This is a genomic window from Burkholderia sp. S171 (assembly GCF_009766085.1).
Lineage (GTDB): Bacteria > Pseudomonadota > Gammaproteobacteria > Burkholderiales > Burkholderiaceae > Caballeronia.
In genome coordinates, this window is record NZ_LMUF01000004.1 from 1 (window position 1) to 115,343 (window position 115,343).

The 115,343-nt window shown below is 58.9% G+C and carries 104 protein-coding genes, 1 tRNA gene and 2 pseudogenes (1 of these 107 running past the window's edge); 45 read left to right on the forward strand and 62 right to left on the reverse strand.

What is annotated here, in order from left to right; genetic code table 11:
• The 5 genes from GSQ93_RS37710 to GSQ93_RS01015 form a co-directional block, all read left to right on the forward strand.
• On the forward strand, positions 1-307 hold a 307-nt coding region (locus GSQ93_RS37710), incomplete at its 5' end, for a hypothetical protein (RefSeq protein WP_216857562.1).
• A gap of 77 nt (positions 308-384) precedes the next feature.
• Positions 385-1,599 (forward strand): DUF2863 family protein, encoded by a 1,215-nt coding sequence (locus GSQ93_RS01000; protein ID WP_158933839.1) that lies wholly within the window; start codon positions 385-387, stop codon positions 1,597-1,599.
• 891 nt (positions 1,600-2,490) lie between these two features.
• Entirely contained in the window at positions 2,491-3,309 is an 819-nt protein-coding gene (locus GSQ93_RS01005) for a response regulator transcription factor (RefSeq protein ID WP_158933840.1), read from the forward strand.
• Positions 3,310-3,426: 117 nt separating this feature from the next.
• Positions 3,427-4,101 (forward strand): energy-coupling factor ABC transporter permease, encoded by a 675-nt coding sequence (locus tag GSQ93_RS01010; RefSeq protein ID WP_158933928.1) that lies wholly within the window; start codon positions 3,427-3,429, stop codon positions 4,099-4,101.
• Positions 4,102-4,287: 186 nt separating this feature from the next.
• Positions 4,288-4,887, forward strand: coding sequence for a hypothetical protein (locus tag GSQ93_RS01015; protein ID WP_158933841.1), 600 nt, complete (start codon positions 4,288-4,290; stop codon positions 4,885-4,887).
• A 182-nt stretch (positions 4,888-5,069) separates the two neighbouring features.
• On the opposite strand, the gene GSQ93_RS01020 is transcribed toward GSQ93_RS01015, so the two are convergent.
• Together GSQ93_RS01020 and yaaA are read right to left on the reverse strand one after the other, a co-directional pair.
• Positions 5,070-6,230, reverse strand: coding sequence for a M14-type cytosolic carboxypeptidase (locus tag GSQ93_RS01020; protein WP_158933842.1), 1,161 nt, complete (start codon positions 6,228-6,230; stop codon positions 5,070-5,072).
• Between the two features lie 44 nt (positions 6,231-6,274).
• Entirely contained in the window at positions 6,275-7,054 is a 780-nt protein-coding gene (gene yaaA, locus GSQ93_RS01025) for a peroxide stress protein YaaA (RefSeq protein ID WP_158933843.1), read from the reverse strand.
• 55 nt (positions 7,055-7,109) lie between these two features.
• Between yaaA and GSQ93_RS01030 the strand changes: the two genes are divergently transcribed.
• Both GSQ93_RS01030 and GSQ93_RS01035 read left to right on the forward strand, forming a co-directional pair.
• Positions 7,110-7,625 carry a putative toxin-antitoxin system toxin component, PIN family gene (locus GSQ93_RS01030; protein ID WP_158933844.1) on the forward strand — a complete coding sequence of 172 codons (516 nt, stop codon included), beginning with the start codon at positions 7,110-7,112 and terminating at the stop codon, positions 7,623-7,625.
• Between the two features lie 43 nt (positions 7,626-7,668).
• Positions 7,669-8,850 (forward strand): pyridoxal phosphate-dependent aminotransferase, encoded by a 1,182-nt coding sequence (locus tag GSQ93_RS01035; protein ID WP_158933845.1) that lies wholly within the window; start codon positions 7,669-7,671, stop codon positions 8,848-8,850.
• Between the two features lie 2 nt (positions 8,851-8,852).
• On the opposite strand, the gene GSQ93_RS01040 is transcribed toward GSQ93_RS01035, so the two are convergent.
• Entirely contained in the window at positions 8,853-9,512 is a 660-nt protein-coding gene (locus GSQ93_RS01040; protein WP_158933846.1) for a glutathione S-transferase family protein, read from the reverse strand.
• Positions 9,513-9,627: 115 nt separating this feature from the next.
• Here GSQ93_RS01040 and GSQ93_RS01045 point away from each other — a divergent pair, with 115 nt between their 5' ends.
• From GSQ93_RS01045 to GSQ93_RS01070, 6 genes are all read left to right on the forward strand, one after another.
• Positions 9,628-11,169: a 3-hydroxyacyl-CoA dehydrogenase gene (locus GSQ93_RS01045; protein WP_158933847.1), complete on the forward strand. Its 1,542-nt coding sequence runs from the start codon at positions 9,628-9,630 to the stop codon at positions 11,167-11,169.
• Entirely contained in the window at positions 11,166-11,954 is a 789-nt protein-coding gene (locus GSQ93_RS01050) for an oxepin-CoA hydrolase, alternative type (RefSeq protein ID WP_158933848.1), read from the forward strand. The genes GSQ93_RS01045 and GSQ93_RS01050 overlap by 4 nt, the downstream gene beginning before the upstream one ends.
• The gene (locus GSQ93_RS01055; protein ID WP_158933849.1) at positions 11,951-12,679 is read left to right on the forward strand and encodes a histidine phosphatase family protein; all 729 of its coding nucleotides are present in this window, start codon (positions 11,951-11,953) and stop codon (positions 12,677-12,679) included. Before GSQ93_RS01050 ends, GSQ93_RS01055 begins: the two co-directional genes overlap by 4 nt.
• 92 nt (positions 12,680-12,771) lie before the next feature.
• Positions 12,772-13,881 carry a phosphotransferase gene (locus tag GSQ93_RS01060; RefSeq protein ID WP_158933850.1) on the forward strand — a complete coding sequence of 370 codons (1,110 nt, stop codon included), beginning with the start codon at positions 12,772-12,774 and terminating at the stop codon, positions 13,879-13,881.
• Positions 13,882-13,900: 19 nt separating this feature from the next.
• Complete coding sequence (locus GSQ93_RS01065; protein ID WP_158933851.1) at positions 13,901-15,115, forward strand: acyl-CoA dehydrogenase; 1,215 nt, start codon at positions 13,901-13,903, stop codon at positions 15,113-15,115.
• Between the two features lie 114 nt (positions 15,116-15,229).
• Positions 15,230-15,922 (forward strand): glutathione binding-like protein, encoded by a 693-nt coding sequence (locus GSQ93_RS01070; RefSeq protein ID WP_158933852.1) that lies wholly within the window; start codon positions 15,230-15,232, stop codon positions 15,920-15,922.
• Between the two features lie 57 nt (positions 15,923-15,979).
• On the opposite strand, the gene GSQ93_RS01075 is transcribed toward GSQ93_RS01070, so the two are convergent.
• From GSQ93_RS01075 to GSQ93_RS01210, 28 genes are all read right to left on the reverse strand, one after another.
• On the reverse strand, positions 15,980-16,441 hold the full coding sequence (locus tag GSQ93_RS01075) for a MaoC family dehydratase (RefSeq protein WP_158933853.1): 462 nt from the start codon (positions 16,439-16,441) through the stop codon (positions 15,980-15,982).
• On the reverse strand, positions 16,438-16,896 hold the full coding sequence (locus GSQ93_RS01080) for a MaoC family dehydratase (protein ID WP_158933854.1): 459 nt from the start codon (positions 16,894-16,896) through the stop codon (positions 16,438-16,440). The genes GSQ93_RS01075 and GSQ93_RS01080 overlap by 4 nt, the downstream gene beginning before the upstream one ends.
• Positions 16,897-16,927: 31 nt before the next feature.
• Positions 16,928-18,049, reverse strand: coding sequence for an acyl-CoA dehydrogenase family protein (locus GSQ93_RS01085; protein WP_158933855.1), 1,122 nt, complete (start codon positions 18,047-18,049; stop codon positions 16,928-16,930).
• Between the two features lie 10 nt (positions 18,050-18,059).
• Positions 18,060-19,256, reverse strand: coding sequence for an acyl-CoA dehydrogenase family protein (locus tag GSQ93_RS01090; protein WP_158933856.1), 1,197 nt, complete (start codon positions 19,254-19,256; stop codon positions 18,060-18,062).
• A 67-nt stretch (positions 19,257-19,323) separates the two neighbouring features.
• On the reverse strand, positions 19,324-19,806 hold the full coding sequence (locus tag GSQ93_RS01095; RefSeq protein WP_158933857.1) for a DUF1178 family protein: 483 nt from the start codon (positions 19,804-19,806) through the stop codon (positions 19,324-19,326).
• 228 nt (positions 19,807-20,034) lie between these two features.
• Positions 20,035-20,637, reverse strand: coding sequence for an NUDIX domain-containing protein (locus tag GSQ93_RS01100; protein ID WP_158933858.1), 603 nt, complete (start codon positions 20,635-20,637; stop codon positions 20,035-20,037).
• Between the two features lie 71 nt (positions 20,638-20,708).
• A complete protein-coding gene (locus GSQ93_RS01105) occupies positions 20,709-21,005 on the reverse strand; it encodes a DUF2818 family protein (protein WP_158933859.1) in 297 nt (98 codons plus the stop codon).
• A complete protein-coding gene (gene nuoN, locus GSQ93_RS01110) occupies positions 21,005-22,483 on the reverse strand; it encodes an NADH-quinone oxidoreductase subunit NuoN (protein WP_158933860.1) in 1,479 nt (492 codons plus the stop codon). The genes GSQ93_RS01105 and nuoN overlap by 1 nt, the downstream gene beginning before the upstream one ends.
• 24 nt (positions 22,484-22,507) lie before the next feature.
• Positions 22,508-23,998: an NADH-quinone oxidoreductase subunit M gene (locus GSQ93_RS01115; protein WP_158933861.1), complete on the reverse strand. Its 1,491-nt coding sequence runs from the start codon at positions 23,996-23,998 to the stop codon at positions 22,508-22,510.
• A 17-nt stretch (positions 23,999-24,015) separates the two neighbouring features.
• The gene (gene nuoL, locus GSQ93_RS01120; RefSeq protein WP_158933862.1) at positions 24,016-26,097 is read right to left on the reverse strand and encodes an NADH-quinone oxidoreductase subunit L; all 2,082 of its coding nucleotides are present in this window, start codon (positions 26,095-26,097) and stop codon (positions 24,016-24,018) included.
• 17 nt (positions 26,098-26,114) lie between these two features.
• Positions 26,115-26,420, reverse strand: a complete 306-nt coding sequence (nuoK, locus tag GSQ93_RS01125) for an NADH-quinone oxidoreductase subunit NuoK (RefSeq protein ID WP_158933863.1) — start codon at positions 26,418-26,420, stop codon at positions 26,115-26,117.
• A 14-nt stretch (positions 26,421-26,434) separates the two neighbouring features.
• Positions 26,435-27,136, reverse strand: coding sequence for an NADH-quinone oxidoreductase subunit J (locus tag GSQ93_RS01130; RefSeq protein WP_158933864.1), 702 nt, complete (start codon positions 27,134-27,136; stop codon positions 26,435-26,437).
• A gap of 188 nt (positions 27,137-27,324) precedes the next feature.
• The gene (nuoI, locus tag GSQ93_RS01135) at positions 27,325-27,813 is read right to left on the reverse strand and encodes an NADH-quinone oxidoreductase subunit NuoI (RefSeq protein ID WP_050381450.1); all 489 of its coding nucleotides are present in this window, start codon (positions 27,811-27,813) and stop codon (positions 27,325-27,327) included.
• 18 nt (positions 27,814-27,831) lie between these two features.
• Positions 27,832-28,896: an NADH-quinone oxidoreductase subunit NuoH gene (gene nuoH / locus GSQ93_RS01140; RefSeq protein ID WP_158933865.1), complete on the reverse strand. Its 1,065-nt coding sequence runs from the start codon at positions 28,894-28,896 to the stop codon at positions 27,832-27,834.
• Positions 28,897-31,233 carry an NADH-quinone oxidoreductase subunit NuoG gene (nuoG, locus tag GSQ93_RS01145; protein ID WP_158933866.1) on the reverse strand — a complete coding sequence of 779 codons (2,337 nt, stop codon included), beginning with the start codon at positions 31,231-31,233 and terminating at the stop codon, positions 28,897-28,899.
• 31 nt (positions 31,234-31,264) lie between these two features.
• Positions 31,265-32,590, reverse strand: coding sequence for an NADH-quinone oxidoreductase subunit NuoF (gene nuoF, locus GSQ93_RS01150; RefSeq protein WP_158933867.1), 1,326 nt, complete (start codon positions 32,588-32,590; stop codon positions 31,265-31,267).
• The gene (gene nuoE / locus GSQ93_RS01155; RefSeq protein WP_158933868.1) at positions 32,587-33,072 is read right to left on the reverse strand and encodes an NADH-quinone oxidoreductase subunit NuoE; all 486 of its coding nucleotides are present in this window, start codon (positions 33,070-33,072) and stop codon (positions 32,587-32,589) included. Before nuoE ends, nuoF begins: the two co-directional genes overlap by 4 nt.
• 158 nt (positions 33,073-33,230) lie before the next feature.
• Positions 33,231-34,484 (reverse strand): NADH-quinone oxidoreductase subunit D, encoded by a 1,254-nt coding sequence (locus GSQ93_RS01160; protein ID WP_089164957.1) that lies wholly within the window; start codon positions 34,482-34,484, stop codon positions 33,231-33,233.
• Positions 34,485-34,493: 9 nt separating this feature from the next.
• A complete protein-coding gene (locus GSQ93_RS01165; RefSeq protein WP_158933869.1) occupies positions 34,494-35,096 on the reverse strand; it encodes an NADH-quinone oxidoreductase subunit C in 603 nt (200 codons plus the stop codon).
• 123 nt (positions 35,097-35,219) lie between these two features.
• A complete protein-coding gene (locus tag GSQ93_RS01170) occupies positions 35,220-35,699 on the reverse strand; it encodes an NADH-quinone oxidoreductase subunit B family protein (protein WP_027819582.1) in 480 nt (159 codons plus the stop codon).
• A 74-nt stretch (positions 35,700-35,773) separates the two neighbouring features.
• Positions 35,774-36,133, reverse strand: a complete 360-nt coding sequence (locus GSQ93_RS01175; RefSeq protein WP_056353980.1) for an NADH-quinone oxidoreductase subunit A — start codon at positions 36,131-36,133, stop codon at positions 35,774-35,776.
• A gap of 164 nt (positions 36,134-36,297) precedes the next feature.
• Positions 36,298-36,382, reverse strand: a tRNA-Leu gene (locus tag GSQ93_RS01180).
• Positions 36,383-36,496: 114 nt separating this feature from the next.
• A complete protein-coding gene (secG, locus tag GSQ93_RS01185) occupies positions 36,497-36,874 on the reverse strand; it encodes a preprotein translocase subunit SecG (RefSeq protein ID WP_158933870.1) in 378 nt (125 codons plus the stop codon).
• Positions 36,875-36,960: 86 nt separating this feature from the next.
• On the reverse strand, positions 36,961-37,743 hold the full coding sequence (tpiA, locus tag GSQ93_RS01190; protein ID WP_158933871.1) for a triose-phosphate isomerase: 783 nt from the start codon (positions 37,741-37,743) through the stop codon (positions 36,961-36,963).
• 172 nt (positions 37,744-37,915) lie between these two features.
• Positions 37,916-38,932, reverse strand: coding sequence for an NAD(P)H-quinone oxidoreductase (locus GSQ93_RS01195; protein WP_158933872.1), 1,017 nt, complete (start codon positions 38,930-38,932; stop codon positions 37,916-37,918).
• A gap of 168 nt (positions 38,933-39,100) precedes the next feature.
• Positions 39,101-41,248 carry a polyribonucleotide nucleotidyltransferase gene (gene pnp, locus GSQ93_RS01200; protein WP_174254565.1) on the reverse strand — a complete coding sequence of 716 codons (2,148 nt, stop codon included), beginning with the start codon at positions 41,246-41,248 and terminating at the stop codon, positions 39,101-39,103.
• Between the two features lie 365 nt (positions 41,249-41,613).
• Complete coding sequence (gene rpsO, locus GSQ93_RS01205) at positions 41,614-41,895, reverse strand: 30S ribosomal protein S15 (protein ID WP_031360663.1); 282 nt, start codon at positions 41,893-41,895, stop codon at positions 41,614-41,616.
• Positions 41,896-42,160: 265 nt separating this feature from the next.
• Complete coding sequence (locus GSQ93_RS01210) at positions 42,161-43,555, reverse strand: branched-chain amino acid ABC transporter substrate-binding protein (protein ID WP_254073704.1); 1,395 nt, start codon at positions 43,553-43,555, stop codon at positions 42,161-42,163.
• 316 nt (positions 43,556-43,871) lie between these two features.
• Between GSQ93_RS01210 and GSQ93_RS01215 the strand changes: the two genes are divergently transcribed.
• The 3 genes from GSQ93_RS01215 to GSQ93_RS01225 all read left to right on the forward strand — a co-directional run bounded on the left by GSQ93_RS01215 (position 43,872) and on the right by GSQ93_RS01225 (position 46,969).
• Complete coding sequence (locus GSQ93_RS01215; RefSeq protein ID WP_158933874.1) at positions 43,872-44,381, forward strand: hypothetical protein; 510 nt, start codon at positions 43,872-43,874, stop codon at positions 44,379-44,381.
• Between the two features lie 226 nt (positions 44,382-44,607).
• Complete coding sequence (locus tag GSQ93_RS01220; RefSeq protein WP_158933875.1) at positions 44,608-45,312, forward strand: carbonic anhydrase; 705 nt, start codon at positions 44,608-44,610, stop codon at positions 45,310-45,312.
• A gap of 88 nt (positions 45,313-45,400) precedes the next feature.
• A complete protein-coding gene (locus tag GSQ93_RS01225; RefSeq protein ID WP_158933876.1) occupies positions 45,401-46,969 on the forward strand; it encodes a SulP family inorganic anion transporter in 1,569 nt (522 codons plus the stop codon).
• Between the two features lie 111 nt (positions 46,970-47,080).
• Here GSQ93_RS01225 and GSQ93_RS01230 read toward each other — a convergent pair whose 3' ends face one another.
• From GSQ93_RS01230 to GSQ93_RS01255, 6 genes are all read right to left on the reverse strand, one after another.
• A complete protein-coding gene (locus GSQ93_RS01230) occupies positions 47,081-48,625 on the reverse strand; it encodes a 2-isopropylmalate synthase (RefSeq protein ID WP_158933877.1) in 1,545 nt (514 codons plus the stop codon).
• 365 nt (positions 48,626-48,990) lie between these two features.
• Positions 48,991-49,854: a CDP-diacylglycerol--serine O-phosphatidyltransferase gene (pssA, locus tag GSQ93_RS01235; protein WP_158933878.1), complete on the reverse strand. Its 864-nt coding sequence runs from the start codon at positions 49,852-49,854 to the stop codon at positions 48,991-48,993.
• A 66-nt stretch (positions 49,855-49,920) separates the two neighbouring features.
• Positions 49,921-50,565, reverse strand: coding sequence for a phosphatidylserine decarboxylase (locus GSQ93_RS01240; RefSeq protein WP_158933879.1), 645 nt, complete (start codon positions 50,563-50,565; stop codon positions 49,921-49,923).
• 135 nt (positions 50,566-50,700) lie between these two features.
• Positions 50,701-51,717 carry a ketol-acid reductoisomerase gene (gene ilvC, locus GSQ93_RS01245; protein ID WP_031360656.1) on the reverse strand — a complete coding sequence of 339 codons (1,017 nt, stop codon included), beginning with the start codon at positions 51,715-51,717 and terminating at the stop codon, positions 50,701-50,703.
• A 68-nt stretch (positions 51,718-51,785) separates the two neighbouring features.
• A complete protein-coding gene (ilvN, locus tag GSQ93_RS01250; RefSeq protein ID WP_047844600.1) occupies positions 51,786-52,277 on the reverse strand; it encodes an acetolactate synthase small subunit in 492 nt (163 codons plus the stop codon).
• A gap of 114 nt (positions 52,278-52,391) precedes the next feature.
• On the reverse strand, positions 52,392-54,155 hold the full coding sequence (locus GSQ93_RS01255; protein ID WP_158933880.1) for an acetolactate synthase 3 catalytic subunit: 1,764 nt from the start codon (positions 54,153-54,155) through the stop codon (positions 52,392-52,394).
• Between the two features lie 383 nt (positions 54,156-54,538).
• Between GSQ93_RS01255 and GSQ93_RS01260 the strand changes: the two genes are divergently transcribed.
• From GSQ93_RS01260 to GSQ93_RS01275, 4 genes are read left to right on the forward strand one after another with little or no spacing between them, the layout of a single operon-like run.
• A complete protein-coding gene (locus tag GSQ93_RS01260; RefSeq protein ID WP_047844602.1) occupies positions 54,539-55,102 on the forward strand; it encodes an RNA polymerase sigma factor in 564 nt (187 codons plus the stop codon).
• Entirely contained in the window at positions 55,099-55,545 is a 447-nt protein-coding gene (locus tag GSQ93_RS01265) for a DUF3619 family protein (protein ID WP_158933881.1), read from the forward strand. The genes GSQ93_RS01260 and GSQ93_RS01265 overlap by 4 nt, the downstream gene beginning before the upstream one ends.
• Positions 55,546-55,563: 18 nt before the next feature.
• Positions 55,564-56,304, forward strand: coding sequence for a DUF3106 domain-containing protein (locus GSQ93_RS01270; protein ID WP_158933882.1), 741 nt, complete (start codon positions 55,564-55,566; stop codon positions 56,302-56,304).
• A 6-nt stretch (positions 56,305-56,310) separates the two neighbouring features.
• The gene (locus GSQ93_RS01275) at positions 56,311-56,835 is read left to right on the forward strand and encodes an RDD family protein (protein WP_254073705.1); all 525 of its coding nucleotides are present in this window, start codon (positions 56,311-56,313) and stop codon (positions 56,833-56,835) included.
• Positions 56,836-56,965: 130 nt separating this feature from the next.
• Here GSQ93_RS01275 and GSQ93_RS01280 read toward each other — a convergent pair whose 3' ends face one another.
• Positions 56,966-57,718, reverse strand: coding sequence for a class I SAM-dependent methyltransferase (locus GSQ93_RS01280; RefSeq protein ID WP_158933883.1), 753 nt, complete (start codon positions 57,716-57,718; stop codon positions 56,966-56,968).
• A 582-nt stretch (positions 57,719-58,300) separates the two neighbouring features.
• Between GSQ93_RS01280 and GSQ93_RS01285 the strand changes: the two are divergent.
• The 6 genes and pseudogenes from GSQ93_RS01285 to GSQ93_RS01310 all read left to right on the forward strand — a co-directional run.
• Positions 58,301-59,092 (forward strand): annotated as a pseudogene (locus tag GSQ93_RS01285) (UDP-2,3-diacylglucosamine diphosphatase); the annotation flags it as partial.
• A gap of 49 nt (positions 59,093-59,141) precedes the next feature.
• The gene (locus GSQ93_RS01290) at positions 59,142-60,173 is read left to right on the forward strand and encodes a glycosyltransferase family 1 protein (RefSeq protein WP_158933884.1); all 1,032 of its coding nucleotides are present in this window, start codon (positions 59,142-59,144) and stop codon (positions 60,171-60,173) included.
• A 312-nt stretch (positions 60,174-60,485) separates the two neighbouring features.
• On the forward strand, positions 60,486-60,980 hold the full coding sequence (locus GSQ93_RS01295; RefSeq protein WP_254073710.1) for a diacylglycerol kinase: 495 nt from the start codon (positions 60,486-60,488) through the stop codon (positions 60,978-60,980).
• 187 nt (positions 60,981-61,167) lie between these two features.
• Positions 61,168-61,884, forward strand: coding sequence for a TetR/AcrR family transcriptional regulator (locus GSQ93_RS01300; RefSeq protein WP_158933886.1), 717 nt, complete (start codon positions 61,168-61,170; stop codon positions 61,882-61,884).
• Positions 61,884-62,468 (forward strand): TIGR00730 family Rossman fold protein, encoded by a 585-nt coding sequence (locus GSQ93_RS01305; protein WP_158933887.1) that lies wholly within the window; start codon positions 61,884-61,886, stop codon positions 62,466-62,468. The genes GSQ93_RS01300 and GSQ93_RS01305 overlap by 1 nt, the downstream gene beginning before the upstream one ends.
• A gap of 22 nt (positions 62,469-62,490) precedes the next feature.
• Positions 62,491-63,237, forward strand: coding sequence for an SDR family oxidoreductase (locus tag GSQ93_RS01310; protein WP_158933888.1), 747 nt, complete (start codon positions 62,491-62,493; stop codon positions 63,235-63,237).
• A 20-nt stretch (positions 63,238-63,257) separates the two neighbouring features.
• On the opposite strand, the gene GSQ93_RS01315 is transcribed toward GSQ93_RS01310, so the two are convergent.
• Together GSQ93_RS01315 and GSQ93_RS01320 are read right to left on the reverse strand one after the other, a co-directional pair.
• Positions 63,258-63,848, reverse strand: a complete 591-nt coding sequence (locus tag GSQ93_RS01315; protein ID WP_158933889.1) for a DUF924 family protein — start codon at positions 63,846-63,848, stop codon at positions 63,258-63,260.
• Entirely contained in the window at positions 63,848-64,579 is a 732-nt protein-coding gene (locus GSQ93_RS01320) for an alanyl-tRNA editing protein (RefSeq protein ID WP_158933890.1), read from the reverse strand. Before GSQ93_RS01320 ends, GSQ93_RS01315 begins: the two co-directional genes overlap by 1 nt.
• Positions 64,580-65,084: 505 nt before the next feature.
• On the opposite strand from GSQ93_RS01320, the gene treS reads away from it, so the two are divergent.
• Both treS and GSQ93_RS38600 read left to right on the forward strand, forming a co-directional pair.
• Positions 65,085-67,169 (forward strand): maltose alpha-D-glucosyltransferase, encoded by a 2,085-nt coding sequence (treS, locus tag GSQ93_RS01325; RefSeq protein ID WP_158933891.1) that lies wholly within the window; start codon positions 65,085-65,087, stop codon positions 67,167-67,169.
• A 10-nt stretch (positions 67,170-67,179) separates the two neighbouring features.
• Positions 67,180-67,563, forward strand: a complete 384-nt coding sequence (locus GSQ93_RS38600) for a VOC family protein (protein WP_158933892.1) — start codon at positions 67,180-67,182, stop codon at positions 67,561-67,563.
• Positions 67,564-67,672: 109 nt separating this feature from the next.
• Here the strand turns inward: GSQ93_RS38600 and GSQ93_RS01335 are convergent, their stop codons facing one another.
• Positions 67,673-68,836, reverse strand: a complete 1,164-nt coding sequence (locus GSQ93_RS01335) for a serine hydrolase (protein WP_254073706.1) — start codon at positions 68,834-68,836, stop codon at positions 67,673-67,675.
• 199 nt (positions 68,837-69,035) lie between these two features.
• On the opposite strand from GSQ93_RS01335, the gene GSQ93_RS01340 reads away from it, so the two are divergent.
• Positions 69,036-69,827, forward strand: a complete 792-nt coding sequence (locus GSQ93_RS01340; RefSeq protein WP_158933894.1) for an inositol monophosphatase family protein — start codon at positions 69,036-69,038, stop codon at positions 69,825-69,827.
• A gap of 160 nt (positions 69,828-69,987) precedes the next feature.
• Here GSQ93_RS01340 and hisD read toward each other — a convergent pair whose 3' ends face one another.
• From hisD to GSQ93_RS01375, 8 genes and pseudogenes are all read right to left on the reverse strand, one after another.
• A complete protein-coding gene (hisD, locus tag GSQ93_RS01345) occupies positions 69,988-71,316 on the reverse strand; it encodes a histidinol dehydrogenase (protein ID WP_158933895.1) in 1,329 nt (442 codons plus the stop codon).
• 289 nt (positions 71,317-71,605) lie between these two features.
• Complete coding sequence (locus GSQ93_RS01350; protein WP_254073707.1) at positions 71,606-72,832, reverse strand: thiamine pyrophosphate-binding protein; 1,227 nt, start codon at positions 72,830-72,832, stop codon at positions 71,606-71,608.
• A gap of 222 nt (positions 72,833-73,054) precedes the next feature.
• Positions 73,055-73,369 (reverse strand): annotated as a pseudogene (locus tag GSQ93_RS38605) (thiamine pyrophosphate-binding protein); the annotation flags it as partial.
• A gap of 197 nt (positions 73,370-73,566) precedes the next feature.
• A complete protein-coding gene (locus tag GSQ93_RS01355) occupies positions 73,567-74,442 on the reverse strand; it encodes a carbohydrate ABC transporter permease (protein WP_158933897.1) in 876 nt (291 codons plus the stop codon).
• Positions 74,443-74,475: 33 nt separating this feature from the next.
• Positions 74,476-75,381 (reverse strand): carbohydrate ABC transporter permease, encoded by a 906-nt coding sequence (locus GSQ93_RS01360; protein ID WP_216857563.1) that lies wholly within the window; start codon positions 75,379-75,381, stop codon positions 74,476-74,478.
• 61 nt (positions 75,382-75,442) lie between these two features.
• On the reverse strand, positions 75,443-76,810 hold the full coding sequence (locus GSQ93_RS01365) for an ABC transporter substrate-binding protein (protein WP_158933899.1): 1,368 nt from the start codon (positions 76,808-76,810) through the stop codon (positions 75,443-75,445).
• A gap of 54 nt (positions 76,811-76,864) precedes the next feature.
• Positions 76,865-77,965, reverse strand: a complete 1,101-nt coding sequence (locus GSQ93_RS01370) for an ABC transporter ATP-binding protein (RefSeq protein ID WP_158933900.1) — start codon at positions 77,963-77,965, stop codon at positions 76,865-76,867.
• 585 nt (positions 77,966-78,550) lie between these two features.
• Positions 78,551-80,263 carry a GMC family oxidoreductase gene (locus GSQ93_RS01375; RefSeq protein WP_158933901.1) on the reverse strand — a complete coding sequence of 571 codons (1,713 nt, stop codon included), beginning with the start codon at positions 80,261-80,263 and terminating at the stop codon, positions 78,551-78,553.
• A 412-nt stretch (positions 80,264-80,675) separates the two neighbouring features.
• Here GSQ93_RS01375 and GSQ93_RS01380 point away from each other — a divergent pair, with 412 nt between their 5' ends.
• The 6 genes from GSQ93_RS01380 to GSQ93_RS01405 all read left to right on the forward strand — a co-directional run bounded on the left by GSQ93_RS01380 (position 80,676) and on the right by GSQ93_RS01405 (position 89,237).
• Positions 80,676-81,803: a porin gene (locus GSQ93_RS01380; protein WP_158933902.1), complete on the forward strand. Its 1,128-nt coding sequence runs from the start codon at positions 80,676-80,678 to the stop codon at positions 81,801-81,803.
• A gap of 204 nt (positions 81,804-82,007) precedes the next feature.
• Positions 82,008-83,165: an MFS transporter gene (locus GSQ93_RS01385; protein ID WP_158933903.1), complete on the forward strand. Its 1,158-nt coding sequence runs from the start codon at positions 82,008-82,010 to the stop codon at positions 83,163-83,165.
• Between the two features lie 217 nt (positions 83,166-83,382).
• A complete protein-coding gene (locus tag GSQ93_RS01390; protein ID WP_158933904.1) occupies positions 83,383-84,909 on the forward strand; it encodes a GMC family oxidoreductase in 1,527 nt (508 codons plus the stop codon).
• A gap of 158 nt (positions 84,910-85,067) precedes the next feature.
• Entirely contained in the window at positions 85,068-86,873 is a 1,806-nt protein-coding gene (locus tag GSQ93_RS01395) for a thiamine pyrophosphate-binding protein (protein WP_216857564.1), read from the forward strand.
• A gap of 241 nt (positions 86,874-87,114) precedes the next feature.
• A complete protein-coding gene (locus GSQ93_RS01400) occupies positions 87,115-88,260 on the forward strand; it encodes a Gfo/Idh/MocA family protein (protein ID WP_158933905.1) in 1,146 nt (381 codons plus the stop codon).
• A 149-nt stretch (positions 88,261-88,409) separates the two neighbouring features.
• Positions 88,410-89,237 (forward strand): transcriptional regulator, encoded by an 828-nt coding sequence (locus tag GSQ93_RS01405; protein ID WP_089159098.1) that lies wholly within the window; start codon positions 88,410-88,412, stop codon positions 89,235-89,237.
• Positions 89,238-89,241: 4 nt separating this feature from the next.
• Here GSQ93_RS01405 and GSQ93_RS01410 read toward each other — a convergent pair whose 3' ends face one another.
• Positions 89,242-89,517, reverse strand: coding sequence for a hypothetical protein (locus GSQ93_RS01410; RefSeq protein WP_158933906.1), 276 nt, complete (start codon positions 89,515-89,517; stop codon positions 89,242-89,244).
• Positions 89,518-89,902: 385 nt separating this feature from the next.
• Here GSQ93_RS01410 and GSQ93_RS38490 point away from each other — a divergent pair, with 385 nt between their 5' ends.
• Positions 89,903-90,031, forward strand: a complete 129-nt coding sequence (locus GSQ93_RS38490; RefSeq protein ID WP_301952040.1) for a hypothetical protein — start codon at positions 89,903-89,905, stop codon at positions 90,029-90,031.
• Positions 90,032-90,172: 141 nt separating this feature from the next.
• A complete protein-coding gene (locus tag GSQ93_RS01415; RefSeq protein ID WP_158933907.1) occupies positions 90,173-91,039 on the forward strand; it encodes a sugar phosphate isomerase/epimerase in 867 nt (288 codons plus the stop codon).
• A gap of 138 nt (positions 91,040-91,177) precedes the next feature.
• Here GSQ93_RS01415 and GSQ93_RS01420 read toward each other — a convergent pair whose 3' ends face one another.
• The 6 genes from GSQ93_RS01420 to sugE form a co-directional block, all read right to left on the reverse strand.
• Positions 91,178-92,062, reverse strand: coding sequence for a sugar phosphate isomerase/epimerase (locus GSQ93_RS01420; RefSeq protein ID WP_158933908.1), 885 nt, complete (start codon positions 92,060-92,062; stop codon positions 91,178-91,180).
• Between the two features lie 57 nt (positions 92,063-92,119).
• A complete protein-coding gene (locus GSQ93_RS01425) occupies positions 92,120-93,769 on the reverse strand; it encodes a GMC family oxidoreductase (protein ID WP_158933909.1) in 1,650 nt (549 codons plus the stop codon).
• A gap of 822 nt (positions 93,770-94,591) precedes the next feature.
• Positions 94,592-94,996, reverse strand: coding sequence for a group II truncated hemoglobin (locus GSQ93_RS01430; protein ID WP_158933910.1), 405 nt, complete (start codon positions 94,994-94,996; stop codon positions 94,592-94,594).
• A gap of 84 nt (positions 94,997-95,080) precedes the next feature.
• Positions 95,081-97,585 (reverse strand): ABC transporter permease, encoded by a 2,505-nt coding sequence (locus tag GSQ93_RS01435; RefSeq protein WP_158933932.1) that lies wholly within the window; start codon positions 97,583-97,585, stop codon positions 95,081-95,083.
• A 98-nt stretch (positions 97,586-97,683) separates the two neighbouring features.
• Positions 97,684-98,322 (reverse strand): DUF4126 domain-containing protein, encoded by a 639-nt coding sequence (locus tag GSQ93_RS01440; protein ID WP_158933911.1) that lies wholly within the window; start codon positions 98,320-98,322, stop codon positions 97,684-97,686.
• Between the two features lie 430 nt (positions 98,323-98,752).
• Positions 98,753-99,073: a quaternary ammonium compound efflux SMR transporter SugE gene (sugE, locus tag GSQ93_RS01445; RefSeq protein ID WP_158933912.1), complete on the reverse strand. Its 321-nt coding sequence runs from the start codon at positions 99,071-99,073 to the stop codon at positions 98,753-98,755.
• A 459-nt stretch (positions 99,074-99,532) separates the two neighbouring features.
• Between sugE and GSQ93_RS01450 the strand changes: the two genes are divergently transcribed.
• Positions 99,533-101,032 carry a cytochrome ubiquinol oxidase subunit I gene (locus GSQ93_RS01450; protein ID WP_158933913.1) on the forward strand — a complete coding sequence of 500 codons (1,500 nt, stop codon included), beginning with the start codon at positions 99,533-99,535 and terminating at the stop codon, positions 101,030-101,032.
• Positions 101,029-102,036 carry a cytochrome d ubiquinol oxidase subunit II gene (cydB, locus tag GSQ93_RS01455; protein WP_174254566.1) on the forward strand — a complete coding sequence of 336 codons (1,008 nt, stop codon included), beginning with the start codon at positions 101,029-101,031 and terminating at the stop codon, positions 102,034-102,036. The genes GSQ93_RS01450 and cydB overlap by 4 nt, the downstream gene beginning before the upstream one ends.
• A gap of 81 nt (positions 102,037-102,117) precedes the next feature.
• Here cydB and GSQ93_RS01460 read toward each other — a convergent pair whose 3' ends face one another.
• The 3 genes from GSQ93_RS01460 to GSQ93_RS01470 all read right to left on the reverse strand — a co-directional run bounded on the left by GSQ93_RS01460 (position 102,118) and on the right by GSQ93_RS01470 (position 104,661).
• Positions 102,118-102,612 carry a hypothetical protein gene (locus GSQ93_RS01460; protein ID WP_158933914.1) on the reverse strand — a complete coding sequence of 165 codons (495 nt, stop codon included), beginning with the start codon at positions 102,610-102,612 and terminating at the stop codon, positions 102,118-102,120.
• A gap of 28 nt (positions 102,613-102,640) precedes the next feature.
• Positions 102,641-103,204 (reverse strand): peroxiredoxin, encoded by a 564-nt coding sequence (locus GSQ93_RS01465; RefSeq protein ID WP_158933915.1) that lies wholly within the window; start codon positions 103,202-103,204, stop codon positions 102,641-102,643.
• A 107-nt stretch (positions 103,205-103,311) separates the two neighbouring features.
• The gene (locus tag GSQ93_RS01470) at positions 103,312-104,661 is read right to left on the reverse strand and encodes an EAL and HDOD domain-containing protein (RefSeq protein WP_158933916.1); all 1,350 of its coding nucleotides are present in this window, start codon (positions 104,659-104,661) and stop codon (positions 103,312-103,314) included.
• A gap of 38 nt (positions 104,662-104,699) precedes the next feature.
• Here GSQ93_RS01470 and GSQ93_RS01475 point away from each other — a divergent pair, with 38 nt between their 5' ends.
• From GSQ93_RS01475 to GSQ93_RS01485, 3 genes are all read left to right on the forward strand, one after another.
• On the forward strand, positions 104,700-104,876 hold the full coding sequence (locus GSQ93_RS01475; RefSeq protein ID WP_158933917.1) for a hypothetical protein: 177 nt from the start codon (positions 104,700-104,702) through the stop codon (positions 104,874-104,876).
• Positions 104,877-105,344: 468 nt separating this feature from the next.
• Complete coding sequence (locus GSQ93_RS01480) at positions 105,345-107,378, forward strand: bifunctional diguanylate cyclase/phosphodiesterase (protein ID WP_254073708.1); 2,034 nt, start codon at positions 105,345-105,347, stop codon at positions 107,376-107,378.
• A 228-nt stretch (positions 107,379-107,606) separates the two neighbouring features.
• Positions 107,607-109,082 carry an HDOD domain-containing protein gene (locus tag GSQ93_RS01485; RefSeq protein WP_158933918.1) on the forward strand — a complete coding sequence of 492 codons (1,476 nt, stop codon included), beginning with the start codon at positions 107,607-107,609 and terminating at the stop codon, positions 109,080-109,082.
• A gap of 75 nt (positions 109,083-109,157) precedes the next feature.
• Here the strand turns inward: GSQ93_RS01485 and GSQ93_RS01490 are convergent, their stop codons facing one another.
• Together GSQ93_RS01490 and GSQ93_RS01495 are read right to left on the reverse strand one after the other, a co-directional pair.
• The gene (locus tag GSQ93_RS01490; RefSeq protein ID WP_158933919.1) at positions 109,158-109,607 is read right to left on the reverse strand and encodes a hypothetical protein; all 450 of its coding nucleotides are present in this window, start codon (positions 109,605-109,607) and stop codon (positions 109,158-109,160) included.
• Between the two features lie 199 nt (positions 109,608-109,806).
• Positions 109,807-111,462 (reverse strand): methyl-accepting chemotaxis protein, encoded by a 1,656-nt coding sequence (locus GSQ93_RS01495; RefSeq protein ID WP_158933920.1) that lies wholly within the window; start codon positions 111,460-111,462, stop codon positions 109,807-109,809.
• Positions 111,463-111,803: 341 nt separating this feature from the next.
• On the opposite strand from GSQ93_RS01495, the gene GSQ93_RS01500 reads away from it, so the two are divergent.
• From GSQ93_RS01500 to GSQ93_RS01510, 3 genes are all read left to right on the forward strand, one after another.
• The gene (locus GSQ93_RS01500) at positions 111,804-113,048 is read left to right on the forward strand and encodes an MFS transporter (RefSeq protein WP_158933921.1); all 1,245 of its coding nucleotides are present in this window, start codon (positions 111,804-111,806) and stop codon (positions 113,046-113,048) included.
• Between the two features lie 140 nt (positions 113,049-113,188).
• A complete protein-coding gene (locus GSQ93_RS01505; protein WP_158933922.1) occupies positions 113,189-113,467 on the forward strand; it encodes a hypothetical protein in 279 nt (92 codons plus the stop codon).
• A gap of 4 nt (positions 113,468-113,471) precedes the next feature.
• Positions 113,472-113,996 (forward strand): AlpA family transcriptional regulator, encoded by a 525-nt coding sequence (locus GSQ93_RS01510; RefSeq protein ID WP_158933923.1) that lies wholly within the window; start codon positions 113,472-113,474, stop codon positions 113,994-113,996.
• Positions 113,997-114,008: 12 nt separating this feature from the next.
• Here the strand turns inward: GSQ93_RS01510 and GSQ93_RS01515 are convergent, their stop codons facing one another.
• Positions 114,009-115,343 carry the 3' portion of a propionate--CoA ligase gene (locus GSQ93_RS01515; RefSeq protein ID WP_301952041.1) on the reverse strand. The gene runs 603 nt beyond the window's last position, so 1,335 of the gene's 1,938 nt are visible here — the last part of the coding sequence; its start codon lies off the right edge, out of view — the gene reads right to left on this strand; the stop codon is at positions 114,009-114,011.

Sequence of the window (115,343 nt, forward strand, 5' to 3'; positions counted from 1 at the left end):
TTCGCGTCGCTGCATCTGCAGCACAGAAACGAGATTATGTCGTGCGTTTCGCTTTTCGTCAACAGGTTTTTTACTTCACCTGAACTTTCCGATTCGCTGCGAAGCCCGTCCTGCTTGGCTCCGCGGCATCCTCTTAAGCGCCACGCTTACTGCACTTTCTCACTTCCCTTCGCCTCTTTGGGAAGCGAAGGAACGGAATTCTAGTGCCCGTTTCACCCTTGCGCAAGGGGTTCGTGAAAAGAATTTCAACGGAGCCCCCCGCCGTAATAAAGAGCGCAAAAGGAAGGCGCAAAACCGGCATCGCTGAGAGGCCGTGCACTAATGGTCCAACCGGACGCATAGCGACTACAATCTAAGGTTCTCTGCACCTGATAACTGCCTCCTATGCGCTCGCGAATCGCCAAACGACTTCCCCCGGATGCCGACAAGCTTGTCGGTCTTTCGCTCTCGCTCTTCGCATCGGGCAGCCGTATAGAAGACCGATTCTGGGAAGCGCGTCTCGACACCCTTCTCGGGAAAATTGTGCGCAACGGCAATCAGACTGCGCTTGATGCCGCGCTTGACCATCTTCAACTCAAGTTTCCGGACGCTTATGGCGCCCTCGCCGATATGGCGGAAACACAAAGCGAGTCGTTCGCGATCGAGATCGACGGCATGCCGCACGAAGCGCTATTGATCGCGGCGCCCGTGCTGGCATGGACGCGTTACTCGATCCCGTCCGGGCCGCTCAAGACCGACGTGGTCGACGCCTTGCGTGCTCAGTTGCAAGCGCATGTGCTCGCTGAAGGCGCCAAGGTGTCGGTTGCACCGTACCTCTATAGCATCGACCAGTTGCCGCGCCACCACGTGGAAACTGCGCGTGTGGCGCAGCAACTCATACAGACCGTGCTCGGCAACGCGCCAGCGCGCCTCAATCTTGGTGACTTGCCTGAAACCTCACCGATTCTCGCCGATCCGCGCTTCTTGCTTGCAATGGCGATCGTGCCCGCTGGCGACGCGCTGTTTCGGTGGCAAGAGGAAACGGCCGGCACTCGGATTGAACGCGGCCAGTGCCTTGAACACTGGGCAACCCAAGGTGGCGCCAGTTTTGCCGCGATCCTGCCCGGCTGCGAATTCGAATGCCTGTTGCCCGACGCCTACTACTCGGCATGTCGTGACGCGGACGAACAAGTTCGGCCGCACTCGGTCCGTACCGCCGTTCGCTACCTGTTCGACACGCTCGGCACAGCGCCTGACGAATTACGCGCCGTGATCGCAGGGTTCGGCGAGCAGCGCGTGGACGAATATCGGATCGGCTTTACTCGCCGTGGCAGCAACGACGTGATCTATGGCGTCGTCTGGCCGCTCTACGGACGGGAAAACGGCGAAATTAACGCGGCGGAAGAAGCAGCCGAACTCGAAGGCGTGGATGGTCCGGTTGAGGAGATCGTTGCGTTGTTGAAGCGCTCGGGCGTAACCGAAGTGCGTCGTCACACCGGCCGTTTCGAGCCGGAATATTGCGATGACTGCGGTGTGCCGCTGTATGCGGATCCGCTCGGGGAAATCGTCCATGCGGAAATGCCGGAAGACGCTGAGCCAGCCCAGCCGCATTTCCACTGAAGCAAGAGGTTGGACAGGGAGGTTGAAGGCGTTTGCGGCTCGCGTGCCGAACGTTGTCGCGTTCCCTCGTTGGCATCACCGCAAGTAATCGGGAAGTTAGCGTATGCGTACTTGCGGAATTCGACGCAGCGCAAATCCTGACGGGACCGACCTCAACTTCTTGATCCAATACAAAAACCCGTTCCAACGCTCGTTGGAACGGGTTTTTTTGCACGCCGAACTCGCAACGCCCAACTACCGCTTGCAAGGGACATCTCCAGAATCGGCGTCGCGCGAACAAAGCCGCGTTCCAGCTCCCCCGAAATAAAACCATTCCACGAAGCAGTCCCAAGCGTCGAGTTAGCTATCCCGACCAACGGACTTGGGCGGTTGATCCGCCCTATCGTCCATGCGATGCATTTGGGTAGCACCGTCATTCTTCCCTCTTCATTCCTTGGGTCGCTATCTGCCCCTCCGCAGCCACTATTGAGCGGTCAAAATCAACGCGAGAAGCAGCGAAAAGCGCAAACCACTTGCCGCGTTGTTAGATCAAAACAACGCCGTGGGCAAATTCAAACAAGAACAACCCGAATTATCCTCATGTAGAGCTGCGTCTCGGCACGGAAGCGCGCCTCGGATAAGTCTCATTCCGTCTCGCATTCGCACTTCGATTTGAGAAGTATCCCAACTTCGACCACATATATTGAGACTTCTCTCAGCGAACCTGCCTCGAACAGCGATTAATTCACCCAAACAACCCGCAGGCGGAACGTAGCACGTGATTTTGTGCGTATTGCCTATGCCGTTCGGTCAGGGCGCAATTTCGGCCGCAATTGGTCATTATCGGTTTAGCCGCATATCGCCCGCCCGGAAGCGGGCATCGCGCCGAACCCATATAACAATGAGGCACGTATGAAATTCACGATAGTCAACTCCGAAGCCGAGCGTCGCGAAGGTTTGAAGGCGCTTTTAAGGCACATCGACCGACGCGCGCGTTTCAACGAAGCAAAAGACTGGCGTCAAGCGGCAAGCGCGGTCCTGCGGCTCGATCCGGACATGATCGTGATCGACTGGCACGAGGCCATGCGCATGGCAGATCTGCGCACGCTGCTGAACGCTTTCCCGAGTACCCCTGCGGCAATCATCGTGGACGAAGCATCAACCGCGCAGGTCCGCATGCTTCTCAGCGCCGGCGTGCTCGGTGTGGTGCCACGCGATCTCGACCCTACATTGATTGTTCGTGCGCTCGAAATGGTTCTGCTGGGTGGCCACTACGTTCCTGTGTGCGCGCTTGATCCGACGATCGAGTCCGTTTTCCTGCCGCGTCGCGACACCGGACCGAAAGATTTCCGAAAGGGCTCAAAACGGTTCAACACACTGTCGCTGCGCCAGCAACAAATCATGCGCTGCGTCCACATGGGCAGCACCAACAAGATCATTGCGAAGACACTTGGAATCAGCGAGGGCACAGTGAAAATCCACTTGGGCAGCATCTTCCAGCAGCTCGGTGCACCGAATCGCGCCGCGGCCGTTGCTATTTATAACGGCTGGCAAAATGGCTATCTTGAAGTCCTGAAGCGCGAGGCCGACGCGTCGCCACGGCCGGCTCTCGGCGATGCCGGTCCGGTGCCACTGCGCGCGGCCGCTATGCTGACGTACGGGCCACGGCCGGAAATAGACGAACACTTGCTGCCAATGGCCGCTCAACCCCAACCCCGCTTCGGTGACTGAACACGGTCGTTTCACAGTCAGGACGCAACGCGTAAATTAACGCGTTGCGTGTTGCAAAATCCCCCCTGGCACAGTCAATGCACACGTTTTCGGGCGCAAACGAGTAATATGAGATTTATGGGTTTCTTCTACACACCTCTTCCGCTTTGGCTCGCAATAGGTGGCTGGATTGTCACTGTGGGCGTGCTCGCGCTTGCGATCTGGAAGAACCCGTTTCGACGGTTGCAAGATGGGACGCTTCAGCACGTCTGGTTTGGCATTGTCGTCGCGGTGACGGTACTGTGGGCGTGCAACACCTGGTTCGAGGACGGCCCCGCCATTCATCTGCTGGGCGCAACACTGATGGTCACCCTGTTTGACTGGCAACTCGCCATGGTCGGCATGGCCGTGACAACCGGTCTGGCTGCCGTCGTGCTGGATGCCTCATGGCCCGGCGTTCCCGTGACCTTCCTGCTGTTCGGGGCATTGCCTGTCGCCGTTTCGTCGCTGCTACAAAAAGCGATCCAGGCGTGGATTCCGCGGAGTCTCTTCGTCTTCATCGTCGGTCACGGTTTCCTGACCTCGGCATGCGCCGTCGCCATAGCGTGCTCGGCAGGACTGCTGCTGCAAATCGTGCTTGCCGATGGCGACGTTATTATCCCGGCTGGATTTACGCTCGCTGCCTCCCTGCTCGTCGCCGGTGAGGCCTTATTTACCGGCGTGTTCACCATCTTGATCACCGTCTACCGGCCGACCTGGATCACTACGTTCGACGTCCGGCGTTATCGGCTGGATCGTGGCCCGCGCGTCTGAACGCCGCATTGATCTAAACCCATCGATCCCGGCGATTCCAAACCTTATCCCGCATCAAGGTCCATGGCAGAACCTGTGTGGAGGCCGGACATCGTCGGCGGTTAGTGAAAGAATTTAATATAAGATGGAACTCCCGCTCACTGTCGGGCATCTTACGTGCCTGTTGTCTCTTTAGTGCATAACCTGATGGATAGTATTCAAGTACCGCGTCGACTGCTCCGGCTGGTCGGCCGGCTGGTGGCAATTGCATCAATGGCGACACTCGCGTCGGCCGCATGCAGTGCCACCGCGTTCGCCGATACGCTCGATGAACGCAACGAGCTCGTCAATCACTTCGTCACCGACTTCAACGCCAATCCCTTGGTGGCCGACTGCGCCGCGCACGGAAGTTTCGTGGCGAGTACGTCGACGGCGTTCGACCATGTGGAGTTTCCGGCCAGTTCCTTCGATTCCGCTCATGGCAGCATCGTCCCGTGGAACGACGCCTTCGACGACCACAAACAACGCATCAAGGTCGACAACGTCGTGACAGTCGAGGGCCTTGGGGTCACCAAGGACGGCGACTCAAGCCCTTCCACGCTGAAGTTCCGATGCGGCTATGTAGGGAGCCAGATGCTGGCTTTCGGCTGGAATGATCCCGTGCCTTCAGCCAGGCCGCGCGCGGAACCCCGCTCGAGTCACGGTGCAAAAGGCCGGCATGGTGCGAGTAAGGGCAAAGGCAAGACAAGTTCGAAATCGGCAGGCAGTAAGACGACGAAAAAATCGTCGGGCAAAAAGAAGCACTGAACCGGGTTCTCTGAGTCGCTGTCCTCCGACTCATCGTCCACTGACTCACTGTCTCGAGCGCGGCCGAAAAGGGAAAAGGGCGTGATCGCCGTCTAGCGATCACGCCCTTTTGCTGCAGGCCCTTCGGAACGCACGCGCATCGCATGCGTTCAGTCGTGCTCACCTCCCTCCGATTGCCAGCCTCAGAATGCCTGGAGATGCCGCAGCATAGCCTGAAGCATCGACGCCCCCAACGCAGCGCTGCGCTCTCCGTTCCATCCAACCCGCTCGTCCGGCAGATTCGCGTTGTCCTTGAACGGCATCTCAAGCGTCAGCGACAAACATCCAAACTCGTTGCCCACATATTTAGACGCCAGCTTCAACGCGTCCGTCTGGTACTTGCTCGCTTCATAGCCGTACACGTCCTGGAAATCGGGACTCGCCTGCTTGAAGCATTCGATGAACGCCTTCTGTTCCTGCGCTTGTCTTTCGGTAAAGCCGGGCAGCATCTCCGATCCGGCCACGAATACGTAAGGCAATGCTTCGTCACCGTGAATATCGAAGAAAAGATCGCAGCCCAGCGCATGAATGGCATTACGAACGGCCAGCACTTCAGGACTGCGCGCTGCGTCCGGTTCCATCCATTCGCGATTCAGGTTGGCACCCGCGGCGTTCGTGCGCAGGTTGCCAAGCACGCTGCCATCGGGATTCATGTTCGGCACGATATGGAACACGGCGTGATCAAAGATCAACCGTGCGACAGGATCACCCGCCCAGTCGCCCCAGCCCGCCAGCCGTTTGATCAGCCCTTCCACGAACCACTCGGCCATGGTCTCGCCGGGATGCTGACGCGCGATAATCCACACGTTCTTCTTCGGCTTCACCGGGCGCTCGGTCTCCTCGGTCAACCCAAGCGACACCAGCGACATCGGCCGGCCTTGCACTGTCCGGCCGATTTCAGTGAGCGTCGCGTGCGGCATCTGCTGAACGGCGCCAAGGAAACCCGCATGGCGCTCTTCGCTATACGGCTCGAAATAGGCGTAATAGACAGCGTCAAAGTCGGGCGTGTGCTCAATGGTCAGCACGCGACCATCGTAACGCGTGGGTACGCGAAACCAGTTGATCCGGTCGTAGCTCGCCACCGCCCGATACTCGCGCCAGCCATCGGCGAACGCACAGTCAGCGGCGTTCTCGAAGCTCATGGTGAGCGGCTCGTCGCGCACGCCCGAGACGCGGAAGTAGAACCACTGCGCAAAGTCGGCGTGGCTGTCCGAACGCACACGCAGGCGAATGGCCGCGGGATCGTCGGCAGACACAACGTCTATCGCGCCGGCATCGAATTGACTCGTGATTGAAATGCTCATGACGCTTCCTTAATAATGCGGAATCTAGTCCGTACGCGCCGCGCTCAAAGACCCAGCCGCCGGCGATACACATAACTCGTTTCAGTCGATGCCTTTTTATCGAAGGCATAGCCATCGCTGTCAAAAGCCTTCAGGCCTTCCGGCTCGTCAATTCGATGCTGCACCGCGAACCGCGCCATCAAACCGCGCGCGCGTTTAGCGTGAAAGCTGATGATCTTGTACTGGCCATTCTTCCAGTCCTGGAAGACCGGCGATATCACCGGCGCGTCCAGGCGCTTCGGCTTCACCGACTTGAAATACTCGTTGGACGCGCAGTTCACCAGCACGCGTGCGCCCTTCTGTTTTTTCATCTGTGCGTTGAGGGCCGCCGTGATGCGGTCGCCCCAAAACGCATACAAATCCTTGCCGCGAGCGTTGGCGAACTTGGTGCCCATCTCCAGCCGATACGGTTGCAACAGATCCAGCGGCCGCAGCAGCCCGTACAACCCGGACAACACACGCACATGAGTTTGCGCGTAGTCGAGATCGGCTGCATGCAGCGACTTTGCGTCGAAACCTTCGTAGACATCGCCGTTGAACGCCAGCATGGCCTGCTTCGAATTATGCGTATCAAAGCTCGGCGACCAGTCCGCATAGCGCTGGAAATTGAGTCGCGCGAGCGGATCGGAGATATGCATGAGGCTGCCAATATCCTGTGGCGAGAGCTTGCGCAAGGCGTCGATCAGTTCGGCGGAATCGGCGGCGAATTCAGGCAACGTGTGCTTGGTAACGTGAGGCGGTGTCTCGTAGTCGAGCGATTTGGCCGGCGATAGAACGATTATCATAGGGGCTCGCCGGCAGACTGCCAACGATGAAGACGGAAACCCTCGATTGTATCGAATGAAAAAATCCCCCGTGCTGCGTGCCGTCCTGGATTCGAATGTCTGGATTGATATCTTGGTATTCGACGACCCCGTCACGCGTCCAATCCGCGTTGCCCTTGAAGCCGGCGCGCTGGAAGCGCTGATCGACTCGCGCTGCCTCAAAGAACTGACGTATGTGCTGGACTATCCGCAATTCGTGCGCTTCGCTGTCAATAAGTCCGACGCGCTAGATACAGTCGCGCGGCTCTCGCGACTCGTTGCGCCCGAACCACTGCCCGCCGACGCACCGCCGTTGCCCAAATGCCGCGATCGCGACGACCAGAAGTTTCTTGAACTGGCGCACTTGAGCCGGGCGGACTGGCTGGTTTCGAAGGATCGCGCGGTGCTGAAACTCGCGAAACGCACAGCACGCGACTTTGGGTTTCGAATCGCCCAGCCGGGGCCGTTCGTGGCCAGTTTCGAAGCCCACATTGAAGCTTATGAAGAAACGACCAAAGAAACGAATAGAGATACAAACGCCATCGACGTTTAAAATAGGACACATTTCCCTTTAGCGCAGCCGAAACGCCCACGCCATGAACGCCTCGCACGACCTTTCGTTTTCGCCCGCCGTTCCCGCCATCACATCGCGCCTGCCGAACGTCGGCACGACCATCTTCACCGTCATGAGCGCACTCGCGACCCAGAAAGGCGCGGTCAATCTAGGTCAGGGCTTTCCGGATTTCGCATGCGATCCGCGCATTGTGGACGCCGTGTCGAACGCCATGCGCGACGGCCACAACCAGTATCCGCCGATGGCCGGCGCCGCTTCCCTACGCCACGCGATCAGCGACAAGATCGAACGGCTGTATGGCCGCCAGTACGACGCCGAGCGCGAGATCACCGTCACGGCCGGGGCGACCCAAGCCATCCTGACGGCCATTTTGTGCTGCGTGCATCCGGGCGACGAAGTCGTTGTGATCGAACCGATGTACGACTGCTACGTACCGGCGATCGAGCTGGCGGGCGGCAAACCGGTGTTTGTATCGCTGGAAGCACCCGATTACGCGTTGCCCTTCGACAAGATCGCCGCCGCGATCACGCCCAAAACGCGCCTGTTGATCATCAACTCGCCGCACAATCCAACGGGCCGCGTTTGGCGCGCCGGGGACATGCAAAAGCTCGACGAGATCCTGCGCGGCACCAACGTGTTGATTCTCTCCGACGAAGTCTATGAACACATGGTCTTCGACGGCGCACCGCACGAAAGCGTGTCCCGCTATCCGGACCTGGCCGCGCGCAGTTTCGTGGTATCGAGTTTCGGCAAGACCTTTCACGTCACGGGCTGGAAGATCGGCTACGTTGCCGCGCCCGCCGCGCTCACAGCCGAGTTCCGCAAAGTCCACCAGTTCAACGTCTTTACTGTGAACACGCCGATGCAAGTCGGCATTGCGGAATACCTCAAAGACCCAGCGCCGTACCAGGAATTACCCGCTTTTTATCAGCAAAAACGCGATTTTTTCCGCGAAGGCCTCGCCAATTCGCGCTTCAAGCTGCTGCCTTGCGACGGCACGTATTTTCAGTGCGTCGACTATTCGGCCATCAGCGACCTGCCTGAGGCCGAGTTCTCGCAATGGCTCACGAGCGAGATTGGCGTCGCGGCCATTCCGGTGTCGGCGTTTTATCACGAGAGCCACGAATCGGGCGTCGTGCGCTTTTGCTTCGCGAAAAAGGAAGAGACGCTTCGCACCGCGCTTGAACGTCTCGCCAGTCTTTAAGACTAGATCTTCGGCAGCGCTTTCTTCTGCGCTTCCATGAAAGCGAGCCGGTCCGCCGTGACTTTCTGCGCGGCCGGCCGCTCGCCCACCAACTTGTTGTGCGTCTTCCAGTCGATTCCCGCTTCCAGCAGGAAATCCGCTCCATAGATCGCTTTCGTCGTCAGCCCGATCAGCGGCAAATTCACGAATGCACTCACATCGGCGATACTGAAGGTCGTGCCGAGCGCATACGGTTCGAACTTCGCAATCCGCTTGAATCCGGCAATACCATGCCGGAGCCGTTTTTCCGCGCGCACCTTGGTGTAATCAGTCACTGTGCCGCCGAAAAACGCCTGCTTGTACAGCTCGCGGGCAACCAGTTCCAAGTGTGTCTCGATGAACGCGATCATCTCGCGCTCCTTGGCGGCCGTGAACGGATCGGCGGAAAAAATGGGTTTCTCCGGATAAGCGCTCGCCAGATATTCGACAATCACCTGCGACTCGCACAGCGCCCCGGCCTCGGTCTCCAAATACGGAACCTTGCCGAGCGGCGAGAGCGCAAGCGTTGCTTCGTCCTGGCCAAAATTTGCACGCACCTCCTCGAACGGAATGCCGTGTTCGAGCAGCACGAACTTCACCTTGTTCACGTAGTTGGACAGCGGAAAACCATACAGCTTGAGCATCTTGAGTCTCCTGGACATCTTTCATTTTTAAGCAATGCAGGCAATCGGCGGCCTTCGAGGCCACCTTATAAACAGTACGATCGTGCTAATCTAGCAATAAGGAGTGAGACACGCCATGAGTTTTCGCGATACAGAAATTCGGACCATAGGGATTGTCGGTAGCGGCGCGATGGGACGCGGCATTGCGCAGATCGCTGCGCTGGGCGGCCTGAACGTGCGTCTGTACGACACCAACCAGCAAGCCATCGCAGCCGCACGCGAGTATCTCGCCGATACCCTGAACAAACTCGCCGCAAAAGGCAAGCTGAACGAAGCCGATGCGCACGCCGCGCTGGCGCGCATTCATGCGGCCGGTGCGATCGGCGACCTGGCCGATTGCGACGTGGTGGTTGAAGCCATCGTGGAAAAGCTGGAGGTCAAGCGGGAGTTGTTCCGCGAGCTTGAGGGCGTGGTCGGCGAAAATTGCATTCTGGCGTCGAATACGTCGTCGCTGTCCATTACGGCCATTGCCGCGGGCTGTGCCAAGCCGGAGCGCGTCGTCGGCCTGCACTTTTTCAACCCCGTTCCGCTGATGAAAGTAGTCGAAGTGATCGACGGCTTGCGGGGAGACCCCGCTGCCGGCGACGCGCTGATGGCACTCGGCCGCCAGATGGGCCACACGGCCGTGCGCGCGAAGGACATGCCTGGGTTTATCGTGAATCACGCCGGGCGCGGCATGAATACCGAGGGCTTGCGGATCGCGAGCGAAGGCGTGGCGAGTTTCGCCGATATCGACCGGATCATGCGCGAACAAGCTGGCTTCCGGCTCGGGCCGTTCGAGTTGCTGGACCTGACGGCGCTCGACGTGTCGCATCCGGTGATGGAATCGATCTATCACCAATTTTATGAGGAACCGCGCTTTACGCCGTCGCCTATTACCGGCACGCGGCTCGCCGGTGGGTTGATCGGACGGAAGGTGGGTGAAGGTTTCTATAAGTATGTCGATGGCAAGCAGCAAACTCCCGAAGAAGCGCCCGCGCCTACCACGCTGCCGCGTCGCGTTTGGGTAAGCCGGGCATCGGCCCATGCGCGTGAAGAAGTGTTCCGGTTGATCGCGAAGATGGAAACGGCTGTCACTATCGATACCGGCGGCACCCCGGCACCGGATTCGCTGATTATCGTCACGCCGCTCGGCCACGATGCTACGACCGCAGCCGTCGCGGAGAAACTGGACGCGTCGCGCACGGTTGCTATCGATACGTTGTTTCCCCTCGCCGATGCCGCGCGCCGCACCATCATGACCACGCCGGCCACGACCGCCGAGTTCCGCGACGCCGCGCACGCGCTGTTCGCATTCGATGGCGTCCCCGTCACCGTGATCCGTGATTCGACCGGGTTTGTTGCCCAGCGAGTGGTGGCGACCATCGTCAACATTGGTTGCGATATCGCGCAGCAACGCATTGCAAGTCCGGCGGATATTGACCTCGCCGTCACGCTCGGCCTGGGTTATCCGCGTGGTCCACTTGCGTTAGGCGACGCGCTCGGCACGAGCACCATCCTCACTATCCTGCGCAACATGCAGGCCGTGCTCGGCGACCCGCGTTATCGTCCGTCGCCCTGGCTCGCGCGCCGTGCGCAGCTCGGCCTGTCTCTCACCTTCGATGAGGCACCAGTATGAGCGCCGAACTGCTCTCCGTCCGTCCCGCTGAAAGCGACACCACGCTCGTTCTCAAGCTGTCCAATCCGGGCGCACGCAATGCGTTGCACCCGGACATGTACACGGCCGGCATCGAAGCGATGAACACGGCTGAACGGGATACGTCAGTGCGCGCCATCGTGCTAACTGGCGCCGATAACTTCTTTTGCGCCGGCGGCAACTTGAACCGGTTGCTGGAGAACCGCGCGAAGGATCCGTCGGTGCAAGCCGCGAGCATCGACATGCTCGGCGAGTGGATCGTGGCATTGCGGTCATCGACGAAACCGGTGATCGCGGCCGTCGAAGGCGCTGCAGCGGGCGCGGGTTTCTCGCTTGCGCTTGCATGCGATCTGCTGGTCGCGGCTGAAGACGCCAAGTTCGTGATGTCGTACTCCCGCGTCGGCCTCACGCCCGATGGCGGCGGCTCGTGGTTCCTCACGCGCGCGTTGCCGCGTGCGCTCGCCACCGAAATCCTGCTTGAAGCGAAACCCATCGGTGCCACGCGGCTGCATGAGGTTGGTGTCGTGAACCGCGTGACGAAACCGGGCGCAGCGCTCGATGCCGCCATCGCCTGGGCGGATGAACTGGGCCGCATGGCGCCGAAAGCGCTCGCGCGGATAAAGACGCTGATCGAAGCCGCCGAAACGCAGTCGCTGGCGGAACATCTGGACGACGAACGCGATGGTTTCGTCGATGCCCTGCATAACGGCAACGCGCTCGAAGGCATCAACGCGTTCCTCGAAAAACGGCCACCGCTCTACAAATGACGACCCTCTACGAACTCCCCAAACGCCGCCGCATCTTCCTGATGCGCCACGGCGACGTCACTTACTTCGATGCCAGCGGCCGTGCCATCGACCCGGAAGGTGTACCGCTGAATGAACGTGGCCGCGAGGAAGCAAGCGCGGCGGGCCGCGAGTTCAAGGCGCAGAAAATCCGCTTCGGTAAAGTCATCGCGAGCGGCTTGCCACGCACGATCGAAACAGCGCAGCGCGTGCTGGCCGAAACCGGTCAGCAGATCGATATCGACATCTGGCCGGAGTGGCAGGAGATTCGTGGCGGCCGGCTGAGCGAACTGCCAGCGCAGGATGTCGAGCGCGCGTTTCTCAGCGTTTTCGATGGCATCGTGCCAGAAACAACGTCCTTTCTGGGCGGCGAGACTATCGGCGAATTGCTTGATCGCGTGTTGCCGCCGTTGCAAAAGCTGCGCGACGATGCATCGTGGGACACGGTGCTGCTCGTGCTGCACGGCGGCGTCAATCGCGCGTTGTTGTCGCACGCAATCACCAGTGGGGGCCGCATGTTTTTCGGCCATCTTTCGCAGACCACGGGCTGTATCAACGCGCTTGATGTCGGCGATAAACCCGGCGACTGGGTGATCCGCGCGCTGAACCATTCACCGCCCTCGCCGCTTCACGCCGCGGTACGGAACACGACCATGGAACTGCTGTACGCCCAGTTCGTGCGCTTTAGATCTTTGATAAAGCCATAGCGGGCACGCGGCCTGCACGCCGAACAACAGCGCTGATGAACGGCGCGACGCCGCGTGATGCCTCAATAAACGCAAGACCGGAGGAGACAACGATGGCTGCAAACGATACCCCCGCACCACAAGATTTTTCAGCGTTCGAGGGAACACGCCCGGTCAACGAGCGGCAACAATTCGATGTTCCGGCGTTATCCGCGTGGCTGGAAACGCATGTTGAAGGCTTCGCCGGACCGCTCACCGTCGAGCAGTTTGCCGGCGGCCAATCGAATCCCACTTTCAAGCTGATCACGCCCGCGCGCAGTTACGTGATGCGATCGAAACCCGGGCCGGCGGCGAAGTTATTGCCATCGGCGCATGCGATCGAACGTGAATATCGCGTGATGGACGCGCTTGCCGGCACCGACGTTCCCGTCGCGACAATGTTCGCGTTGTGCGAGGACGAAAGCGTCATCGGGCGAGCGTTCTATGTGATGGAGTTCATCGAAGGCCGCGTGTTGTGGGATCAGGCGCTACCGAGCATGACACCGTCCGAACGCGGCGCAATCTATGACGAGATGAATCGCGTGATCGCGGCACTCCATTCGGTCGATATCGCGCAAGTCGGCCTCGATACCTACGGCAAGCCCGGCAACTATTTCGAGCGGCAGATCGGTCGCTGGAGCAAGCAATACGTTGCATCGGAAACGGAGCCTATCGAAGCGATGAACAAGCTGATCGAATGGCTGCCGAAACATATTCCGCGCGGCGTGGAAGGCGCACCGGCGGAACGCGTGTCAATCGTTCATGGGGACTTCCGGCTCGACAACCTTATCTTCCATCCGACGGAACCGCGCGTGCTCGCCGTGCTCGACTGGGAGCTGTCCACGCTCGGCGATCCGCTCGCCGATTTCGCTTACCACTGCATGGCGTGGCACGTCGATCCGACGCAATTTCGCGGCATCGGCGGCCTTGACTGGGCGGCGCTCGGCATTCCCGATGAGGACGAATACGTCGCGACCTACCTCGCCCGCACGGGCTTGGCCATCCAGGGCGACTGGAATTTCTACCTCACGTACAACATGTTCCGCATTGCCGCGATCCTGCAGGGAATCATGAAGCGGGTCAGCGAAGGCACGGCGGCAAGCACGCAGGCTCTGGATGCTGGAAAGCGCGCGAAACCCATGGCCGAACTCGCCTGGCTGTATGCGCAGAAAGTCGGTGAATAGAGATTAATGAGGAGACGATATGAATTTCGATTACACGCCGAAAGTGCAGGAATTGCGCCAAAAGCTAAGCCATTTCTTCGATGAACACATCTACCCGAACGAGCGGGCGTTCAACAGCGAAGTCGCCGCCAATCGCGCAAACGGCAACGCTTGGGTCCCGACGGCGTTGATCGAAAAGCTGAAGGAACAAGCTCGCGATGCCGGCCTCTGGAACCTGTTCCTGCCCGCATCCGAACGCGGCGCCGGATTAAGCAATCTTGAATACGCGCCGCTCTGCGAGATCATGGGCCGCGTGCCATGGGCGCCGGAAGTGTTCAATTGCGGCGCGCCCGACACGGGCAACATGGAGACCATCGAACGGTATGGCAGCGAGCAGCAGAAACTGCAATGGCTCGAACCGTTGCTGCAAGGCGAGATCCGCTCCGCATTCCTGATGACCGAGCCGGACGTGGCTTCGTCGGATGCGACGAATATCCAGTGCAGCATCGTGCGCGATGGCGACGGTTATGTGATCAACGGCCACAAGTGGTGGTCGTCGGGTGCGGGCGATCCGCGCTGCAAGGTGTATATCGTGATGGGCAAGACCGATCCCGACGCGCCGAAACATCAGCAACAATCGATGATTCTCGTTCCCGCAGACGCGACCGGTATCACGGTTCACCGGCCGCTCTCGGTGTTCGGCTACGACGACGCGCCGCACGGTCACATGGACATCACGCTCGAGAACGTACGCGTGCCGGTATCGAACATGCTGCTCGGCGAAGGGCGCGGCTTTGAAATCGCGCAGGGACGTCTTGGGCCGGGCCGGATTCATCACTGCATGCGCCTGATTGGACTGGCTGAACGCGCGCTCGAATTGATGACGAAACGCACGCTGCAACGGGTGGCTTTCGGCAAGCCGATCGCTGCGCACGGCGTGACGCAGGAGCGTATTGCCGAGGCACGCATCATGATCGAACAGGCGCGTCTGCTCACCCTGAAAGCGGCTTACATGATGGATACCGTCGGCAATAAGGGCGCACGCGGCGAGATCGCGATGATCAAGGTGGTCGCGCCGAATATCGCGTGCCAGATCATCGATTGGGCGATCCAGGCGCACGGCGCGGCCGGTGTGTCCGATGACTTTCCGCTGGCTTACGCCTACGCGCATGCGCGGACGTTGCGGCTTGCCGACGGGCCGGATGAAGTGCATCGGAACGCGATCGCCAAGCTGGAGCTTTCACGGTACGCGTGAAGCGGCGTTGAGCGTCCTTCTGCGAACTATGGTCTAATTTTTGGCAGCGTTTTTGAGTGGCAACCCCTGATTGCTCGGGTCGCCGCTTTCCCGTATTCAGGATCAGGAGCGAAGATGATCGACGTCTATAGCTGGGCCACGCCGAACGGCCACAAGATTCATATCATGCTGGAAGAACTCGGGCTCGAGTACAAAGCCATTCCCATCGATATCGGCGCGGGTGATCAGTTCACGCCCAATTTCCTGGCGATCAGCCCCAATAACAAGATCCCCGCGATTATCGACAGCGATGGCCCCGAAGGCAAGCCGCTGGCACTCTTTGAATCCGGGGCGATCCTGTTTTATCTCGCTGAGAAGACGGGTAAGTTCTTGCCTCTGGATCCTGTCGGCCGATACACGACCATGCAGTGGCTGATGTTCCAGATGGGCGGCGTTGGACCCATGCTTGGCCAGGCGCATCACTTCAGGATTTACGCGCCGGAGAAGATCGAGTACGCGGTCAATCGATATTCGAACGAAGCCAAGCGCTTGTATGGCGTAATGGACAAGCAATTGGACGTGACGCGGTTTCTCGCTGGAAACGAATATTCAATCGCTGATATCGCGACGTTTCCGTGGACGCGATCGTGGAAAAACCAGGGGATTGAGCTGGACGAATTTCCAAACGTGAAGCGTTGGTTTGACGAGATTTCGGCGAGGCCTGCGGTTATTCGTGGCGTTGAAGTACTCGCTTCTGCGCGCAAGGATTTGACCGGTGACAAACAACGCGAAGTGCTGTTTGGCGCGCAGCAGTACGCAAAGCGTTAAGCGTAACGCAGCGCAGATTCCTCGCTCGGGGAACCTGCGACGACGAGCCCCCGACTTTCAAAAGTAATGCCGGGTGATGAACTCAGCGACGCATACCGGTTTCTCACTGCCTTCTTTCTGCACGGTCACGCGCCAGATCACCTGCACCCCACCCCCTTCCACATCAGTCACCGTTTCCGCTACGAACCTCGCCCGGAGCTTCGTCCCGACCCGCACCGGCGACATGAACCGCACTTTATTCATGCCGTAATTCACGCCCATTTTTTGCTGCAACGGCACGCATTGATCCAGCCACATCGGGACTAACGCCAAGGTTAAAAACCCATGCGCAATGGGTCCACCGAAAGGCGATTCTTTTTTCGCTCTCTCTACGTCGACGTGGATCCACTGATGATCGTCGGTGGCATCGGCGAATCGGTTCACGCGTGATTGATCTATTTCCAACCACTCGCTCACATACTCTTTGCCACCCTGCGCGGCTTTTACATCCGCTGCACTGCCTAACGTGGCTAGCGTCATTGCGCGTTTCCCGGGTGACGAAGCCCGAAGATTGCCGCCGAATCCACGGTCAAGACCAGTTCGTCGCGCTGGTTATAAGCTTCCCAACGCGTGGCGACAATTCCACGATCCGGCTTGCTCTCCGATACCCGCTTGCTCAACACGCGCACGGTCAACCGAACGGTGTCGTTCACCCGAACCGGCTTTAGCCATCGGATGTTGTCGAGCCCGGGTGAACCCATCGATGTGGAATCGGCGAGCATGTCGCGCACCAGAATGCTCATCATTGCCGAACATGTATTCCAGCCGCTCGCGACCAGCCCGCCAAATGGCGATGCCTCGCCACCCGCCGCGCTCAAATGAAAAGGCTGCGGATCATAACGCCCGGCAAATTCGATAATCTCTTCCTTCAGAAACGTATGGCCACTCAATTGCGCCACCGCTCCAACTTCGAAATCCTCATAGCTGAACGTCATCCCCGCTCTCCTTTTTAAATGCATCGATTAATCAAACGTCAGTGTCTGCGAATCCAGGCAACGATGCAAACCGTGCCAGATGATGATCGACATCGCCTAACGTTGTCTCGATGATCGACAAGCGCTTGAACCAATGCGCCGCCGCGACTTCGTTCGTCACACCCATCCCGCCATGCAGTTGCACCGCCTGCTGACCAACGAAGCGCGCTGCCTGACCGACCCGTGCTTTGGCTGCGGAAATTGCGCGGCGGCGTTCAGTGGCGTCCTCGCTGGTATATCGCGCGGCGGCAAGATACGTGATCGAACGCGCCTGCTCAGCGTGAATCAGCATCTCGACCATACGATGCTGCAACGCCTGAAACCGCGCGATGGGCGTGCCGAATTGCTTACGCTCCTTCGTGTACTCGCCCGTCGCGTGATTCAGCGCATCGAGTACGCCAACGGCTTCGGCGCACAGCAAGAACGTAGCGTAGTCAGCAATACGCTCAAGCGTAGCGGCACCCGTGTTGGCCTTGCCAAGACGATCGGCAGGCGTACCCGTGAACGTGAGCGTCGCGGCACGCTGACCATCGATCGTCCGATACTCGGTGACTTCCACATTCGCCGCGTCACGCGCAACTGCGAACAACGCGATTTCTCCGGCAAGCCTTGCCGGTACGATCCAGTAGTCGGCCTGTGCCCCATGAAGGGCCAACGACTTCTGGCCGCTCAGTACGAAACCATCGCCTTTCTCTTGCGCGGTGGTATCGACCGAGAAAAGGTCGTAGCGGGCATGGGGTTCGTGAAACGCCACCGCGAGCTTGATCTCGCCGCCGGCCGTGCGTTCGAGTAACGCGTTCGCGTGGTCATCGCCCACAAGTCGCAACGCTTCGATACCCACCGCCGTCGCCCAATACGGTTCCACGACAAGCGCGCGTCCGAGTTCCTGCATCACGACCAGCATATCGGCCGGACCGCCATCGAAACCGCCTTGCGCTTCAGGTGCCGGCAAGGCCGGCAAGCCTAGTTCGGTGAATGCAGTCCAATGTTTTGCATCGACACCTTCCTTGGACGCCACGATCTTCTGCCGTGCATCGAACGTGTACTCGTTGTCGAGATACCGGCGCAATGCGTCCCTGAACTGTTGCTGCTCATCGGTGAAATTGAAGTCCATGTGCCGCTCCTCACAAGCCCAGAATCATCTGCGCGATGATGTTTTTTTGAATTTCGTTCGAGCCGCCGTAGATCGACGTCTTGCGGAAGTTGAAGTAGTACGCGGCAAGCGGGGCGGCATCGTCGTCGCCGGCCAGGCTGTGTTCACGTTCGCCTTCCAGATACGCGGGGTCGAACGCGGCAGCTTGCGGGCCAATGGCTTCGACCATGAGTTCGGTCAGCGCCTGCTGGACTTCGGTGCCCTTGATCTTGAGCATCGATGCCTCCGGCCCCGGCCCGCGGCCGTTCGCTTCGCTCGCGACCACGCGTTGCACGGTGACCTCGAGTGCCATCATCTCGATCTCGAGCGCGGCGATCTTCGAGGAAAACACGGGATCGGTAAGTAACGAAACGCCGCCCTTCTTCTGGTTCGCGGCAAGCCGTTTCAGGAACACCAGTTCGCGCTTCGATTGCCCCACGCGCGCAATGCCCGTGCGTTCATGCCCGAGCAAATACTTGGCGTAGGTCCAGCCGCGATTTTCTTCGCCGACCAGATTCTCGAGCGGCACCTTCACGTCTTCCAGGAATACTTCGTTGACCTCGTGATCTTCGTCGAGCGTGATGATCGGGCGCACGGTGATGCCGGGCGTCTTCATATCGATGAGAAGAAACGAGATGCCTTCCTGTTTTTTCACGCCGGTGTCAGTGCGCACGAGGCAGAACATCATGTCGGCGAACTGGCCGAGCGTGGTCCAGGTTTTCTGGCCGTTGACCACGTAGTGATCGCCCTGGCGTTCAGCGCGTGTTCTGAGCGATGCCAAATCAGACCCCGAACCGGGTTCTGAATAGCCTTGGCACCACCAATCGGTGCCATCGAGAATACGCGGGAGATAGTGGGCTTTTTGCGCGTCGCTGCCGTATTTCATGAGAACGGGCGCGACCATCGATACCCCGAACGGCAACACGCCGGGCGCACCAATACGTGCGCATTCTTCGTCCCAGATATGACGCTGCGTCGCGTCCCAGCCGGGACCGCCGTATTCCTTCGGCCACGCGACAACCGACCAGCCACGCGTGCCGAGCAGCTTGTGCCAGCTCGCGTAGTCGTCGCGATTCAGGCGTTTGTGATCGAGTACCTTGGTCCGCAACGCTTGCGGCAGGTTGGCGTCGAGCCAGGCGCGGATGTCGGCGCGAAATGCGTCGTCGGCGGGGGAATAATTCAGGTCCATGCGCTGTGTCTCCTGTCATGACCCGGGTCGGCCATGAGGAGACGCGCCTTAGCTGAACTTGTTCAGCTTATTGCAGCGGCTCTTTCAGTGCGGCCGGCACGGGCAACGGCATCACGTCGATGCCTTCTTCCATCAATGCGTGCGCATCTTCCGGCGTTGCGACGCCGCGAATATTGCGCGCGGGCGCTTCGTCGTAATGCATGCGCCGCGCCTCTTCAGCAAAACGGTCGCCCACGTTCTCCGTCTTCGCGAGAATTTCCCGCATGAAATGCAGCGCACGCGCCTGAAGTGCCTGATCGGCGTCTTGCGGCGGGGCCGCCTTAGCGGCGTTCGCTCCAGCGGCTTCTTTCTCGCCTTGATCCGAACGACTCTCCGAACGGCTCACCGACAAATTCAGGCGCGGCGCCGAGGGCATACGGCTCACCTCCGTTGTCGAACACACCGGGCAAGCCACGAGCTTGCGCGACAACTGGGATTCGAACTCATCGGTCGAAGCAAACCAGCCTTCGAAACGATGGTCATGTGAGCACTTCAAGTCGAGAACCTTCATGCTGATCGGGGCTTGCCAGAAAGTTTAGTCGCAAAAACGCGTTTTGTGAACGACCGTTCGCAAAAAAATGACAATGCGACGGTTTGATGGAATGGTGGAACAGACGTTCGATTTTAGCCCGGCGCCGGAACGCGTGCCGAACGGGGCGCAGTCGTGATTGAGCAGACAAATAAAAAGCGGCCTTCGCGGCCGCCTTTTAGTGCGTGTATCGGGCATTTCGGTCGCAGCTCAGTCGCTGACCGGATCGCCCAACGCCCACTCACCCGACATCACCTTCTCCAGCCAGAAGCTGCCGATGATCGTCTTGACGTCGCTGATATGGCCGCTCTTGATCCACTCCAAAACCTGCGACTGGTCCGCGATGAACGTCTCCAGGAACTCGCCCTCGTCGAGCTTGCGCTCGCCTGCCGTCAACCCGCGCGCCAGATACACGTCGATAAATTCGGTGGAGTACGAAATGACTGGATGAATCCGCGTCAGGAGAAACCATTCGCGTGCCGTATAACCGGTTTCTTCGAGAAGCTCGCGTTTTGCACACGCCAGCTCGCTCTCGTTCGGATCGATCTTGCCCGCGGGATATTCAAGCAGGACCTTGGCGATCGGATATCGATACTGCCGTTCGAGCAGCACGCGGCCGTCATCGAATAGCGGCAGGATCATTACTGCACCCGGATGTTCGACGAACTCACGCGTGGCGTGCTTGCCATCCGGCAGCTCGACCGTATCGATCTTGAGCGTAAGGAACTTGCCCTGATGCAGCAGCTTGCTCTCAACCGTCTTCTCGAGCAGGCCGTCGTCGGAATCGGGGAAATCGAGAGATTGGTCAACCATCGTGCACCTTGAAGGAAACGCGCATAACTCTTAAGTTAAACGCGAAGATCAAGCCGCGACGGCCGTCGCCGTCAACGGCGCTTGACGAGATATTGGAACGTGAAGCCGGGGAAAGCGAGCACCAGGAACAAGCTGAAGGTCACGGCGTAAAACTGCCAGCCCTGCTCGAAGCGGTTGCCCGCACGCGCCTCAAGCATAAAGCCGAGCGCGCCCACGACAAAATAAAGCACGATCAATTCCGCGATGCGGATCCAGCCGTTCTTTTTCGTCGTCTTGAGCGGGGCGACGGAGAAAAGACGTTGATTCGCGAACGGGAGGTTGGCGCCGACCAGCGCCAACAACACGATAAACCAGCCCGCTGCCGACATTAGAGCTGGAACGGCAAGGTGTGCGTGATCGCTGCCAGACAAGCGTTCATCAGCGGTCCGGGGACAATGCCGAGCACCAGCACAGCCAGACCGTTGAACGCGAGCAGCGCGCGCTTCAGGTTGTCTGCGATGATCGGCGATGCATCGGTCGGTGCATCGAAGTACATCAGCTTGACGATACGCAGGTAGTAGAACGCACCCACCAGCGATGACAAGACAGCCAGCACCGCGAGCCACGTCAGGCCGGCGTTCATGGTGGCCTCGAGCACGGCAAGCTTCGCGTAGAAGCCGACCATCGGCGGAATGCCGGCGAGCGAGAACATCATGATCATCATCACGAATGCGAACACCGGGCTACGCTGATTCAGGCCCTTGAAGTCATCGAGTGTTTCGGCTTCGAAGTCCTTGCGTGCCAGCAACATGACTACGCCGAAGGTGCCGAGCGTGGTCAGCAAATAGATGATGCTGTAGAACATGGCCGAGCTGTACGCGTTCGCCGCGCCATCAGCCTTGCCGTCGACCACGCCCGCCAGCATGCCGAGCAGCACGAAGCCCATGTTCGAGATAGCCGAGTACGCCAGCATCCGCTTGATGTTCTTCTGCACGATACCGGTCACGTTACCCACGATCAGCGACAACGCGGCCAGGATCACCAGCATCTCTTGCCAGTCCACCGCCAGCGGCAACAGCGCCATCACGAGGAAACGCAGACCCCACGCAAACGCCGCAGCCTTCGGGCCACCGCCGGTGAGCAGCGTCATCGCGGTCGGTGCGCCTTGGTACACGTCAGGCACCCACATGTGGAACGGCACCGCGCCCATCTTGAACGCCACGCCTGCTACCACGAAGATCACGCCGAACAAAAGGACTGCGTCGTTGATGCGGCCCGTTGCAATCGCCTTCGCCACTTCGTTCAGTTCGAGCGAGCCGGTCGCGCCGTACAGCATCGAGATACCGTAGAGCAGGAAACCCGAAGCGAGCGCGCCGAGTACGTAGTACTTCATCGCGGATTCGTTGGCTTGCGGCGAATCCTTGCGCAACGCGATCACCGCGTACAACGACAACGACATCAGTTCCAGGCCGAGATACAGCGTCAGGAAGTTGTTGCCGGAAATCATCACGCACTGGCCGAGCAGCGAGAACAAACCGAGCAGGAAGAAGTCACCGCGGAACAGGTCGCGATCTTCAAGATACTTGCGCGAATAGATGATCGACACCGCGAAGCCGAGCGTCACGACCGCTTTCATCGCGCTCGCAAACGGGTCGACCACATACATGCGCGTGAAGAAGTAGTGCGGCGTGGGATCGAGCGCCTGGAAGGCGAACAACACACCGACCACAACGGCCGATACAACCGAAATCAGGTAGGTCGTGTGACGGCTCTTCGTGCCGAAGATCGTGTCGTTCAACCAGGCCACGACGACCATCAACATCAACAGTCCATCGGGTAACAGGGCACTCATGGGGGCGTTTTGCATGATCTTTTATTTCCTCCGCACGCGTTACTGGGCCAGCGGCAGTTTGGACTGCGCGACGTGGGAGAGGAGATTTTCTACGGATGCGTGCATCACGTCGGTGAACGGCTTCGGATACAGGCCCATGTACAGCGTGAATACGGCAAGCACGGCGAGCATGAAGAATTCGCGCTTGTTGATGTCTTTCAGCTTCGCCACGTGCTCGTTCGCAATTGCGCCGAAGTGCACGCGCTTGTACATCCACAGCGTGTAAGCCGCGCCGAGAACCAGCGTGAAGGTCGCGAGGAAACCGATCCAGAAGTTGAACTTCACGGCAGCCAGAATCACCATGAACTCACCGACGAAACCCGAGGTTCCCGGCAAACCGCAGTTGGCCATCGCAAACAACATGGCGAACGCGGCGAACTTCGGCATCACGTTGACCACACCGCCGTAGTCGGCGATCCGGCGCGAATGCATACGGTCGTACAGCACGCCGATACACAGGAACATCGCGCCCGAGACAAAGCCGTGCGAGATCATCTGGATAATCGCGCCTTCCATGCCGAGCGTGCTGAAGATAAAGAAGCCGAGCGTGACGAAGCCCATGTGCGCAATCGACGAATACGCCACCAACTTCTTCATGTCTTCCTGCACCAGCGCCACGAAGCCAATGTAGATCACGGCGATCAACGACAACGTGATCACCACCGGCGCCAGGAAATGGCTGGCATCCGGCGCGATAGGCAGCGAGAAGCGGATGAAACCGTACGCACCCAGCTTCAGCATGATCGCAGCCAGCACGACCGAGCCGCCCGTCGGCGCTTCCACGTGGGCGTCCGGCAACCACGTGTGGACCGGCCACATCGGCACTTTCACGGCGAAGGCCATGAAGAACGCGATGAACAGCAATATCTGCGGCGTAAAGCCGATCTTCAAAGCGTGCCACGTAGCGATATCGAACGTATGCGTCTGCGTGTACAGGTACAGCAGCGCGATCAGCATCAGCAGCGAGCCCATCAGCGTGTACAGGAAGAACTTGAACGCGGCATAAACCCGGTTCGCACCGCCCCACACGCCGATGATGATGTACATCGGAATCAGCGTGGCTTCGAAGAAGACGTAGAACAACATGCCGTCGGCGGTCGAGAACACGCCGATCATGAGGCCCGACAAAATCAGGAACGCGGCCAGGTATTGCGCCACGCGAACCGTGATGACTTCCCACGCGCTGATGATCGTGATCACCGTGATCAACGCGGTCAAGACGACGAACCACATGGAAAGACCGTCGACACCCAGGTGATACGAGATGTTGAAGCGGTCGATCCAGACAGCCTTCTCTTCGAACTGCAGCGCGGCCGACGAATTGTCGAAGCCGGTAATCAGCGGAAGCGTAACGATCAGCCCAACAATTGAGCCGATCAGCGCAAGCCAGCGCGACGGGCCCGGATTGCTGTCATTGCCTATTGCCAGTACAAGGATGCCGACAATGATCGGCGTCCAGATCGCGAGACTAAGAATGGGTAAAGAGTGCATAGATAGGTGTCCCCGCCTTATTTGCCGCCGAGCGTTACAAACAGGGTCAAGAGCCCCAACATGCCAATGATCATGGCGAACGCGTAGTGATAGATGTAACCGGATTGAAGGAAGCGAATCACACCGGCAAACCAGCCGACGAACTTGGCGAGGCCGTTGACGATACCGTCAATAACGGCGACATCACCCTCTTTCCACAGTCCGCGGCCAATGGCGACCGCGCCTTTGGCAAATACGACTTCGTTGATCTTGTCGAGGTAGTACTTGTTGTCGAGCAAGGTCCAGATCGGCAGGAAGCGTTGCTTGATCACGCCCGGCAGATCCGTGCGCTTCCAGTACAGGAACCACGACACGACCACGCCCGCGAGCGCCAGCCACACCGGCAAGCCCTCGACTGAACTCAGGCCCATCGCGAACCAGCCGTGGAATTCCTCGGCCATTTCATGCAGCGCCGGATGGTTTTCGCCAATGAAGATCACCTTGTCGAACACCACGCCGTGCGCGAAGAAGTCGCCGAACAGCATCGGGCCGATCGCGATTGCGCCGATGATCACAGACGGAATGGCCAGCAGGATCAGCGGAAGCGTGATGACCCACGATGTTTCGTGCGGAATGTGCGGGCCATGACCATGATCGTCATGGCCGTGTGCGTCGTGACCGTGTGAATCATGCGCATGCGCGGCCGCTTCTGCAGCTTCAATTCCCATCGGGCTTTCCGGATGCTTCGGACCGCGGAAACGCTCCTTCCCGTGGAACACCAGGAAGTACATGCGGAACGAATACAGCGCCGTCACGAACACGCTTGCAACCACCGCGAAATACGCGAAACCCGAGCCGGCGATGTGCGACGCCTTCACAGCATCGATGATCGAGTCCTTCGAGTAGAAGCCCGAGAAGAACGGCGTACCAATCAGCGCCAGCGAACCGATCAGCGACGTGATCCATGTGATCGGCATGTACTTACGCAGGCCGCCCATGTTGCGCATGTCCTGGTCGTGGTGCATGCCGATGATCACCGAACCCGCGCCGAGGAACAGCAGCGCCTTGAAGAATGCGTGCGTTGCTAGATGGAATACAGCGACCGGGTAAGCGGAGACGCCAAGCGCCACCGTCATGTACCCGAGTTGCGAGAGCGTGGAGTAAGCCACCACGCGCTTGATGTCGTTCTGCACCACACCCAGGAAGCCCATGAACAGCGCCGTGATCGCGCCGATCACCGTCACGAAAGACAACGCCGAATCCGACAATTCGAACAGCGGCGACATCCGCGTGACCATGAAAATACCGGCCGTCACCATGGTTGCCGCGTGGATCAGCGCCGAGATAGGCGTCGGGCCTTCCATGGAGTCCGGCAGCCACACGTGCAGCGGGAACTGCGCCGACTTACCCATCGCGCCGATGAACAGGCAGATACAGGCGACGGTCAGCAGACCCCAATCCGTGCCCGGGAACGTCATGCCGGCCAGTGCGGTACGGTGAGCGAAGACATCGCCGTAATTGAGCGAACCCGCAAACGCCAGCAACAAGCCAATGCCGAGCAGGAACCCGAAGTCGCCCACGCGGTTCACGATGAACGCCTTCATGTTCGCGTAGATGGCCGTCGGGCGGGTGTAGTAGAAGCCAATCAGCAGGTACGACACGAGACCCACCGCTTCCCAGCCGAAGAACAGCTGCAGGAAGTTGTTGCTCATCACGAGCATCAGCATGGAGAACGTGAAGAGCGAGATGTACGAGAAGAAGCGTTCGTAACCCACCTCTTCATCGGCCATGTAGCCGATCGTGTAGATGTGCACCATCAGCGAGACGAAGGTGACGATCACCATCATCATCGCGGTGAGCGAGTCGACCAGGAAGCCGATCTCCATCTTCAGCGGACCGACCGTCATCCATTCGTAGATGGTCGCGTTGAAGCTCGCGCCCTGCACTACGTCGAAGAAGACGAAGCAGGAGAGGACGAACGAGATCATCACGCCGAGGATCGTAATTCGATGCGAGCTCTTGCGCCCGATCTTCCAGCCGAACAGCCCGGCGATCAGCGAACCGGCAAGCGGCGCCAGCGCGATCGTGAGCAGAAGGTTTTCATTGAGTGTCGTGGACATATCTGTCTTGCCTGAAATTAACCTTTGAGCTGATCGAGGTCTTCGACGTTGATCGTGTCGAGACTGCGGAACAACGTGACCAGGATAGCGAGGCCGATTGCGGCTTCAGCCGCCGCGACTGTCAGCACGAAGAACACAAAGATCTGTCCGTGGATGTCGCCGAGATAATGCGAGAAGGCGACGAAGTTCGTGTTGACCGCCAACAGCATCAATTCGATTGCCATCAGGATGATGATGATGTTGCGTCGATTCAGAAAAATGCCGACGATGCTGATCGCGAACAGGATCGCGCCAAGCACAAGGTAATGGGCAAGACTCAACATGGTTATTTATCTCCTCAGCCTTTGTTGTCGACCGTGCCGGCGCCGGCATTGCCGGTCACGGGCGGATTGGTCGTGGCGTCCGGCGCTTCTGTCTCGGACTTCATCTTGACGATCCGCACGCGATCTTTCGCACGCACCTTGACCTGGTCGCTAATGCGCTGGCGCTTGCTGTCCTTCTTCTCGCGAACGGTCAGCGAGACCGCCGCAATGATTGCCACCAGCAGGATCAGGCCGGCAATTTCAAACGCGAAGATGTAGTCGGTGTAGATGACCTTGCCGATCAGCTGCGTGTTCGACATCACCGCGTTCGGGCCCACGCCGGCGCCCACCCCGTTGACCAACATCGCGTCGCGGACCGGCGTAACCGTCGCGCCGTAACCGTGCCAAAGAATCAGCGCAGTTTCGATGATGATGATCGCGCCCACGATGCTGGCTATAGGCACGAACTTCTTGAAGTCGCCATGCAGCGCGTCGAGGTTGATGTCCAGCATCATCACCACGAACAAGAACAGCACCATCACCGCGCCGACATAGACGAGAACCAGCAGAATGGCGAGGAATTCGGCTTCAAGCAGCATCCAGATCGCGGCCGCGTTGAAGAACGCGAGCACGAGGAACAAGGCGGACGCCACCGGATTGCGCGAAGTGATCACCTTCAGCGCCGAGACAACCAGCAGCAGCGCGAAGATGTAAAACAGTACGGTCGTGAATTCCATGATTACCGGTTCATCGTTAGGCTTTGTGTTTTGACACAAGCGCGCCGCGTTGCGTTTTTTAAGGACGCAACCTACAAGCTTGGCGCGCGGGCCGGAACAGCAGGTCAATTCAAATGCAGGAACAGCAAGGGGCGCGGCGGTGTTCAGCTTGCTACGCCCCGCTCCGCTTTACCGCGTTGTACCGCGTTTTACCGATACGGCGCGTCAGCCGCCTTCGCAGCAGCAATCTCCGTTTCATAACGGTCGCCCACTGCGAGCAGCATGTCCTTCGTGAAATACAGGTCGCCGCGCTTCTCGCCGTGGTACTCGAGAATGTGCGTTTCGACGATCGAATCAACCGGGCAGCTCTCTTCGCAAAAACCGCAGAAAATGCACTTGGTCAAATCGATGTCGTAGCGCGTGGTACGGCGGGTGTTGTCAGCGCGCGTTTCCGATTCAATCGTGATGGCAAGCGCGGGGCACACAGCCTCGCACAGCTTGCACGCGATGCAGCGCTCTTCGCCATTTTCGTATCGGCGCAATGCATGCAGACCACGGAATCGCGGGGAAATAGGCGTCTTCTCTTCCGGGAACTGAACAGTGACCTTGCGCTGGAACAGATAACCGCCTGTCAGCGCCAGACCCTTCAGCAACTCGGTCAGGAAAAACGTTTTAAAGAAATTCTGTAATGCGTTCATGGTTTTTTCATCCGCCCATTATTTCCAGATGTTCAGCGGCGACATGATCCAGAACCCGACCACGACCACCCACACCACCGACACCGGCAGAAAGATTTTCCAGCCGAGACGCATGATCTGGTCATAGCGATAACGCGGGAACGTCGCACGGGCCCAGATGAATATCGACAGCAGGAAGAAGATCTTCAGCACGAACCAGAAAATGCCCGGGATGAAGGACAGGAAACCAAACGGTGCGCTCCAGCCGCCAAGGAACAACGTGGTTGCGATCGCCGAGATCACGATCATGTTGATGTATTCGGCCAGGAAGAACAGCGCGAACGCCATGCCCGAATAATCGATCATGTGGCCCGCGACAATCTCCGACTCGCCTTCCACCACGTCGAACGGGTGACGGTTCGTTTCAGCAATGCCCGAGATGAAATACACAACGAACATGGGCAGCAGCGGCAACCAGTTCCACGAAAGGAAGTTGATACCCCAGTTCGCGAAGATGCCCTGTTCCTGCGACACCACGATGGCCGACATATTCAGGCTGCCCGTGACCATCAGTACGACGACGAGCGCGAAGCCCATCGAGATTTCGTACGAGACCATTTGCGCCGCTGCGCGCATCGCACCGAGGAACGCGTACTTCGAGTTCGACGCCCAACCGGCGAGAATCACGCCGTACACGCCGACGGACGAAATCGCCATCACGTAGAGCAAGCCCGCGTTGATGTCACCGAGCACCGCTTTCGCCTGGAACGGAATCACCGCCCACACCGCGAACGCCGGCACCACCGTCATGATTGGCGCGATCAGGTAGATCCAGCGGCTCGCTGCCGTTGGCTGAATCACTTCCTTCAGCAACAGCTTCAGCACGTCGGCGATCGGCTGCAACAGCCCGAGAGGACCCACGCGATTCGGGCCGAGACGGACGTGCATCCAGCCGATGAGCTTGCGTTCCCACAGAATCAGGTACGCCACGCACAGCAGGATCACCACCGAGACCACGAGGATGCGGACTAACGCCCACACCGTCGGCCAGGCGACGCCGAGAATCTGCGTCCCGCCTGCGTTGATCGTATCGAACAAGCCCATTTACGCCTTCTCCACTACCAGTTCACCGAACAGAGCCCCGAGCGCTGCGCCGGCCGACGTTCCGCCCGATACACGCACCACGCTTTCCGCCAGGTTCGCGTCGCGAACTGCCGGCAGGACCACCGTGAGATCACCTTGAGCAACACGCACTGCGTCGCCGTTTTTCAGACCGAGTTTCTCGAACAGCGACGTCGGCAACCCAACCACGTTAGCGTCGCGTGCAGCAACCGTCAGATGCAGCGATTCAGCGCGACGCGACAATGCGTCAGCGTGATAAATCGGCGTGTCGGCGAGACGTTCGTAGCTGCCTTCCTTCACTGCAGATTTGAAAACAGCCTTGATCGCCACGTTCGTCTTGTTCGACAGACGCGCCGTCAGATCGCCCGTGCCCAATGCGGCGTCGCGGACTTCTTCGGCGGTCTCGAATTCGAATCCCTTCAGGCCAAGGATGCTGCCCAGCACGCGCAGTACCTTCCAGCCCGGACGCGTTTCGCCCAGCGGACGCACCACGCCATTGAACGTCTGCGCGGTACCTTCAGCGTTGACGAACGTGCCCGACGTTTCCGTGAACGGTGCGATTGGCAGCAGCACGTCAGCGTAATCGGCGCCATGCTTGAATGCCGACAACGCGACAACCATTTCTGCCTGCTTCAATGCGGCGAGCGCTTGAGCTGGGTTGGCGGTATCGAATGCGGGTTCGACGTTGAACAGCACGTAACCCTTGCGCGGCTGCTCGAATACTTCACGAGCGTTGAGGCCGCCTTCGCCCGGAAGTGCATCGACGAGATGTGCGCCAACCGTATTGGCCGCTTCCGTCAGATAACCCAGCGTGGCGCCCGTGTTGTCCGCGATCCACTGGCACACGGCCTGGATCTGCGCAAACTGCGGGTGCTGAACCGCGCTGTTGCCGAGCAGGAGCACGCGCTTGTCGCCGGCTGACAACGAAGCGGCAATATCCTTAGCCGCCGCCGACGCCTCGATTCCCGCGAACGCTTCCGGCGCAGCAACGCCACGCGCTTCGGACACCGCAGCAGCAATGCTGCCAAGGTGCGCGAGCCATTCCGACGGCGCCGCGACCACGCGATGCGCAGCCGGGATCAGCGAGTCGTCATTGGTCGCGTTCAGGAACGTGAGCATTGCCCCGCCCTTTGCGGCCTGACGCAGACGTGCTGCGAACAGCGGATGATCGCGACGCAGGAACGAACCGACCACAAACGCCGTGTCGATATTCGTCAGGTCTGCGATCTTCATACCGAGCCACGGCGCGCTATCCGATACCGGCGCCGAGAAGTCGCTCTGACGCAGACGGAAGTCGACGTTCGGCGACCCCACTCCTTCAGCAAATTGCTTCAGCAAATACAACTCTTCGACGGTGCTATGCGGCGTAGCCAGGGCAGCGATCTGATTCGCGCCGTGATCGGCCGTAATGCCCTTGATGCCCTTCGCCACGTATTCCAGCGCCGTTTGCCAGTCGGTCTCGATCCACTTGCCGCCCTGCTTCAGCATGGGCTGCGTGAGACGTTCATCACTGTTCAGCGATTCGTACGAGAAGCGATCCTTGTCCGAGATCCAGCATTCGTTGATGGCTTCGTTTTCCATCGGCAGAACGCGCATCACGCGGTTGTTCTTCACTTGCACGACCAGGTTCGCGCCGACGGAATCGTGCGGGCTGATCGACTTGCGGCGCGACAACTCCCACGTACGGGCGCTGTAGCGGAACGGCTTGCTCGTCAACGCGCCGACCGGGCACAGGTCGATCATGTTGCCCGACAGTTCCGAGTCCACCGTCTTGCCAACGAACGACGTGATTTCCGAATGCTCGCCACGACCCAGCATGCCGAGTTCCATCACGCCGGCCACTTCCTGACCGAAACGAACGCAACGCGTGCAATGAATGCAGCGCGTCATCTCTTCCATGGAGATCAGCGGTCCGACGTTCTTGTGGAACACCACGCGCTTTTCTTCGTTGTAGCGCGATTGCGACTTGCCGTAACCCACGGCCAAGTCTTGCAGCTGACATTCGCCGCCCTGATCGCAAATCGGGCAATCGAGCGGGTGATTGATCAGCAGGAATTCCATCACGGACTGCTGCGCCTTGATGGCCTTGTCCGATTTCGTGCGCACGATCATGCCCGCCGACACCGGCGTGGCGCAGGCGGGAACCGCCTTCGGCATTTTCTCGACTTCGACCAGACACATCCGGCAGTTCGCCGCGATCGACAGTTTCTTGTGATAGCAAAAGTGAGGAATGTATGTATCGACCTTATGCGCAGCCTGGATCACCATGCTGCCTTCAGGCACTTCTACACTTTTGCCGTCGATTTCTAATTCAACCATGATGGGGAACGGTCCTTGGCCTGATCACTGATCACGCGGTAAGCGCTTCGGACGCCGGCGCATGATGCGCATGTCCGTCGACGAGACAATGTTTATGCTCGACGTGATATTCGAATTCGTCCCAGAAGTGCTTCAGCATGCCGCGCACCGGCATAGCCGCCGCGTCGCCGAGTGCACAGATGGTGCGGCCCATGATGTTTTCGGCGACCGAGTTCAGCAGATCCAGGTCTTCCTTGCGCCCGAGTCCATGTTCGATCCTATGCACCACGCGATACAGCCAGCCCGTCCCTTCACGGCAAGGCGTGCATTGGCCACACGACTCTTCGTAATAGAAGTACGAAAGACGCAGCAGCGAGCGCACCATGCAGCGCGTTTCGTTCATCACGATCACGGCGCCCGAACCAAGCATGGATCCGGCTTTAGCGATGGCGTCGTAGTCCATGTCGGTGTTCAACATGATCTCGCCCGGAATCACCGGTGCCGACGATCCACCTGGGATCACCGCTTTCACTGACTTGCCGCGCACGCCGCCAGCCAGATCGAGCAAGGTGGCGAACGACGTACCGAGCGGCACCTCAAAGTTGCCCGGGAAATTGACGTCGCCTGCGACCGAGAAGATCTTCGTGCCGCCGTTGTTCGGCTTGCCGATCTCGAGATACTTCTGCGGCCCGATTGCCAGCAGGAACGGCACGGCTGCGAACGTTTCGGTGTTGTTGATCGTGGTCGGCTTGCCGTACACGCCAAAGCTCGCCGGGAACGGCGGCTTGAAGCGCGGCTGGCCTTTCTTGCCTTCCAGCGACTCGAGCAACGCAGTTTCTTCGCCGCAGATATACGCGCCGTAACCATGATGTGCATGCAGTTCGAACGAGAAGCCCGAACCCAGAATATTCGCACCGAGATAACCGGACGCGCGCGCTTCTTCAAGCGCCTGTTCGAAGATCTTGTAGACCTCGAAAATCTCGCCATGAATATAGTTGTAGCCGACCGTAATGCCCATCGCGTACGCGCCGATAGCCATGCCTTCGATCAGCGCATGCGGATTCCAGCGCAGGATGTCACGGTCTTTAAACGTGCCCGGTTCGCCTTCGTCCGAATTGCAGACGAGGTACTTCTGGCCCGGGAACTGACGCGGCATGAAGCTCCACTTGAGGCCGGTCGGGAAACCCGCACCGCCGCGGCCACGCAGGCCCGACGCCTTGACGTCGGCAATGACCTGCTCTTGCGGGATCTTTTCTTCGAGAATGCGGCGCAGCTGGGCGTAACCGCCGCGCGCCACATAATCTTCAAGGTGCCAGTTTTCGCCGTTGAGGCCGGCGAGAATCAGGGGCTGGATGTGGCGGTCGTGGAGAGACGTCATTTCGATAGTTCCTCGAGGAGCGTGTCGATCCGCTCGCGACTCATGAAACTGCACATACGGTGATTGTTCACGAGCATCACGGGGGCATCGCCGCACGCGCCGAAACATTCGCCTTCTTTCAAGGTGAATTTGCCGTCGGCGGTGGTTTCGCCAAAGTCGATGCCGAGCTTTTGCTTCAAATATTCCGCAGCACTTTCCGAGCCGCCGTCGGGGCCGAGCTGGCACGGCAGGTTCGTACAGAGCGTGATCTTGTGTTTGCCGACCGGCGCGGTCTCGTACATGGTGTAGAACGTCGCCACTTCCTGCACGGCCACGGCGGGCATGCTGAGGTAATCGGCGACGAACTGCATCAGTTCCGGCGATAGCCAGCCGTGCTCTTCCTGAGCGACGGTCAACGCCGACATCACCGCGGACTGTTTCTGGTCCACGGGATATTTCGCGATCGCGCGATCGATTTCTTTCAGGCCTTCAGCTGAGATCATTTCAGACACGACTCTTTCAGTTCCTACCGAACGAAAACCCGCCGCGCCCTTCTTTTGCGGCAGACCTGGCGTCCTGCTGTTGTTGGTTCGCCGGCATGCTCAGCGCTGTTGCGCGAGCATGCCGGCGTGGTGCGGCGCCGTTTCCTGGCAACTGCATGTCAGCGATCGATCTCACCGAACACGATGTCCTGCGTGCCGATGATTGTCACCGCGTCCGCAATCATGTGACCGCGAGCCATTTCGTCGAGTGAAGCAAGATGCGCATAACCCGGAGCACGAATCTTCAAGCGATACGGCTTGTTCGCGCCATCCGAAATCAGATAGATACCGAACTCGCCCTTCGGATGCTCGATTGCCGCGTAGGTCTCGCCTTCGGGAACGTGAAAACCTTCCGTGAAGAGCTTGAAATGGTGAATCAGCTCTTCCATGTTGGTCTTCATGCCGACACGCGACGGCGGCGCAATCTTGTGATTGTCGACCATCACCGGGCCTGGATTCTTACGAAGCCAGTCAATACATTGTTTCGCGATGCGGGTGGACTGACGCATCTCTTCCACGCGCACGAGGTAACGGTCGTAGCAGTCGCCGTTCACGCCAACAGGAATATCAAAATCCAGTTGATCGTAGACTTCGTACGGCTGCTTCTTGCGCAAATCCCATTCAATGCCCGAACCGCGCAGCATCGCGCCGGTCATGCCGAGCTGCAACGCGCGCTCAGGACTGACCACGCCGATACCCACCAGCCGCTGCTTCCAGATACGGTTATCGGTCAGCAGCGTCTCGTACTCGTCGACGCACTTCGGAAACCGGCCGAAAAACTCTTCGATAAAGTCGAGCAACGAACCCTGGCGCGTTTCGTTCATCCGCGACAACGCCTTCGCATTGCGGATTTTCGACGCTTTGTATTGCGGCATTGCGTCAGGCAGATCGCGATACACGCCGCCCGGACGGTAATACGCTGCGTGCATCCGTGCGCCGGAGACCGCTTCGTACACGTCCATCAAGTCTTCGCGTTCGCGGAATGCATACAAAAATACCGCCATGGCGCCGACGTCGAGCGCGTGCGAGCCGATCCACATCAGGTGGTTCAGCACGCGCGTGATTTCGTCGAACAGCACGCGGATATATTTCGCGCGAATGGGGATGTCGATGCCGAGCAGCTTCTCGATCGCCAACACGTAGCCGTGCTCGTTGGCCATCATCGACACGTAGTCGAGACGGTCCATGTACGGCACGGACTGAATGAAGGTCTTCGATTCCGCGAGCTTTTCAGTCGCGCGATGCAACAGGCCGATATGCGGATCGGCGCGCTGAATCACTTCGCCGTCCAGTTCCAGCACGAGGCGCAGCACACCGTGCGCGGCCGGGTGTTGCGGACCGAAATTGAGCGTGTAGTTCTTGATCTCTGCCATGGCGTTCTCTTAGTGTTTCAGACCGCCATAGCGGTCCTCGCGGATCACGCGCGGCGTGATTTCGCGCGGCTCGATCGTCACTGGCTGGTACACGACGCGCTTCTCTTCGGGGTCGTAACGCATTTCGACATAACCCGACACCGGGAAGTCCTTGCGGAACGGATGGCCGATAAAACCGTAGTCGGTGAGAATGCGGCGCAGGTCGGGGTGACCTTCGAAGACGATACCGAAAAGGTCGAATGCTTCCCGCTCGTACCAGTTCGCCGATGACCAGACGTTGACGGCGGACGGGACGATAGGCACTTCGTCGTCCGGTGCGAACACGCGCACGCGCAGACGCCAGTTGTTCGCGATGGAAAGAAGATGGAGGACAGCCGCGAAACGCGGACCTTCGTAGGCACCTTCGCCGTACGTGGAGTAATCGACGCCGCACAGGTCGACGAGTTGCTCGAAGCCGAGCGAACGGTCGTCGCGCAGCTTGAGAATCACGTCAGCGTAGTTCGCTGCCTTGACGACAATGGTCAGTTGCCCGAGCGAGTCGGTGATGCTATGCAGGCGGTCGCCGAACGCCGCCTCGAGGTTCGCTTTCAGGGTCTCGAGTTTGCTTGCCATATTGGGGAGGCTCTGGCCTTGGTGACGCTAATGGGACTTCAGGGACTTCAACAACGCTGACTGCCGTGCCTAATGCGCGCCATGCGTGCGCCATGACTGATCGGCGCACCTGACTATCGACAATTATTGACGCGCGATCGTGCTGGTGCGACGAATCTTCGCTTGCAACTGGATCACGCCATACACCAGCGCTTCAGCCGTCGGCGGGCATCCGGGCACGTAGACGTCGACCGGTACGATCCGGTCACATCCACGCACAACCGAATACGAATAGTGGTAGTAACCACCGCCGTTGGCGCACGAACCCATGGAGATGACCCAGCGCGGCTCGGCCATCTGGTCGTAGACCTTGCGCAGCGCGGGCGCCATCTTGTTGCACAGCGTACCGGCAACGATCATCACGTCCGACTGCCGCGGACTCGGACGAAACACGACGCCGAAACGGTCCAGATCGTAGCGAGCAGCGCCCGCATGCATCATCTCGACCGCACAACACGCCAACCCGAACGTCATGGGCCACAGCGAACCCGTGCGCGTCCAGTTGATCAGCTTGTCAGCCGTGGTGGTGACAAACCCTTCCTTCAAGACCCCTTCGATACTCATTTGCTTTCACTCCAGATGAGCAGCCAGCCAAAGCTACCCAGCAATCCGGTGATCTTCAACCCACCCGTTACACGTCACTCCCAGTCCAGCCCACCCTTTCTCCAGATGTAGGCAAAACCAAGCAGAAACTCGAGCAGAAAAACCATCATTGACAGGAAACCGGGCCAGCCGATGTCGCGCAGGGCAACGCCCCACGGAAACAGGAACGCGGTTTCGAGGTCGAAAATAATGAACAGAATAGCGACGAGATAGTAGCGCACATCGAACTTCATACGAGCGTCTTCGAATGCCTCGAAGCCGCACTCGTAAGGCGCGTTCTTTTCAGTGTCAGGCTTATTGGGACCGAGGATCTTACCGATGCTGACCAGCGCGATACCTAAACCGGTGCCTACGACAAGGAATAGCAAGACGGGATAATAGGCTGAGAGATTCACGACTATCCTCAAATCGGTTTGATCTGGTGTGCCGGCCGGGACGACTGCCCGACCGATTTTCAACTAAAGACAAGAAACGTGCACAAGAGACCTTGAGCATATTCACTCGCCAGAAGTGACAATGCCAGCCGAAGCAATGCATGCGGCTGGCATTGGATAACTTTTGGTGCCGACGGCGAGACTCGAACTCGCACAGCTTTCGCCACTACCCCCTCAAGATAGCGTGTCTACCAATTTCACCACGTCGGCACTGTCTTGCAATCCGGAAAAACAACTTCTTATTGCCGGGAATCGCTTCAAGAACAAAATTATAACCGGGTTAACCAGTTTGTTCAACGCACAAAAAGCGATCCAGGCGAAAAATTATTTCGGAACGTCAGAGCCAGGACCCGACGATGCAACCGGCGCCGAAGCCGCTGCCGACGCTGATGTACCAACCGCCGGATGTGCTGCGGGCGCAGTCACTGCTGCCCCGCCCAGCAAGCCTGCGGAGGCGGCCGGCTTGTAGCTGCCGAGGTACGTCAGCGTTAGTGTCGAGATGAAAAACACGGCTGCGAGCACGGCGGTTGTACGCGACAGGAAGTTAGCCGAACCGGTTGCCCCGAACAGGCTTCCTGACGCCCCACTACCGAAGGCCGCGCCCATGTCAGCGCCTTTACCGTGCTGCAGCAATACCAGCCCGATAACACCAAACGCCGACAACAACTGGACGACGATAATCAAAGTCTTTAAATACAGCATTCCGTTCACCCGACTCTTTAATGTTCACGCGACACTGTTGCGCCACGCTTTTAATGCTTACATTTTCGAAAGCTTAAACTCGGCGATTAAACCGAAACGTTTTGTGCCGCCTGACAAATCGCAAGAAAATCGTTCGACTTAAGCGATGCGCCGCCAATCAATCCGCCGTCGATGTCCTGTTGAGCGAATAACTCTTCCGCGTTCTCCGGCTTGACGCTGCCACCGTACAACACCGGAACGTCCGCCACTGCCGCGCTCTTGGCCGCCAGTTGCGCGCGCAGGAATGCGTGAACCTGTTGCGCTTGCGCGACCGTCGCGCTTTTCCCTGTGCCGATTGCCCAGACCGGCTCGTACGCCACGACAATTTTCGCCGCCTGGGCTTCGCTCAGCACCAGCAACACGGCTTCAAGTTGCGTGCCCACCACTTGTTCTGTCAAACCGCTGTCACGCTGTTCCAGCGTTTCGCCAACACACACGATAGGCGTCAGCCCGGCTTCCAGCGCTCGCTGCGCCTTCACCGCGACCAGGTCCGAATGCTCGCCATGATAGGCGCGCCGCTCCGAGTGACCGACGATCGCGAATGTGGCATCAAAATCCGCCGCCATGCCTGCGGCGACTTCGCCGGTATAAGCGCCTTGCGTGTGCGCTGAAACGTCCTGGACACCCCACGCGACCACCGATCCGCCCAGCAGCGCCTGCGCCTGCGCAAGATACGGCGCGGGCACGCAAACCGCTGTGCGCACGCCCCTCTGCAATGTCGCGGCGCCAGCGGCCACAGCTTGCATCAAGACCGCGTTCTCAGCCAGACGGCCGTGCATCTTCCAGTTACCGACCACCAGCTTTGCGCGTTTGGCTTGTTCTTTCGGCATTTGTCTCGTCGTAGCAGCGAGGCTGCCGATCATTGAAATAGAAAAATGGAACTTTCGGGCGCATCGCTTCAGCACAACATGCGATTTTACTGTGCCCGGCGGAAATCGGTCAAACAGCGCCGTCAAACAACAAACCCTGATCCGCCGCTCATTTCAACTCCACGACCCGGAATCAGGCGACCTGACTCCAGTCCAGCATGATCTTGCCAATGTGCGTGCTGCCTTCCATCAACGCGTGAGCGGCCGCGGCCTGATCGGCGGGAAAAACCTGGTGAATGACCGGCTTGATCCGCCCCGCTTCAATTTCCGGCCACACCTGCGTTTTCAGTTGCACCGCGACCTTGCCCTTGAATGCGACCGAGCGCGGCCGCAATGTGGAGCCGGTGATGACCAAACGGCGGCGCAGCACCTCGTTGAGGTTGATCTCGGCCTTCGAACCACCCAGCGTCGCGATCACCACCACGCGGCCACCGTCGGCCAGCGCCTTCAGCTCGCGCGGAAGATAGTCGCCGGCGACCATGTCGAGGATCACGTCCACGCCACGGTCGTTCGTCAGCGACTTCACCACGTCGACGAAATCTTCCGTGTTGTAGTTGATCGCGCGTTCCGCGCCCAGCTTTTCGCACGCCTGGCACTTCTCGTCGTTCCCGGCTGTCACGAACACGCGATGCCCGAGCGCCTTTGCAATCTGGATAGCCGTCACGCCGATACCGCTCGACCCGCCCTGGATCAGCAGCGTTTCTTCGGCCCCGTTCTCGCCCTTGCCCAGATGCGCGCGTTCGAACACGTTGCTCCAGACCGTGAAGAACGTTTCCGGCAGCGATGCCGCCTCGATATCCGTCAACCCCTTCGGCACCGGCAGGCATTGCTCGAGCGGCGCACACGCGTATTCGGCGTAACCGCCGCCCGCGAGCAACGCACACACGCGGTCGCCCGCTTTCAAACCGAACGGATTGTGCTTCGGATCGAAGTCACCGCGCACGATCTCACCGGCCACTTCCAGCCCCGGCAGATCCGACGCGCCCGGCGGCGGCGCATAACCGCCCTTGCGCTGGAACACGTCCGGGCGATTCACGCCCGACGCCGCGACCTTGATCAGCACTTCACCGGCTTTCGGCTCCGGCATTGGACGCTCGCCCAGCTTCAATACCTCGGGCGAGCCGAACTCGGTGATTTCGATGGCTTTCATCTGCTTATTCCCTTCAAGTCACACGCGCTTATCACCGAGGCATAACCCCATGGCATTGCGGGCTCATTCAGCCGAGACCCGCAATAACATCGAATCACATTCGAACCCACAAATTCAAAAACGGCCGGCGCGCAACTCGCGCGCGCCGGCTTTTCCGAACTTACCGCATTACTGCTGCGTCGGCTGGATCGGTTCGATAGGCGCGCCGCCTTCGTTCAACAAAGCCTTCGCCGACAAACGCACACGACCCTTTTCGTCTGTCTGAATGACCTTGACCTTCACGATCTGGCCTTCCTTCAAGTAGTCGTTGATGTCCTTGATGCGCTCGTTCACGATTTCCGAGATGTGCAGCAGACCATCCTTACCCGGAAGAATATTCACGATCGCGCCGAAGTCCAGCAATTTGAGTACCGGGCCTTCGTAGACCTGACCCACTTCCACTTCAGCCGTGATGTTCTCAATGCGCTTCTTCGCTTCCGCCATGCCTTCGCTGCTCGTGCTAGCGATAGTCACCACGCCGTCGTCCGAAATGTCGATGGTCGTGTTGGTTTCTTCGGTCAACGCACGGATCACCGAACCGCCCTTGCCGATCACGTCGCGGATCTTTTCCGGATTGATCTTCATGGTGATCATGCGCGGCGCGTAGTCCGACAGGTTCGTGTTCGTACCCGGAACCGCGGTCGTCATCTTGCCAAGGATATGCATGCGGCCTTCTTTCGCCTGCGCGAGCGCGACCTGCATGATTTCCTTCGTGATGCCCTGGATCTTGATGTCCATCTGCAGTGCCGTCACGCCTTGCGCCGTGCCCGCTACCTTGAAGTCCATGTCGCCGAGGTGATCTTCGTCGCCCAGAATGTCCGTCAGCACCGCGAACTTGTTGCCTTCCAGGATCAGGCCCATCGCGATACCCGCGACGTGCGCTTTCATGGGCACGCCAGCGTCCATCAGCGCGAGACAGCCGCCGCAAACCGAAGCCATGGACGAAGAACCGTTCGATTCCGTGATTTCCGACACAACGCGGATGGAGTAGCCGAATTCGTCGGCGCTCGGCAAGACTGCAACCAACGCGCGCTTGGCCAGACGGCCATGACCGATTTCACGGCGCTTCGGCGAACCGACGCGACCCGTTTCGCCGGTCGCGAACGGAGGCATGTTGTAGTGAAGCATGAAGCGTTCGCGATACTCGCCTTCGAGCGCGTCGATGTTCTGTTCGTCGCCCTTCGTACCCAGCGTCGCGATCACGAGCGCTTGCGTTTCGCCGCGCGTGAACAGAGCCGAACCGTGCGTACGCGGCAGCACGCCGGTACGGATTTCGATCGGACGGACGGTGCGTGTATCACGGCCATCGATACGCGGCTCGCCGTTCAGGATCTGCGTACGAACGATCTTCGCTTCGATGTCGAACATCACGTTGCCGATGGTCGCCTTGTCAGACGGCGTTTCGCCACGGGCAACCGATTCTTCGGTGAGCTTGGCGGTCGTCGATGCGTAGACTTCCTTCAGCTTTGCGCTGCGAGCCGACTTGTCGCGGATCTGATAAACGGCGTTCAGTTCGGCTTGGGCCAATTCCGCCACGCGCGCGATTAGCGGCTCGTTCTTCGGTGCCGCCGTCCAATCCCACTCCGGCTTGCCACCTTCGGCAACCAGTTCGTGGATCGCGTCGATAGCGATTTGCATCTGGTCGTGACCAAACACAACAGCAGCCAGCATGACTTCTTCGGTCAATTGCTGCGCTTCCGATTCCACCATCAGCACTGCGCGTTCCGTACCGGCGACGATCAAATCGAGCGCCGATTCCTTCATTTGCGGACGCGTCGGGTTCAGGACGAATTCGTTGTTGATATAGGCGACGCGTGCTGCACCCACCGGGCCGTTGAACGGCAAACCGGAGATAGCCAGAGCCGCCGATGCGCCGATCAGCGCAGGAATGTCAGCGGGCACATCCGGGTTCAACGACAGCACATGGATTACTACCTGCACTTCGTTATAAAAGCCTTCCGGAAAAAGCGGGCGCAACGGACGGTCGATCAGGCGCGAGATCAGCGTTTCGCCTTCCGACGGACGGCCTTCGCGACGGAAGAAACCACCCGGGATCTTGCCGGCTGCGTAGGTCTTTTCCAGATAATCGACGGTCAACGGGAAGAAATCCTGGCCCGGCTTTGCCGTCTTCGCGCCGACAACCGTCGCGAGCACCACGGTATCTTCAATATCAACGATCACGGCGCCGCTTGCCTGGCGCGCGATTTCACCTGTTTCCAGGCGAACGTTGTGTTGTCCCCACTTGAATTCCTTGACGATCTTTTTAAACATTCTCACTCCTTCTTCGTTATGCCTCGCGCTTGTCCAAGCGTGTTGTCGTGGACCCGGAGCATCCGGAGCCTGCGCACACGCTGAAAAAACGGCGAAGCCAAGCGATGACCGGAACCGCGCGGCAAGAGGGGTGTATGTCATTCCAACGCAACACGACACGCGATGCGCATGACGCGCTGGAATGACACAAAGCTCTGCCGCGAGGCCCGGTCCTGTAGTCGAATCGGCTTCCGATCCGGGGTTGGCTTTAATGCAAGCCTTCGATATTTCCCGCCACTTTCACTTCTGCGCCCATGAAGAGCGCGCCGTTCAAAAACAAAATGCCTGTATCAGCAAACTGACACAGGCATTTCGTTGAGAACGCTAGCCGCTTACTTGCGCAGACCCAGCTTTTCGATCAGCGAGCGATAACGGTCAGCGTCTTTGCCCTTGAGGTAATCGAGCAGCTTACGACGACGGCTCACCATGCGCAGCAGGCCGCGGCGGCTGTGGTGATCCTTCGTGTGAGCCTTGAAGTGAACGGTCAGTTCATTGATACGGGTGGTCAGCAGTGCAACTTGCACTTCTGGCGATCCGGTGTCATTAGCGGCGCGCGCATATTCTGCGACGACGTCGGACTTTTTTGCATGAGCAACTGCTGCTACGGTCGACATTTGATTTTCCTTTGAAACGGACAGGCGGTCACGGAAGAAGGGCCGTGCCGTGGATTTTCTACTTCTTTCCTCAGCCGATAACTCGACTTCGGACTTCCTTGCCGGACGGTTCTGGTGAACGTTTTAAGCAGGCTTTGCAACCCACAATTCCACCAGTCCGGAGTACGGCAAGTCGCGAATTATAGCACAGCAACTTTTGCCGTCGACCCGGTTCCCTATAGCAGCCGAAATTGCGCAATAGGCCTAAGCCCAAGCTTGACCGCATTCACGATGCCGGGCGCTTCATCTGGCATGTGGTCGGCATGGCGGTCTGGGCTGCCGGAATCTTGAGCAGCGTCCGAAAGCCAAAACCGGAACCCTCGTTGTCGAAGCGCACGCCGGGCGAGCCTGCCTTATCCATTTCGATCACGTAAAGGGGCTGGATGAGTTGATGATCGGCGGCGCGCATTTCTGTCGTCTGGAAACCCTTGTCCAGCTTCATGCCTTCCAGCGCGCGAGCGACCGCGGTCGGGTCGGCGCTGTGCGCTTGCTCCATGGCCTGCGCGAGCATCTCGATCATGAGCGGCATGCGCAGGAAGAGGTAATCGTCTGCGGCGGCTGGAAAACGGGTGCGGAACGCTTCGTAATAAGCATCCGACGCCGCGCCGCCCGCGTTCGGATGCCAGTCGGCCACCGCCACGACGTGTTTTACGCCGGCGTCGCCCAGAGCGGCGGGCGCGCCCAGGCTGTTGCCATAGAACGTATAGAAATGCGTGTCGAGGCCTTGTTCCCGGGCGGCTTTGACGAGCAGCGTCAGGTCGTTGCCCCAGTTGCCGGTGATCACGGCGTCGGCGCCGCTCGCGCGGATCTTGGCAATGTACGGCGCGAAGTCCTTCACGCGGCCGGCGGGGATGAATTCATCGGCGACGATCGCGATGTCCGGGCGGCGCTCCTTCAGGGCACGCTGGGCTTCATGGCTGACGTCATGGCCGAAGCTGTAGTCCTGGTTGAACAAATAGACTTTCTTCACCGATTGATCGTGCTGGAGGACATCGGCGAGTGCGTTCATGCGCATGCCGGCATGGGCATCGAAGCGGAAATGCCAGAAGCTGCAATCCGCGTTGGTGAGCGCGGGGTCGTCGGCGGAATAATTGAGGAACACCACCCGGTGTTCAGGATCGCGGGTATTTTGCTTATTGATTGCGTCGATAAGCGCCGCAGCCACCGCCGAGCTGTTGCCCTGCATGACAAAGCCAACATTCTGGTCGATGGCCGCACGCAACTGCACGAGGCTGGCTTCGCTGCTGCCCTTGCCGTCGAGGACCACGAGTTGCAGCGGGTGTTTGCCATCGGGCAAGGTAACGCCGCCGTTCGCGTTCACGCGCTCGACACCGAAGCGCAAATTACGCTCGACGGCCGCGCCCGCATTCGCGAACGGACCGGACATGCCTTCGATCATCGCGATGCGAATGGGGGGCAAACTGGGAGCGGCGTCCGCCGCCCACGCGGGGGCAACCAACGCGCTGCCCAAACATGAAGCCACCAGCAACGAACCACCCAGGCGCTTGCCTGCATGCGACGCGCGGCCGAGCAGCCGGGACCACCGTGCCGGCAAACGCCGCTTACTGGCGTTGAGTGAAACCACGCGCGACAAACCAAGGCCGAGACCCATACAGTCCATTACAGTTCATCCATGGATAAATGACAGCGAAGATGACAGCAAAGCGAAAACGCGGATCATAGGGCGTTCGGCACGTTGCGTGCAACCGCCCGAGAAAATGCGAACGGAAATGGAATAGCCGCTCAAGCTTGCGCGTTCCATCTACACCCAGCAAGCACGCTCTGCCCTGACCAACGGACGAACGGACGAACCGGCGACCGCGATCAAAACCGCGCGCCTACCCCGCATGTCAAAATAAGCAATGCGGCGCGGATCAGCAGAAAAACCCACATTCGATCGTGGATACAGCGCAGATATGAATACGAAGGAGGCTTAGATGTTGAGCAAGGCAATCCGAAAACCCGCGGCAGCAATGGCACTTGCCCTCCTGCTCACGGCGTGCGCGCAGCCGTGGCAGAACTACCAGGCAGGCGCGGAGTCGTCCACGATCACGGCGAAGCTGGGGCCGCCGAGGGAGGTCTATGACCTGCCGAACGGTGGCCGCCGCCTCATGTGGCCGACTCAACCGCTCGGCGAGGTGACCACGGCGGCGGATATCGATGCATCGGGAAAGATCGTGAACGTGCGCCAGGTCCTCGATGAAAACGAGTTCTATAAAGCGCAGATCGGCACCTGGACGCGCAAGGACGTGCTGATCAATTTTGGCCGTCCAGTGGAGACGTCCTACTTCCCGTTGATGAAACGCGAGGTGTGGACCTACCGGTACATGGAGGCAAATGTCTGGTACATGATGTACAGCTTTTACTTCGACGATCAGGGCACGCTGCGCCTGACGCAAAAAACGCCCGACCCGCTTCACGATCCCGATCAACGGAATTTTTTCTGATTTAACTGATAAACACTGAAGAAATCTTTTGTCGATGAAAAAAAATGCCGCCGGGGTCACGTCACCTCGAGCGGCATTTTTTTATGCCTGGACTGCCGGGATCTTTTCATAGAAAGTAATTCGTAAGGTTTGTGCGCGACACGGCAATGACGCCGGAAGGCCATTTCCGGGATAATTTCACCGTTGTAGTGTTGTGTCTATCGTTACGCTTTTGGAGCTGATACCCATGAATCGACCCAAACGCATGCTGGTTGAAAACGTCGGCTGGGCGGCTGAAATTGCGGCCAGCGAGCCCGATTTCTTCGAAACCCTGGCTCAGGGTCAAAGTCCGACCGTCCTGTGGCTTGGATGCTCGGACAGTCGCGTGCCGGCTGAAACCATCACGCACTCAAAGCCTGGTGATTTATTTGTCCATCGCAACATCGCGAACCTCTTTTCACCGGACGACGACAACACCATGAGCGTCCTCGAATACGCGGTGAACGTCCTGAAAGTGGACGACGTGATCGTGTGCGGACACTACGGTTGCGGTGGCGTGCGTGCGTCTTTGCTGCCGCTGTCCGACGCCCTGCCCCACGTCAACCGCCGCATTGCCCCGCTGTGTGCGCTGGCGCGTGCGCATAGCAGCGAACTCGACGCGATCGGCACGATGGATTCGCGCATCGACCGGCTGGCGGAACTGAGCGTGCTCGAACAAGTGAGCGCGCTGCGTGACACGGCCATCGTGCGCGACGCCGAGCGTCCACCGCGCGTTCACGGCTGGATCTTCGGTCTGCGCGATGGCCGCATCAAGGTGCTTTCATCTGGAGACCCCGCCGATGCCGACATCGAAGGAGAGCCCGCCGGCTCTTCAAATTCAGAGGCGAAAGAAGCAGAACCCGCACCTGCACCTGGCACAGCCCAGCGTGTAACAGAAGCCGTCAGCCGCTAGCTGCACTAGCCGCTCAACCCCACGTTAAACCTTCACCGTGCGATGCCTTCCCGGCATCGCACGGCTTAACTCGCGCCCAAAAAAGCTCATGAACCTACGTGAAACGTTCGCAACCTTCCCGCGTGATCTGTTCGCGGGCACAGTCGTCTTTCTCGTCGCGATGCCGCTCTGTCTCGGCATCGCCAACGCATCCGGCGTCGAGCCGTTTGCCGGTTTGCTGTCGGGCATTATCGGCGGGCTGGTCGTCGCGCTGCTGAGTGGCTCGCATCTGAGCGTGAGCGGGCCGGCGGCGGGACTGGTCGTCATCGTCGTCGATGGCATTGCCAAGCTCGGCAGTTTTTCGACCTTCCTGATGGCCGTGATGCTGGCGGGCGTGATCCAGTTCGGCTTCGGCATGCTGAAGGCCGGACGCTTTGCGGCGTACGTGCCGTCGTCGGTGATCAAGGGCATGCTTGCGGCGATCGGCTTGTTGCTGATCATCAAGCAGGTGCCGCTTGCTGCTGGTTTTGCCAACGGCGGCGCACACGTCGCGGCGCAATTACCGGGCACGATTGCGACGCCGTTCGGCGTGATGTCGCTTGCCGCGTGCGCGGTAGCCGTTGTGTCGATCGCGATTCTGGCTGGCTGGGAAACTAAAGCGATGCGCCGCTTTACACTGGTACGCGCCGTGCCCGCGCCGCTCGCCGTTGTCATGCTCGGCATCGCGATCACGCTGGCGCTCGATTACGCCGCTCCAGGTTTTGCGCCTCCGGCGGAGCATCGTGTTTCGCTGCCGTCGCTGGCTTCGTTTGCCGCGTTGAACGCCGCGTTTGACTGGCCGAACTTCGAGCAACTTGTGAATCCCGATGTCTGGCGCCTCGCGATGACGCTTGCCATCGTCGCAAGTCTGGAGACGTTGCTGAGCCTCGAGGCCGTCGAGCAGATCGATCCGAAGAAGCGCTCCGCCCATCCGGACCGCGAACTCAAGGCGCAGGGTATTGGCAACATCATGGCGGGCGCGATCGGCGCGTTGCCGATTACCTCGGTTATCGTGCGTAGCTCCGCCAATGTTCATGCCGGCGCGCAGAGCCGCTGGTCGGCTGTCGTACACGGACTCTTACTGCTCGCGAGCGTGTTCGCGCTGACGGCCGTGATCAACCTGATTCCATTAGCCTGTCTCGCCGCGATCCTGATTTTCACAGGACTTAAGCTGGCGAAACCATCGTTGTTTGCGGCCGTCGCCAAGCAGGGATTCGAACGCTTTGCGCCGTTCATCGTGACAATTGTGGGCGTGCTCACAACCGATCTGCTGATCGGCATTTTGCTGGGTATTGCGTGCAGCATCGGACTGGCCATTCACGCGAATCTGCAGCGGCCTATCACCATCGCGCAGCATGACGACCACTTCCTGCTGTCGTTTCGCAAGGACGTGTCGTTTCTCGGCAAGGTGTCGCTCAAGCATCACCTGCGGCAAATTCCGGACAACGCGACCGTCATAGTGGACGCGAGCCGCGCTGATTTCGTCGATCCCGACGTGCGCGAACTAATCGATAAATTCGTCGCCGATGCCCCCGAGCGCGGCATCCATGTGGAATGCCGCCAGCTTGAACGCACGGCGCGAGAGCGGCCGAGCTTGCAGCAGCGTATGGCGTTTTTTAAACGGGCGTCCGTTAAATAAAGCGGTAATAAAAAACGAAAAAACGGCCCTCGCTTCTGGCGAGAGCCGTTTCTTTAACCGATAAAGCGCCGGATACGCGCTTCACTCAATCGAATCAATTCATCGAATTAATTAGGAAAGCTGCGGATTCAGCTTCTCTACTTTCGAATGCAACTTGTTCAGCGCTGCGAGATAAGCCTTCGCCGATGCCGCCACGATATCCGGGTCCGTACCCACACCGTTCACGATCCGGCCGCTCTTCGACAAACGCACGGTCACTTCGCCCTGAGCCTGCGTACCGGTGGTGATGGCGTTCACCGAATACAGCACCAGCTCGGCGCCGCTCGTCACCTTCGATTCGATGGCAACGAGCGTGGCGTCGACCGGACCATTCCCGCGCGCTTCACCTTGCACTTCAACGCCATCGACGGCAAACACCACGCGCGCATGCGGCTGCTCACCCGTTTCCGAGTGCTGAGCCAGCGACACGAAGCGGAACGTTTCCTTGGCCTGCATTTCCGCTGATTCTTCCGAGACGATCGCCATGATGTCTTCATCGAAGATCTCGGATTTGCGATCGGCGAGTTCCTTGAAGCGCACGAACGCGGCGTTCACATCCGTTTCCGATTCCAGCGATACGCCGAGATCTTCCAGGCGCTGCTTGAATGCGTTACGACCCGACAACTTGCCGAGCACGATCTTGTTGGTCGCCCAGCCCACATCTTCGGCACGCATGATTTCGTAGGTGTCGCGCGCTTTGAGCACGCCGTCCTGGTGAATCCCGGAAGCGTGCGCAAACGCATTCGCGCCGACCACAGCCTTGTTCGGCTGCACGACGAAACCGGTGATCTGCGAGACGAGCTTCGAAGTCGGCACGATATGCGTTGTATCGATACCGAGTTCCAGCCCGTAGTAATCCTTGCGCGTTTTCATCGCCATCACGACTTCTTCCAGCGCCGTGTTACCCGCGCGCTCGCCGAGGCCATTGATCGTGCACTCGATCTGGCGTGCGCCACCGATATGCACGCCGGCCAGCGAATTCGCAACCGCCATGCCGAGGTCATCGTGGCAATGCACGGACCACACCGCCTTGTCCGAATTCGGCACGCGTTCGCGGATGGTCTTGATCAGGTTGCCGTAGCCTTCCGGCACGGCGTAGCCAACCGTATCGGGAATATTGATGATGGTCGCGCCTTCATCGATCACCGCTTCCAGTACGCGGCACAGGAAATCGAGATCCGAGCGGCTGCCGTCTTCCGGCGAGAATTCGACGTCATCGGTGAACTTGCGCGCAAAACGCGTAGCGAGACGCGCTTGCTCGTAGACCTGATCCGCGCTCATGCGCAGCTTCTTTTCCATATGCAAAGCCGATGTGGCAATGAACGTATGGATGCGGAAGTGATCGGCGGGCTTCAGGGCGTCGGCTGCGCGCTGGATGTCTTTATCGTTGGCGCGGGCGAGCGAACAGATCGTACTGTCCTTGATCAGGCCCGCAATGGTGTGGATCGCGTCGAAATCGCCGTTCGAGCTGGCAGCAAAGCCTGCTTCGATCACATCGACCTTCATCCGCTCGAGCGCCTTCGCGATCCGGATCTTCTCTTCCTTCGTCATCGACGCGCCGGGGGATTGCTCGCCATCACGCAAGGTCGTGTCGAAAATGATCAGTTTGTCTGCCATGTCGGGGCTCCAGTGGGGAGTTTTAGAGTTTTGAAAACGGTGGGGAAAAACAATACGGAATCCGGGTGTTCGCGCCACCGCTGGCGTCGAAAACCACGAACGAGCAGACGGGAGGCGGGAAGCTTAGCGCGGCAGGCGCGCTAGTAGCGGTAGCGCGCGTAGCGGCGCACCAGCTAGGAAAGACGAGAGGGGATGGGCGAAAAAAATCATTGGCAGACTATAACGAGATTTTTGGGAGCGTGCAATTGGGCTTTCCGATCGGGGCGATTAATGTCACCTGCATGGGCTACCCGAATGCTTTGGGGCCGCAACGCGCCCCAAAGCAAAAAGCGCGCACCGGCTTCAAACCAATGCGCGCTGTGCTTTCAATGCGCTTTTTCAGACGATCTGGCCGGATTCGGCCGGCCGCGCATGGCCATGTACCCCCACCACGCATAACCGGAAAAACCGTACAAGACAAACAAGCCGAACAACATCAACGGCGGATCCGACGATACAAGCACAAACGCCACCACAACCAGCAGCACGCCGGCGAACGGCACCCGGAACCGCACATCGAGCGCCTTGCCGCTGTAGAACGGCGCGTTTGACACCATCGTGACACCGGCATAGATGGTCAGCGCAAACGCCACCCACGGCAGCCAGACCAGCTTGAGCGGCACGCGGTTATCGGTGGCAAGCCACACGAAACCCGCGATCAGCGCCGCCGCTGCCGGGCTCGGCAGGCCCTGGAAATAGCGCTTGTCCACCACACCTACGTTCGTATTGAAGCGCGCGAGACGCAATGCCGCACCCGAGCAATAGACAAACGCCGCGAGCCAGCCCCAGCGGCCCAAGTCTTTCAGGATCCATTCGTACATCACCAGCGCGGGCGCCACGCCGAACGAGACCATGTCGGAGAGGCTGTCGAACTGCTCGCCGAACGCGCTCTGCGTATGCGTCATGCGTGCAACCCGGCCGTCCATGCCGTCCAGCACCATGGCCACGAAGATCGCGATGGCCGCGATCTCGAAGCGTACGTTCATGGCCTGAACGACCGCGAAAAAGCCGCAGAACAACGCGGCCGTGGTGAACGCGTTGGGCAGCAGGTAAATGCCGCGCTTCCTCAAAAATTGTTGCCGCTTCGCACGCCGCGTTTCCAGCACGCCGATGTCCTGCGCCGACTTGTTACGGCGAAACGCCCGAGGGGGTGTTGCCGTGCTTCGCGTTCGGCGCGGTTTGAGTGCCATCGAGTCCTCCGTTGTGCAGCCTGGTTTTACCGCTTTATTTGTACTGATTCTCTGCCGGTTCACTGACTACTCTGCGAACTCGGCAAGGATGGTAGACGAGGCCGACACCTTCTCGCCAATCGCCACTCGCGGACGGCTGCCAATCGGCAAATACACGTCGACCCGCGACCCAAAGCGGATAAAGCCATAACGCTGGCCACGGTTAAGCGGTTCGCCAACGTGGACGTAGCACAAAATGCGCCGCGCGATCAGTCCGGCGATCTGCACCGACGTCACCGTATGCCCAGCGGCGGTCTGGATCACGATCGCGTTGCGTTCGTTCTCGGTCGAGGCTTTGTCGACGGCAGCATTGAGATACGAACCTGGAAAGTACTCCACCTTGCTGATCGCGCCATCGACCGGCGAGCGCTGCGAGTGGACATTGAACACGTTCATGAACACGCTGATCTTCAGCGCTTCGCGGCCCGCGTATGGGTCATGCGCGGTTTCCACTGCGACGATACGGCCGTCGGCGGGACACAGCACAGCGTTCGCCTGAACCGGAATCGGCCGGGCGGGGTCACGGAAAAACTGGACGACGAAGATTGTCAGCAGCCAGAACGGCCAGGCAAAACCAAAGCCGCCGATGGCCTGGATCAACACGGCAATGACAGCCGCAATGGCAATAAACGGCCAGCCTTCGCGCGCGATGATCGGATGTGGATAGTTCATGAACGAGTTCTATGTTTTTAGTAAAACCGTAGGATAGCAAAAGCCGTCCGGCGCCAAGCGACACCGGACGGCTTGCGGTCTTCACTAGGACCGGCACATGAGGCCGGTCGTTCAGCTTTTTAGTTCTAAAGCTGCTTAGTTCTTCGACTGATCAACCAGCTTGTTTGCAGCGATCCACGGCATCATCGCGCGCAGCTTGGCACCGACCGTTTCAATCTGGTGCTCAGCCGTCAGGCGGCGACGCGATTGAAGCGTGGGTGCGCCAGCCTTGTTTTCGATGATGAAGCTCTTTGCGTACTCGCCCGTCTGGATGTCCGTCAGCACTTGCTTCATGGCCTTCTTCGTTTCCGACGTCACGATCTTCGGACCCGTCACATATTCACCGTATTCGGCGTTGTTCGAGATCGAGTAGTTCATGTTGGCGATGCCGCCTTCATAGATCAGGTCGACGATCAGCTTCAGTTCGTGCAGGCATTCGAAGTACGCCATTTCCGGCGCGTAACCGGCTTCCACCAGCGTTTCGAATCCAGCCTTGATCAGGTCGACCGTACCGCCGCACAGCACAGCTTGCTCGCCGAACAAGTCCGTTTCCGTTTCTTCGCGGAAGTTCGTTTCGATAATGCCGGCACGGCCGCCGCCGTTCGCTGCTGCATACGACAATGCGACGTCGCGTGCTGCGCCCGACTTGTCTTGTGCCACGGCGATCAGGTGGGGTACGCCGCCGCCTTGCGAGTACGTGCTGCGAACCGTGTGGCCCGGCGCCTTCGGGGCGATCATGATGACGTCGAGGTCAGCACGCGGGATAACCTGGCCGTAATGCACGTTGAAACCGTGCGCGAATGCCAGTGCAGCGCCTTCCTTGGCGTTGTCATGCACTTCGTTCTTGTAGACTTCAGCGATCTGCTCGTCCGGCAGCAGCATCATGACCACGTCCGCGCCCTTCACGGCTTCGGCCACTTCCTTGACCTTCAGGCCGGCCTTCTCAGCCTTGCTCCACGATGCGCCGTTCTTGCGCAGACCGACCGTCACGTTCACGCCGCTTTCCTTCAAGTTCAGCGCGTGTGCATGGCCTTGCGAGCCATAACCGATGATCGTGACTTGCTTGCCCTTGATGAGGGAGAGGTCGGCGTCTTTGTCGTAGAAAACTTTCATGGTGGTTCCTTTACCTGGAATTAATGTGTGAATTGGGTACTAATAACGTGCGCGCTGTTCAGGCGCTCTCAGACCTTCAGGATTCGCTCGCCCCGGCCAATGCCGGAACTGCCTGTGCGTACGGTCTCGAGAATCGCCGTTGCGTCCAGCCCCTGAATAAACGCGTCGAGCTTGTCGCTCGCGCCCGTCAGTTCCATCGTGTAGCTTTTTTCGGTAACGTCGATGATGCGGCCGCGGAAGATGTCCGCCATCCGCTTCATCTCTTCCCGTTCCTTACCGACCGCTCTCACCTTGATCAGCATCAGCTCGCGCTCAATGTGGGCGCCCTCTGTCAGGTCGACCACTTTCACCACCTCGATCAGGCGGTTCAGGTGCTTTGTGATCTGTTCGATCACGTCATCCGAGCCAATGGAAACGATGGTCAGCCGCGACAGCGAACTGTCTTCGGTCGGCGCCACCGTCAAGGTTTCAATGTTGTAGCCACGCGCGGAAAAGAGCCCGACGACACGCGATAACGCGCCCGGTTCGTTTTCCAGCAGCACGGAAATAATGTGTCTCATGATAGTTGCGTTCCTGATTTATCCAGTGAATAAGCGTGTTCCCGCAAAACTCACGCGCCACGATCGTCTTTTGTGAAGACGGGCGCGCGCGAGCCGCGCTTGGGAAAACAGCCGTTATAGATCTTCCGATCCGAGCAGCATTTCCGTGATGCCCTTGCCTGCCTGGACCATCGGAAATACGTTTTCGGTGGGATCTGTCTGGAAGTCGAGGAACACCGTGCGGTCCTTCAGGCGCAGTGCTTCTTTCAACGCCGGCTCTACATCGCGCGTGTGCTCAATGCGCATGCCCACATGCCCATAAGCCTCAGCCAGCTTCACGAAGTCAGGCAGCGCGTCCATGTACGAACTGGAATAGCGCTTCTTGTATTCGATCTGCTGCCATTGCCGGACCATGCCGAGATAGCGGTTGTTCAGCGAAATGATCTTGACCGGCGTGTTGTACTGCTTGCACGTCGACAATTCCTGGATGCACATCTGGATCGAACCTTCGCCCGTGATGCACAAGACCTCGTCGTCCGGGTGCGCCATCTTCACGCCCATGGCCGCCGGCAGGCCGAAGCCCATGGTGCCGAGGCCACCCGAATTGATCCATCTGCGTGGCTTGTTGAAGCGGTAGAACTGCGCCGCCCACATTTGATGCTGGCCAACGTCCGAACAGACGAATGCTTCGCCGTCGGTCAGTTCCCACGCCTTTTCGACCACGTACTGCGGCTTGATGATCTCGCTTGCGCGATCGAACTTGAGGCAGTCCTTCGAGCGCCACGCCTCGATGTCCTTCCACCAGTCGGCCAGCGCCGCGATGTCCGGACCGTGTTCGGCCGTCTGCAACTGCTCGATCAACTCCTTGAGCACTTCCTTCACGTCGCCGACGATAGGAATATCGACTTTCACGCGCTTGGAAATGGACGACGGATCAATATCGATGTGAATGATCTTCTTCGCATGCGACGCGAAATGTTCCGGATCACCGATCACGCGGTCATCGAAACGCGCGCCAATCGCGATCAGCACATCGCAATGCTGCATGGCCATGTTGGCTTCGTACGTGCCGTGCATGCCGAGCATGCCGAGGAATTTCTTGTTGTCCGCGCGATAACCGCCCAGGCCCATCAGCGTGTTCGTCACCGGATAACCGAGCAGGTCGGCGAACTGATTCAGTTCACGCGCCGCATTCGCCAGGATGATGCCGCCGCCCGTATAAATGTACGGACGCTTCGCCGACAGCAACAACTGCACGGCCTTGCGGATCTGGCCCGAATGGCCTTTGGTCACCGGATTGTACGAACGCAGCGAGACGGATTTGATCGGTTCGTATTTGCACGGCGTCTTCGACACGTCTTTCGGAATGTCGATCAGCACCGGGCCGGGACGTCCCGTTCGGGCGATATAAAACGCTTTCTTGACGGTCGCGGCAAGCTCGCGCACGTCTTTGACGAGGAAGTTGTGTTTGACGCAGGGGCGCGTGATACCGACCGTATCGCACTCCTGGAATGCATCCTGGCCGATTGCCGCAGTAGGAACCTGGCCGCTGATGATGACCAGCGGGATGGAATCCATATAGGCAGTGGCAATGCCGGTCACCGCATTGGTGACGCCGGGGCCGGAAGTCACCAGGGCCACGCCAACATTGCCCGTGGAGCGCGCGTAGGCGTCGGCGGCATGAACCGCGGCCTGTTCGTGGCGCACGAGAATATGCTGGATCTGGTCCTGCTTGTACAACTCGTCGTAGATATAGAGTACCGAGCCGCCGGGATAGCCCCAAATGAACTCGACTTTTTCGTCAGCGAGCGCGCGCATGAGCACGGTGCCGCCAATGGATTCAGCTTCGAGGGGGGGAGTCGTATCCGACGTGGAGAATTCCGCGCTGGGCATATTCATACATTCACCTTTCGAATTTTCGGCAAAAAATTGATTGGGTGCTCTCTGCCGGGCTTATGGCTCGGGTTCAAGCGGCGCGTCTAAATGGGAAGCGGGCTTCTTGGGCTCGCCTCAAAGAGACAGTTCACTTTATGATGCGAGTCGGAAACAATAGCCCGAGGCAATAAAGCTCGTCAAGGAAAAACTGCACAATACCGCCTGACGTGCGCCGGAATCAGGTCCTAAAGGCTCGGAATTATCCGAAATGCTGAAGAAAGGTCTGTGTTTCAGCCTGTAACAGCGGCGCATTTCCTCGCTGTTCACTCAAAAGTTTGCTAGCATCCGCAGGCTTTAACCTCTCACCAACCCTTATCGACGCACGCTCGTTGCGCCGGGCCTCACGGATGGCATCAGACAAGGAACTCGCCGATTTTCTGGCGGGCGTCGAAAGACGCGCGTTTAAGCAGACGGTGTACACCGTACGCGACGACGATGCGGCGCTCGACATCGTTCAGGATGCGATGATCAAGCTCGCCGAAAAATACGGCGACCGGCCTCCGCCCGAATTGCCCCTTTTGTTTCAGCGTATCCTGCAGAATGCAACGCACGACTATTTCCGGCGCCAAAAGGTCCGCAATACGTGGGTAAGCCTGTTCTCCTCGTTCGGCAACGCCGACGACGACGAATTTGACCCCCTCGAGACCTTCGAATCGCAGGATGGGACGGTCGGTGCGGAAAGCAGCGAGAGCCGGCTCGAGCGTGAACAGGTGCTCAACCTGATCGACGCAGAGATCCAAAAACTACCAGCACGTCAACGGGAAGCGTTTCTCATGCGTTACTGGGAGGATATGGATGTCGCCGAAACCGCCGCTGCAATGGGCTGCTCTGAAGGCAGCGTAAAAACACATTGCTCGCGGGCCACGCACGCGCTGGCACACGCGCTGAAGGCGAAAGGAATCACATTATGAGCAACGCTCTCGATCACAAGGAAACCGAGTTCGCGCTGAAGGTACGCCGCGCACTCGACGAAAACATCAATTCGCTGCCCGCCGCTTCGCTCGACAAGCTGGCGGCGGCTCGCCGGACGGCGATCGCACGCAAGAAACCGGAAAAAGTCGCTGTCGCGGCGCCGGTTTTCGCGCCTGCGCTCGCCGGGGCGGGCATGGCTGGTCCGGGTTCGCTCGGCCCAGCCGGGTCTGGCCATACGGGTAAACGCGGCCGTTTCTCGCGCCTCGCCTTGGCCTGGCCGCTGCTTGCCCTCGTGATCGGATTGGCTGGCATCGCTTATTTTGAGGATCAGCAACGCACCGCGGAACTCGCCGATATCGACGCCGCCATGCTCAGCGACAATCTCCCGCTCGACGCCTATCTCGACCACGGTTTCAACGCGTACCTGACGCGCAATCATTAAGACTGCAGGAGTCATCGGGTGAGTTACAAGCGCGGCCTCGCGATTGTCTTTGGATGCGCAATTGCGGGACTTGTCGCGTTTGCTGCCACCTATCCGCGTTTCTATTCGTCCGCCTCGGCGGTCCCCGCTGCTGCCGCCCCGGTCGGGGCGAGCGGGGGAGAAGCGCTGTCGCCGCTTTCTTCGCTCTCCTCCCCCTCCAGTCCCATGGCTTGGGCTCGGCTCACCGACGCGCAACGGATCGCGCTCGCGCCGTTCGCCACGGAATGGGATCAGTTCAGCGAAGAACGTAAGCGTAATTGGATCAAGATAGCGTCGCGATACAAGAAGATGTCGCCCGATGCACAAAAGCGGCTTCATGAGCGAATGGTCGAATGGATACACATGACCCCGGACCAGCGCAAGGTCGCGCGCGAAAATTATCAGGTCTCGAAGTCCGTCCCCGTCGAGAAGCGGGAACGCGACTGGGATGCGTATCAAAAGCTGCCGGAAGACCAAAAGAAAAAACTCGCCGCCACCGAGCGCCCGCGCCGGCCGACTGTTGTTAGCGCGCCGCCTTCCGGTAAAACCGAAGTCAAGGATATTGACAGGCTGATGACAGCCCGGGAGCATGCGCGTGCTTCGGATGCTGTTGCGGACATGGCGTCAGGTTCACACGCCACGCCTGCCGCTCCCGCTATTCCCGGCGCCGCCAGTTTTGTGCCGGCCACGCCGATTCCGGTTTCGCCGCAGCAGGCGCCCTCCGTCTTCAACGGGTCTTAGGCAAAAGTGAGCGCCTCCTCCCTGGAATCTGTCGGGTCTCCCGAATTGATCGCGCCCAAGCTGCGTCGCCGGCTGGCTACGATGCTTTATGAAGGCGTGATCCTGTTCGGGATCGTTTTTATCGCCGGGTATTTGTTCAGCACGCTCACCCAGCAACGCAACGGACTCACCCACCACAATTTGCTAATGGCGTGGATCGGGTTTGTGCTCGCGATTTATTTCGTCTACTTCTGGACGCATGGCGGGCAGACACTGCCCATGAAAACGTGGCGATTGAAAGTAGTCGATGCGCGCGGGGCGCCGGTTTCGACTACGCGCGCCATCGCGCGTTATGTGTTCGCGTGGTTGTGGTTCCTGCCGCCGCTGGCGTTGCATCCACTGCTCAAGCTTTCCGTGCCGACCACGCTTGTCGTGGCCGTCGTGTGGATCGTGCTCTGGGCAGCAGCGGTATGGCTCAATCCGGCACGACAGTTTTTGCATGACCGGCTGGCCGGCACGCGGATCGTAAGCGTGGTCCCAACAGGGGCTTAGGCCAACCTCCGCATTGTTGAATCGCCGTGGAACGCGGCAACACAAAATATCTCACGCGACGTCTCGGGCATCCGAAGCGGCAGTTGAGCGCTGAAATCCAGCCCTCTCTCCTACCCTGCTTTTGTTGATCTCAGCTCAGCCAGTCTGGATCTTCCTTCAACGCCATATGCAGATTGTCGTTGAAGTGATGGATCCGATAACCCAATCCCGCAAACATCGTCTGCAATGATCGTCGCGTATAGAGCGTGATGTGACCATTGCGGGGCGCGATGTACCAGTTGTCCATTCCCCGAGGCGGCACGTGATCTATCGTCAACGTGGAAAACAGCAATACGCCCTGCTCGTTTAGCAGTCCCAGTGCTTCCTGGACCGTCGCCAATGGTTCGGGCGTATGTTCCAGAACCTCGAACGCGCTGATGAAATCGAATGAACCGGACGGCGGCACCCCTTCTTCATCCATCGGGTCCCAACTATGCCCGTCCACTCCACCCTCACGCAACAACGACGTCAGCTTGCCGTTGCCACCACCATAGTCGAGACACCTTAACGCGTGGCCTTTCTTGATGAAATCGAGAATGAAAGCCGCATTGCCCGCAGGCCGTGCATCGATGTAGTCAGGGTCGACCAGCACGTAATCATCGTTATAAATGTGCTGCAGGTAGTGAGCCTTGCTCCAATGGTCGAACGCAGTCGTGAAGATAAGGCCGCAAGCATCACATTGGTTGTAATAGACCGGCACGCCGGTGAGCGGCAGATAGCGTCCGCGCCGCTCTTCGCAACTCTTGTTAAAGTCGGTGACGCCGTAAAGCGGCGCCGGTTCGTTGCATACTTTGCACGCCGACATTCGAACGACCGGCCCCACTGTTCCACTATCCAGTTGCATAGGATTCCATCGTAAATCCGAAAGTATAGGCTATGCCAACACGATGAGGACGCTCAGCTTCTTGCGTTCTTGAGGCGATGTATTGCGTTCGGCAATCCGCAATTCATGCTTGTCGTATTGTTTCAGCGGTCGTGTCAGGTTTCGCGCGCGCTGGTGGCTTCGCAGCAACGATAGACAGCCGGGCCAATTTCTGACTGAATCAATCCGATAGCGAAACAAAATCGCACATAAAAATCGCGTGGAGTCATGCGAATTAAGCGTCCGACAAACCCATCGAAGCATTGAAATTCGCCGCGTTTTTTGCTTGTTCACGGCACACTCATCACTGCCATCGCAACCTTTAGTAATAAGAAGTTTTCGTGACTGTCATGGCTCCGTCACGTGGGCATGGCGCAATGGCCGCACTGCAACCCGTTGCGCGTGCCCATGGCCACTAAATCGTCTGCGAGTCACCTGCTAGGCATCACCCTCCGCGATGCGGAAGCCATCGCGTTCCGCACCGACGTGGCGCCACCCCCGCCTCCTGATACCACCGGCGCGAGCTTCACTCCCCACACGACTTCCGAGCCCCCATCGCGCTCCGACGACGAGCCTGCCGACCATCGTTACCGCACCATCTGGCTGTCCGATATCCACCTCGGCTCCGGTGGCTGCCAGGCAAACTATCTGCTCGATTTTCTCCGCCATAACGATTCCGAGTACCTGTACCTGGTGGGCGACATCATCGACGGATGGCAACTGCGCAAAGGCTGGTTCTGGCCGCAAGCGCACAACGACGTGATCCAGAAAGTGCTGCGCAAAGCCCGCAAGGGCACGCAGGTGATCTACATTCCGGGCAATCACGACGAAGCCGCGCGACAGTTCTGCGACCTCGCTTTCGGCGATATCCACGTGCGCCAGGAAGCCTTTCACACCACGCTCGCCGGCAAGCGCCTTTGGATCGTGCATGGTGATCTCTTCGACGGCGTCATCCAGCACGCGAAGTGGCTCGCTTATCTCGGCGACACGCTCTACACGCTGATCCTGCTGCTCAACCGCTGGTTCAACCGGGTACGCAGCCGCCTCGGCCTGAACTACTGGTCGCTCTCGCAATACCTCAAGCATCAGGTCAAGAACGCGGTGAACTTCATCTCGAAGTTCGAACACGTCATGACCGATGAAGCGCGCCGCCGCGGCTGCGACGGCGTTGTCTGCGGCCACATCCATAAAGCTGAAATCCGCGATATCGACGGTGTCCTGTACTGCAATGACGGCGACTGGGTCGAGAGCCTGTCGGCGCTTGTCGAGACGTTCGAAGGTGAACTGAAGATCATCTACTGGACTGTCCTGCGTTCGCCTGAAAACCATTCGCAAAAGGCCGCTGCAACGGCTTGATCGACCGCCGAGCAACCGCCTGAGCGCTTTCACTTATCGAGGCCATCGAATGAAAATCATGATTGTTACGGACGCATGGGAACCGCAAGTCAACGGCGTCGTGCGCACCTTGAAAAGCACCAGCCGCGAACTGACTGCGCTGGGACATCGCGTGGAATTGCTGACACCGCTCGAATTCAGGACCATCGCGTGCCCGACGTATCCCGAGATTCGCCTGTCGCTGCTGCCGCGCCGTCGCGTCGCGCAACGCATAGAAGAGTTCGCGCCGGATGCGCTGCATATCGCGACGGAAGGTCCGCTCGGTATGGCCGCCCGCTCGTTCGCCCTGCGTAACAAATTGCCGTTCACGACCGCGTACCACACGCGTTTTCCTGAATACGTGCAGGCTCGGTTTCACGTTCCGCTCGCTGCAACCTACAAGTTTTTGCACTGGTTCCACAAGCCTTCGCAAGCGGTGATGGCGCCCACGCCCGTGGTGAAAAATGACCTCGAAAAGTTCGGTTTCACGAACGTGGTCCTGTGGACACGCGGCGTGGATCTGGATATCTTCCAACCGATGGATTCGAAGGTGCTCAACACAACGCGGCCTATTTTTCTGTATGTCGGACGCGTCGCGGTCGAGAAGAACGTCGAGGCTTTTTTGAAGCTCGATCTACCGGGATCGAAGTGGGTCGCGGGCGAAGGACCGGCGCTTGCCGAACTGAAATCTCGCTATCCGAATGCGAACTATCTTGGCGTGCTGTCGCAGGCGGAACTGGCGAAGGTCTACGCGGCCGCCGATGTATTCGTGTTCCCGAGCCGCACCGATACCTTCGGTCTCGTGCTGCTCGAAGCAATGGCATGCGGTACGCCGGTCGCAGCGTACCCGGTGACGGGTCCTATCGATGTGCTCGGCACCGATGGCCCGGGCGCGCTCGACGAGGACCTCCGCGAAGCGTGCTTGCGGGCGCTGAAGATTGAACGCGCCGATGCCCGTGCGTGGGCGGAGAAGTTCTCGTGGCGGGCGGCATCGGAGCAATTCGCGTCTAACCTGAAACCGCTCGCGACTCGCGGCGCGACGCAAAGCCAGGCAACGGCTTAATCTGGCTTTTGCAAGTGCGAGAGCAACAGCATGATGGAATCCGCGTTGCTCACAGCGCAACGTGGCGGGTGCCCAAACGCGCTGTGCGGTTCGGCACCCGCCGGCCAAAGAAGGCAACAATGCGATGTAGCCGCACGCAGCTGCAACCAGCCGCTGGCGGACTCACCTTTGGTGACCTTCGGCGAGAGTTCTGCATAGCGATCGCTCTAAAAGTCGCCACCCACAGAGCATGCGTCAGACCAACCACAGCAAGTTTCAAAGAAGCGCAATGTGAAAGCCAAACCTTCAGTGCAAGCGAAATCCCTGCTCTTGATACACCGGGAACCCTTCAGCGACGAAGACGACGACATCGAGGGCTCGCCGCATCCGAGCGAACCCTTGAGCGCCGACGATCCGCTCGCTCCGTTGCCGTTCAATCCCTACAAGGGCAACCGCGGCCTGACCCGCGCCTGGCATGCGATGAAAAATTCGCTGAACGGCTTTCGCGTGGCGATCCGCGAAGAAAGTGCGTTCCGCCAGGAGCTGACGCTCGCCGCCATCCTGGTGCCGTGCGGCATCTTCGTGCCGGTCTCGCCGGTTGAACGTGCGGCGCTGCTGGCGTCGGTGCTGCTGGTGCTGATGGTGGAATTGCTGAACTCGAGCGTGGAAGCGGCTATCGACCGGATTTCGCTGGAGCGGCACGAACTCTCCAAACGGGCGAAGGATTTCGGCAGCGCGGCGGTCATGGTCGCCCTGCTGGTGTGCGTGCTGACATGGGGCCTGATAGTCGGCCCGCTACTCTGGCGATGGGCCCTGGTGCTGTTTTAAACGCGCTTAAACGCACCGCGGCACCCAACGGGCCACCCGCGCAGACCCCGTCCCCCCTCAGCCGTTTATAATCGTCCGATATCCAAGATACCCACCGATTCCGGGTTCGTGACGCTGTCAGTCAGACTGTCACGTTGGCCGCATCCGGCCGCCCCCACCCGGAACCGGTCAACCAGGTCCGGACGACATGGAAGCAAAACCTCCCCGCCGCACTCGTGAACGGATTCTCGAACTATCGCTGAAGCTGTTCAACGATATCGGGGAACCGAATGTCACGACGACCACCATCGCCGAAGAGATGGAAATCAGTCCAGGTAACCTGTACTACCATTTCCGCAATAAAGACGACATTATCAACAGTATCTTCGCGCAGTTCGAACAGCAGATCGAAAAGCGGCTGCGTTTTCCGGAAGATCATCGTCCGACGATTGACGAGATGTGGTCGTACCTGCAGTACATGGCAGATTTCCTGTGGCAGTACCGGTTTTTGTATCGCGACCTGAACGATCTGCTTGCGCGCAACCGCACGCTGGAAACCCATTTCAAACAGATCATCACCCACAAGGTCAACTTCGCGCAGCAACTGTGCGAGGCACTGGTAGCCGATCACGAAATGGTCGCAACGCCCGCCGAGATCAAGGTGATCGCGACCAACATGGGCGTGATCGCGACGTACTGGCTGTCGTACCAGTTCGTCATGAATCCGCGCAAATATAACGAGCAGGACACGATCCGCGCGGAATTGCATCAAGCGAGCCTGCAAATCATCTCGATGATGGCGCCGTATCTCCGCGGGCGATCACGGCAGATTTTCGACGACCTCGTGTCGGGGAAAATGCCGGAACGCGTCTTTGCCGATTACCGCGCGCCGAAGGAAGACGGCGCCCCTAAGGAACCTATTTAATGAAAGCTGTCTGCGTATATTGCGGCTCCGCCAATGGAGCCAGACCGGTCTATGCCGAAGCGGCAAAAGCGTTCGGCCGCGCGTTGGTCGAAGCGGATCTCGCGCTCGTCTACGGCGGCGGGAGCGTGGGGTTGATGGGCATCATCGCCGATGAAGTCTTGGCGCTCGGTGGCCGCGCCATCGGCGTGATCCCCGAATTGCTGATGAACAAGGAAGTCGGCCATAAAGGTCTGACGGATCTGTACGTCGTGCCCGACATGCATCAGCGCAAGAAGAAAATGGCTGATCTCTCGGATGCGTTTGTATCGATGCCGGGTGGTGTGGGTACGTTCGAAGAGCTGTTCGAGACCTATACGTGGGCGCAGCTCAAGTATCACGAGAAACCGGTCGCGTTGCTGAACGTGGACGGCTATTACGATCCGCTACTCGCCATGCTGCGCCATACGGTGGAAGAAGGCTTCATGCGCGCGCCGTACCTCGACATGCTGCAGGTGAACGCCGATCCCGTGAAGCTGATCGAATCGCTCAAGGCATATACACCGCCGCTGGTGGACCGCTGGCCCGAGAAACGCGACGCGGTTTGATATCCCAAGCGAGGAATTGACGATGTCAAAGGTAGTGTTAATCACGGGCGGCAGCCGCGGGATCGGCCGTGCCGCCGCATTGCTGTGCGCGGCGCGCGGCTGGTCGATTGGTGTGAATTACGCGACCAATCGCAGCGCTGCCGATGAAACCGTTGCCCGCGTGGAAGCCGCCGGTGGCCGCGCGGTCGCGATCCAAGGCGATGTCTGCGAAGAAGCCGATGTGATTGCGCTATTCGATGCGACTGTGCACGCGTTCGGCCCGATCGATGGCTTCGTGAACAACGCGGGCATTGTCGCGCCCGGTTCCGCACTCGCGGACATGGACATCGCGCGCATGAAACGCGTCTTCGATACCAACGTGCTCGGCGCGTATCTCTGCGCGCGTGAAGCAGCACGGCGCATGTCGACCAAACGCGGCGGACGGGGCGGCTCGATCGTCAATGTGTCGTCGGCAGCAGCGCGGCTTGGGTCCCCGAATGAGTACGTGGATTACGCGGGATCGAAAGGCGCCGTCGATACCTTGACGATCGGCCTCGCGAAAGAACTCGGACCGGAAGGCGTGCGCGTGAACGCCGTCCGGCCCGGTTTGATCGATACCGAGATTCACGCAAGCGGCGGCAAGCCCGATCGCGCAGCGCAGTTGGGCGCGCTCGCGCCGCTGGGTCGGCCCGGTACGGCGGAAGAAGTGGCGGAATCGATTGTATGGCTGTTATCGGATGCGTCGGCGTATGTGACCGGTGCATTGCTCGACGTGGCGGGCGGACGTTGAAGCGCTGAAACGTTGGAACGCTAGAAGCCGCCCTTCTTCTTGAGCCACACGTGTTCCTCGGCCGTTGTTTCGCGACCGAGGATAACGTTGCGATGCGGAAAGCGGCCAAACCGCTCGATCACGTCAGCATGACGGCGCGCGTAGTGCAGAAAGTCTTCCACGTCCTTGTCGTTGGTTTCATCGAAGAGCGCTTGAAACAGACGAACGGCTTCGCGCTGGCTTGCCAGCGTTTCATCGTGCTCGAACGGCATGTATGCGAACACGCGATGATGAATCGTCGGCAACGTGCGTTCGTGGCCCGTTTTTACCAACATACGCGCCAGCCTTAATGCTTCATCATCACCGGCGAATGCCCGCGGCGTGTTGCGAAAACAGTTTCGGGTGAACTGGTCGAGCAATACGATCAACGCCACCGCGCCGAGCGGTGTTTCGGACCACGAAGCAAGCTGGCTTTCCAACGCCTCTTCGATCAAAGCGCCGAAGCGCTCGCGAAGCATGGCGTCGAAGGTCGCGTCCTTCTTGAACCAGGCCTTGCGCGCGTGGCCGAACTCCGCTGAGTCCGGCGCACCGAACCAAACGTCGAGTACCGCTTGAGCGCGTACGTCGAGCATCACGCGAACTCGATCACAAGACGCCGCGTGCGCGCACTTTTCTTCTCCACCTTCGCGATCCGCAGCTCACCGATCTCGCTCGTATTGCGCACATGCGTACCGCCGCACGGCTGCAAATCAATCCCCTCGATGCGCAGCAAACGCACACGTCCCATGCCGGCCGGCGGCTTCACGCTCATTGTGCGCACAAGCTCAGGACGTTCTTCCATTTCCTGGTCGGTGATCCACTCGGTCGCCACCGGATGTGCGCCACCAATCAGCTCACGCAAGCGCGTTTCCAGCGCCTCGCGTTCGATCGGTTCGACCGTCGCGAAGTCCATGCGAGCATAACCGCTGGTGATGCTGCAGCCATCGACGGGATACGGCAGCGCCGCGCACAGCAGATGCGTCGCGGTGTGCAGGCGCATGTGCCGGTAGCGCCGTTCCCAATCGATCTCGGCCGTCACCCGGTCGCCCACGTTCAGCTTCGCGAGCAACGCATCCTGATCCGGCGCGGGCACGTGGACGGCGTCATCGGGCGTCGCACCTTCGAACTTGGCCTTGCGGGTGTCCGCTATTTCAATGCGCGTGCCGTCCGCGAGTGTCAGCGATCCGGCATCGCCGGCCTGACCGCCGCCCAGCGGATAAAACACGGTTTGATCGAGATGGATACCCAGCTCGTCGATAGCTGTGATCGACGCCTCGCAGCGCGTCAAATAGGCGTCTTCGCGAAACAACGCGCGTGTACTCATGGGAAGTCTCCTGGTCTGTCGCCGGCTGAAAATGAACCCGCATTATGCGGGTACGCCGCCAAGCCGCCTTAACCCGGGCGGTTGCGCATCCGTTTCTCCTGAATACCACCCACTGCTAGCCAATTCTAAGTCTCTGTATTTAAACGACAATACCCAACTAGCAGATTTTCTCTCTGTCACTCGTCCCTTGTGAAGGGGAAAAACGGCCAACGTGCCGGCCGCGTGAGTGGAAACCATATGCGCGGTGACAAAGATAGCTCAGCTCGGAAGCAAGGCGACGCTGAGTGACGCCAACTTGCGCGAAATCGTCACGCAACGTCTGCGCGTCCATACCCGCCATCAAGTCGATGTGACGCAAGTTTGCGCACATTGAAGCAGAACCCTTTTTCGCTGCAAGTCGCACCGCTCTTAGCCATCTTTGGGTATAGCCTTTGCAAGAGAGCACTCCGTATAAGTCGATATTTTTCGTGAGCGCACAAACAGCATTTTCCCAAAGAGGCCTGTCGTGAATACTCCAGCCGCCGAATATGTGGAATGGCTCGTCAGTCATTCTATGCTTCATCAACTCCGTATCCGCGCCCGCACATACGCCGGACAAGCCAGGCTTTGGTTACATCCGTATGCCGAGTCCAGACCTCGAATAGCCTGCGCCATGTCGTCAGTGTGGTTCACGGCTTATCCCGGATCGGTCATCACGGCACCGGGCGACTCCGTCCTTCGGACCCTCGGCAGCGATGCTCTTTGGCGCGCATTGTCCTCAATCGGTATCCAGGCTGTTCACCCCGGCCCGACAAAGCTGGCCGGTGGACTCGCAGGCCAGACTTTCACTCCGTCGATTGACGGCAACTTCGACCGCATCGGTCTCGAAATCGACGCGCGCTTTGGCACCGAAGAAGAGTTCGTCGCGATGAGCAGAATGGCAGCGGCTCACAATGCAGTTGTCATCGACGACGTCATCCCATCTCATACAGGAAAGGGAGCCGACTTCCGGTTAGCCGAGATGAACTACGGCGACTATCCCGGCCTCTATCACATGGTCGAAATCAAGCCGGATGACTGGAGCATCCTTCCTGATGTTCCCGAAGGGAGAGATGCGGTCAACTTGCCGCCGAAAATTGTGGATGCACTCAAGGAGAAGTACTACATAGTTGGACAGCTTCAACGTGTCATCTTCTTTGAGCCAGGAATCAAAGAAACTGATTGGAGCGCAACGCCTCCCGTGGTTGGGGTCGATGGCATTACCCGACGCTGGGTCTACCTGCACTACTTCAAGGAGGGACAGCCCTCGCTTAATTGGCTGGACCCGACCTTCGCCGCACAGCAACTGATCATTGGCGACGCCCTCCACTCCCTTGATGTTCTCGGCGCGCGCGGGATCCGTTTGGACGCAAATGGTTTCCTGGGCATCGAGCGCCGGCCACATGGCAATGCGTGGTCCGAGAGCCATCCGCTTTCGATTACCAGTAATCAGTTACTTGGAGGGGCAATACGTAAAGCCGGGGGCTTCAGCTTTCAGGAGCTGAATCTCACCGTCGATGACATCGCAGCGATGTCAAAAGGGGGGGCCGACCTCTCCTATGATTTCATCACGCGCCCGGCTTATCAGCACGCACTGTTGACAGGAGACACCGAGTTTCTCAGGCTCATGCTGAAAACGGTGCATCAGTACGGAATAGACCCCGGATCCCTGATCCATGCGCTTCAGAATCATGACGAGCTGACACTCGAACTCGTGCATTTTTGGACCTTGCATGCGAACACGACATTCACGTTTCAAGGCCAGACCTGGCCCGGAAACATTCTCCGCGAACACATCCGCGAAACGATGTACGAACGCCTAAGCGGTGAACATGCCCCTTACAACCTGCGATTCGTCACAAATGGAGTTTCCTGCACGACTGCGAGCATTATCGCTGCCGCGCTTAACATTCGTGAGCTGGACTCCATGACCGAGCAAGACAAGGAAAACATCCAGCAAATTCACTTGCTGCTTGCGATGTATAACGCTCTTCAACCCGGCGTCTTTGCAATCTCAGGTTGGGACCTTGTAGGTGCATTGCCGTTACCCATTGCAATGGTCGAAGAACGCATGGCGGACGGCGATACCCGATGGATTCATCGCGGCGCCTACGACCTGACTGGTGAGAATCCAGACGCAGCCGTATCCGGAGAAGGCATCCCTAAGACCATGGCCTTATACGGCCCCCTCCCCGAACAGCTGGCTAATCCCAATTCCTTTGCCTCACAACTGAAACACCTCTTATCAGTGCGCGAATCCTATAAGATTGCTTCGAGCAAACAGGTAGCCATACCCGACGTCACCTCGCCCAGTCTGCTCGTCATGGTTCATGAACTTCCTGCGGGCAAAGGCACGCAAGTGACCGCTCTCAATTTCAGCGCAAGCGCCGTTGATGAATTGATATTGTTGCCAGGCATTGCTTCTGGTCCCGTCGTCGACATGCTTGCAGAGTCGGTTGTTGGCGACCTTGACGAGTTAGGGACACTAAGAATCTCTCTGGATGGTTACCGTGGGGTTTCGCTACGCATTGTGAGCGCCCTGCATGCGGCAATAATTGACGAAGACGACTAACGAGGAAAGTATGCGATTAGCACATGCGGGATTGTGGACACGCGACATTACAACCGCCGCAGAATTCTGGCGTAAGTATTTTAATGCCGAAGTCGGACCGCTTTACCATAGCGCCCGGCGTCCTGGCTTCACATCGTGCTTCATCCGGCTAACACCGGACTCGCTTCAGATTGAACTGATGACGGGGCCTTGGGTTGCGGACAAAGCGGCTGATGAGTGCCTCGGCTGGGACCATATCGCAGTTTCGCTTGGCAGTGCCGATGCTGTCGACGCGTTGGCCGAGCGTTGCGCGGCAAACGGAATTTTGTTGTCTGGCCCTCGTGGCACGGGCGATGGTTTCTATGAGGCTGTGATAGTCGCCCCCGATGGCACACGAGTCGAAATTACCAGTTAAAGCCCTGCACTGACTGAAGCCAATAGTGCTCGGCCCGACCAAGCCGAGGCTATCGGTTGGAACGTTAGCATGACATAGCAAAGTCCGGGATGACTGAAGGAGCGGCTCTTCAGCTGAGCGCTGCATAGACGGCGTCTCGAACGTCCAGTGGAAATCGACCTCCTACACCCTCCCAATTTGTGTTGGTCAATGACACGACTGTCAGCCCGGTTGCGGGATCAAAAAACCAGCTGTGTCCGTACACTCCGCCCCACGCTACTGATCCGACACGCTGCGGGGTGTTCAGGACGGAGGGGTCCATTAACACGGCGCCCATGTATCCAAACCCCCACCCATCGTCTTGCCCTCGCAGGTCCGCTCCGACTTGAGCGCTGCACATCAGGCGCGCAAGCTTTGCGTCTATGAACCCGGTGCCTTCTTTGCGTACCATCTCAAGAACCTTCAGGATATCTAACGCTTCGCCTACCATCCCTGCACCACCTGACGGAAATTCTCCAACCGTATGGGCGCGGCGTGGAGAGAAACGGATTGCGTTCGTCCCTTCCGGGGGAACAACTTCCGCTGGTTCCGGCATTACAGTCAGCGTTTGCGAGCTATCGACATAAGGAACCGCAAGCTCACGTTCTGATTCAACAGTGAATGCAAGAGAGTCCAGTCCAAGCGGATCGGATATCAATGCATCGATAGCATCCGGCAGCGTACGTCCCGTCGCCCGCTCAATGATTGCACCGACGACATCAAGCCCGAGGGAGTATTGCCATGCCGTTCCCGGCTCGAACTTGAGCTTCGCTGCGGCTAGCCGCCGGAGATTCTCTTCGAGGCTCAGGCCTGAACAGTCCAGCCCATCAGAAATGGCCAAACGCTCATATTCCGAGCCTAGGGGCTCCTGAAAACCATAGCTTAGCCCGGACGAATGCAACAGCAGATGGTGCAGAGTAATGTCCGGCCGCCGCCCGTCTGCGAGAGACGGACGGAAATAGGGCAACCAATCCGAAACTGGCTCGTGCAAACCAAGGACGCCAATATCCAAGAGTTTCATCGCCGCGAGGCTGACAATAGGCTTTGTCACGGATGCCAGTCTGAAGCGTGTATCTATGTGCATCGGTATGGCGAGCGCTTGATTTGCAAAACCCGCGGCCTCTCGCGCAATCACAACGCCGTCCAGCGCAACCAACACTACGCCGCCGGCGATGCATGTCTCGTTGACCGCGTCGGCCAACGCACTACGCACCCTTCGGCTCACTCGAATCTCGAGTTGACCTTCCTCGCTCATCACGGTCCTCAGCGTCGACATTGACTACTTAGACAAATACGCCATTCGCGAACGCGGATACCGATGTGCAATTTATCGTCAACGCATTCGATTACAGTATCACTGCAGACTACAATTAAATAACTTCTCGGGACGTCGCGGCCTTAACGAATTGTTTTTAAGGTGGCTCTCAACGCCCCGCTCTCAGGTTCAAGGACTTATGAATTCATTCGAAGACTATCGTCAGTTTGCCAACTCGACGCTAGACGAAACCGGCCCTATTGGCATGCGCTATTTTCGACAGCCAATCGACATTGCGCAGAAGGCTGATGCCAGCCCCGTCACGGTGGCAGATATCGAAATCGAAGCCATGATTCGGGACCGGATTGCGCGAACCTACCCGTCACACGGCATACTCGGAGAAGAACAAGCATCGGTCAATTTGTCGGCAGAGCTCTGCTGGGTCATTGACCCTATCGACGGCACCAAGAGCTTCATCAGTGGCATACCTCTCTGGGGAACGCTTCTCGCTTTGCTGAAAGACGCACAACCTGTCTTTGGCATCATCGATGTCCCAGCGCTCGGCGAGCGTTATGTCGCTAAGCTTGGACACCAAACTGAGCGCAACGGAGAAGTGATCCACACGAGCCATTGCGATGACCTTCGAAAATGCAACTTGTTCGCTACTTCGCCGGACATGTTCAGCACAACGGAGTTTCAAGTATTCGATTCTCTTAGTCGCCGAGCGCGTTTCCGAAGATTCGGCGGCGATTGCTACAACTACGCGATGCTCGCGGCCGGCAACATTGACGCTGTCGTCGAGGCGGGCCTGAAGCCTTACGACTATCTTCCGGTCGTGCCAATTGTCAATGGCGCCGGGGGTCTTATGACCGATTGGAACGGTAATCCGTTGACGCCATCAAGCGATGGCCGTGTCATAGCCGCCGCCACCCCCGCACTGCATCGCGCCCTGCTCGAAGAAACGGAAAAAATCGCTCAGACCAATATTTGACGATGCCAACCTGGGAGGCGCCTATGTTGGCAACAACGAGCCTCCCGCTTTCAACTATTGCGTGTCACACCAAAGTTGGCTGCAAACGCGTGCACCGGTCGCAGTGCGACCGGTGCACGCTTCGAAGCCACGTCTCAACGAAGTACACACCGACGGGTCATTACTTGGCCGTCACAGCCGGCACAGGAGCCGCCTTGCCATAGGGCACATCAATGTTACCCAGGCGACGGAGGCGGATGTTTGCCTGCTCCGCATGACCCGAGAACCCTTCAAGAATGCACAAGCGGGAGCAGTACTCGCCAACAAGCACGGAAGCTTCGTCGGTGAGAATTCGCTGATAGGTACAAGTCTTCAGGAACTTGCCCACCCACAGGCCTCCCGTGAAGCGTGCAGCACCGGATGTCGGCAGCGTGTGGTTCGTGCCGATAACCTTGTCTCCATAGGCGACGTTTGTTCGGGCGCCGAGGAACAGCGCACCATAGTTGCGAAGATGCTTCAGGAAGAAGTCCGGGTCGCGCGTCATCACTTGCACGTGTTCCGATGCGACGCGGTCCGACTCGCGAATCACTTCTTCATCATTTTCGCAAATGATGATTTCGCCGTAGCCTTCCCACGCCTGGCGGGCTATCTCGGCGGTGTCGAGTTGGTTCAGCAGACGCTCAACTTCCGCAAGCGTCTCTTCGCCGAGTTTCCGCGAGGTCGTAACGAGTACCGCCGGAGAGGTCGGTCCATGTTCAGCTTGGCCAAGCAGGTCCGTCGCGATAAGTTCGGCGTCGACCGAGTCGTCCGCGATAACCATGGTTTCCGTCGGGCCTGCGAAGAGGTCAATACCAACCTGACCAAACAGCTGACGTTTCGCTTCGGCAACGTAGGCGTTACCCGGGCCAACGATGATGTCGACTTTCGGAAATTCGCCAATCCCAAGTGCCATTGCGGTCACGGCTTGTACGCCTCCGATGCAGTAAATCTCATCGGCGCCGGCAAGATGGATTGCAGCGATAACCGGCGCGCTCGGGCGACCCTCGAAAGGAGGCGACGTCGCGATAACACGGTCCACACCCGCTACCTTTGCCGTGACGATGCCCATATGCGCCGACGCGACCAGTGGGTACTTACCGCTGGGGATGTAGCAACCGACGGTCTGGACGGGAACATTCTTGTGGCCAAGAATGACGCCCGGCAATGTCTCGACTTCGATGTCATGCATCGACGCCAATTGATGGCGCGCGAAGTTGCGAACTTGTTCTTGCGCGAATTTTATATCCGCGATTTCCTGCTCAGTCAATTCGGCAATGCAAGAATCGATTTGCTCTTGCGAAAGACGAAATTGCGTCGGATTCCATTTGTCGAACTTAGCGGAGTACTCGTGCAGCGCGTCATCCCCGCGCGCGGAGATGTCGGCAATCACCTCCTCGACAACGCGACGGACCTGCTTGGTGTCAGCTTCGCCAGTGGGTTGCGTGGTAGCCGACTTCAGAAAAAACGACATAATTGCCCCTTATGATGCAACTCAGAAATTGAGTGAATTCTTCACCGAGAAAATTCTTACTTTTCTAAGACTCTGTATTCGGAGTCCGAAATCATTGCGCGGAAAAGCGCGTCACTTTTGCAGCACGAAGCCAGTATCAGTCGAGAAAAACGCCAACTCAATTTCGCGAGACGCTTCGAATATGACGCACTGTGACGCTTATCAAGTGGGAAGACGTTGATGCTCACGTCAATTCATCACTTCGGCTGCCGAGACGTACCGCCCCTTCGCATCGTCAGACGGGTCTGGCTTAAGCCACACTAGCTTGTTGTGCAGCGTGGGGTTGCATATCGTTAGGACTCGATGACGAATGGGTTTCATGCCGCACGACCATCACTTCGACCAAGGCGGGTCCGGTGCTATCAAGTGCACGCCGGAACACCCCCTCCAACTGAGAAGCATGTTCGACTCGCCATGCATCAAGTCCAAAGCTTCTTGCGATCTCCGAGAATGCAAGGGAGTAAGGACGCCCGTCCGGTAAGGAGAATTCACCCATGCTCCGCCGTACACCAAGCGAACCGACCGCACCCGATACAAATTCCGGTCCACTCTGATTGAAGACTACGAAAACCACAGGAATGGAATGCATGACACTGACCGCCATTTCCTGCATCGATTGAAGAAAATCGCTATCTTCAACCACACATACGACTTGCCTCGCGGGCATCGCGAGCTTTGCGCCTATGGCAGCAGGAACAGCCCAACCACCGGCCGCAGAGGCTCCTGGCGACAGGAAGGTACGCGGAACATAGACGGGGAAATGCTCACGCGCGATACGCGCAAGAGCGCCTGATCCAATGACCGCAATTGCATCGCGATAGAGCACCTTGCGGAGTTCAAGGAAAGGCCGCGGCGCGCTTATCAAGGTTTCATGCGCTCCAGACTTGCTGGCGACCGCACTCCGCCACTGCCCACGCAGCTCCCGCATGAGGTCAATGAATGCCTGTCTTCTTGCACCGGCAGCACGCTTCAGTTTTCCGTTCAATGCGGACTTGAGGTCGGCTAGCGCACTTTTCGCGTCGGCAACAATGCCAACCTCGACGGGGTGACGTTTCCCGATCTCGTCTTTCTCGACATCAATATGGATAAGCGTTTTCCCGGCCAGTTCGGATAGGCTGCACCCACCGCCATCGACGTCGGACAGGTCCGATAGCCGGCTGCCCACAGCGACAATGACATCGGCCTTGCTCAAGAGCGCGGTTCCACAGGCGCTTCCCGCCGAGCAAAAGGACCCGGCATTCAGGTCGTGGTCGTCGGGGATTGCTCCAATGCCGTTGCCCGCCACCAGCACAGGCGCCGATAAAGCTTCGGCCAATTCCTTGAGTTCGGACGTAGCGTCCGCAGCCACGACGCCGCCACCCGCAAGAATGACGGGACGCTCTGCGCTCGCAAGCAGACTGGCTGCCCGTTCAAAGAGCGCGGGATCCCCTTGCAGCCCTCCCTGCGCTAGTCCGTTCAGAAGAGACTTAGCGTGCACGTGGTCTGTGTGCTTCTGAATTTCCAGAGGAATCTCGAGATGGACTGGCCCCGGCCTCGCCCCCAGTACGCTAGCAAAAGCATGATGCATTGCTTGCGAGAGCTCCGAGAAAGCGCGCACCCTCCAGGACCGTTTGAGGCCGCCGCATGCTGCATCTGCGTCCCATCCTGAGCCGGGCTGAGTGAAGCCGGTTGAGCCGGTCGAGCCGGCGGTCGTGTCATCGCTAGCCCGGTCTCCAGTGATCAGGAGCACCCCACAGGAATCAGACAGGCAATTGGAAAGCGCCGCAGAGGCGGTAAAAATTCCGGGTCTTGCAGGAAGCACAACAGCCATCGCACTCCCACATGCACGGAAGTAACCGTCCGCCATGTGGACCGCGCTCTGCTCGTTCACGACCCGGATAAACGGAATGCTGGCGCCGGGTGTATTGAGACCCTCAAGAACCCCGCTATTTCCATTGCCGGGCACACCAGCCACGTATCGCACCCCGTACGCGCGCAATGCCTTCGCGATAACTTGGCCGCCTGTTAACTTCACTCGACACTCCCGATATTTTGACGCACGAAAGGCCGTGACACATTCACACCACCCCCTCGCGCACCAGTATTCGCGCTAAAAAAAGCCAATTCAATTTCGCACCGGACCAATTCGCGACGCACTCCGACGCACTGAGCGCATCACCCGCATCTGCCGGACACCCGCAACATTGCCTGACGCATGACGCTACGCTTTAATCAACCTCGTACGGCACCGCTTAGTGAGAATCCGCCTTTGAAATAACGCGACATCACGAAGTAGAGGGCGATGACGGGCATCGAGTAAACAATGGAGAAAGCAGCAATTTGTCCGTACCGAATCGTGGCAGAACCGATAAAGCTGTAGATCGCAATGGGCGCAGGTTGGCTCGATTGGTCAGCAATCAGTACGATCGGAATGAGGAAGTTGCCCCAGGCATTGACGAAGCTGAAGATGGCTGCAGAGGCAATGCCCGGCATGGCCAGCGGAACGATGATCGAGCGAAGAATGCGGAAGGTGCCCGCCTGCTCCATGCAGGCTGCTTCTTCAAGATCTTGCGGAATCGCGTCGATCGTGTTCTTGATGAGATAGATGGCGAACGGCAGCGACGTGACACCCAGAAGTACCGCTGTCGGGACCATGGAAAGCATGTCGTACCGCGCGAACATCTTGTAGACCGGCACGATAAGAATCGTAACGGGCACGCCCGACAGGAAAAGGATGCCGAGCAGAATGGGGCCTTTCCATGGAATGCGATGCCGCGAAAACGAATAGGCGGCCAAGGTTCCTGCTCCCGTCGAAACGATTGCCGCTATCGTTGAAACAATCACACTGTTCCATAGCGCTTGCGCATTTCCGTGCGCCAGAGCATCGACGAAATTATCCAAAGTCAGCGTCGGAATTTGAATTTGCCAACCCGCGTGTTTGTCGACGGCACCCACCACCAGCCACAAGACGGGGATGACGAAGTACGCGCCGATAAGCAACAAAATGACGTTGGCTAATAGCCTCCCGGACACGGGTTCGGCCCGTCGCTTGACGCGCGCGACAGGAGGCGCGGCGTCTCCCGCTATCTTTTGAGCAGACAGTTCCATTCTGTGTTCCTTCATGATGCTGTTTCCAACAGGTTAGGCGGAAATGGCCTTCAGCTTGTTCTTTCGAACCTGCCCCGGGCGGTATTGGCGAGCGATAAGCACGAAGGCCAATCCAAGCGCCGACGAGAGCAGCACGATCACGTTTCCAAGAAGCGCGCTGTAACCCAATCTATGGAATTTGAAGCCCTGCAGGTACGAGTAGATGGGCAGGATATTGGTCTGGTTGTCGGGGCCCCCGCCGGTCATCAAATAAACCAGCGTGAAGTTCGCGAAGGTCAAGAGCGTCATCAGGAGCGCGGACATCAAGATGGTAGGCTTGAGCATGGGGAGCGTCAGGCGAAACAGTCTCTGCGCCGCACTCGCGTTCTCAAGTATCGCCGCCTCGATCATCTCGGTCGGAATGCTTCGCAAAGCGGCCGAAAACATGATCATCGACAGCCCAGCAAGCGACCAGACATTGGCAATAGACACCACCAGCATCGGGTAGGAGTAAAGCAGGTCGTGATTTGTATCGCCCAGGATGCGCGGGAATGTACCGCCGCTTGTCGTTGCTGCGTACCAGATGACGGCAATCGTAATAGGCGGCAAGTTCCACGCGAGAATAGCCAGCCCGGACACCGTTTTGCCGACCACGCCGCTTGCCTTTTGCATCAGCAGTGCCAGCGCGAGCCCGAGAACCGTTGCACCAAACGCACCTGAACCGACGACAAACACCACGGTTTGCCAGAGCGAACTCGTGAAGACGTCGTCGCTCAGCAGCTTCCGGACATTCTCAAGTCCAGTGAACCAATAGTTAGCTGCATGTGGTCCGATGAGCTGGAGATTGGTGAATCCGAGGTAGATAGCGTAGACAATCGGCAGCGCTAACAGCGAAAGCAGGAGGATGGCTGCAGGCGCAAGCAGCACCAGGCTCACAGGGCGAAACGTAGTCTGATTCATTATTAAAACTCTCCAGAACATACGCTGACCGCCCGATGAAGCGGCCAGCGAACCGCACCGACTATCGCGCGGCCATCAACTTGTCGTCACCAAGCTGGTTCGACAGTTCTTTCTTCATCATGCGGACAGCGTCGTCCACGCTCATGTTCGGCTTCAGAACCAACGCTTCTGTCGCCGCTTCAAGCGCATGAGCCCAAAGCGGATACTCGGGGTCAGCAGGAACGCTTTTCGCCACGGCTAACAGCTTGCCGAATTGTTCTTGATAAGGCGGTGCAAGCTCCGTGTATTCCTTATCCGTCCAGTAAGCGGTCTGCGGGGGAACGAAGCCAGTGCCGTTCGCACCTGCCACAAGATATTTCTTCCCAACAATCAACGAAACGAGCTGCCAGGCCAAGTCCGGATGCGCGGATTTCTTGTAGATGGAAAGATCCCAACCGCCGAACGCGCTTGCATAGCCGACGCCACCGCCGGTGACGGTAGGTAGTGGTGCGAAGCTAATGAATTTCTGCGCTTCCGGCCAGCAAGGCGCGCACATCGACTTGCTCCAGGCCGCGGGCACATAGTTTCCGACAAGCCCGATACCGATATGATGTTTCGGGAATTCCGGTGTCGCAAGCGCAGGCGAATTGGCGTTAAGAATCAAAGACGACGGAGCGAGCAGCCCTTCTACCGACGCCTGGTGGTAGAAGTTCAACACCTCCCGAATACCCTTTGTATCGACGGCCCACTTCCCCGACGCGTCCCTTATCGCTGGGTCGCTCGATGCCATAAGCAAATTGGCGGCGCCTTCCACCAGTGCGGACGTACCCCCTGCAGGGCCCGTTATCGCCCACAACGGCCATACGTTCGGATCCGACTTCTTGATCTTTCGCGCGGCTTCAAATATGTCCTGCCAGTTCTTCGGTTTCCAGTCCGCCGGCAGCCCCGCCTTCTGGAAAATCTGACGGTCATACAGCAGCCCTGACGTGTTGACCCCTTGGCTAATACCAATCACGTCCTTGCCAGTCGTCCCCTCCTGCTTCACGGCATCCGGCACGTCCTTCCACCAAGCTGCTTTTGCAACGTATGGGTTGAGCGGCAAGAGGTAGCCGCTTGCCGCCCATTGCGCCATTTCCTGGGCCGGCAATTGGGCGACATCTGGAGCTGCACCTGAGTTGCCATAGGACATGCTGACCTTAGTCACGATGTCGTCGAAACCTCCCGGAATCGGAACGAGCTGGACCGTAACACCAGGGTGGGATTTTTCGAAATCAGTTTTGATATCGCCCCAAAACTTCGTCGTAATTTCCGGCGTAACCATCACATACTCGGACCCATAGGCCAGTTTGAGAACGGTATCGGCATGGGCGATATTGCAGAGAAGCGAACCGGACGCAAACATCGCCGACGCCACTGCTGCCAACTTCTTGCTGCGAACAAAACAACGCATTGCTGGACTCCTGTCGTCTATTGTTGAAAATCAACCTACGCTTTCACCCCGCATTTAGTGACGGAGACTCTTGCCTGTATTCGCATCGAAATAGTGAAGATCTGCCGGGTCGAACACGAGGTCCACACGTTCGCCGAGTGCCACAGGCGAAAAGCCGGGGAATCGCGCATCAACCGTGGATCCGTTAATCGCAACACGCACGAAGTTCTCTGAACCCGTCGTCTCGATAGCCTCAACCACACCCGATGTCCGAACCTCACAGCGTGCAGGCGCGTCCTTGACCCAATGGAGGTCGTCCGGCCGGATGCCCACCTCAATGTTAGAAGGCATTGACCCGTTGAATTCAGCACGTTGAGCGGGCGGAAGGCGAAACTTCGCGCCAAGAGCGAGGCAGTCGGCATCGGACGATGCGAGACTGATTTCGCTGGAGGCGATGTTCATACGCGGCGAGCCGATAAAGGTTGCAACGTATCGGTCCACGGGGCGCCGGTAGAGACGCTCAGGCGTATCAATCTGGAGGAGTTTGCCTCCGGAGAAAACGGCGATGCGATGCCCCATCGACATGGCTTCGACCTGGTCATGGGTGACGTACACCATCGTGGTGCCGAGACGGCGCTGCAAGTCGGAGATCTCGCTGCGCATGTGACTGCGCAACGCCGCATCGAGATTCGAAAGCGGCTCATCAAGCAGGAAAAGTCGCGGCTCGCGAATCATCGCGCGGCCAAGCGCAACGCGTTGGCGCTGGCCTCCGGAGAGCTCGGCGGGGCTACGCGAAAGCAGGCTGTCGAGTTTCAACATTGCGGCAACCTCGCGAATGCGCTTTTCGATTTCCTTGGGACTCGACTTGCGCACTTCCATTCCAAACGCGAGGTTCTTGTAAATCGACATGTGCGGGTAAAGCGCGTAGCTTTGAAACACCATTGCTATGTCGCGTTGCCCCGGAGGCAACGACGTCACATCCTTGTTCCCAATCGAGATGCGACCGTCTGTCGGGCTTTCGAGTCCGGCCAGCATGCGCAGGGTCGTCGATTTACCGCAGCCGGACGGTCCGACGAAAACGAGGAACTCCCCGTCCTCGACGTCCAGGTTGAGGTCCGACACGACGTTGGTTTCACCGAACGTCTTATAGACGTGCTCGAATTTTATCGATGCCATTGCGCTGGTCCCGCTTAAGAGAGTGGAGTGATGCGAATGTCGCCCCGTGGACCCTTAGAATGAGGAACTCGCTGGGAGGTCTACACACTGGGCGGGGAAACGGTTCAATGTGAACGCAGTTTCGGCATCCAAAATCTCTGCCTCAATTTCGCAACCAGTCCAAACCTGACGCAAACTGACGCAATGAGTTTCGGCAACTGCTGCGGCGCCGCCCGCATTCGCTTACATTTGTGCTGAACGAGCCCGTGGTTGATGGGTCGCCGCTTTCGGGCAGCGCTCAACGCAGTGCAAAGCTTAAATATCGAAGTGCGAATGGGACTTACCCGTACACGACATCGTCGAACCCTCTTGCGACGGGCTTTGTTAGAGTCCGCAGACAAATCCGGATAAGAATGCGAGCGCCGGGTGCAAGACTCTGGATTCAAGCAGTGCGGCTTTGTTACGGCTCGCCCCGCCCCAGCGGCCGCCCTCGCGGTTCTAGAAGGCAAAAAAAGCGCAGGACCAAGGTCCTGCGCCAACAGGCTCGTCGGAGCCTCACGCGTGGTAAAAAAATAATGAGTGGCCTGGGGGGCCTAGCGACAACAATCAGTCAGCAGTACTGGTAAAAGGCATTTTTAAAACGTCGATTGCCTTTACCGCCTTTCTGTCTTGCTTAAGCATTCGACTCCCCTTCTCGGCAATCATCACTGTTGGCGAGTTGGTATTTCCCGACGTGATCGTCGGCATAATTGAGGCGTCAACGACACGCAGTCCGACCACTCCAAAGACCCGCAGGCGCGAGTCGACAACGGCACCCGCCTCGCCCTTGCGACCCATCTGGCAAGTTCCCACCGGGTGAAAAATGGTCGTGCCAACATTCCCCGCAGCGCGAATCAGTTCATCGTCAGTCTGGTATTGCTCTCCAGGAAGTATCTCCTCGGGCTCGTACTTTTGGAGGGCACTCGCAGAAACGATACGACGCGTGTACTTGAGCGCGTTCACCGCGACTTCCTTGTCGTACTCGGTCGACAGATAGTTCGGCGCGATGATGGGCGCGACCGACGCATCGGGCGATTTAATGTGAATCGTGCCTCGCGACGAAGGCCGCAACTGGCAAACCGACGCTGTGAAGGCGTCGAACGCGTGCAAGGGTTCGCCAAATTTTTCAAGCGAAAGCGGCTGAACGTGATACTGGATATCTGGACGTGCACCCGCACGGTCCGTCCCGGAATTGGCGAACACGCCAAGCTGCGACGGTGCCATTGCCATTGGGCCACTGCGCTTAAAAACGTATTCCATGCCAATTGCAAGCTTTCCCCACCAATGCGCGCTGAGCGTGTTGAGCGTCTTCGCTCCGGAAACGCGGTAAGCCATGCGTAGTTGTAAGTGATCCTGAAGGTTCTCTCCAACACCCACAAGATTGCTCACCACATCAATGCCAAATTGCTTCAGTCGTGCCCCATCGCCTATACCAGACAACTCCAGCAGCTTGGGCGAATTGACCGCACCTGCGCTGACAACGACTTCAAGATTCGCCGCCGCGCTCAGATTCTCCCCGTTCACCTCGAAATGGACGCCGCTACACCGGTTGCCATCGAAAGTCAGGCGCTGCGTCATCGCTCCCGTCATGACCGTCAAGTTGGGGCGCTTCAACGCCGGGCGCAGAAACGCCTTGGATGCGTTCCATCGGACGCCGCTCTTTTGATTCACGTCAAAATAACCGACGCCTGCGTTGTTCCCGCGGTTGAAGTCATCGGTGAAAGGGATGCCGGTTTCTTGCGCGGCGCGTGAAAATTCTTCGAGAATTTTCCACTTGAGACGTTGCTTCTCAACACGCCACGGGCCACCTATGCCATGCGCGTCACTGGCACCGCCGTGATAGTCCTCGCTATCGCGAAAGACCGGCAAGACCGATTCCCAATTCCAGGTTGAATCTCCAGTGCGGTTGGCCCAATCGTCGTAGTCCTCGCGCTGCCCTCTCATGTAAATCATGCCATTGATAGACGAGCAGCCACCGAGGACACGGCCACGCGGATAAGCAAGCGCGCGGCCATTCAGTCCGGCCTCCGCTTCTGTCTTCATGCACCAATCCGTCCGTGGGTTCCCGATGCAATAGAGATAGCCAACCGGCACGTGTATCCAATGGTAGTCGTCGGCGCCACCGGCCTCGAGAAGCAAGACTGAAACGTCAGCGTCTTCAGAGAGGTGACTCGCCACGACACACCCTGCCGTACCAGCACCAACAATAATGTAGTCGTAGCTACCAACAGAGCGTCTTGCTCCTCTTGCACCCTTCCCCTCGACTTTTCCTGCCTGCATCACGTCTCCTCATTACATCTGCGAGCCCAGCGATCAGAGCGCACGGGTCCGCTCGGCGCCCGCTCCCCTGTTCGTTGGCATCGAACCTCACAAGCTCACGAACCTGCGGGCGGGTTGGCTCATGTCGTGCGGCACCGGGGCGATTCGTAAGGTCAACAATGTTGCTGGCAAACGCCTTGTATTTCCATTCCGCGGTCTTTCGCATAGCTTCGCGATCCAAAGCTTCTTCCTGACGCACTTGCTGCGTCAGTATGCGAGTCCATTTTTCACGCCTGCGAAATTGAGCCTGGATTTATGGCTGCCAACACTACTTATCACGCAACGGGTGCCCCGCGTCCGACGGCGTAGCTTTCCGCAACACCCCCGTATAGCAGTGAACCTAACTACAACTTGCAAACGACAGGAAGCAGAGATGAGGAAACTTACCGCGCTGGCAGCCGCACTTGGCTTGGCAACCAGCCTTAACGCTCACGCGCAAAGCAGTATCACGCTTTACGGGATTCTCGATGTCGCGGTCGGCTACATTCATAACAGCGGGGGCCAGAGTTCCCAGTGGAAAATCTCCACCGGCAACGTCTCCGAAAATGAGTGGGGACTGAGGGGTACGGAAGACCTCGGCGGCGGAATGAGTGCGAACTTCGATATCGAAAACGGCTTCGACCTTGGCTCCGGAAAGATTAACGAAGGAGGAAGACTGTTCGGCCGGCAAGCGTGGGTGGGTCTATCGGCGCCAACATGGGGCGCTGTCACTTTGGGCCGGCAGTACGACCCAATCTCCGACCTCGTTCAGCCCATCACCGGCGACTTCTTCAGCGGAATTTGGGCAACGCCCGGAGACGTCGACAACTACGACAGCAGCGCTCGGTTCAACAATGCCGTCAAATGGGCGAGTCCTGTGTGGGGCGGCGTCACACTCGAGGCGATGTATTCTTTTGGCGGTGTTGCCGGTTCAACCGGCTCTGGTCAAGTGTATTCCGGCGCTGCATCTTACGTGCAGGGTCCCCTCTCACTTGCTGCGGGTTATCTACATATAAACAACGGTAACCCGACGCTTTCTACCCGCGGCACTTCGGCCTCGGACTCCCTCTTTAACAGCGCAATCAACTCTGCCTACTCATCGGCGAACTCGGTCAGCATTTCACGTGTTGCCGCGCAATATGTCATTGCGCCAGTGACGTTCGGCGCTGCTTATAGTTATTCGGACTACGCTCCCGATGGCGCATCGACTTTTACCCGGTCGGAAAAATACCAAAACGGTTCAGTCTTCGCGAGTTGGCAAGTGACACCGGACTTCCAGACGACTGTTGGCTATAACTACACCAAGTCGACTGGCGACTCATCCGCCAAATATCACCAGGTCAATTTTGGAGTCGACTATCTGCTGAGCAAACGCACAGATTTGTACGCTATTGCCGCGTACCAGCATGCCAGCGGGCAGAACGGACTGGGCGCGGCACAGGCGGTCATTGGGTCCTATGACGTCAATTCTGGCGCGAGCTACCAAGTTCTGACTGTGGCCGGCATTCGCCATCGCTTCTAACGCGCGCTTTTTTCGCCGCATGCGGTGTCCTCGTATGCGGCGTTTTCATCGTCACTTAGATTCATGTTTACTTAGATGGTAATACATAGCTTATAGCGATTGACGTTGTCTTCGAGCAGCATTCGTGGATTTCTGCGGCCAGCCGCGTCGACTAATTTTTTCCGAATCAATCTCACGAATCACTCTACACAGGAACGCGAGTCGATGACATCCTGCAGTCTCGCCAATTCGGCTACACCCGTAACGGTTTGGCAACAACACGCAACCCGAGGCGCATTCTTCGCAGCGGGGTTCGCAGTCGCGGCGTGGGCACCCTTGGTACCGTTCGTCAAGAACAGGCTTGCAATCAACGAGGCAATGTTGGGTTGCCTTCTTCTTTGCCTAGGTGTCGGCTCAATCCTCGCGATGCTCAGTTGTGGAGGCCTCGTCTCCAAGTTCGGGTGCCGGCGCGTCATCAATTCGTCAATGGTAGTAGCCGCGACAACGCTCGGTTTACTGGGCTCCGTGGATGGCCTCTACCTCACTGCGTTGGTGCTGGCAGTATTTGGCGGCGCAATTGGAACGATGGACGTTGCAATGAACGTTCATGCCATCGCTGTCGAACAGCGTTCAGGACGGCGCATGATGTCCGGCTTTCACGCGCTCTACAGTATTGGTGGCCTTGCAGGCTCCGGGAGTGCTGCCGCCGCTCTGTCAACGGGCGTTACGCCAGCCGCTACGGCGATAGCTGCCGCATCTGCGCTCGTCATTGCACTCGCCCTGTTCGGGCGGCATTTCCTGAGCGGCAAGACCCAGGCACAGGGCTCCTCGCTTGTGCTGCCGCGCGGGAGTGTGCTGCTGCTCGGAAGCATGTGCCTCATGCTGCTTTTGGTCGAAGGCGCGATGCTCGATTGGAGCGCCCTTCTGCTGTCCGGCTCCAAGGCGATGCCGGCCGTGCAGGCCGGCATTGGATACGCGGTCTTCGCCGGCACCATGACGGCGATGAGACTCACGGGCGACCGGATCGCTGCGACGCTGGGCGCGCGACGCGTGGTACGCATAGGTAGCGCCCTCGGCGCCGCGGGCGTTGCGCTGGCGGTTTTCGCGCCTGATGCGACCCTCACCATTGCCGGCTTCGCGCTGATGGGCGTTGGCTGCGCCAATATCGTCCCAATTCTCTACTCAGCTGCAGGTGCCAACAAATCCATGTCGTCGCAACATGCCATCGCGGCGACCGCGACGCTCGGATACGCGGGTACGTTGACTGGACCTGCAGCCATCGGCTTTATCGCTCACGGAGTCGGTTTGCCTGCGGCGTTCGGACTTCTCGCAGTTCTGCTTGTACTGGTTTGCCTCGCCGCCAACATCGTCCCGAAGCACTAGCACACTGACGCACAGGCTTGAGCGTCACGACGCGCTTCTGCGGACAAAACGCGCTCCAAGGCGAAACCATTCCACCCTACTGCGTCAGATTGCGTCAGTTTCAATGTGGTTGCGAAATTGAGCCGAACTTAATGGACGCAAATACTGGCGACATCTGCTCAATCCGCGACGGAGTGAAGCAGTTCTAACTGCCAGACCTTATATACGCGAAGTCATCATGCAAAAAAATCACGACGTCATCGTAATCGGCAGCGGAGTCGGCGGCGGCACGGTCGCGCGCCGCCTCGCCGAAAACGGGGTGAACGTTTTGGTGCTCGAGCGGGGCGATTGGGTTCCGCGCGAAGCAGACAATTGGAGCGTCGCGTCCGTATTTCACGAGAAGAAATACACCGCCCACGACACCTGGCTGGACGGGCAAGGCAATGAGTTCCGCCCCAACATTTACTACAACGTGGGCGGCTGCACCAAATTCTACGGTGGCAGCATGATCCGCTTCCGCGAAGAAGACTTTGGCTTGCTCGAACACGAGGAAGGTATCTCACCGGCTTGGCCGATCAGCTACGCCGACATAGAACCGTACTACTGCGAAGCCGAGTCTCTCTTTGACGTTCATGGGGACGACAGTGGCGACCCCAGCGCACCGTGGCGCAGCAAACCCTATCCCTCACCCAAGCTCACGTCCGAGCCGCTCGTTCAGCGGATGGCTGACACGATGCGCCGTCATGGAGCGAGCACGTCCGCACTTCCGGAAGCCATCGACTATGGCCCGAAGGGTCAATGTATCCGCTGCAAGACGTGCGATGGATTTCCGTGCAAGCTGGGTGCCAAGTACGACGCGGAAACGGCCCTGATTCAACCCGCGCTCGCGACCGGTCGCGTAGACATCCTAACTAATTGTTATGTCCAACGGCTTGTGCTCGGCGCCGATGGCAAACGTGTCGAGGCCGTGGAGGTCATGCGCAATGGGCAGGTTGAGGTTCTGCGCGCAGGGGTTGTCGTCGTATCGTGCGGGGCGATCAACAGCACAGCACTGCTGCTGCGCTCCGCCTGCGATACCGCGCCCAAGGGCGTCGCAAATGGCTCCGGTGTTGTCGGCCGCCACTACATGGCACACAACCAGACCGCATTGATGGGTTTGTCATTTGAGACGAACGATACCGTCTTCCAAAAGACGCTTGCGCTCAATCAGTTTTACTTCGGTGACGGCGAATACCGCTTCCCTCTCGGGCACGCCCAGATGCTCGGCAAACTTCAGGGCGGCATGCTATCCGCCAACGTGCCATTCCTGCCTAAAGCCGTTGGGTCGACAATGGCTCGGCACAGCATGGACTGGATTGCTTTCTCAGAGGACTTACCCGACCCGGAGAATCGTATTGTTCTTCGTGACGGAAAGGTCCAGCTCGCGATCAAGCGAAACAATCTGAAGCCCCACCATCGCCTCGTTGAGAAACTGACGTCGCTTTTAAAGAAAGCGGGGTATCCCATTGTTCTGGTGAAGCCGCTGATTCGTCACTCAACATCGCACCAGTGCGGCACCGTCAAATTTGGCATTGACCCGGCTACTAGCGCCATCGACGCATATTGCCGCAGCCATCAACACGAAAATCTTTTCGTCATCGACGCTTCATTCATGCCGTCTTCTGCCGCGGTAAATCCCGCGCTGACCATCGTAGCGCAGGGTCTGCGCGCGGCCGACCACATGCTCAAGGAAGACTTTCGAACGACCTCACAACACGCCTCATGACACCCCTCATGACACCCCTCAAGAGGCGTCGTGCAAGCAGGCTAGCCCGGCTTGGTTAGCCGGGATTTAACCGAGCTTTAGCCGAAAACCATAAAACGTAAACTGTGTCGCGGAAACGCGCGCATCTGTATCAAATTGCCATGCAAAGGAGCGATTCAATGGCTGAAAAGAAAGAAATGACCGGCGGTCAAATCGTCGTCGAGTATCTCATCCGCGAAAAGGTGCCTTACACGTTCGGCATCCCGGGTCACGGCAATACAGCCCTGCTCGATGCGTTCGTGGACCGTCAGAAGGAGATCACCCTCGTCCCGGCCATGCACGAGCAAGGCGCCTCGCACATGGCCGACGGCTACTACCGTGCGACCGGCCAAATCGCGGCAGTGTGTTCGTCGATCGGACCGGGTGCCACGAACACGCTCACAGGCGTTGCAACCGCGTTCGCTGACTCGTTTCCGCAGTTGCTGATTACCGGTGGCGTTCACACCTACATGACCGGCAAAGGCGTGCTGCAAGAAATCGACCGACCGCATGGCGATAACTTCCCGCGCATGGCTGAACCCGTCGTCAAGCGCTGGTGGCAGCCGAGCCATGTCGCGCAAATTCCTGGCGTGATGACGCAAGCGTTCAACGTCATGCTCGAAGGCCGTCGCGGTCCCGCACTCATCAATCTGCCGCAAGACCTGCAGGCTGAATCGGCTCTTGTTGAACTGCCCGCGCCGCAGACCCACCGCTCGCACGGGCGCCTGCATGGCGACCCGGTTGACATCAGCAAGGCAGCAAAGCTGCTGCTCTCCGCCGAGCGTCCTGTCATCCTCGCTGGCGGCGGCGTGATTGCAGCCGAAGCGACCGAGCTTCTCGTTGCTATCGCTGAGCACGTTGGCGCAGCGGTCACGACCTCGTTCATGGGCAAAGGCTCCATCTCGGAAGACCATCCGCTGTACGCGTGGCCCTGCGGCGACCTTGGCTCGATTCCGGGCAATGCGATGACACGTGAAGCCGACGTCATCCTGTCCATTGGCTGCCGCTTCAGTGACCGCATCACGTCGTCGTACCGCCCTGGCGTTACCTTCGACATTCCGAAGACGAAGCTCATCCAGGTTGACATCGACGGCTTCGAAATTGGTAAAAACTACCCGGCCGAAGTTGGTATCGTCGGTGACGCTAAGGCTATCCTGTCCGCGCTGCTCGATGAAATGCGCGACCTCGCCAAGCCGCGCGACTACCAGAATGCGCCACAATTCAAACGCCTTCAGAGCCTCAAGGCTGAATGGCTGGAGTACCTGCGTCCGTTGCGCGAATGTAACCACTCGCCCATGACCGTCTCGCAGGTTCTGTTTGAAGCCCGCAAAGTGCTGCCGCGAAACACGATCGTAGTCACGGATTCGAGCAACCCGCAAAACCAGGTGTTCAACGAGTTCCCGGTGTACGGTGCGAAGCAGCACATCACGCCGGGTGGCTTCTCGGGCATCGGCTTCGCGCTGCCTGCAGCGATTGGTGCGAAGCTGGGTGCACCGAATCAGCCAGTAGTCGCGGTGTGCGGCGACGGTGCTTTCCTGCAAACGGGTCAAGAGCTGGCGACGGCTGTCATGATGGGCATCCCGGCGGTGTTCCTCATCATCAACAATGGCGGCTGGGGCGCTATCCGTAACTTGCAGCTCAACATGTTCGGCGAAGACCGCGAAATTATCACCGGCTTCAAGACACCGGACGGCGCACCGTGGTCGGCTCACATCACGAACTTTGCGAAATCACTTGGCGCTGAAGGCGAACGTGTGGAGGATCCGCGTCAAATCGGTGCCGCTCTGCAGCGCGCGATTCAGTCGGGCAAGCCGTATGTGGTCGAAGCGATTTGCGCGATTGAGCGGCCTTATAGCAACATGCATCCGACTGGTTGGTGGGATATCACCGTTCCAGCTTATCTCGGCGAACTCCGCGATAAGTACGTCGAAGGCCGCGGCTTCTGACAGCGCGTCAGCCCGCCCATGAGAAAGAGTGCGGAACGGACCCCGCCCGTTTCGCACCCTTCACTCACGGATGCACAGTTCCGATTCGACGAACTGATGCCGCCGGTTTTTAATGCAGATGTCCGCCAAGCGACTTGAGAATCCCGCGTCGCTCGCGGGTGTCTCACCTCACGGCTCGTTCACGCGGTAAATCGTGCCGTTGCTTTGCTGGCTCCTTGAATTCTTAGTGTTGAGGGATGAAATGAATCGTCGACTACGACTTGGGATGGTGGGCGGTGGCCAGGGCGGCTACATTGGCTGGGTGCATCGGCTCGCAGCCCGGCTCGATGATTGTTACGAGTTCGTCGCCGGCGCTTTGTCATCAGACGAAAAAAGAGCCCAGGAGAGCGGTCGCGCGCTCTTCCTCGACCCGTCGCGCATTTATACAGATTACCGTGAAATGGCAGTTGCGGAAGCTCAGCGTCCTGACGGTATCGACGCAGTTGCTATCGTTACCCCGAATCATCTGCACGCTCCCGTCGCGAAGGCGTTCCTCGAGGCAGGAATCCACGTGATTTGTGATAAGCCGCTCGCGCTGTCGTTGGCCGAAGCCATCGAAATGCGCGACCTGGCTCAACGTCAAGACAAGCTTCTCGCCGTGACCTACACCTACTCGGGCTATCCGATGACGCGCCACGCGAAGGAACTCGTAGCGGCGGGAGAATTGGGCGATGTCCGCTTCATCGCAGTGGAGTACGTGCAGGATTGGCTTACCGAGCCGGTTGAGCTGCAAGGCAACCGACAAGCCGAATGGCGTACGGACCCAAGCCGCACGGGCGCAGGGGGTTGCCTCGGCGATATTGGAACCCATGCGTATCATTTGGCAAGCTTCGTGACCGGTATGCTTCCTGACAAATTGTCAGCTGACGTTGTCTCCATGGTCCCGGGTCGCCGGGTTGACGACCATGTGCAAGCCACGCTCTTCTATGAATCCGGCGCGCGCGGCAACTTGATTGCCAGCCAGATTGCCGCCGGCGAGGGCAACGCTTTGCGTCTGCGCGTATATGGGACGAAGGGCTCCATCGCCTTCGACCAGGAGCATCCCGACTTCCTCTGGCACACGCCGCTCAATGGAAATACCGTCCGGCTGACAAAGGGACGCGCCCACAGCCCCGCAGCGGACCATGCGGCCCGCTTTCCCGCGGGTCATCCCGAGGGATTTTTCGAGGCGTTTGCGCAGCTTTACCGCGACGCGGCCCTTCAAATTGCGGCCAAGCTTGAAAATAGCCCTATTCCGGCTGCCAGCGCTTGGCTGACAGACGTCAACGACGGCGTTGAAGGCATGCGCTTCGTGGAGGCAGCGCTTCGCAGCCATGCAGGCGGTGGTTCGAAAGTGACTATTCGCTAGAAGGCCGGCCAGATTTCACCCCATCGCCCATGGTTGCGGCCCCGTTTTGACGAGCACCTTGCAGTGCACTCTACGATTGGATATGTTGGGGTGTGAACGCCGCACGCCACCTGATGGCGTCCCCTCCACTCTAGATTGCCGCCAAGCTTATGGACCGACCGCAAGACCGCACCAATCTCCAAAAGAACCTCGTGCTACTCGTCGAGTCATGCAGCTCGGTTGCCGGTCTATGCCGCAGCCTCGACATCAACCGGCAACAGTTCAACAAATACCTTGCCGGTCAGCATGCACCCTCGCACAAGGTGCTTCAGAAGATATCGCGGCACTTCATGATGGAGGTTCCTGACCTTTACCGTCAGCCAGCCGACTTCAAACAGTTCTATGAAGGATTCGAGAGCGAATTGCCGATGGGACTTCGCTCGTCGTCGCAGTTCGCCACCTTTCTGCCATTTGCGAAATCGTCAGTCGAGCCTCTGCGCGATTATCTAGGCGTTTACTATCGCTACCACAACTCGTCCATCTACAAAGGACGCATTCTTCGGTCAGTCACGTGCATCTACGAGGCCGAGTCGACAATCCAGCACGTCACCGTAGAACGATTCCCGTTGCTCGACGGGAGCGGCAAAACGGGCTATTCGTTCACGTACTACGGTTTCTGCTTCCTGATTGGGGACCGGATTTTCATGGTCGACTTTGAAGGTCAGCAACAAAACGAGCTCACCTTCTCCATATTGACGCCCCAGCACCGTCGGCCTATCCGCTACTTGTATGGCCTGGTTTCTGGCGTAGCCTCATCCTCTTACCGGCAGCCGTTTTCGACGAGGCTCGCGTTTGGTTTCTGCGATAAAGGCAAAATCAAGAAGAAGCATCTGCAAAACGCGACGGTTCTTTTGCCTAGTGATTCGTCGCTCCCATTGGAAGTCCGGGAATACATGGCGGGTGACAATTCGACAATCCTATGGGGCGGCGAGGGCTGAGCATTCACCGGCCGGCGGGATGGCTAGTCGTTTCGATTACTCGTGCGTCGACCAAAGCGCTGTTGGATTCGGCGATTTTAATATCCGTAGTATTCCGGAGTTTTTCCATGGCACTCGCCGGATACGCGTCCGGCCGCCAGAACCAGAGCCAAATGGCCACCAGCCAAAGAAACAGTCCGATAACAACAGTTGCGGCGAACGCGCCCAGCACCGTTTCCGGTACAGCTTGCCTGAGCAACGCATAGAGCGACAAGTTACCGGCAAGAGGCAAGGGATCCATTTCTCTTCTCCTGGGTGCAGGACTGTAGCAAGGTGAGAAAGAGTCTCCTCCGCTGACACTCGCCAATCAAGTTCGCAATACCTCGCAGACTTGCGCGGATTGACGCGGCTCCTCCATGGCTTATTCGTGGCTTATTCGTGGCTTATTCGTGGCTTATTTGTGGCTTATTCGTGGCTTACCTGTGGCTTATCCGGTCAATGACAGAGTATCCAGCGAACCACCTGTCCTGCGCCAGTGTGCGTCACTGCGCGACCGACTTGCGAAGTTGCGGCAGGAGTTTTGAAGTCAAATACTGGGGGAAGCAAGGGGCGAACATCAAAACCACATCCGCAGCGGCCGCAATGCCGAAACGGCACGACGAAACGGTACGATCAGCATACGAGACATGAGACGGCTTTTGATTGCTGCAACGGTGCTTACCCTGACCGCCTATCTGACGCGCAACATTCCGTTGGGTGTTGAAGTGGTCACCCTTAGCCGCTTTGGCCTCGATATTGGGAAGCTTGATGATTGAGTTCTCGCAAGTGCAAAGACACTCGCCATGGCCCGGCTTAAGCGGAAGCGCTTCGCCGCTCCCGTGACATAACGGAACCCGTCTAGAAAGCCTGAGGCTCGGCGGTTGATCGAATGAAACTACCTTCAAGGTTTGAATGAAATGACCGGCAAAGACACAAAATTGCTCGCAGCATTCTGGACAATTGCGGGCGACACAAACCCCGACGATGCAGAATGGATTAGCCCGGATAGCCTCGCTGTGCGCGCTGAAGCCGCTTCCAACGCTGGCTGGAAGGGCATTGGGTTAAGCCTCGACGATTGCCGCTACAGCGTACAGAAATACGGTGCGACCGGAGTTCGACGCATCCTGAAAGACAACGGCCTCGAATTCTTCGAACTCGAAATCCTGATGGACTGGTACACGACCGATGACCGTCGCAAAGCATCTGACCGCGCACGTCGAGAGTTCCTGGAGTTCGGTGGCGAATTGGGAATGTGCAATCTAAAGGTCGGAGTCAGCCACCTCGACCTCTCTCCCACGAATCACAGTCAGATGGCCGACGAGTTCGGGAAGCTCTGCGACGACTTCGGTACGATAAACGCCACGGTTGGACTTGAATTCATGCCGTTTTGCAAGGTTGCAAGTCTTGCAGACGCACTGCCTATCGTACAAGGCAGTAACCGGGAAAATGGCGGCCTGATCATTGATATCTGGCACGTCGTCCGTAGCGGCACACGCTATGAGGATGTTGCCGCGGTCCCTGCCAACCTTATCAAGGGAGTTGAGCTTAACGACGCTAACGCAAGCGCAATCGGCACGTTGATGCACGACTCGGTGTATCACCGCAAGGCATGTGGCGAGGGCGAATTCAACTGCCCGTCCTTCATCGATGCCGTGAAAGCAGCCGGATTTCATCAAAAGTATTGGGGGGTGGAAATACTCTCAGACTTCCTCCGCAAGGCATCCGTCGACGTACGCGCCAAGCACGCCTTCGATACGACCATTGCCCAATTCAATCCGGCTTGAAAAACGCACGGGGTGCGATATCGTTTTTACAGATTCGTCGTGACCAAGCGCATAGGGTAAATGAATGAAGCCTGTGTGATGCTGCTACGGGCTTCTTCCGATGCTTTCGATGCTTATTTCGATGCTTATTCCGATACATCAACTGAAGACCAGCGTTTCAAGTTGCCTCTTCAATTCCTTGGCCACTACATAGCTGTTACCTTGCTGCTGCTTCTTGCAGAATGTCTCGCTGCACCACCAGCCGTCGAAGCCCGTCGCCTTCACAGCGTCTGTCCAATCTCGCAGGTTCAATACCCCGCTTCCCGTTCGCACATCCCGCAAGATTGGCTCCAGCGGTACGCCACCCGGATAGGGCAAGGAGTCGCATACATGCACGCCATAGATGTAATCGCGGTCAACCTTCGACAGCTGTTCTGGCGTTGCTCCCGACGTGTAGCAATGCCAGAAGTCGATAACAAGCTTCAAGTTATCGCAGGCGACTCGCCTTACGACATCTATTTGCTGCTCAAGCGAACTGAGCGGAGTCCATGAAAGCGCCTCAAGATACACGGTCAAGCCATAGTCACGAGCGCGGCCAGCAATTGCGGCGAGGTTCTTCACGGTCAGCTTCACCTGGTCATCGTGAGAATGCTGAAGGACGCCCGTGTAACGCTTCGAATACCCGTTCGCTCTGAAATCAATGACCGCCTGAACATCCAACGGCCCCGAGACAATCTGGACGCCCTTGGCCCCGATCGCAGAAGCCAACATGAAGAGCTTATCCGCCTCACGAGAGAGATCCTTCTCAGCGGTGCCCTGCCGTTCGATGTCGACAAGCGCACCTATTCCGTGGACCATCAAGCCGTCGAGCTCGCGACGCAGGTCATCGACCGAATAGCCCGCATCGAGATATTTTCGTACCTTGTCCTGCGTTATTTCTACCGCCGTGTAACCAGCGCTTCGTGCAATATCAAGTTCGATCACCAACGTCGAGTGTTTCGCGACGGTGGTATTGAACGTGATACGGTTCTTATCAAGGAACACCTTTGACTCCCATAGATACGGTAGCTTGAGTAAGCACACCCATTCGAGCCGCTTCGACTAAGCTTGGCTCTCGGTCAGCGCCGACTTTGGACTAGCAAGACTTCTACCGCGGATGATGTCCGACGCCCTCTCGCCAATCATCGTGCAAGCGGCGTTTGTATTGCCCGACGGAATGCGGGGCATCACCGACGCATCAGCGACTCTAAGGTTCACAATCCCTCGAACCCGCAGCTCCGGGTCAACTACACAGAGTGGGTCACTGCCCATTCGACATGTCCCGACAGGATGAAGCGCGGCTCGCGCGTTCTTTCGAAGGTATTCGCCCATTTCCGCGCGGCTCGCGAACTGCCGGCCAGGATAGTGCTCGCGATCGATGTACGGTTGTATTGCAGGTTGGCTCATGATTTCCTGACCTATGAGAAACCCTTCGGCCAGCCGCTCAACATCGTATTGCTCGACCATGTAATTGGGCACAATGCGGGGCGGGTCATCCGGGTTCGCACTGCGCAACGACACCTCTCCTCGCGAACGCGGTTGTACATGCTCGAAGTTCAGCGTGCATCCGGTTCCGCCCGGCACACTCTGCGTACCCTCCTCAACGCCGGCGCCCACAATAAAGAAATACTGCAGGTCAGGCGGCAGGTCCGTTTGTGTCCCTCGACAGAACGCCCCTCCTTCGATGAGGTTGGACGCGATGGGACCACTGCGTGCGACGGCATACTGCAATGCAGCCCACGCTTTCCAGTGCAGCTTTTTGAACTTGTCGTAGCTGTCCGCGCCCGCTCTCATTTGATAGACCAACGACATCTCGAGGTGGTCCTGAAGATTCTTGCCTACGCCGGGAAGGTCGGCATGCACTTCGATGCCATGTTGCTCCAACAGCGCGGCATCACCAATACCTGAGAGCATCAGGAGTTTGGGTGAATTGATCGTTCCCGACGACACGATGACTTCACTGTCCGCAAAGACCTGCTTTTTCTCACCGTCAACCGTGTATTCAACGCCCACGGCCCGGCCCTTCTCTACCAGGATTCGAAGCACTTTCGCCCCGACCAGCACCGTGAGGTTTCCGCGCTTCTCCGCCGGCCGCAGATAGGCACTTGCGGAACTCGAGCGCAGCCCATCCTTGACGGCTACCTGATATAACCCACAGCCGTCTTGCGCGCCACCGTTGAAGTCATGAACATACTGCAGGCCGGACTGCTGGCAAGCTTGCAGCCATTTTCGCGTCAGCGGATGAACACTTGCAGGGAAGCTGATACCGATCGAGCCGCGCGTGCCGTGGTATTCGTTTGCGAAATCGGCATTGCTTTCCGCGCGCCGAAAATAGGGGAGCACGTCCCGGAATGCCCATCCATGGGCACCGGCGGCTTCCCAACTGTCGTAGTCCTGCGGGTTCCCTCGCACGTAGACCATGCCATTGACAGAGCTGCCGCCGCCGAGGACACTCGCCTGAGCCATGGTGTCGTTCTCGTCACGCTCGTAGCCAATTTCGGGCTCCCAACGATACCGCTTAAGTAGCCCGCCTTGTGCGGTCTTGTAGTAAGTGCCGGGGAAGCGAATGTAGGGGCTTGAATCCCTCGGACCTTCCTCAAGAAGGATGACCGTCACAGACTGGTCTTCGGAGAGGCGAGACGCAACGACGCAGCCTGACGTTCCCCCACCTACGACCACATAAGTTGCACTCGCCGACCGAAGCTTATTCATGTTGTATCTGGATGATTGTGAAGCGACGGTTCCCGACAGGACTTTTATCGCGACAAACGGGGTACGGCCGTCTAGGAAGGACGCTCAATTGAATCAGGACTTAATTCATCAGGACTTGAATCAACCGGCCGCAGACGGATTACGGCATAGTCTAATCAGTATTCCCAATCAAATACCCTTGTTCAATTTCGCACCTCTGCACTTATCGACGCACAGTGACGCACAGGTGCGTCAGTTTTAAACTCAACGTCTATCTCTCAACGACAGCTCGTCACTCTGCTTCAGCAGATCAAGGAAGTGCGAAGTTGACCAAAAAATTTTGAATGCCGACGCTTAAGCATCCAGGCATTTAACACGTCGGAAACGCGTTGAAGTCGAACGTTGACAGCAAGTCGCATTCTCGCCTTCTGACCGTCAACGCCTTCCACACGCTACCTACAGGGGCCTTGAAGGTAACCTGAGGACAAGAGTTTTATGCCCTTTAGTTCGCCCCCCATATGAGTCCAATCGACGTGTACGTCATATTGGATTCTGCTTTGCCAGCCACATGGATTGGTTTTGCTGCGCTCGGCGCGGCTGCGATTGTGACGACAGTCGGTATTGCTTGCGTGCTTTTCATCGATATCAGAAAAGGTGCAAACATTTCGGTAATTGACTGACTCGCAAAACACAGTTGGAGGGGATGTTGGCGAGATTTCGGTCAGTACAACGGCCTCATCCGTACGCTTGCGGAGGTAAAGCTGGCCGCGGTTCAGGCAAACGCAGAACCCGGCCTCATTGACTGGATGCGCGCCCATACAATCGCCACAGCATGCAGAGAAATCAGCGGTTGCGCATCCAGTCGGCGGTATCGAAAAAGGACGTCAGGAGGCGTTCGCGCAAGGACGCGTCGAGTCCCACGTCTTCCATTGCCCACGCCATGCATCGCAACCATTGATCCCGTTCCGGCGATGCAATCGCGAAGTTCATATGGCGAGCACGCAAACGCGGGTGCCCAAAGCGGCTGATGTAATGGTCCGGACCGCCCATCCAGCCGCACAGGAACCAGAAGAATTTATCGCGGGAATTCTCGAGCGTGGGTGGATGCAACGCGCGTAAAGGCGCGAATTCCGGTTCGAGATCCATCAGGTCATAAAACCGGTCGACAAGGGCACGCACGCGCTCCTCACCGCCAACGAGTTCAAATGCCGTCGGTTGCGGCGCTTGTTCAATATTTGCTTCGGTCATGCGTTTTCTTCAGGGTTAATCGGAACATGGCGCAATAAGCGCTTCGTGGTTTCTCTTGGGTAGCGGGGGACGCGTGGGTCTCGGTCACGCATCCCGCAACGATTGCAGCGCTGGCCGCGACAGCACGCGGCGCAGGCTCATCCAGCCGCCCACCCCCGAACACACGACACCCGCCACGATGCCCGCCGGCACGAGCCACGGGTTGAAATCGATGTGAAACTCGAACACGTACGTCGCCAGCACCCAGCCAATTCCCTGCGCGCCAAGTGCCGCCATCAGCCCGCTCAATGCGCCCACTGCCACGAACTCCGCCGTCTGCACCGAACGCACCTGCTTATGCGACGCCCCGAGCGCACGCAGCAACGCGGACTCGTGCACACGCTCGTCACGCGTGCCGGCCAGCGCCGCGTACAGCACGAGCACGCCCGCCGCGAGCGTGAAAACAAACAGGAACTGCACAGCGCCAATTACCTGCTCCAGCACGCGCTGGATCTGCGCAAGAATCGGCGCGATATCAATGGCGGTCACGCTAGGATATTTATTGATCAAGCCGTCGATCAAACCCTGCTGCCCCGGCGGCAAATGGAAACTCGTGATAAACGTTGCGGGCAAATCACTGATGGACGGCGGCGGCATCAACACGAAGAAATTCACCTTGAACGAATTCCAGTCAACCTTGCGCAGGCTCGTCACCGGCCCTTCGACCTGCATGCCGGCGACGTCGAAACGCAGCGTATCGCCGAGCTTCACGTGGATGATTTTCGCGAGCCCCTCTTCTATCGATACCTGCGCCTTTCCGTCCGTGCCGTACCAATCACCGCCGACCACGCGGTTATCGCTGGGTAATTCGGTGGTGTACGAAAGGTTGAATTCGCGGTCGACCAGACGCTTTGCGTCGGCCTTTTCGTAGTTGTCGGGACTGACCGTCTTGCCGTTCACAGCGATCAGGCGACCACGCACCATGGGCGACAACACCGCGTCGGCCTGGCCATGTTCAGAAAGGTAATCGGTGACGCCGGCGCGCTGGTCAGGCTGGACGTCGATGAGAAATTCGTTCGGTGCGTCCGGCGGTGTAGATTGCCGCCAGCCCGCGATCAGGTCGCTGCGCGTCATCGCGATGAGCAGCAGGCACATGAGGCCGATGCCGAGCGCCGTGATCTGCAGCGCGCTCGCGCCGCTGCGCCGCTCCAGCGACGCCAGCGCGTAACGCCAGCCCACGCCCGCGCCCACACGTTCGCTGCGCACAAACCGCGCGGCCGCCCAGAGCGCCCCGCGTGCAATACCGCCAAATACAACCAGACCGCCCGCGAATCCGCCCGCCACGATCCCGCCCAATTTCCATTCGCCCGCCGCGAGCACGAGCAGGCCGGCGAACAGCAGCACGCCCACGCCGTAGGCGATCCACGCTACCCGGCCGGCATCGCCGAGCTCCCGGCGAATGACATGGACCGGTGGCACGCGCGTCAACGGCAGCAATGGCGGCACAGCGAAACCAAGCAACAACACCAGTCCGGTCGCAATCCCCTGCAACGCGGGCCAGACGCTGGGCGATGGCAATTCGACATCGACGAGCGCTCCAAGCCAGTCCAGCAATACCAGATGCCCGCCGAAGCCGAGGACGACACCCACCGCGCTGCCAAGCAACCCGACAGCCAGGAATTCGCCGATAAACAATGCCCGCAACGTCCCCTGGCTCACGCCGAGGCAGCGCATCGCCGCGCAGCCATCCAGATGCCGGCGCGCGAAGCGGTGCGACGCCATCGCGATGGCAACCGCTGCGAGCAGCGCGGTGAGCAGCGAGACAAGTGTGAGGAAATGACTGGCGCGGTCGATGGTCTGACGCACTTGCGGCTGGCCGTCCTGCAGCGATTCGAGCGCGACGCCGCGCAGCTTGCCATCGTCCACTTTTGCGCGAGCGAACGTGGCGAACTGCTTGACCTGCGTATCCGTTCCCGCCACCAGCAGCCGATAGGTCACGCGGCTGCCGAACGTGACGAGGCCGGTGGACGCGAGTTCATCGGCACGCATCATCAGGCGTGGTGAAAAGCTGACGAACGAGAACCCGCGATCGAGTTCGCGTGTGATGACCGCCGCTACCTTGAATGTTTGCGTACCAACGCGGACGGTACCGCCGACGGGTACTTTCAGCGCATCGAGTAACGCGGGGTCGACCCAGACGGTGCCGGGTGCGGGAATCGAGGTGGCGGGCGTGCCAGGTTGATCGACCGCAGTCGCGATGCGTACCGCCCCGCGCAGCGGATACCCGGGCGAAACAGCCTTCAACGCCGCGAGGCGGGCGACAGGCGGAGCGGATCCATTGCCCGATGCGCCCGCGCTGATCATGCTCGGGAAGATCGCGGTGGTCGCGGTATCGAGCTTGAGTTGAGCCGCTTCAGCGGCGAACGCGGGATCGACAGGATGATCGGCGCGAACGACAAAATCCGCGGCGATCATCTGCCGGGCATCACGCTCCAGCCCCTGACGCATCCGGTCGCCGAGAAACCCGACGCTCGCGAGCGCGGCAACCGCCAGCACGAGCGCGAGGATAAGCATGGTCAACTCGCCCGCACGCCAGTCGCGCGCGGTCATTCTCAACGACTGACGCGCAATTTGCGCGAAGCTCAGTCCTTGCTGCTTTGAATGTTGCTTTGGATCTTGCTTCAACTCGCCGCCCAGGCTACTCGTACTCAATCGTGCTTGCTCCTGAAGCGGCCGACGCCCGGATTCACACGGGCGCTGACGGGCACCATGTGCTTGGCCATCCTCCCAAAGCCGCCGCGCACGCCTCTCACGAGCCGCGGCAATGCCCAGCCGGCGCACAACAGGAACGCGATGATCAAGATCAGGCACAGCAGCGGCACGAACAACGCGAGCGTAATGCCGAGCAACGCGCCGAAATCTTCGGTCGCCGACGCCACCCAGTTCGACACCGGTTCCGGCGATAAATTGATGAGTGCCCGCGTGCCGGCTTTCGCCAGATGCGCGGCACCCGCGAGCGTACCGCCAGCGAGCGCGGCAACGGTCAGCAACGCAGGATCGGCGTGACCGAAAGCGCCAACGGCCAGCACTGCGCCGGCAGGAATGCGAATGAAGGTGTGGATGGCATCCCAGAGGGAGTCGAAGGCGGGGATTTTATCGGCGAAAAACTCGACCACGGCGAGCGCTGCCGCCACGCCGATCACCCACGGAGAACCGAGCACCGCGAGGGTGTCGGGTAAATGGACCAGTCCCATGCGCTCGAACAGCCCCGCGACGAACACCGTCAGGTACAGTCGCAGCCCGCTGGCCCACGAAAGACCCGCTGCCAGCGAAAGTGCTTCAAGCATGACCGTCTCCTTGCGCGCTGCTCGCCCCGTGCCCAGGCGCCGGTAGATTCCGGCGTACTTGCTACGAGTGCCTGACCCGCCGCTCAAGCTACTCGGCGACGGGCTGGGGATAAATGGATGCGGCCCGGTACTAACCCGGCCCACCTTATTCTGGCGCTGTCCGGATTCATTCGACCAATAGGCCGCCGAACCCGGTGAATTTTTCAAGACAACTGAAAGTCATTATAGCCACGCGCAGCGTGTTGATGCATCGCGCCATATGTCAACGTGTTCAGCACCCAACGTTCCTGATTCAGCCCTTAATCACGAAACCAAGAACACGCGGCCCTGAACTCCGCCTCGTACTACTTAACGGTCATTTTTACGATCCCTTTAATAGTCCGCGACGGGCCGCGACAAAAGGCCGCTGCAGTGCGCTAAACCATCGGATTTAATGCCCCGACGACAATTTCAATCCGATCAACCCGACCACGATCAATGCAGCACTCGCGACCCGCGCGACCGTCAGCGCTTCGCCCAGCATGACAATCCCGAACACGAACGCCCCGATCGCGCCAATACCCGTCCACACGGCGTAAGCCGTACCCAGCGGCAACTGGCGCATCGCCATCGCCAGTAACACGAAGCTGCCCACAGCCGTGACCAGCGTGAACACTGACGGCCAGAGCCGTGTGAAACCTTCGGAGGTTTTGAGACCTGCGGCCCACGCCACTTCAAGCAGGCCGGCGATCAGCAATAGAAACCAGGACACATGGAACTCCCGTAGAAAAACGGGGCCGTCCCCGATGTGACTGAGGCGCGCAAGGTCGTCCATGCGGCATGTAATAGAAGTGTAATTATAACGGCGATGGAATTCGGTCGCTTGCCGGCCAAGAGAATTCATCGGCATTCGAGCCGGATTCAGCCTCTAATACACCGCTTTTTGCGCTCAGTCATAACAAATACGAAAAGCTGAAATAACCCGCAGCCGCTTTGCCGACATCAGCTTTATGCGCTGTGCCAATCCGTTCGAGCAGTGAATCCTTCCTCGAACCGCACCGTGAAATAAAAACGTCCTTTCACGAAAACCTGCTTTAATCTAAACCAGTACGCAGCGGTCGATGCGTTAAACACCGCCGCAACGGCCACGACCCAACGCCGCATTCACGCGTCATGACGTGGCTGGCGCGCCGTTGAATTACTCATCTGAAACTTCTCGCCCGGAGTGTTCATGGAGTTCGATGCCGTTTTGCTGTCGCGTTTCCAGTTTGCCTGGGTGATTGCGTTTCACATCTTGCTGCCAGCCTTTACGGTCGGGTTATCGTGTTTTATCGCGACGCTTGAATTGCTGTGGTGGTTAAGCAAGCGGGACGTGTATAGGCGGCTCTCTGCGTTCTGGTTGAAGATATTCGCGGTTTCATTCGGCATGGGCGTGGTGTCGGGGATCGTAATGCCGTTCCAGTTCGGCACCAACTGGAGCCGTTTCACCGATGCCACCGCCAGCGTGATCGGCCCGCTCATGGGCTACGAGGTGCTGACCGCGTTCTTTCTCGAAGCCGCGTTTCTCGGTGTCCTGCTCTTTGGGCGCAAGCTCGTACCGCAATGGGCTCACGTGCTGGCGGCGGTTTTCGTCGCATCCGGCACGGTGATTTCGTCGTTCTGGATTCTCGCGGTGAATAGCTGGATGCAGACACCAGCGGGCTACCGAATTCTTCCCGACGGCCGCTTCGAAGTGACGAGTTTCTTCGACGCCATCTTTACGCCCTCCTTCCCTTACCGCCTCGGCCATACAGTCAGCGCGTTCCTGGTGACGGCCGCGTTCGTGATTCTCGGCGTCGGCGCGCTTTATTTGCGGCAAGGTCGCGCGCTTGAGGAAAGCCGCGTGATGACCAAGATGGCGCTGATCTTTCTCGTGATCATGGTGCCGGTGCAGATGGTTATCGGCGATGCGCATGGTCTCAACACGCTCGAACATCAACCGGCCAAGATCGCTGCGATGGAAGGTCTGTGGAACACCGGTTCGCGCGTGCCCGCTGCTATTTTCGCGATTCCCGACCAGGCCAACCAGCGCAACGATTTCGAAATTTCTATTCCGGTGCTCGGCAGTATTTATCTCACCCACGATCCGAACGGCACGGTGCAAGGCCTGAAAGACTTCCCGCGTGAAGACCGGCCGAACGTGGCGGTCGTGTTCTTCGCATTCCGGATCATGGTCGGTATCGCGTTGCTGATGTTCGCGCTGGTGCTCTCGGGCATCGTGCTGTTCGCACGCGGCAAACTGGAGGCGAGTACGCGCTGGCTGCGATGCGCCACGTATGGCCTGCCACTGGGGTTTATCGCCGTGCTGGCGGGATGGACGACCACCGAAGCCGGCCGCCAGCCGTGGACCGTGTATGGACTGATGCGCACGCGCGATTCGGTCACGCCGTCGCTGACAGCCGCCGATGTCGGGCTCTCGTGGCTGCTCTACGTGCTGGCCTATATCGTGATATTCGGCTCGGGATTCATCCTGCTGCGACGGCTTGTGCGGATTGGCCCCGCCGACGAACACGTCGATACCGATCACGACCTGCTGCAACCGGAAACGCGCGCGGCGCGGCCGTTATCGGCGGCATCGGCCAATGCGTCACCTAGTTCATCGGCTGGCGCATCGGTCAATGCATCGGGCGGCGCAAGCGCGGTCAAACCCGTCGGCCCGGACGACGTCGTCCCCCCTTCCAGGAGATCATGATGCTCGACCTCGTACCGATGTGGGCCGCCATCCTGGCGCTCGCGGTATTCATGTACGTGCTGCTCGACGGCTTCGATCTCGGCGTGGGCATGGTGTTCCTGCTGCGTCGGGACCCCGTCGAACGCCAGTTGATGATCAACTCCGTCGCCCCGGTCTGGGACTTCAACGAAACCTGGCTGATCCTTGGCGGCGGAGGCCTGCTCGCGGTCTTTCCGCTCGCGTTTGCGATCATCGTGCCGGCGGTTTATTTTCCGATCCTGCTGATGCTGCTCGGCTTGATTTTTCGCGGCGTGGCGTTTGAATTCCGCGAAGTGGTGGGCGCGCGCAAGTGGATCTGGGATGGCGCGTTCGGTTACGGCTCGCTGATCGCAACGTTCTCGCAGGGCGTCGTGCTTGGCATGTTCATGCAGGGCTTTCCCATTCATGGGCGCGTATTTGCCGGCACGAGCTGGGACTGGTTTGCACCGTTTCCGCTGCTGACGGGTGTCGGGCTGATTTTTGGCTATGCGCTGCAGGGCACAACTTGGCTCGTTCTTAAAACGGAAGGCGAATTGCAGGAATGGGCACGTGGGATGGCGAAGAAAGTGCTGTTCGGCGTGGTCGCGTTTATCTTGCTGATCAGTATCTGGACGCCGCTGAAGGACGCGCGCATATCGGCACGTTGGTTCAGCTTTCCGAATAGCTTCGTGTTCGCGCCGGTGCCGGTGCTGACGGCGCTGCTGATCTGGACGTTGTGGTCGGCGCTAGAGAAACGCAAGGAAGTGGTCCCGTTCATGTGCTCGATCGGGTTGTTCTTCCTGGCCTTCACCGGTCTGGTGATCAGTCTTTGGCCTTTCATCGCGCCGCCGTCGGTCACGTTGTGGGATGCGTCCACAACACCGCTTTCGCAGCAGTTCCTGTTGATTGGAACGATGTTCCTGCTACCGGTTATCGTGCTTTATGTGGTGTGGTCGTATTGGGTATTTCGCGGCAAGGTCCGCGGCGACATGGGCTATCACATGTAGCGCGCTCGGCAGTGAGTGAGTCAAGCTACGGCCAATGACCGTAGCTTGACTCACTAAACGCAAGTATGAAAAAGCCGCCCGTTACAAAGTCTGGGCGGCGGCTTTCTCCAAGATCCGGCACCACTTGTGCGCTTCACGGCGGTCCTGCATCGGCAGGTTCCAGCGCGGCTGTGTCGAGTCCTTCACATTCAGCGCGACTTGCCAGCCGGCCGTCGTTGCCGGCGCGCCCGACGCTCCAGATGCGCCCGGCTCCATCCGCGCTCCATGCAGATCCGCAAAAATGTACATGCCGACCTGACCGCCTACCCGCACCTCGCACAAACGCTTGGCCGCCGCGAGCCGCACGCCGCCCCAATCCCGCTTGAGTTCGTGGGTCCAGTCGCCATCGCGGACATTCGGTGCGACTTCCTTCCACCGCAGCCAGAAATACACGGCAATGCTCACCACTATCAGCACCGCGATCACCGCCGCGGCAATCGCAACACTCACACCGAACGCCGCCGATAACGCGTGAAACGACCAGAACGCACCGTAGATCACGGCAACCAGGGCAACGAGCGCAACAATAATCGGCATCGATCAAAACCTTACAGGGCTGGTTACGTTATTGGGTCTTGTGCTTCTCGTTCCAGTCTTTCAGCGCCTGCAGCGTGTTCGCCACGTGCTTGTCGGGCGACAGGCTCGTATATTCATAGATCACGGTACCGTCCGGCGCGATCACGTAGGACACGCGATTGGCCATGGAACTGACCAGCGGCATGGTCGCATCGTATTGCTTGATGATCTTCGCATCGCCGTCGGCGGCAACCGGGAATTTGCTCCGGCACTCGCTCACCGAAAACTTCTTCAACGTGTCGATGTTGTCGTGCGACACGCCAATCACCGTGGCACCGAGGGCTTTGTAGTCATCGACGGCATCAGCGAACTCATGCGCCTCGATCGTGCAACCCTTCGTGAACGCAGCCGGATAGAAATACAGCACGACGGGCCCCTTCTTCAACTCGTCCGCGAGCGAGTACTCATAGACATTGCCGCCAAGCGACGCCTGCGCTGTGAACACCGGCGCGTGATCGCCCGGCTTTAGCGTTGCATAAGCCACCAGCGCGTACACCGCCAACGCGGCGCCCAGCGACACCCCCAGCATTCTCCCAGCAAACTTTCGCTTCATGAGACTCCTCTATTTTCGTGACCCGCGCACGACAGGACAAACAATGGAACAACGCCGCGACAACCCCGCGACAGCCATTAACGCAGCAAACGCAATACCTACAATACCTACTCCACCCGATGCGCACCGAACCACGTAGCCGCCTCGAACTGCAGGTCGGCGAGCACAGCCGGCGTCAACACCTTGAAATCCACGCATGAGCCAATGCTCGAATCCAGCTCCGGCGCATCGCCTCTTTCGGTGGCCTGAGAGAGCCGCAAAAGCCCACCAAGCGGACCTTGGCCATCGACAATCGCAGCACACATTTCTTTCGATAACTTCAGCAGATCCATGATCTCGACCGGCGGCAAATCCACTACCACATGCACGAGCGAAAAGATGCCGGTCATGAAGGCGGCATCGGCGAATTCCTCGCTCGATGGCCACATGACACGCGCCGCCAGTTCCATGAAACGCGCGCGGGTACCGACCAGTTGCACCAGCGGGTCCGAACGCCACGGCAAGTGGCGGCCATCGGCATAGAGCAGCAGCTGGGTCCAGCGCGAAATCTGCCGGGTGCCGGTCGCGGCAATGGCCTCGCGCAATGACGACACCGGCCGGCTCAATTTGAACGCGCTCGAATTGGCTAGCCGCAGCAACTGCACGACCACGTTCGGATTGAGCTTCAGCTCGGCCTCGAGTTCGCTGATATCAGGCTCGCCCGACAGCACGCCCAGAAGACGCAGCAATGCCGTGCGCGACGGATTTGAGCGACGCGTCACTAGCACTTGCGGACGGGCGAAGAAGTAACCCTGGAAGAGGTCGAAGCCGAGCTTGCTAGCTTCTTCGAAGTCCTGATGCGTTTCGATCTTTTCTGCGATCAGGGTCTTGCCATGTTGCTTGAGCGTCGCCGCGAGTTCGGGCAGGTCGGCGCGCTGCGTGGCAAGGAAGTCGACCTTCACGTAATCCACGTAAGGCAACGCTTCGTGCAAGGGTTCGGTGAGCGACACGACGTCGTCGAGGGCGAACTGGAAGCCGGCCGCGCGCAACTGGGCGCAGCGCTTGAAAAGTTTGGCGTCGAAGGTGACGGTCTCGAGAATCTCGAGCACGAAGCGCTCGGGCGGCATGATGTGGACGATGTCGTCGAACAGCAGGTCACGGTTCATGTTCACGAAGCCGCGGTGATCGCCCAGCACCGCCGATAACCCGATCTCGCCAACCGTACGCGCGACAACGTGGGCGGTCGCCTGCACGTCGTCGAAAATACGCGCGCGATTGTCCGGGCTATCGCGAAAGAGCAGTTCGTAGGCATGCAGCGCACCGCTGCGATCGATGATCGGCTGGCGGCCGAGATAGACGCTTTCCGGCTCGCGAAGAACGGGCGCGGCAAGCTCCGCTGCGTCCTTCGGCGCCGCCGCAGGGCTGTCCGCGGCGTTGCGCGCGGCGCGCCGGGTCGGGTTCCGATCAACCGGCGGCATGGTCGGACCTGCTGCGTTCGCACGAGCACTTGGGCTCGATGCAATGGACGGCCATTGCCGAGATATCGTGCGGCATGACGCACGACATGACGCGTGCGTTCAGCGTGTTCAATACGCCTGGCTTCAGGGCCGGCTCCGGCAATCGGCTTGGGGACGCGATCATGGCGTGCAGCAATGGAACGGTGTTGACTGAATGGCGACCAGACAGCGGTTAGCTCAAACGATTAGCTTGAGAGGTTGGCCTAAGGGCCAGCTACGGGTCAGCTAAGGATTCAACTTACGGACTTAACTTACGGACTTAACTTACAAACACAAAGAGCGCAATGAGCGGTCGGACAGCGGCCAGACGATAGCTCACCACCACGCTCCGCGCACCAACTGACCGGTTCAGCATTTGTAACTATCAAGCCGCACTCTACCCCAAATCGTGATGTCGACAAATTGCGTGAAACCCGCCGGGGCCGTGGCTCTCGGGCGCTCTGCTATTCCTCTAAAGAATTTCGGGGCACAACCGTTAACTTGCAAAGAACGCGTCCGAGTCGCGGTTACCGAATTTTTCGGTGGCTCACGCCCGTATCGCCGCACCATCACCAGCAGATGCCCGATGCAGCGCGCTTGGCCGGACAGCGTGCGCCGCGCCTCTACCGGCCCGGTGCGCAATCAGACAGGCTATAAACCGAAACATGCCAGTAAAACGGATCACCGCCCAGCGCTTGAATGCATGGATCGCCCTAGCCGGCCAAACCAGCGCCACCGTGCGCGCGACGATCAGGACGTTGATCGCGACCACGTTCCCAAGCGGCGTCGTCAGGTTCGCTACAGTGGAAGCCACGCCTGCGCCCGTGCTGGCCACGGGTGGCCGTGACCCCCTTCTGCCCCTGCCCATGCCGCTCACCCTGCCCGGATCGACGTCGCAGGCTGCACGGGGGAAGAAAGCAGGACGGACCGTCGCAGCTTCGCCTTCGCCCGCGCCGCTTCATCTATTGCATCCTCCAGCGGTCAATGAAGCTGAGCGCGCCCCAAGCGCCGGCTCGGAAGCCACCGAAGCCACCCTCGCCGCGGTCGATTTCGTGGCGCAAGTGGATGCCTCGCTGCGGTTTTGCTATGTATCGGCGAGAAGCATCGAGTTCCTGGGTTATCACCGCGACTACCTGAGCTCGCTGACGTTGCATGAGCTAGTGCCTTCGCATGAAATCGATGAACTCGATGCGCTCGTCGCGCGTGCACAACAAAGCGGCAAGCTGGAGACCGCGACGCTGCATCTGCTGAAATCCCTGACCACGCCAATCCTCGTTGAACTGCGGATCCTCGCCACGCACCCGCCGGATCGGCCCGGCTTCGCGCTCGCCGCATTTGAGGTCTCGCACTGGCGTGACCGCGAAACCGCCCTGCAGCACAAGCTGCATCACGATCCGCTGACCGGCCTCGAGAATCTGACCGCGCTGAAAAGCGCGATCGATACCGCCGAGGCCGAGGCCGTTCATACGCACACGCACGCGGCGTTGCTGCTGGTGGATATCGACGACTTCCAGCGCATCAATCGCGCGCTTGGCTACGACGCTGGCGACGACATGCTGCGCGAGACCGCTCGCCGCATCCAGCATGCAGCACGTGCCGGCGAGCGTGTGACACGCGTCGCCAGCGACGAGTTCGCCGTGCTGTTGTCGGCCGGCACCTCGGCCGAAGCAGCCTCGGCGGCCGAAGACGTCGCGCGACGGGTGTTGAGCGCGATTGCGCAACCCTACCGGTATCGCGGACAACATACGCATTTGTCGGCGAGCATAGGCGCTGCCATCTTCCCCGACGCGGTCGAGCAAGCCAGCAACAGCCTGCTGCGCATGGCCGACCATGGACTGGCGCAGGCGAAGACCTCAGGCGGCAATATTGTCGTGTTCCATGTCCCCGACGACGACCCCCGCAACGCCGAGCGCCTTAACCTGGAAGCCGATCTTTACGAAGGCGTGCGCAACGGCGAGTTTTCGCTCCACTTCCAGCCGATCACCGAAAGCCGCGGCGGCGGCGTGGTTGGCGTCGAAGCGCTGATCCGCTGGCAGCATCCGGTACACGGCCTCGTTCCCCCGACAGCGTTCATTCCGCTCGCGGAATCGATCGGCCTGATCAACTATCTTGGCAACTGGGTGCTCAAGGCTGCGTGCATGCAATTGGTGCAGTGGGACCTCGAAGGTTTCGTGCTGGATTACGTTTCGGTGAACGTCTCGCCGCAGCAATTCCGCGACAAGCGTTTTACGCAGAATGTGCAAGAGGCGCTGCAGCTGACAGGGCTCGACCCGCGCCGGCTCGTGTTCGAAATCACGGAAAGCCTGCTGATGCATGATCCGGAAGAAGCGACCCGCCTGCTTGAAACGCTGGCGGCGCTGGGCATTGCCTTCGCCGTCGATGACTTCGGCACCGGCTATTCCAGCCTTTCTTATCTGCAGCGCTTCCCGCTGTCGAAGCTGAAGATCGATCGCAGCTTCATCGAAAACCTGCTGACCTCGCGCAACAACCAGGCAATCGTGGCTGCGGTCGTGGGCCTGGCAAAATCGCTGGGGCTGGAACTGGTGGCGGAAGGTGTGGAGACAGAGGCGCAGCGCGAACTGTTGATTGAGATGGGCTGTGACCAGATCCAGGGCTGGCTGATCAGCAAGGCCCTGCCCGCCGGTGACCTGATGCGTTGCTTTCAGGATAAAACGCTCTTTCTCCAGGCGCCTTTATAAGATACCGTCACGTTTTTGCGTCGGCAGGGCCAAAGACGGGGGCTATTGCAGCGTTTCATTGATGGTCTGCTGTAAAGCTTCCGCGTCACCGCGCCGTTATAGTGTCATGCAGGACTTGTGCAGGATTTATGCAGACTTATTTCCGCGCATTACACTTCGACCCAGGTCGACGATTCAAGACGCGCCGGGCACCCGGTCCGGAACGTGTAAGGCATTGACACCAATCGCATGGCAAGCAACTCCAAAGCCGAATTACTGGACAAGCTGTGGGCCCGCATGAGCGAGCGCGGAGACTTTCCGATGCTCTCCCAGGCTCTGCGCACCACTGTGTCCGCAATGAGCGACGACGACCTGGACTTCACCGCCCTGGTCCAGGTCGTTCTGTCCGACTTCGGCCTCACGCAGAAGGTGTTGCGCCTCGCCAACTCCGCGATGTACATCTCGTTTGGCGGCAACATCACCACGGTAACCCGCGCGCTGATGGTGCTCGGCATGGACGCGGTCGGCCACCTGGTGGTCGGGCTGAAGCTGGTCGATCACTTTCATCAAAGCGCGCCACGGCGCATCGACGCCAAACTCGAACTGAACCGCACGCTGCTGTCTGGCACCGTTGCGCGGCAAGTGACTGAGCACAGCGAGTTCCGGGCGTCGGAAGAAGCCGTGGTCTGCACGCTGATGCGCCAGATCGGCAAGCTGCTGGTGGCGTTCTATCTTGAGACCGAGTGGGATCAGTTGCGCCGCAAGGCCACGGCCGAGCATATTAGCGACAGCCTCGCGTGCAGCACCTTGCTCGGCGTCACCTTCGAGGAAATCGGCATGGAAGCCGCGGACCGCTGGCGCCTGCCGGAGACTATCCGCACCGGCATGCTGACGCGCGACCCGCTCGCCCCGATCGATGAAAAAACGCCGCGCCATGTGCGCTGGCTGCAGGCGGTCACCAACTATTCCACCGAAGTCGCCGATGCGCTCACCGCGCAGCATGTCGACGAGATGCATCGCGAGACATCGCTGGTGGACATCGCGAACCGCTACAGCCGCGCGTTGCTAACCGATGCCGCCACGCTCGCCGCGATGAGTCTCGCGCTCGCGAACGAGGACTCAAACGACGGCGTGATGCGGGAGATCGTGGAACTGCGCGCGGACGCCGATGCCATCGCGCGCGCGGGGTTATCGGCGGAAGCGCGGATTGCCGCGGGGCTTGAAGACTTGCGCTCGCTGCCGTCGAAGAACGCGCTGAGCGCGGTGCTTGCGCTGGCCTCGGAAGCGGTGCTGGCCGGGCTCGCGTTTTCGCGCACGGTGGTATTCGTGCGCCAGTCCAACAATGAGTTCCACGCGCGGCTCGGACTGGGGGCGGGCGTGGAGAATTTGCTGCCGTCGCTGACATTTCCCGCGGCGTTCGAGCCTGACGTGTTCCACTTGGCGATATCGAACCCGGTCGGGATTTTTATCGAGAATGCTCGCGATCCGCGGATTGAAGCCCGCTTGCCGCGCTGGTTCAAACCATCATTCGGCGACGCGCACGCGTTCGTGCTGCTGCCCGTGAAGGCGAACGGCTCGACCGTCGCCATGCTTTACGGCGACTGGACACAAGCACAGAACGTACGCAAGATCACGCCGCCGGAAATGGCCGCGCTGAATGAACTCATGCGCGAATTGAGTCGTTTTTTTTCTAATGCGGACTGGAAGGAAGTGGAGTTGCTTTAGCGTTTTTGGCGCTTCAACGGTCGCGCTGCCGATTCATGATCACAAACCGGCAACGCGACGGCGAACGGCCTCTCCTCACTCCCGCCAGAGTATCGCCACCGCCTGATCGCCGTACTCCACGATATACCCGCCATGCTCGCGCTGCCATTCACGCGCGGCGTCGGCGCCGGCAAACCACACTTTCTCGTAGTCGCCGAAAGCGCCCGCATCGAAGCGGTATCGGTCGATGATGGCGGGCTCTCGCGTGTCGAGCACCGGCTTGCAGGCGTCCCAACCGAAATGACCCAGCTCGACGGCCAGCATGTTCAATACGTGCTTGAGCTGAACCTCGGTGCGCGTTTTGTGAAGCTCCGCGAGTGTATCGGCACGGGTGACGCCCGCGGCCAGCAAGCGGCGCACGACGGGCATCGCCGTGCTTGTATTGTCCGCGTGAGCGCGACGAAGCAAGCGGCGCGCGTGGCGTCGAAGAAATTCGGTGTTGGTGAGTTCGGAATTGGCAAAGCTGGGACAGGATGTTGACCACATGACGTTTCTCCTTGTTGCGCCGTTCTCGCTGCGGCTAAAGGTTCAACGTTGCGGTTTATCCATGTGAAGCGATAACGCGTGACAGGTGTTTTCACTTTCGCGAGACCGGGCGCCCTGCCGCACCCGTCGCGAATTCTAGAACAAAGGCTTGCGGTTCTGCAAGCCTGCATTCGTCGATTAACGTGCACACCGCGTTACATCACGCGAGTTGAAACTTGCCGACCAGTTGTTTCAATGCATGCGCCTGATCGTCCAGCGACTGCGCCGCGGCGGCCGCCTGCTCGACCAGTGCCGCATTCTGCTGCGTACCCGCGTCCATTTGCGTCACGGCGAGATTGATTTCCTCGATACCGCTGCTTTGCTCCGCCGAAGCCGCCGAAATCTCGCCCATGATGTCCGTCACGCGCTTGACTGCCTTCACGACCTCTTCCATCGTCGCGCCGGCTTCGTGCGCGAAGGTCGAGCCATCGGAAACACGCGCCACCGACGTGTGGATCAAGCCCTTGATCTCCTTCGCCGCCGCTGACGAACGTTGAGCAAGATTGCGCACTTCGCCTGCGACGACTGCAAATCCACGGCCCTCTTCGCCCGCCCGCGCCGCTTCGACGGCCGCATTGAGCGCGAGAATGTTCGTCTGGAACGCGATGCCTTCGATCACCCCGATGATGTCGCCAATACTCTTTGCGCTCGCGTTGATCTGTTCCATTGTCGCGACCACGCGCCCGACCACCACGCCACCCTTCTCCGCAATCTCCGACGCGTTGTAAGCCAGCGAGCTCGCCTGCTTCGCGTTCTCGGCGTTCTGGCGTACGGTGGATGTCAACTCCTCCATGCTCGATGCCGTCTTTTCCAGCGCGACGGCCTGTTGCTCCGTGCGCTGCGACAAGTCCACGTTGCCCTGCGAGATTTCGCTGGACGCCGACGCAATTGCTTCCGCGCTGGCCGCGATTTCGCCGACCGTCGTCGATAAATCCTTCTGCATGCCGGAGAGCGCGTGAAGCATGCTGGTGTTGTCGCGCTTTGCGATCGAGATGCGGTTCGACAGGTCGCCCGCCGCGATCCGGCTTGCAATTTCCATGGCGTAGACCGGTTCGCCGCCGAGCTGCTTCGCCAGTCGCCGCACAACCCATTCGCTCACCGCGAGCGCCAGCACGATCAGCCCGAGCGTCAGCAGCGCCACCATCACAAACGACTCGTGATAAATGGAAGCCGCCGAGTCGATCGTCGCCTTGGCCGCCGCGCCACGCTGTTCAATCAGCGCATTCACGAGCTTTTCCAGCTTGGCGGTTGCCACCAGCAGCGAGACGTCCATGATGCCGACCTGCCAGTTCATCTGCGACAGGTCGAGCGGTTGTTCCTTCACCAGCTTGACGAAGGTCCGTAGATCAGTGCTCCACGCGCCAACGGCCGTCGCCAGGCGCTTCTGGTCACCGGTCGGGTCCGCATAGTTTTGCAGGTTATGTTGCTCGCGGCCGATATCAGCGAGCGCATGTTCGATGTCCGTACCCAGCTCGTCGCGCTCTTTCGCGGTGGTCGCGGTGAGCAGCATCTTTTGCGAGCGGCTCGCGCGCAGCACGGCGCTGCGCAGTTCTTCAACGTCCCGGCTGGCGACATACCCCTCGCGATAGATGGTTTCCGTCGACCCATTGAGACGGCTGATCTGCGTCAGCGCAATCACGCCGATAACCAACGTACCGACCAGCAACAACGCGAACGCGAGGCGAAGCGACGCCTTGACCGACAACGAACGGCCGCTTGTGCCGGTGATCTTGGCCATCGCCCGGGAGGCGGCCTTGGCGCCGCCGTCAGGAATAAATCCAGCGCCGGGATTGCCCCGTAGCGAAAACGGTTTCATCTATTGAATTCCCCAGTTTTGATTGGCATCGCACGGCCTGCTTCTTGGGCGGGCCACACGGCTACATCAATGGTCTACGGCGGGAAACGGCGCTTCTTTAGATGTGTTTTCCGCACATGTTGCAAACTGATGTCGGTCTCACCAAAAGCGGGCGCCCGGGCTCCACGTGGGGGCAAATTACTGTCCGTTTCGCGACAAATTTTGGCCGGACAATGCGTAGAGGACACATTAAAATTATCACCAGACGGCGCATCCGGTTGCTTTCACGCGCTTCTGACGTGCTGCTGACGTGCTTCTGACCGACCACGAAATACGACGAGAGACAACTTCAAGCCACCATCATGCAGACAAGTATCGATAAAAGCGCGCTCGGCGCCGCCCCCGCCTTGAGCCCTGCCGTTTCGCGAACGGCCTTCTCTGTGCTCGGCGCGATCAGTTTTGCGCATTTGCTCAACGACATGATCCAGTCGCTGATTCTCGCCATTTACCCGATGTTCAAAAGCGAGTTTTCGTTGTCGTTTGGGCAGATCGGCTTGATTACGCTGACTTACCAGATCACGGCGTCGCTGCTGCAGCCGCTGGTCGGCTTATATACCGACAAACATCCGAAACCGTATTCGCTGCCGGTCGGCATGGGTTTTACGCTGTGCGGTTTGTTGCTGATGTCGATGGCCGGAAGCTTTCCGGTATTGCTGGTCGCCGCGGCCCTGGTCGGATGTGGATCGTCAATCTTCCATCCCGAATCTTCGCGAGTGGCGCGGATGGCATCGGGCGGACGTCACGGGCTTGCGCAGTCCGTGTTCCAGGTCGGCGGCAATGCGGGCAGTTCCCTCGGGCCCTTGCTGGCCGCGTTGGTCGTGATGCCGCATGGGCAACGCAGCATTGCGTGGTTCTCGGCTGCGGCGCTCCTCGCCATCTTCGTGCTGGCCAACATTGGCCGCTGGTACCAGCGTCACCCGGCGGTGAAGAAGTCGCGTGCCTCGGCCGCTGTGTCGGCCTTGCCGCGCAATAAAGTCATGCTCGCCATGACGGTCCTGATGTTGCTTGTGTTTTCGAAGTACTTTTATCTCGCCAGCATCAGCAGCTACTTCACGTTTTACCTGATCAGCAAGTTTCATTTGCCGGTGGAAATCGCACAGGTCCATTTGTTCTGGTTTCTCGCAGCCGTGGCGGTGGGCACGATCGTGGGCGGTCCGGTAGGCGACAGGATCGGCCGCAAGGTTGTGATCTGGGTATCCATTCTGGGCGTCGCGCCGTTCACGCTGATGCTGCCGTTTGCGAACCTGTTCTGGACCGGCGTGTTGTCAGTGGTGATCGGGCTGATCCTGGCTTCCGCGTTCTCGGCCATCCTGGTTTATGCAACCGAGCTGATTCCCGGCAAGGTCGGCATGGTCGCGGGATTGTTCTTCGGCTTTGCGTTCGGCATGGGCGGCATCGGCGCAGCAGTCCTCGGCCATCTGGCTGACGCGACGAGCATCGATTATGTCTATAAGGTTTGTTCGTTCCTGCCGCTGATCGGAGTCCTGACGATCCTGCTGCCAAATACCCGGGATGCGAAGGACAAAACGGTAACGGCAAAAGCGTGATGATCACGGTCATGTGAGCAGAACACACATCCGACCGGCGAACGCACAACTCTAAAACGAGTTTTCGTGTCGACGTTCCAGGAGCCCCACAAGGTTGTCACTTGACAACCTTGTGGGGCTCCTCTAATATGGGGCTAACGATGACTCGATCACAGCATCAGAAGAAGGAAATTGAAGAAGCATTGCGGCACGCCGAAACGCATGGCTGGCGCGTCGAACAAGGAGGGAGCCATGCGTGGGGACGGATTTATTGTCCATTCAACGCGGCTGAGTGCCGCTGCGGCGAGTTTTGTATTACCAGTGTGTGGAGCACGCCGAAAAACGCGGTGAATCATGCGCGAGCCATCAAGCGCGTGGTCGACAACTGCACGCTTCAGGCAGGTAAAGTTCCGGACAATCAGCGGTACCCATTAAGGTAACACCATGGAATACACGTTCACATTGAAGTACCGGTTGTCGGAAAACGCCTGCGATCACGAAGCGTTGATCGGACGTCTGGGTGCCGCAGGATGCGACGACGCATTGATCGGCGTAGGTCAGCCGGGTCGGATTGCACTGGCATTTACGCGTGAAGCAGACAGCGCGCAAGCAGCATTGACGAGCGCATTGAAGGACGTCAAGTCGGCCGTTCCGAGCGCCACTCTGGTGGAGGCTTCACCGGATTTTGTCGGCCTGACCGACGTCGCCGACGCAATCGGCGTAACGCGTCAGAACATGCGCAAGTTAATGCTCACGAACGCGGATACGTTTCCTTCGCCGGTGCACGAAGGCAGCACCGCAATATGGCATCTGGCGGAAGTCATGGACTGGCTTAAGGCCAAAGGCACGTATCAGCTTGAACAAGCGGTTCACGAAATTGCTGAGACGACCATGCAAGTCAATCTCACGAAAGAGACGCAGCGACTCACGCCCCGGGCGGAGCGTGAGTTGCGGGCTTTGGTGAAGTAACGGGAATAACCGCTACTGCCGCGCCAAAGCCTCCTTCACCTGGAGCAGCGCCCCGGCATCCTCGATCATCGGCAGATCGCCGGGGTCGCGCCCTTCTGCCAACGCCGCAATTGCCCGTCGTAGTAACTTGCCCGACCGAGTCTTCGGCAGCATCGCCAGGAAATGGACTCTCGCGGGACGGGCGATCGCACCCAAATGCGCATCCACGCTTCGACAAAGTTCACCTTCAAGCGCTTCACGCGCGCCCTCTGCGTCCAAGGCCTGGGCATCGCGTAAAACGACGAAGGCCAGTGCCACTTGCCCTTTCACGGAATCGGCCACGCCCACCACCGCCACTTCAGCCACGGCCCGGTGACTGCTTAACGCCTCCTCTATCTCACGCGTGCCCAGCCTGTGCCCCGCCACGTTGATCACGTCGTCAGTACGGCCGAGGATGGATACGTAGCCGTCTTCGTCGGTCACGCCCCAGTCGAAGGTCGAATAGAGTTGCTGCCCCGGCACGCTTTCCCAGTAAGTCTTGATGAAGCGTGAATCGTCGCCCCATACCGTCTGCATGCAACCCGGCGGCAACGGATAATCGAGCGCAATCACGCCCTTCTCACCCGGTGCACAGATTTCACCCGTCGCCTCGTTTCGCACGGTCAATGCAAAGCCCATCGAAGGCACGCCCGGCGATCCTAGCTTCGGCGGCAACGCTTCAATACCGCGTGGGATCGCGATCATCGGCCAGCCGGTTTCGGTCTGCCAGTAGTTATCGACGACCGGCTTTTTCAGTGCGCCCTGGATCCACTGCGCGGTGGGTTCATCCAGCGGCTCGCCGGCCAGAAACAACGTGCGCAGACTCGATAAATCCGCTTGCTCCATCAGCTTCGGATCCTGTTTTTTGAGCACGCGCAACGCGGTCGGCGCGGTGAACATCAGGTTGATCTTGTGCTGCTCGATGATCCGCCACCAGATACCGCCATCGGGGCGAATCGGCGTGCCTTCGTACATGACCGTTGTCAGGCCGGCGATCAGCGGTGCATAAATAATGTAGCTGTGCCCGACCACCCAGCCCACGTCCGACGCGGTCCACATGGTGTCCCCGGGCTTGCCCTGGAAGATATGTTCCATCGATGCCGCCAGCGCCACCGCGTACCCGCCCACGTCGCGTTGCACGCCCTTCGGCTTGCCGGTCGTCCCCGACGTATAGAGCACGTACGACGGTTCGTTCGATTCGAGCCAGACGCACGGGACGTGGGCATCGAAGAACTGTTCACGCAACGGTTCGTAGGACACCAGATACGGTGCTTGCAACCTTTCCGGCGCAAGCTGGCGGTCGATCAGCAATACCTTCGGGACTTTATG

Excerpts from the sequence above, each read along its gene's own strand:
- tpiA (WP_158933871.1), bottom strand. The coding sequence starts at position 37,743 with ATGCCGAAAGAACAAGCCAAACGCGCAAAGCTGGTGGTCGGTAACTGG.
- nuoG (WP_158933866.1), bottom strand. The coding sequence starts at position 31,233 with ATGGTTGAATTAGAAATCGACGGCAAAAGTGTAGAAGTGCCTGAAGGC.
- GSQ93_RS38600 (WP_158933892.1), top strand. The coding sequence starts at position 67,180 with ATGCGATTAGCACATGCGGGATTGTGGACACGCGACATTACAACCGCC.
- GSQ93_RS01370 (WP_158933900.1), bottom strand. The coding sequence starts at position 77,965 with ATGGCATCGATAAAATTCGAGCACGTCTATAAGACGTTCGGTGAAACC.
- GSQ93_RS01060 (WP_158933850.1), top strand. The coding sequence starts at position 12,772 with ATGGCTGCAAACGATACCCCCGCACCACAAGATTTTTCAGCGTTCGAG.
- GSQ93_RS01410 (WP_158933906.1), bottom strand. The coding sequence starts at position 89,517 with ATGGATCCCTTGCCTCTTGCCGGTAACTTGTCGCTCTATGCGTTGCTC.
- GSQ93_RS01260 (WP_047844602.1), top strand. The coding sequence starts at position 54,539 with ATGGCATCAGACAAGGAACTCGCCGATTTTCTGGCGGGCGTCGAAAGA.
- GSQ93_RS01390 (WP_158933904.1), top strand. The coding sequence starts at position 83,383 with ATGCAAAAAAATCACGACGTCATCGTAATCGGCAGCGGAGTCGGCGGC.
- GSQ93_RS01425 (WP_158933909.1), bottom strand. The coding sequence starts at position 93,769 with ATGAATAAGCTTCGGTCGGCGAGTGCAACTTATGTGGTCGTAGGTGGG.
- GSQ93_RS01290 (WP_158933884.1), top strand. The coding sequence starts at position 59,142 with ATGAAAATCATGATTGTTACGGACGCATGGGAACCGCAAGTCAACGGC.
- GSQ93_RS01335 (WP_254073706.1), bottom strand. The coding sequence starts at position 68,836 with ATGAGCGAGGAAGGTCAACTCGAGATTCGAGTGAGCCGAAGGGTGCGT.
- GSQ93_RS01490 (WP_158933919.1), bottom strand. The coding sequence starts at position 109,607 with ATGTGGTCAACATCCTGTCCCAGCTTTGCCAATTCCGAACTCACCAAC.
- GSQ93_RS01035 (WP_158933845.1), top strand. The coding sequence starts at position 7,669 with ATGAACGCCTCGCACGACCTTTCGTTTTCGCCCGCCGTTCCCGCCATC.
- GSQ93_RS01475 (WP_158933917.1), top strand. The coding sequence starts at position 104,700 with ATGCAATGGACGGCCATTGCCGAGATATCGTGCGGCATGACGCACGAC.
- GSQ93_RS01440 (WP_158933911.1), bottom strand. The coding sequence starts at position 98,322 with ATGCTTGAAGCACTTTCGCTGGCAGCGGGTCTTTCGTGGGCCAGCGGG.
- GSQ93_RS01385 (WP_158933903.1), top strand. The coding sequence starts at position 82,008 with ATGACATCCTGCAGTCTCGCCAATTCGGCTACACCCGTAACGGTTTGG.
- GSQ93_RS01010 (WP_158933928.1), top strand. The coding sequence starts at position 3,427 with ATGGGTTTCTTCTACACACCTCTTCCGCTTTGGCTCGCAATAGGTGGC.
- GSQ93_RS01300 (WP_158933886.1), top strand. The coding sequence starts at position 61,168 with ATGGAAGCAAAACCTCCCCGCCGCACTCGTGAACGGATTCTCGAACTA.
- GSQ93_RS01090 (WP_158933856.1), bottom strand. The coding sequence starts at position 19,256 with ATGGACCTGAATTATTCCCCCGCCGACGACGCATTTCGCGCCGACATC.
- nuoF (WP_158933867.1), bottom strand. The coding sequence starts at position 32,590 with ATGACGTCTCTCCACGACCGCCACATCCAGCCCCTGATTCTCGCCGGC.
- nuoH (WP_158933865.1), bottom strand. The coding sequence starts at position 28,896 with ATGGGCTTGTTCGATACGATCAACGCAGGCGGGACGCAGATTCTCGGC.
- GSQ93_RS01340 (WP_158933894.1), top strand. The coding sequence starts at position 69,036 with ATGAATTCATTCGAAGACTATCGTCAGTTTGCCAACTCGACGCTAGAC.
- GSQ93_RS01395 (WP_216857564.1), top strand. The coding sequence starts at position 85,068 with ATGGCTGAAAAGAAAGAAATGACCGGCGGTCAAATCGTCGTCGAGTAT.
- GSQ93_RS01100 (WP_158933858.1), bottom strand. The coding sequence starts at position 20,637 with ATGGTTGACCAATCTCTCGATTTCCCCGATTCCGACGACGGCCTGCTC.
- GSQ93_RS01315 (WP_158933889.1), bottom strand. The coding sequence starts at position 63,848 with ATGCTCGACGTACGCGCTCAAGCGGTACTCGACGTTTGGTTCGGTGCG.
- cydB (WP_174254566.1), top strand. The coding sequence starts at position 101,029 with ATGATGCTCGACCTCGTACCGATGTGGGCCGCCATCCTGGCGCTCGCG.
- GSQ93_RS01435 (WP_158933932.1), bottom strand. The coding sequence starts at position 97,585 with ATGACCGCGCGCGACTGGCGTGCGGGCGAGTTGACCATGCTTATCCTC.
- GSQ93_RS38490 (WP_301952040.1), top strand. The coding sequence starts at position 89,903 with ATGAGACGGCTTTTGATTGCTGCAACGGTGCTTACCCTGACCGCCTAT.
- GSQ93_RS01215 (WP_158933874.1), top strand. The coding sequence starts at position 43,872 with ATGTTGAGCAAGGCAATCCGAAAACCCGCGGCAGCAATGGCACTTGCC.
- GSQ93_RS01375 (WP_158933901.1), bottom strand. The coding sequence starts at position 80,263 with ATGCAGGCAGGAAAAGTCGAGGGGAAGGGTGCAAGAGGAGCAAGACGC.
- nuoN (WP_158933860.1), bottom strand. The coding sequence starts at position 22,483 with ATGCAAAACGCCCCCATGAGTGCCCTGTTACCCGATGGACTGTTGATG.
- GSQ93_RS01105 (WP_158933859.1), bottom strand. The coding sequence starts at position 21,005 with ATGTCGGCAGCGGGCTGGTTTATCGTGTTGTTGGCGCTGGTCGGCGCC.
- GSQ93_RS01000 (WP_158933839.1), top strand. The coding sequence starts at position 385 with ATGCGCTCGCGAATCGCCAAACGACTTCCCCCGGATGCCGACAAGCTT.
- GSQ93_RS01070 (WP_158933852.1), top strand. The coding sequence starts at position 15,230 with ATGATCGACGTCTATAGCTGGGCCACGCCGAACGGCCACAAGATTCAT.
- GSQ93_RS01320 (WP_158933890.1), bottom strand. The coding sequence starts at position 64,579 with ATGAGTACACGCGCGTTGTTTCGCGAAGACGCCTATTTGACGCGCTGC.
- GSQ93_RS01485 (WP_158933918.1), top strand. The coding sequence starts at position 107,607 with ATGGCAAGCAACTCCAAAGCCGAATTACTGGACAAGCTGTGGGCCCGC.
- GSQ93_RS01015 (WP_158933841.1), top strand. The coding sequence starts at position 4,288 with ATGGATAGTATTCAAGTACCGCGTCGACTGCTCCGGCTGGTCGGCCGG.
- GSQ93_RS01195 (WP_158933872.1), bottom strand. The coding sequence starts at position 38,932 with ATGAAAGCCATCGAAATCACCGAGTTCGGCTCGCCCGAGGTATTGAAG.
- GSQ93_RS01305 (WP_158933887.1), top strand. The coding sequence starts at position 61,884 with ATGAAAGCTGTCTGCGTATATTGCGGCTCCGCCAATGGAGCCAGACCG.
- GSQ93_RS01510 (WP_158933923.1), top strand. The coding sequence starts at position 113,472 with ATGGAATACACGTTCACATTGAAGTACCGGTTGTCGGAAAACGCCTGC.
- GSQ93_RS01065 (WP_158933851.1), top strand. The coding sequence starts at position 13,901 with ATGAATTTCGATTACACGCCGAAAGTGCAGGAATTGCGCCAAAAGCTA.
- nuoL (WP_158933862.1), bottom strand. The coding sequence starts at position 26,097 with ATGTCCACGACACTCAATGAAAACCTTCTGCTCACGATCGCGCTGGCG.
- GSQ93_RS01170 (WP_027819582.1), bottom strand. The coding sequence starts at position 35,699 with ATGAGTATCGAAGGGGTCTTGAAGGAAGGGTTTGTCACCACCACGGCT.
- GSQ93_RS01080 (WP_158933854.1), bottom strand. The coding sequence starts at position 16,896 with ATGACGTTCAGCTATGAGGATTTCGAAGTTGGAGCGGTGGCGCAATTG.
- GSQ93_RS01415 (WP_158933907.1), top strand. The coding sequence starts at position 90,173 with ATGACCGGCAAAGACACAAAATTGCTCGCAGCATTCTGGACAATTGCG.
- hisD (WP_158933895.1), bottom strand. The coding sequence starts at position 71,316 with ATGTCGTTTTTTCTGAAGTCGGCTACCACGCAACCCACTGGCGAAGCT.
- GSQ93_RS01020 (WP_158933842.1), bottom strand. The coding sequence starts at position 6,230 with ATGAGCATTTCAATCACGAGTCAATTCGATGCCGGCGCGATAGACGTT.
- GSQ93_RS01210 (WP_254073704.1), bottom strand. The coding sequence starts at position 43,555 with ATGGACTGTATGGGTCTCGGCCTTGGTTTGTCGCGCGTGGTTTCACTC.
- rpsO (WP_031360663.1), bottom strand. The coding sequence starts at position 41,895 with ATGTCGACCGTAGCAGCAGTTGCTCATGCAAAAAAGTCCGACGTCGTC.
- nuoK (WP_158933863.1), bottom strand. The coding sequence starts at position 26,420 with ATGTTGAGTCTTGCCCATTACCTTGTGCTTGGCGCGATCCTGTTCGCG.
- GSQ93_RS01480 (WP_254073708.1), top strand. The coding sequence starts at position 105,345 with ATGCCAGTAAAACGGATCACCGCCCAGCGCTTGAATGCATGGATCGCC.
- GSQ93_RS01005 (WP_158933840.1), top strand. The coding sequence starts at position 2,491 with ATGAAATTCACGATAGTCAACTCCGAAGCCGAGCGTCGCGAAGGTTTG.
- secG (WP_158933870.1), bottom strand. The coding sequence starts at position 36,874 with ATGCTGTATTTAAAGACTTTGATTATCGTCGTCCAGTTGTTGTCGGCG.
- GSQ93_RS01055 (WP_158933849.1), top strand. The coding sequence starts at position 11,951 with ATGACGACCCTCTACGAACTCCCCAAACGCCGCCGCATCTTCCTGATG.
- GSQ93_RS01075 (WP_158933853.1), bottom strand. The coding sequence starts at position 16,441 with ATGACGCTAGCCACGTTAGGCAGTGCAGCGGATGTAAAAGCCGCGCAG.
- GSQ93_RS01130 (WP_158933864.1), bottom strand. The coding sequence starts at position 27,136 with ATGGAATTCACGACCGTACTGTTTTACATCTTCGCGCTGCTGCTGGTT.
- GSQ93_RS01500 (WP_158933921.1), top strand. The coding sequence starts at position 111,804 with ATGCAGACAAGTATCGATAAAAGCGCGCTCGGCGCCGCCCCCGCCTTG.
- GSQ93_RS01160 (WP_089164957.1), bottom strand. The coding sequence starts at position 34,484 with ATGGCAGAGATCAAGAACTACACGCTCAATTTCGGTCCGCAACACCCG.
- GSQ93_RS01085 (WP_158933855.1), bottom strand. The coding sequence starts at position 18,049 with ATGGACTTCAATTTCACCGATGAGCAGCAACAGTTCAGGGACGCATTG.
- GSQ93_RS01255 (WP_158933880.1), bottom strand. The coding sequence starts at position 54,155 with ATGAATATGCCCAGCGCGGAATTCTCCACGTCGGATACGACTCCCCCC.
- yaaA (WP_158933843.1), bottom strand. The coding sequence starts at position 7,054 with ATGATAATCGTTCTATCGCCGGCCAAATCGCTCGACTACGAGACACCG.
- GSQ93_RS01430 (WP_158933910.1), bottom strand. The coding sequence starts at position 94,996 with ATGACCGAAGCAAATATTGAACAAGCGCCGCAACCGACGGCATTTGAA.
- GSQ93_RS01355 (WP_158933897.1), bottom strand. The coding sequence starts at position 74,442 with ATGGAACTGTCTGCTCAAAAGATAGCGGGAGACGCCGCGCCTCCTGTC.
- GSQ93_RS01465 (WP_158933915.1), bottom strand. The coding sequence starts at position 103,204 with ATGAAGCGAAAGTTTGCTGGGAGAATGCTGGGGGTGTCGCTGGGCGCC.
- GSQ93_RS01230 (WP_158933877.1), bottom strand. The coding sequence starts at position 48,625 with ATGGCAGACAAACTGATCATTTTCGACACGACCTTGCGTGATGGCGAG.
- GSQ93_RS01050 (WP_158933848.1), top strand. The coding sequence starts at position 11,166 with ATGAGCGCCGAACTGCTCTCCGTCCGTCCCGCTGAAAGCGACACCACG.
- ilvN (WP_047844600.1), bottom strand. The coding sequence starts at position 52,277 with ATGAGACACATTATTTCCGTGCTGCTGGAAAACGAACCGGGCGCGTTA.
- nuoI (WP_050381450.1), bottom strand. The coding sequence starts at position 27,813 with ATGAACGCATTACAGAATTTCTTTAAAACGTTTTTCCTGACCGAGTTG.
- GSQ93_RS01405 (WP_089159098.1), top strand. The coding sequence starts at position 88,410 with ATGGACCGACCGCAAGACCGCACCAATCTCCAAAAGAACCTCGTGCTA.
- GSQ93_RS01265 (WP_158933881.1), top strand. The coding sequence starts at position 55,099 with ATGAGCAACGCTCTCGATCACAAGGAAACCGAGTTCGCGCTGAAGGTA.
- pssA (WP_158933878.1), bottom strand. The coding sequence starts at position 49,854 with ATGGCACTCAAACCGCGCCGAACGCGAAGCACGGCAACACCCCCTCGG.
- GSQ93_RS01505 (WP_158933922.1), top strand. The coding sequence starts at position 113,189 with ATGACTCGATCACAGCATCAGAAGAAGGAAATTGAAGAAGCATTGCGG.
- GSQ93_RS01165 (WP_158933869.1), bottom strand. The coding sequence starts at position 35,096 with ATGGCAAGCAAACTCGAGACCCTGAAAGCGAACCTCGAGGCGGCGTTC.
- ilvC (WP_031360656.1), bottom strand. The coding sequence starts at position 51,717 with ATGAAAGTTTTCTACGACAAAGACGCCGACCTCTCCCTCATCAAGGGC.
- GSQ93_RS01380 (WP_158933902.1), top strand. The coding sequence starts at position 80,676 with ATGAGGAAACTTACCGCGCTGGCAGCCGCACTTGGCTTGGCAACCAGC.
- GSQ93_RS01225 (WP_158933876.1), top strand. The coding sequence starts at position 45,401 with ATGAACCTACGTGAAACGTTCGCAACCTTCCCGCGTGATCTGTTCGCG.
- GSQ93_RS01040 (WP_158933846.1), bottom strand. The coding sequence starts at position 9,512 with ATGCTCAAGCTGTATGGTTTTCCGCTGTCCAACTACGTGAACAAGGTG.
- GSQ93_RS01030 (WP_158933844.1), top strand. The coding sequence starts at position 7,110 with ATGAAAAAATCCCCCGTGCTGCGTGCCGTCCTGGATTCGAATGTCTGG.
- GSQ93_RS01240 (WP_158933879.1), bottom strand. The coding sequence starts at position 50,565 with ATGAACTATCCACATCCGATCATCGCGCGCGAAGGCTGGCCGTTTATT.
- GSQ93_RS01045 (WP_158933847.1), top strand. The coding sequence starts at position 9,628 with ATGAGTTTTCGCGATACAGAAATTCGGACCATAGGGATTGTCGGTAGC.
- GSQ93_RS01115 (WP_158933861.1), bottom strand. The coding sequence starts at position 23,998 with ATGCACTCTTTACCCATTCTTAGTCTCGCGATCTGGACGCCGATCATT.
- GSQ93_RS01365 (WP_158933899.1), bottom strand. The coding sequence starts at position 76,810 with ATGCGTTGTTTTGTTCGCAGCAAGAAGTTGGCAGCAGTGGCGTCGGCG.
- GSQ93_RS01495 (WP_158933920.1), bottom strand. The coding sequence starts at position 111,462 with ATGAAACCGTTTTCGCTACGGGGCAATCCCGGCGCTGGATTTATTCCT.
- GSQ93_RS01470 (WP_158933916.1), bottom strand. The coding sequence starts at position 104,661 with ATGCCGCCGGTTGATCGGAACCCGACCCGGCGCGCCGCGCGCAACGCC.
- GSQ93_RS01310 (WP_158933888.1), top strand. The coding sequence starts at position 62,491 with ATGTCAAAGGTAGTGTTAATCACGGGCGGCAGCCGCGGGATCGGCCGT.
- GSQ93_RS01095 (WP_158933857.1), bottom strand. The coding sequence starts at position 19,806 with ATGAAGGTTCTCGACTTGAAGTGCTCACATGACCATCGTTTCGAAGGC.
- GSQ93_RS01360 (WP_216857563.1), bottom strand. The coding sequence starts at position 75,381 with ATGAATCAGACTACGTTTCGCCCTGTGAGCCTGGTGCTGCTTGCGCCT.
- GSQ93_RS01220 (WP_158933875.1), top strand. The coding sequence starts at position 44,608 with ATGAATCGACCCAAACGCATGCTGGTTGAAAACGTCGGCTGGGCGGCT.
- GSQ93_RS01460 (WP_158933914.1), bottom strand. The coding sequence starts at position 102,612 with ATGCCGATTATTGTTGCGCTCGTTGCCCTGGTTGCCGTGATCTACGGT.
- GSQ93_RS01400 (WP_158933905.1), top strand. The coding sequence starts at position 87,115 with ATGAATCGTCGACTACGACTTGGGATGGTGGGCGGTGGCCAGGGCGGC.
- GSQ93_RS01450 (WP_158933913.1), top strand. The coding sequence starts at position 99,533 with ATGGAGTTCGATGCCGTTTTGCTGTCGCGTTTCCAGTTTGCCTGGGTG.
- nuoE (WP_158933868.1), bottom strand. The coding sequence starts at position 33,072 with ATGATCTCAGCTGAAGGCCTGAAAGAAATCGATCGCGCGATCGCGAAA.
- GSQ93_RS01280 (WP_158933883.1), bottom strand. The coding sequence starts at position 57,718 with ATGCAACTGGATAGTGGAACAGTGGGGCCGGTCGTTCGAATGTCGGCG.